This is a genomic window from Marinobacterium mangrovicola, assembly GCF_004339595.1.
Taxonomy (GTDB): Bacteria; Pseudomonadota; Gammaproteobacteria; order Pseudomonadales; family Balneatricaceae; genus Marinobacterium_D; species Marinobacterium_D mangrovicola.
Genome location: NZ_SMFU01000008.1, coordinates 574,940 through 690,282 on the forward strand (window position 1 = coordinate 574,940; position 115,343 = coordinate 690,282).

Annotated in this window: 97 protein-coding genes, 1 tRNA gene and 1 pseudogene (1 of these 99 cut by a window edge); 65 read left to right on the forward strand and 34 right to left on the reverse strand. The window is 56.5% G+C overall.

The window, feature by feature from the left end:
* The first annotated feature begins 187 nt into the window (after positions 1-187).
* The gene (grxD, locus tag CLV83_RS11110) at positions 188-523 is read left to right on the forward strand and encodes a Grx4 family monothiol glutaredoxin (RefSeq protein ID WP_132291884.1); all 336 of its coding nucleotides are present in this window, start codon (positions 188-190) and stop codon (positions 521-523) included.
* A gap of 85 nt (positions 524-608) precedes the next feature.
* Positions 609-1,211 carry a peroxiredoxin gene (locus CLV83_RS11115; RefSeq protein ID WP_132291887.1) on the forward strand — a complete coding sequence of 201 codons (603 nt, stop codon included), beginning with the start codon at positions 609-611 and terminating at the stop codon, positions 1,209-1,211.
* Positions 1,212-1,319: 108 nt separating this feature from the next.
* On the opposite strand, the gene rnt is transcribed toward CLV83_RS11115, so the two are convergent.
* A complete protein-coding gene (rnt, locus tag CLV83_RS11120; protein WP_132291890.1) occupies positions 1,320-1,943 on the reverse strand; it encodes a ribonuclease T in 624 nt (207 codons plus the stop codon).
* 373 nt (positions 1,944-2,316) lie between these two features.
* On the opposite strand from rnt, the gene CLV83_RS11125 reads away from it, so the two are divergent.
* The 3 genes from CLV83_RS11125 to CLV83_RS11135 all read left to right on the forward strand — a co-directional run bounded on the left by CLV83_RS11125 (position 2,317) and on the right by CLV83_RS11135 (position 6,195).
* Positions 2,317-3,129 (forward strand): flagellar protein MotY, encoded by an 813-nt coding sequence (locus CLV83_RS11125; RefSeq protein ID WP_243642371.1) that lies wholly within the window; start codon positions 2,317-2,319, stop codon positions 3,127-3,129.
* A gap of 112 nt (positions 3,130-3,241) precedes the next feature.
* Positions 3,242-4,468, forward strand: coding sequence for an argininosuccinate synthase (locus CLV83_RS11130; RefSeq protein ID WP_132291896.1), 1,227 nt, complete (start codon positions 3,242-3,244; stop codon positions 4,466-4,468).
* A 146-nt stretch (positions 4,469-4,614) separates the two neighbouring features.
* Positions 4,615-6,195, forward strand: a complete 1,581-nt coding sequence (locus CLV83_RS11135) for a response regulator (RefSeq protein ID WP_132291899.1) — start codon at positions 4,615-4,617, stop codon at positions 6,193-6,195.
* 4 nt (positions 6,196-6,199) lie between these two features.
* On the opposite strand, the gene CLV83_RS11140 is transcribed toward CLV83_RS11135, so the two are convergent.
* The gene (locus CLV83_RS11140; RefSeq protein ID WP_132291902.1) at positions 6,200-6,589 is read right to left on the reverse strand and encodes a hypothetical protein; all 390 of its coding nucleotides are present in this window, start codon (positions 6,587-6,589) and stop codon (positions 6,200-6,202) included.
* A 98-nt stretch (positions 6,590-6,687) separates the two neighbouring features.
* Between CLV83_RS11140 and CLV83_RS11145 the strand changes: the two genes are divergently transcribed.
* The 9 genes from CLV83_RS11145 (at position 6,688) to mvk (ending at position 17,521) form a co-directional block, all read left to right on the forward strand.
* On the forward strand, positions 6,688-8,808 hold the full coding sequence (locus tag CLV83_RS11145; protein WP_132291905.1) for a type I secretion system permease/ATPase: 2,121 nt from the start codon (positions 6,688-6,690) through the stop codon (positions 8,806-8,808).
* Positions 8,809-8,823: 15 nt separating this feature from the next.
* A complete protein-coding gene (locus CLV83_RS11150) occupies positions 8,824-10,155 on the forward strand; it encodes an HlyD family type I secretion periplasmic adaptor subunit (protein WP_132291908.1) in 1,332 nt (443 codons plus the stop codon).
* A gap of 1 nt (position 10,156) precedes the next feature.
* Positions 10,157-10,777 carry a response regulator transcription factor gene (locus CLV83_RS11155; protein WP_132291911.1) on the forward strand — a complete coding sequence of 207 codons (621 nt, stop codon included), beginning with the start codon at positions 10,157-10,159 and terminating at the stop codon, positions 10,775-10,777.
* A 28-nt stretch (positions 10,778-10,805) separates the two neighbouring features.
* The gene (locus CLV83_RS11160) at positions 10,806-12,203 is read left to right on the forward strand and encodes a TolC family outer membrane protein (RefSeq protein ID WP_132291914.1); all 1,398 of its coding nucleotides are present in this window, start codon (positions 10,806-10,808) and stop codon (positions 12,201-12,203) included.
* Positions 12,204-12,356: 153 nt separating this feature from the next.
* Positions 12,357-13,394 carry a hydroxymethylglutaryl-CoA reductase gene (locus CLV83_RS11165; RefSeq protein ID WP_132291917.1) on the forward strand — a complete coding sequence of 346 codons (1,038 nt, stop codon included), beginning with the start codon at positions 12,357-12,359 and terminating at the stop codon, positions 13,392-13,394.
* Complete coding sequence (gene fni / locus CLV83_RS11170) at positions 13,394-14,422, forward strand: type 2 isopentenyl-diphosphate Delta-isomerase (protein ID WP_132291920.1); 1,029 nt, start codon at positions 13,394-13,396, stop codon at positions 14,420-14,422. Before CLV83_RS11165 ends, fni begins: the two co-directional genes overlap by 1 nt.
* Positions 14,423-14,437: 15 nt before the next feature.
* A complete protein-coding gene (locus CLV83_RS11175; protein WP_132291923.1) occupies positions 14,438-15,604 on the forward strand; it encodes a hydroxymethylglutaryl-CoA synthase in 1,167 nt (388 codons plus the stop codon).
* Positions 15,604-16,614, forward strand: coding sequence for a mevalonate kinase family protein (locus tag CLV83_RS11180; protein WP_132291926.1), 1,011 nt, complete (start codon positions 15,604-15,606; stop codon positions 16,612-16,614). The genes CLV83_RS11175 and CLV83_RS11180 overlap by 1 nt, the downstream gene beginning before the upstream one ends.
* Positions 16,586-17,521 (forward strand): mevalonate kinase, encoded by a 936-nt coding sequence (gene mvk, locus CLV83_RS11185; protein WP_243642372.1) that lies wholly within the window; start codon positions 16,586-16,588, stop codon positions 17,519-17,521. Before CLV83_RS11180 ends, mvk begins: the two co-directional genes overlap by 29 nt.
* A gap of 27 nt (positions 17,522-17,548) precedes the next feature.
* On the opposite strand, the gene creC is transcribed toward mvk, so the two are convergent.
* On the reverse strand, positions 17,549-18,991 hold the full coding sequence (creC, locus tag CLV83_RS11190; protein WP_132291929.1) for a two-component system sensor histidine kinase CreC: 1,443 nt from the start codon (positions 18,989-18,991) through the stop codon (positions 17,549-17,551).
* A 45-nt stretch (positions 18,992-19,036) separates the two neighbouring features.
* Positions 19,037-19,735 carry a two-component system response regulator CreB gene (gene creB, locus CLV83_RS11195; protein ID WP_132291932.1) on the reverse strand — a complete coding sequence of 233 codons (699 nt, stop codon included), beginning with the start codon at positions 19,733-19,735 and terminating at the stop codon, positions 19,037-19,039.
* Between the two features lie 127 nt (positions 19,736-19,862).
* On the opposite strand from creB, the gene CLV83_RS11200 reads away from it, so the two are divergent.
* The 8 genes from CLV83_RS11200 to CLV83_RS11235 all read left to right on the forward strand — a co-directional run bounded on the left by CLV83_RS11200 (position 19,863) and on the right by CLV83_RS11235 (position 29,042).
* Entirely contained in the window at positions 19,863-21,914 is a 2,052-nt protein-coding gene (locus CLV83_RS11200; protein WP_132291935.1) for a marine proteobacterial sortase target protein, read from the forward strand.
* A complete protein-coding gene (locus tag CLV83_RS11205; RefSeq protein ID WP_207894836.1) occupies positions 21,911-22,489 on the forward strand; it encodes a class GN sortase in 579 nt (192 codons plus the stop codon). Before CLV83_RS11200 ends, CLV83_RS11205 begins: the two co-directional genes overlap by 4 nt.
* 87 nt (positions 22,490-22,576) lie before the next feature.
* Positions 22,577-23,572, forward strand: coding sequence for a diphosphomevalonate decarboxylase (gene mvaD / locus CLV83_RS11210; RefSeq protein WP_132291938.1), 996 nt, complete (start codon positions 22,577-22,579; stop codon positions 23,570-23,572).
* A gap of 21 nt (positions 23,573-23,593) precedes the next feature.
* The gene (locus CLV83_RS11215; protein ID WP_132291941.1) at positions 23,594-25,960 is read left to right on the forward strand and encodes a DNA polymerase II; all 2,367 of its coding nucleotides are present in this window, start codon (positions 23,594-23,596) and stop codon (positions 25,958-25,960) included.
* Between the two features lie 104 nt (positions 25,961-26,064).
* The gene (locus CLV83_RS11220) at positions 26,065-26,583 is read left to right on the forward strand and encodes a retropepsin-like aspartic protease family protein (RefSeq protein ID WP_104003315.1); all 519 of its coding nucleotides are present in this window, start codon (positions 26,065-26,067) and stop codon (positions 26,581-26,583) included.
* 154 nt (positions 26,584-26,737) lie between these two features.
* Entirely contained in the window at positions 26,738-27,181 is a 444-nt protein-coding gene (locus tag CLV83_RS11225) for a DUF2846 domain-containing protein (RefSeq protein ID WP_132291944.1), read from the forward strand.
* Between the two features lie 318 nt (positions 27,182-27,499).
* The gene (locus CLV83_RS11230) at positions 27,500-28,657 is read left to right on the forward strand and encodes a flavin monoamine oxidase family protein (RefSeq protein WP_132291947.1); all 1,158 of its coding nucleotides are present in this window, start codon (positions 27,500-27,502) and stop codon (positions 28,655-28,657) included.
* The gene (locus tag CLV83_RS11235; protein ID WP_132291950.1) at positions 28,620-29,042 is read left to right on the forward strand and encodes a hypothetical protein; all 423 of its coding nucleotides are present in this window, start codon (positions 28,620-28,622) and stop codon (positions 29,040-29,042) included. Before CLV83_RS11230 ends, CLV83_RS11235 begins: the two co-directional genes overlap by 38 nt.
* Before the next feature lie 30 nt (positions 29,043-29,072).
* On the opposite strand, the gene CLV83_RS11240 is transcribed toward CLV83_RS11235, so the two are convergent.
* A complete protein-coding gene (locus tag CLV83_RS11240; RefSeq protein WP_132291953.1) occupies positions 29,073-30,023 on the reverse strand; it encodes a LysR family transcriptional regulator in 951 nt (316 codons plus the stop codon).
* Between the two features lie 193 nt (positions 30,024-30,216).
* Between CLV83_RS11240 and CLV83_RS11245 the strand changes: the two genes are divergently transcribed.
* The 6 genes from CLV83_RS11245 to CLV83_RS11270 all read left to right on the forward strand — a co-directional run bounded on the left by CLV83_RS11245 (position 30,217) and on the right by CLV83_RS11270 (position 37,175).
* Positions 30,217-31,752 (forward strand): UxaA family hydrolase, encoded by a 1,536-nt coding sequence (locus tag CLV83_RS11245; RefSeq protein WP_132291956.1) that lies wholly within the window; start codon positions 30,217-30,219, stop codon positions 31,750-31,752.
* Between the two features lie 19 nt (positions 31,753-31,771).
* Positions 31,772-33,256 (forward strand): NAD-dependent succinate-semialdehyde dehydrogenase, encoded by a 1,485-nt coding sequence (locus tag CLV83_RS11250; protein ID WP_132291959.1) that lies wholly within the window; start codon positions 31,772-31,774, stop codon positions 33,254-33,256.
* Positions 33,257-33,274: 18 nt separating this feature from the next.
* Complete coding sequence (gene hpaI / locus CLV83_RS11255) at positions 33,275-34,066, forward strand: 4-hydroxy-2-oxoheptanedioate aldolase (RefSeq protein ID WP_132291962.1); 792 nt, start codon at positions 33,275-33,277, stop codon at positions 34,064-34,066.
* Between the two features lie 100 nt (positions 34,067-34,166).
* The gene (locus CLV83_RS11260) at positions 34,167-35,114 is read left to right on the forward strand and encodes a tripartite tricarboxylate transporter substrate binding protein (protein WP_132291965.1); all 948 of its coding nucleotides are present in this window, start codon (positions 34,167-34,169) and stop codon (positions 35,112-35,114) included.
* A 54-nt stretch (positions 35,115-35,168) separates the two neighbouring features.
* Positions 35,169-35,642, forward strand: a complete 474-nt coding sequence (locus CLV83_RS11265; protein WP_132291968.1) for a tripartite tricarboxylate transporter TctB family protein — start codon at positions 35,169-35,171, stop codon at positions 35,640-35,642.
* Positions 35,643-35,663: 21 nt separating this feature from the next.
* A complete protein-coding gene (locus CLV83_RS11270; protein ID WP_132291971.1) occupies positions 35,664-37,175 on the forward strand; it encodes a tripartite tricarboxylate transporter permease in 1,512 nt (503 codons plus the stop codon).
* 86 nt (positions 37,176-37,261) lie between these two features.
* On the opposite strand, the gene CLV83_RS22905 is transcribed toward CLV83_RS11270, so the two are convergent.
* Together CLV83_RS22905 and CLV83_RS22910 are read right to left on the reverse strand one after the other, a co-directional pair.
* Positions 37,262-37,711 (reverse strand): methyl-accepting chemotaxis protein, encoded by a 450-nt coding sequence (locus CLV83_RS22905; protein WP_424399126.1) that lies wholly within the window; start codon positions 37,709-37,711, stop codon positions 37,262-37,264.
* Between the two features lie 90 nt (positions 37,712-37,801).
* Positions 37,802-38,230 (reverse strand): annotated as a pseudogene (locus CLV83_RS22910) (PAS domain-containing protein); the annotation flags it as partial.
* 957 nt (positions 38,231-39,187) lie between these two features.
* Here CLV83_RS22910 and CLV83_RS11280 point away from each other — a divergent pair.
* The gene (locus CLV83_RS11280) at positions 39,188-40,894 is read left to right on the forward strand and encodes an arylsulfatase (RefSeq protein ID WP_132291976.1); all 1,707 of its coding nucleotides are present in this window, start codon (positions 39,188-39,190) and stop codon (positions 40,892-40,894) included.
* Positions 40,895-40,988: 94 nt separating this feature from the next.
* On the opposite strand, the gene CLV83_RS11285 is transcribed toward CLV83_RS11280, so the two are convergent.
* From CLV83_RS11285 to CLV83_RS11300, 4 genes are all read right to left on the reverse strand, one after another.
* A complete protein-coding gene (locus tag CLV83_RS11285; protein ID WP_132291979.1) occupies positions 40,989-41,858 on the reverse strand; it encodes an oxygenase MpaB family protein in 870 nt (289 codons plus the stop codon).
* Positions 41,859-41,983: 125 nt separating this feature from the next.
* On the reverse strand, positions 41,984-42,652 hold the full coding sequence (locus tag CLV83_RS11290) for a LutC/YkgG family protein (RefSeq protein WP_132291982.1): 669 nt from the start codon (positions 42,650-42,652) through the stop codon (positions 41,984-41,986).
* The gene (locus tag CLV83_RS11295) at positions 42,649-44,052 is read right to left on the reverse strand and encodes a LutB/LldF family L-lactate oxidation iron-sulfur protein (protein WP_132291985.1); all 1,404 of its coding nucleotides are present in this window, start codon (positions 44,050-44,052) and stop codon (positions 42,649-42,651) included. Before CLV83_RS11295 ends, CLV83_RS11290 begins: the two co-directional genes overlap by 4 nt.
* A 3-nt stretch (positions 44,053-44,055) precedes the next feature.
* Entirely contained in the window at positions 44,056-44,841 is a 786-nt protein-coding gene (locus CLV83_RS11300; protein ID WP_132291988.1) for a (Fe-S)-binding protein, read from the reverse strand.
* A 163-nt stretch (positions 44,842-45,004) separates the two neighbouring features.
* On the opposite strand from CLV83_RS11300, the gene CLV83_RS11305 reads away from it, so the two are divergent.
* The 3 genes from CLV83_RS11305 (at position 45,005) to CLV83_RS11315 (ending at position 49,016) form a co-directional block, all read left to right on the forward strand.
* Positions 45,005-45,715, forward strand: a complete 711-nt coding sequence (locus CLV83_RS11305) for a FadR/GntR family transcriptional regulator (RefSeq protein ID WP_132291991.1) — start codon at positions 45,005-45,007, stop codon at positions 45,713-45,715.
* A 94-nt stretch (positions 45,716-45,809) separates the two neighbouring features.
* Positions 45,810-47,294, forward strand: a complete 1,485-nt coding sequence (locus tag CLV83_RS11310) for an aldehyde dehydrogenase (RefSeq protein ID WP_132291994.1) — start codon at positions 45,810-45,812, stop codon at positions 47,292-47,294.
* A gap of 180 nt (positions 47,295-47,474) precedes the next feature.
* Positions 47,475-49,016 carry a diguanylate cyclase domain-containing protein gene (locus CLV83_RS11315; protein WP_132291997.1) on the forward strand — a complete coding sequence of 514 codons (1,542 nt, stop codon included), beginning with the start codon at positions 47,475-47,477 and terminating at the stop codon, positions 49,014-49,016.
* A 101-nt stretch (positions 49,017-49,117) separates the two neighbouring features.
* Here CLV83_RS11315 and CLV83_RS11320 read toward each other — a convergent pair whose 3' ends face one another.
* The 3 genes from CLV83_RS11320 to CLV83_RS11330 form a co-directional block, all read right to left on the reverse strand.
* A complete protein-coding gene (locus CLV83_RS11320) occupies positions 49,118-50,221 on the reverse strand; it encodes a polyamine ABC transporter substrate-binding protein (RefSeq protein ID WP_132292000.1) in 1,104 nt (367 codons plus the stop codon).
* 34 nt (positions 50,222-50,255) lie between these two features.
* On the reverse strand, positions 50,256-51,572 hold the full coding sequence (locus CLV83_RS11325; RefSeq protein WP_132292006.1) for an alginate export family protein: 1,317 nt from the start codon (positions 51,570-51,572) through the stop codon (positions 50,256-50,258).
* Between the two features lie 79 nt (positions 51,573-51,651).
* Positions 51,652-52,926: a serine hydrolase domain-containing protein gene (locus CLV83_RS11330; protein ID WP_207894837.1), complete on the reverse strand. Its 1,275-nt coding sequence runs from the start codon at positions 52,924-52,926 to the stop codon at positions 51,652-51,654.
* A 154-nt stretch (positions 52,927-53,080) separates the two neighbouring features.
* Here CLV83_RS11330 and CLV83_RS11335 point away from each other — a divergent pair, with 154 nt between their 5' ends.
* On the forward strand, positions 53,081-53,695 hold the full coding sequence (locus CLV83_RS11335) for a TetR/AcrR family transcriptional regulator (RefSeq protein WP_132292009.1): 615 nt from the start codon (positions 53,081-53,083) through the stop codon (positions 53,693-53,695).
* A gap of 19 nt (positions 53,696-53,714) precedes the next feature.
* Here CLV83_RS11335 and CLV83_RS11340 read toward each other — a convergent pair whose 3' ends face one another.
* The 4 genes from CLV83_RS11340 to CLV83_RS11355 all read right to left on the reverse strand — a co-directional run bounded on the left by CLV83_RS11340 (position 53,715) and on the right by CLV83_RS11355 (position 59,386).
* A complete protein-coding gene (locus CLV83_RS11340; RefSeq protein WP_132292012.1) occupies positions 53,715-54,518 on the reverse strand; it encodes a response regulator transcription factor in 804 nt (267 codons plus the stop codon).
* A gap of 317 nt (positions 54,519-54,835) precedes the next feature.
* Positions 54,836-56,239 carry an aspartate aminotransferase family protein gene (locus tag CLV83_RS11345; RefSeq protein WP_132292015.1) on the reverse strand — a complete coding sequence of 468 codons (1,404 nt, stop codon included), beginning with the start codon at positions 56,237-56,239 and terminating at the stop codon, positions 54,836-54,838.
* Positions 56,240-56,507: 268 nt separating this feature from the next.
* On the reverse strand, positions 56,508-57,605 hold the full coding sequence (locus CLV83_RS11350) for a polyamine ABC transporter substrate-binding protein (RefSeq protein WP_132292018.1): 1,098 nt from the start codon (positions 57,603-57,605) through the stop codon (positions 56,508-56,510).
* 611 nt (positions 57,606-58,216) lie between these two features.
* Positions 58,217-59,386 (reverse strand): serine hydrolase domain-containing protein, encoded by a 1,170-nt coding sequence (locus CLV83_RS11355; RefSeq protein WP_132292021.1) that lies wholly within the window; start codon positions 59,384-59,386, stop codon positions 58,217-58,219.
* 361 nt (positions 59,387-59,747) lie between these two features.
* On the opposite strand from CLV83_RS11355, the gene CLV83_RS11360 reads away from it, so the two are divergent.
* Positions 59,748-60,467, forward strand: a complete 720-nt coding sequence (locus CLV83_RS11360) for a glutamine amidotransferase-related protein (protein WP_132292024.1) — start codon at positions 59,748-59,750, stop codon at positions 60,465-60,467.
* A 104-nt stretch (positions 60,468-60,571) separates the two neighbouring features.
* Here CLV83_RS11360 and CLV83_RS11365 read toward each other — a convergent pair whose 3' ends face one another.
* From CLV83_RS11365 to CLV83_RS11390, 6 genes are all read right to left on the reverse strand, one after another.
* Positions 60,572-61,228, reverse strand: a complete 657-nt coding sequence (locus CLV83_RS11365; RefSeq protein WP_132292027.1) for a YrbL family protein — start codon at positions 61,226-61,228, stop codon at positions 60,572-60,574.
* A gap of 268 nt (positions 61,229-61,496) precedes the next feature.
* Positions 61,497-62,318, reverse strand: a complete 822-nt coding sequence (locus CLV83_RS11370) for an ABC transporter permease subunit (protein ID WP_132292030.1) — start codon at positions 62,316-62,318, stop codon at positions 61,497-61,499.
* Positions 62,315-63,217, reverse strand: a complete 903-nt coding sequence (locus CLV83_RS11375; protein ID WP_132292033.1) for an ABC transporter permease subunit — start codon at positions 63,215-63,217, stop codon at positions 62,315-62,317. Before CLV83_RS11375 ends, CLV83_RS11370 begins: the two co-directional genes overlap by 4 nt.
* The gene (potA, locus tag CLV83_RS11380; protein WP_132292036.1) at positions 63,214-64,347 is read right to left on the reverse strand and encodes a polyamine ABC transporter ATP-binding protein; all 1,134 of its coding nucleotides are present in this window, start codon (positions 64,345-64,347) and stop codon (positions 63,214-63,216) included. Before potA ends, CLV83_RS11375 begins: the two co-directional genes overlap by 4 nt.
* Before the next feature lie 73 nt (positions 64,348-64,420).
* The gene (locus CLV83_RS11385) at positions 64,421-65,524 is read right to left on the reverse strand and encodes a polyamine ABC transporter substrate-binding protein (protein ID WP_279387524.1); all 1,104 of its coding nucleotides are present in this window, start codon (positions 65,522-65,524) and stop codon (positions 64,421-64,423) included.
* A gap of 165 nt (positions 65,525-65,689) precedes the next feature.
* The gene (locus CLV83_RS11390) at positions 65,690-67,048 is read right to left on the reverse strand and encodes a glutamine synthetase family protein (protein ID WP_132292039.1); all 1,359 of its coding nucleotides are present in this window, start codon (positions 67,046-67,048) and stop codon (positions 65,690-65,692) included.
* Between the two features lie 319 nt (positions 67,049-67,367).
* On the opposite strand from CLV83_RS11390, the gene CLV83_RS11395 reads away from it, so the two are divergent.
* The 7 genes from CLV83_RS11395 (at position 67,368) to CLV83_RS11425 (ending at position 75,419) form a co-directional block, all read left to right on the forward strand.
* Positions 67,368-68,756, forward strand: coding sequence for a glutamine synthetase family protein (locus CLV83_RS11395; protein ID WP_132292042.1), 1,389 nt, complete (start codon positions 67,368-67,370; stop codon positions 68,754-68,756).
* 11 nt (positions 68,757-68,767) lie between these two features.
* A complete protein-coding gene (aguB, locus tag CLV83_RS11400; protein ID WP_132292045.1) occupies positions 68,768-69,655 on the forward strand; it encodes an N-carbamoylputrescine amidase in 888 nt (295 codons plus the stop codon).
* A gap of 17 nt (positions 69,656-69,672) precedes the next feature.
* On the forward strand, positions 69,673-70,761 hold the full coding sequence (gene aguA / locus CLV83_RS11405; protein ID WP_132292048.1) for an agmatine deiminase: 1,089 nt from the start codon (positions 69,673-69,675) through the stop codon (positions 70,759-70,761).
* Positions 70,762-70,812: 51 nt separating this feature from the next.
* Positions 70,813-72,114: an NAD(P)/FAD-dependent oxidoreductase gene (locus CLV83_RS11410; protein WP_132292051.1), complete on the forward strand. Its 1,302-nt coding sequence runs from the start codon at positions 70,813-70,815 to the stop codon at positions 72,112-72,114.
* Between the two features lie 336 nt (positions 72,115-72,450).
* Positions 72,451-73,434, forward strand: coding sequence for a Bug family tripartite tricarboxylate transporter substrate binding protein (locus tag CLV83_RS11415; RefSeq protein WP_132292054.1), 984 nt, complete (start codon positions 72,451-72,453; stop codon positions 73,432-73,434).
* A complete protein-coding gene (locus CLV83_RS11420; RefSeq protein WP_132292057.1) occupies positions 73,431-73,871 on the forward strand; it encodes a tripartite tricarboxylate transporter TctB family protein in 441 nt (146 codons plus the stop codon). Before CLV83_RS11415 ends, CLV83_RS11420 begins: the two co-directional genes overlap by 4 nt.
* Positions 73,872-73,883: 12 nt before the next feature.
* Positions 73,884-75,419: a tripartite tricarboxylate transporter permease gene (locus CLV83_RS11425; protein ID WP_132292060.1), complete on the forward strand. Its 1,536-nt coding sequence runs from the start codon at positions 73,884-73,886 to the stop codon at positions 75,417-75,419.
* Positions 75,420-75,546: 127 nt separating this feature from the next.
* Here CLV83_RS11425 and CLV83_RS11430 read toward each other — a convergent pair whose 3' ends face one another.
* Positions 75,547-76,269: a response regulator gene (locus CLV83_RS11430; protein ID WP_132292063.1), complete on the reverse strand. Its 723-nt coding sequence runs from the start codon at positions 76,267-76,269 to the stop codon at positions 75,547-75,549.
* On the reverse strand, positions 76,269-77,852 hold the full coding sequence (locus CLV83_RS11435) for an ATP-binding protein (protein ID WP_132292066.1): 1,584 nt from the start codon (positions 77,850-77,852) through the stop codon (positions 76,269-76,271). The genes CLV83_RS11430 and CLV83_RS11435 overlap by 1 nt, the downstream gene beginning before the upstream one ends.
* Before the next feature lie 189 nt (positions 77,853-78,041).
* Here CLV83_RS11435 and thrS point away from each other — a divergent pair, with 189 nt between their 5' ends.
* From thrS to CLV83_RS11490, 11 genes are all read left to right on the forward strand, one after another.
* Positions 78,042-79,958, forward strand: coding sequence for a threonine--tRNA ligase (gene thrS, locus CLV83_RS11440; protein ID WP_132292069.1), 1,917 nt, complete (start codon positions 78,042-78,044; stop codon positions 79,956-79,958).
* A gap of 66 nt (positions 79,959-80,024) precedes the next feature.
* Positions 80,025-80,522 carry a translation initiation factor IF-3 gene (gene infC / locus CLV83_RS11445; protein WP_481318836.1) on the forward strand — a complete coding sequence of 166 codons (498 nt, stop codon included), beginning with the start codon at positions 80,025-80,027 and terminating at the stop codon, positions 80,520-80,522.
* A 105-nt stretch (positions 80,523-80,627) separates the two neighbouring features.
* Complete coding sequence (rpmI, locus tag CLV83_RS11450) at positions 80,628-80,822, forward strand: 50S ribosomal protein L35 (RefSeq protein ID WP_027854938.1); 195 nt, start codon at positions 80,628-80,630, stop codon at positions 80,820-80,822.
* Between the two features lie 41 nt (positions 80,823-80,863).
* Entirely contained in the window at positions 80,864-81,220 is a 357-nt protein-coding gene (rplT, locus tag CLV83_RS11455; RefSeq protein ID WP_104003274.1) for a 50S ribosomal protein L20, read from the forward strand.
* Between the two features lie 87 nt (positions 81,221-81,307).
* Positions 81,308-82,291, forward strand: a complete 984-nt coding sequence (pheS, locus tag CLV83_RS11460) for a phenylalanine--tRNA ligase subunit alpha (protein ID WP_132292075.1) — start codon at positions 81,308-81,310, stop codon at positions 82,289-82,291.
* Between the two features lie 39 nt (positions 82,292-82,330).
* The gene (pheT, locus tag CLV83_RS11465; protein WP_132292078.1) at positions 82,331-84,709 is read left to right on the forward strand and encodes a phenylalanine--tRNA ligase subunit beta; all 2,379 of its coding nucleotides are present in this window, start codon (positions 82,331-82,333) and stop codon (positions 84,707-84,709) included.
* Positions 84,710-84,723: 14 nt separating this feature from the next.
* On the forward strand, positions 84,724-85,035 hold the full coding sequence (gene ihfA / locus CLV83_RS11470; protein WP_104003271.1) for an integration host factor subunit alpha: 312 nt from the start codon (positions 84,724-84,726) through the stop codon (positions 85,033-85,035).
* Positions 85,007-85,369, forward strand: coding sequence for a MerR family transcriptional regulator (locus CLV83_RS11475; RefSeq protein WP_132292081.1), 363 nt, complete (start codon positions 85,007-85,009; stop codon positions 85,367-85,369). The genes ihfA and CLV83_RS11475 overlap by 29 nt, the downstream gene beginning before the upstream one ends.
* 73 nt (positions 85,370-85,442) lie before the next feature.
* Positions 85,443-85,519 (forward strand) — tRNA-Pro (locus CLV83_RS11480).
* Between the two features lie 1,144 nt (positions 85,520-86,663).
* Positions 86,664-87,716: a helix-turn-helix domain-containing protein gene (locus CLV83_RS11485; RefSeq protein WP_165900287.1), complete on the forward strand. Its 1,053-nt coding sequence runs from the start codon at positions 86,664-86,666 to the stop codon at positions 87,714-87,716.
* A gap of 59 nt (positions 87,717-87,775) precedes the next feature.
* Complete coding sequence (locus CLV83_RS11490) at positions 87,776-88,651, forward strand: hypothetical protein (protein ID WP_132292087.1); 876 nt, start codon at positions 87,776-87,778, stop codon at positions 88,649-88,651.
* Positions 88,652-88,781: 130 nt separating this feature from the next.
* On the opposite strand, the gene CLV83_RS11495 is transcribed toward CLV83_RS11490, so the two are convergent.
* Both CLV83_RS11495 and CLV83_RS11500 read right to left on the reverse strand, forming a co-directional pair.
* Entirely contained in the window at positions 88,782-89,792 is a 1,011-nt protein-coding gene (locus CLV83_RS11495; RefSeq protein ID WP_132292090.1) for a restriction endonuclease, read from the reverse strand.
* Positions 89,793-89,983: 191 nt separating this feature from the next.
* Positions 89,984-93,937, reverse strand: coding sequence for a reverse transcriptase domain-containing protein (locus tag CLV83_RS11500; RefSeq protein WP_132292093.1), 3,954 nt, complete (start codon positions 93,935-93,937; stop codon positions 89,984-89,986).
* Between the two features lie 540 nt (positions 93,938-94,477).
* Between CLV83_RS11500 and CLV83_RS11505 the strand changes: the two genes are divergently transcribed.
* Together CLV83_RS11505 and cueR are read left to right on the forward strand one after the other, a co-directional pair.
* Positions 94,478-96,961: a heavy metal translocating P-type ATPase gene (locus CLV83_RS11505; protein ID WP_132292096.1), complete on the forward strand. Its 2,484-nt coding sequence runs from the start codon at positions 94,478-94,480 to the stop codon at positions 96,959-96,961.
* 47 nt (positions 96,962-97,008) lie between these two features.
* Complete coding sequence (cueR, locus tag CLV83_RS11510) at positions 97,009-97,545, forward strand: Cu(I)-responsive transcriptional regulator (protein WP_132292099.1); 537 nt, start codon at positions 97,009-97,011, stop codon at positions 97,543-97,545.
* Between the two features lie 147 nt (positions 97,546-97,692).
* Here cueR and CLV83_RS11515 read toward each other — a convergent pair whose 3' ends face one another.
* On the reverse strand, positions 97,693-97,899 hold the full coding sequence (locus CLV83_RS11515; protein WP_132292102.1) for a heavy-metal-associated domain-containing protein: 207 nt from the start codon (positions 97,897-97,899) through the stop codon (positions 97,693-97,695).
* A gap of 324 nt (positions 97,900-98,223) precedes the next feature.
* Complete coding sequence (locus CLV83_RS11520; RefSeq protein WP_132292105.1) at positions 98,224-99,003, reverse strand: IclR family transcriptional regulator; 780 nt, start codon at positions 99,001-99,003, stop codon at positions 98,224-98,226.
* A gap of 364 nt (positions 99,004-99,367) precedes the next feature.
* Here CLV83_RS11520 and bhcA point away from each other — a divergent pair, with 364 nt between their 5' ends.
* The 9 genes from bhcA (at position 99,368) to CLV83_RS11565 (ending at position 109,380) form a co-directional block, all read left to right on the forward strand.
* On the forward strand, positions 99,368-100,546 hold the full coding sequence (gene bhcA, locus CLV83_RS11525; RefSeq protein ID WP_132292108.1) for an L-aspartate--glyoxylate aminotransferase BhcA: 1,179 nt from the start codon (positions 99,368-99,370) through the stop codon (positions 100,544-100,546).
* Positions 100,547-100,558: 12 nt separating this feature from the next.
* Positions 100,559-101,533: a beta-hydroxyaspartate dehydratase BhcB gene (gene bhcB / locus CLV83_RS11530; RefSeq protein ID WP_165900288.1), complete on the forward strand. Its 975-nt coding sequence runs from the start codon at positions 100,559-100,561 to the stop codon at positions 101,531-101,533.
* Positions 101,534-101,564: 31 nt separating this feature from the next.
* Complete coding sequence (gene bhcC, locus CLV83_RS11535; RefSeq protein WP_132292111.1) at positions 101,565-102,728, forward strand: 3-hydroxy-D-aspartate aldolase BhcC; 1,164 nt, start codon at positions 101,565-101,567, stop codon at positions 102,726-102,728.
* A 61-nt stretch (positions 102,729-102,789) separates the two neighbouring features.
* Complete coding sequence (bhcD, locus tag CLV83_RS11540) at positions 102,790-103,788, forward strand: iminosuccinate reductase BhcD (protein ID WP_132292114.1); 999 nt, start codon at positions 102,790-102,792, stop codon at positions 103,786-103,788.
* 193 nt (positions 103,789-103,981) lie between these two features.
* Positions 103,982-104,824, forward strand: coding sequence for an isocitrate lyase/PEP mutase family protein (locus CLV83_RS11545; protein ID WP_165900289.1), 843 nt, complete (start codon positions 103,982-103,984; stop codon positions 104,822-104,824).
* 442 nt (positions 104,825-105,266) lie between these two features.
* Positions 105,267-105,698, forward strand: coding sequence for a GlcG/HbpS family heme-binding protein (locus CLV83_RS11550; RefSeq protein ID WP_132292120.1), 432 nt, complete (start codon positions 105,267-105,269; stop codon positions 105,696-105,698).
* A 207-nt stretch (positions 105,699-105,905) separates the two neighbouring features.
* The gene (locus CLV83_RS11555; protein ID WP_132292123.1) at positions 105,906-106,934 is read left to right on the forward strand and encodes an extracellular catalytic domain type 1 short-chain-length polyhydroxyalkanoate depolymerase; all 1,029 of its coding nucleotides are present in this window, start codon (positions 105,906-105,908) and stop codon (positions 106,932-106,934) included.
* A gap of 203 nt (positions 106,935-107,137) precedes the next feature.
* Entirely contained in the window at positions 107,138-108,328 is a 1,191-nt protein-coding gene (locus tag CLV83_RS11560; protein ID WP_132292126.1) for a leucine-rich repeat-containing protein kinase family protein, read from the forward strand.
* Between the two features lie 137 nt (positions 108,329-108,465).
* Entirely contained in the window at positions 108,466-109,380 is a 915-nt protein-coding gene (locus CLV83_RS11565) for a dienelactone hydrolase family protein (protein WP_132292129.1), read from the forward strand.
* Between the two features lie 231 nt (positions 109,381-109,611).
* Here the strand turns inward: CLV83_RS11565 and CLV83_RS11570 are convergent, their stop codons facing one another.
* The 4 genes from CLV83_RS11570 to CLV83_RS11585 all read right to left on the reverse strand — a co-directional run bounded on the left by CLV83_RS11570 (position 109,612) and on the right by CLV83_RS11585 (position 113,881).
* Positions 109,612-110,025 carry a hypothetical protein gene (locus CLV83_RS11570; protein ID WP_132292132.1) on the reverse strand — a complete coding sequence of 138 codons (414 nt, stop codon included), beginning with the start codon at positions 110,023-110,025 and terminating at the stop codon, positions 109,612-109,614.
* A 118-nt stretch (positions 110,026-110,143) separates the two neighbouring features.
* A complete protein-coding gene (locus CLV83_RS11575; protein WP_132292135.1) occupies positions 110,144-111,850 on the reverse strand; it encodes a hypothetical protein in 1,707 nt (568 codons plus the stop codon).
* A 60-nt stretch (positions 111,851-111,910) separates the two neighbouring features.
* Positions 111,911-112,990, reverse strand: a complete 1,080-nt coding sequence (locus CLV83_RS11580) for a DUF4297 domain-containing protein (protein WP_132292138.1) — start codon at positions 112,988-112,990, stop codon at positions 111,911-111,913.
* A gap of 279 nt (positions 112,991-113,269) precedes the next feature.
* The gene (locus CLV83_RS11585) at positions 113,270-113,881 is read right to left on the reverse strand and encodes a TetR/AcrR family transcriptional regulator (protein WP_132292141.1); all 612 of its coding nucleotides are present in this window, start codon (positions 113,879-113,881) and stop codon (positions 113,270-113,272) included.
* A 694-nt stretch (positions 113,882-114,575) separates the two neighbouring features.
* Here CLV83_RS11585 and CLV83_RS11590 point away from each other — a divergent pair.
* Together CLV83_RS11590 and CLV83_RS11595 are read left to right on the forward strand one after the other, a co-directional pair.
* Entirely contained in the window at positions 114,576-115,088 is a 513-nt protein-coding gene (locus tag CLV83_RS11590) for a sigma-70 family RNA polymerase sigma factor (RefSeq protein ID WP_132292144.1), read from the forward strand.
* A gap of 2 nt (positions 115,089-115,090) precedes the next feature.
* On the forward strand, positions 115,091-115,343 hold the beginning of the coding sequence (locus CLV83_RS11595; RefSeq protein WP_132292147.1) for a FecR domain-containing protein. It continues 701 nt past the right edge of the window; only the first 253 of its 954 coding nucleotides appear in the window; its start codon is at positions 115,091-115,093; its stop codon lies beyond the right edge, outside the window.

Genomic DNA, 115,343 nt, shown 5'->3' on the forward strand with positions numbered 1-115,343 from the left:
TTGAAGCGCACAGAATAGGCCACAATAAAGAGTACAAAGTGAACCGCGCGAAGTGATTTTTCTTTTTCGCGCCATCGGTCGTGCTTGGATATTCAAATAGTCCGAGCTCAGCGGTAGGATATACCGCCTGACCTATTTTGCGGGCATCAGACCCGTGTACACAGACATTTAACAGCAAGGTGTAACCATGAGCGTAATCGACACCATTAAAGAGCAGATCGAGAACAATACGATTCTGCTATATATGAAGGGCACTCCCCGTTTCCCCCAGTGTGGTTTTTCCTCCCGGGCTTCGGCGGCGCTGGTCGATTGTGGCGAGCGCTTTGCGTTTGTAAACATTCTGGAAGCGCCGGAGATCCGTGCCGAGCTGCCGAAATACGCAAACTGGCCGACCTTCCCGCAGCTGTGGGTTAACGGTGAGCTGGTGGGTGGTTGTGACATCATCTGCGAAATGGCGGAAAACGGCGAGCTCAAAGAGCTGGTCGCTGCAGCTGCCAAGCAGGAAGGTTCCGAAGAGGCTTAATGGCTTCTTCTTGTATGACGCGGTTTTATTGAGCGTTTGATTCAGTCCCCGAATATCTCAACCTAAGCAAGGAGTTTAGAGAGCAATGGGCGTACTCGTAGGTAAGAAAGCACCGGACTTTACAGCGGCAGCGGTTCTGGGCGATGGCAGCATCGTTGATGAATTCACGCTCAGCGAAGCGATCAAAGGCAAATACGGCCTGGTCTTCTTCTACCCGCTGGACTTCACTTTCGTTTGTCCTTCCGAGCTGATCGCACTGGATCACCGTATGGACGCGTTCAAAGAGCGTGGTGTTGAGGTGATCGGTGTTTCCATCGACTCTCAGTTCACTCACAACGCTTGGCGTAACACTTCCGTCAACGACGGTGGTATCGGTCCGGTTAAATACACTCTGGTCGCTGATACCAAGCACGCGATCTGCCAGGCTTACGACGTTGAAGCCGACGCCGGTGTTGCGTTCCGCGGCGCATTCCTGATCGACCAGGAAGGTAACGTGCGTTCACAGATCGTCAATGATCTGCCGCTGGGCCGTAACATGGACGAGCTGATCCGTCTGGTTGACGCGCTGCAGTTCCACGAAGAGCATGGCGAAGTTTGCCCGGCTGGCTGGAACAAGGGTGACAAGGGTATGGCTGCTTCTAGTGAAGGCGTTGCCAAGTACCTGTCTGAGGAATCTGACAAGCTGTAAGGCTTGCCAGGGTTCGAAAAAAAACCGCCCTCGGGCGGTTTTTTTTGTGACTTTTTGTACCTGACTGTATCTGGAAAGCCTGTGTCGGGAGCCCGGTCGTCAGGGTGTTTAGTCGTCCCGGGTTGCCAGCACCATCTCCCAGCCGCCCAGGTCTTTCCAGCGATTGACGATGGTGCAGAACAGTTCTGCGGTTTTCTCGGTGTCATACAGCGCCGAGTGGGCCTGCTTGCCGTCGAAGTCGATACCAGCCACATCACAGGCGCGAGCCAGTACGGTCTGGCCGAAGGCTAGGCCTGCCAGTGTAGCGGTATCAAAGGTGGAGAACGGGTGAAACGGATTGCGCTTAATGTCGGAGCGCTCCGCAGCGTTGCAGACAAAACCGTGATCGAACGAAGCGTTATGCCCAACCAGAATCGCACGCTTACAGTCGTGGGATTTCACTGATTTACGGATCGGTTTGAAGATCGTCTCCAGTGCCGTCAATTCGCTGACGGCGCCTCGCTCCGGGTCGTAAGGATCGATGCCCGTGAATGCCAGGGCTTCCGGTTCCAGATTGGCACCCTCGAACGGCTCAACCTGGGCGACGAAGCTTTTGTCCGGGATCAGGTAGCCCTCTTCGTCCATGGTGAGGGTGACCGCAGCGATCTCCAGCAGGGCATCGGTGCGGGAGTTGAATCCGGCAGTTTCCACATCCACGACGACGGGCAGAAAACCGCGAAAGCGATCAGACATTGGGTGTTTGGATGCAGAGCTCAAACAGCTTCCTTAGATCAATGTTGTGGGAAGGAGATTCCTGTCTGTATTCTAACAGCCGCTCGATGAGGGTCCAGCTTCAACCACCGTTAAGAACAAGTCCGAGGTGTCTCTGGTTGCTGGAAACGGTTGCTGGAAACTGTTGCCGTTGCGGAGGGTGCTGCTCCGGCCTCTGGTTGTTAAGGACTGAGTGTCTCGCCCTAAAGTTATCTTTCGTCAGGTCGTTAACCTGAATGAGCGGCCTATGAAGTCTGCGGTGCAAAGCGCCAACCCCTGATCTATGGAATGTCGATTGATGCGAGCCTGTCTGCTGTTTTTGCTATTTTGCCTGCCGATTTCGCAGGCTGCTGCAGTGACGTTTCGCGCAGCCATAGATGAAGCCAGTTGGCAGATGGAAACATCGCAGTTTGCTTGCCTGCTGAGCCAGGCGATCCCCTCCTACGGCACCGGCGCTTTCGAGCACGAGGCCGGCGAGTCTGTGCGCTTTATTCTGACGCCGACCCAGCAGCAGCAGATCACCGGCCCTGCGCGATTGGTGGCTGAGGCTTCCCAGTGGCAGCCGGGAACGGCGCCAAAGATGCTCGGTGTGGTGCGGGTCAAAGATTCCAGCGGTGTCATCGAAGTACCCGCGACACTGGCTGAGAATATGCTGGCGGCGCTGTATAAGGGAATGACACCCACCTTTAATACCGATCAGTGGTTCGGCTCTCCTGAACTGTTGAAAGTCGGCGTATCGGCGGCGAATTTTCAGTCGGCGTACACCGATTATCTCGATTGTGTCACCGGACTGCTGCCGGCTAACTTTCGCCAGGTGGCGCGTACCGCCATTCTGTTTCCCTCGGGGCAGGCGGGCCTGTCCGATGCGACCCGTCAGCGTCTGGATCTGATCGCCACCTACGTCAAGGCGGATAACAGTGTGCAGACTATCTATGTGGATGGTCACTCCGACAATCTGGGGCGGCGCCTGTTGAACCGCGACCTGTCCAAGAAACGCGCCGAAGAGGTGACCCGTTACCTGGTGCAGCTGGGTCTGCCGGAAGACAAGATCATCACCCGCTATCACGGCGAGCGTTATCCGGTGGTACCCAACAATAGTGTCGAAAACCGTGCCCGTAACCGCCGTGTTACCGTACGCCTGGAGCGGGAAGAGGGCACTGCCCTCTGATCCATCGCTGGTTCTGCGTACGTGTGCAATCTGTTATACTTACCGCCTTTTCGAATTTCTAACCGGTTCCCTCTATTCGGGGGCCGGGTTTCTGTGATCTGGAGTCGCATACATGTCCGAAATCAACAAGGTCGTGCTGGCATACTCCGGCGGTCTGGATACCTCCGTGATCGTCCGGTGGCTGCAGGATACCTATAACTGTGAAGTGGTGACCTTTACCGCTGACCTGGGTCAGGGTGAAGAGGTTGAGCCGGCCCGCGCCAAGGCTGAAGCTCTGGGCGTTAAAGAGATCTACATCGAAGATCTGCGCGAAGAGTTCGTGCGCGATTACGTGTTCCCGATGTTCCGCGCTAACACCATCTACGAAGGTGAGTACCTGCTGGGTACCTCCATCGCGCGCCCGCTGATCGCCAAACGACTGGTTGAGATCGCCAACGAGACCGGCGCTGACGCTATCTCTCACGGCGCCACCGGCAAGGGTAACGACCAGGTGCGTTTCGAAATGGGCGCCTACGCGCTCAAGCCGGGCGTGAAGGTAATCGCTCCCTGGCGTGAATGGGATCTGAACTCTCGCGAGAAGCTGATGGCTTACTGCGAAGAGCGCGATATCCCGGTCGACTTCGCCAAGGGCAAGAAAAAGTCTCCGTACTCCATGGACGCCAACCTGCTGCACATCTCCTACGAGGGCGGCATTCTGGAAGATCCCTGGGCCGAGGCTGAAGCTGACATGTGGCGCTGGAGCGTGTCTCCGGAAGAGGCCCCGGATCAGCCGACTTACCTGGAACTGACTTACGAGAAGGGTGACATCGTCGCCATCAACGGCGAAGCGATGAGCCCGGCTACCGTGCTGGCTTACCTGAACAAGGTAGGCGGCGAAAACGGTGTCGGTCGTCTGGATATCGTTGAGAACCGTTTCGTCGGCATGAAGTCCCGTGGTTGCTACGAGACTCCGGGAGGCACCATCATGCTGACCGCTCACCGTGGTATCGAGTCGATCACCCTGGACCGTGAAGCGGCTCACCTGAAAGATGAGCTGATGCCGCGTTACGCCAAGGTTATCTACAATGGCTTCTGGTGGTCTGAAGAGCGCAAGATGATGCAGCAGATGATCGACTACAGCCAGCGTAACGTGAATGGCGACGTTCGCGTAAAACTGTATAAGGGTGCTGTATCCGTTGTCGGCCGTCGCTCCAAAGACAGTCTGTTCGACGAGAGCATCGCAACGTTTGAAGACGACGCCGGTTCCTACGATCAGAAGGATGCGGAAGGCTTTATCAAGCTGAATGCACTGCGCATGCGCATCGCCGCCAGCAAAGGCCGTAGCCTGCTGGACGACTGATCCCTAGCCTTCGAGCTGCTTAAAAAAGACCCGCCAGCCCTGAGCTCGCGGGTCTTTTTTTTGCCTGTTGTGCGCAATTATCTCGGGTTTTGCTAATTTACTGATTCTCATGCTACTTTTGCGAAAAGTCGGTTACGGCTGAGGCTATGGCGAATCTGTTTAGCGGAAAATCCTCGTTGATACTCGACAAGAAGTTCGAGGATCTACAGACCCTGCGTTCAATCCTGGGGCAGATTGGCGTTTCCGAGATTCAGGTCGCTTCTTCGGTCAATATGGCACTGAGCCTGCTGCGCGAGCAGGCTGTTGATATCTTCTTCCTTAATTACGAGCTGGGCCGAGACGAAAAGAACGGCCTGCAGCTGATGTTTGATCTTCAGGCAGAGGGGCGACGCCTTTATGCCGCCTGCTATATTCTGGTCATCGAGCCGGAAAAGTCTGAACTCCTGCTGGGCTCGCCAGAAAACGCCCCCGATATTTACATCTCCAAACCCTATGACCGGGTTCGGTTAAGTCAGCGTATCGAAAAGCTGATGCGGCTGAAGGAAACCCTGTTCCCGATTGAATCACTGCTCGACAAGCGAGACTGGGAGGGAGCGCTTCAGGCCTGTGTCCGCCATGAAGAGCGCTACCCCGGTTTGCGAATCTATCTACAGCGGTTGCGCGGCATTATCTATCTGCAGCAGAACCAGGCAGAGGAGGCACGCAAGGTGTTCTCCAGTCTGCTATCCGGGCGAGACAAACCCTGGATACGGATCGGTCTGGCCATGGCGGCCTGCCGCAGTGGCTGGTTTGCCCAGGCGCGCGGGCAGCTTGACCATGTTATAGCGCAGCAGCAGATCTGTATCGAAGCTTTCGTCTGGCGCGCCCGGATCTACCGTCTTTATGGTGACTTGGGTGAAGCCAGCAATCTGTTACGCCGGGCGACTGTGCTTCAGCCTACAGTGGCTTTGCTGCGCGGCGATCTGGCCAATCTGGCGGCGATGACAAACGATACCAAACTTGCGGTTGAAGCCTTCCGTGCGGCGATAAAGTACAGCCGTTACTCGGCGTTCCAGCATCCCGATTTCTATTTTGGTCTGGTGCGTATGCTGATGAAGCATATGAGTGCTTCCGGCTCCGCTTCAGGGGATGCAGAGGAGGAGGCTGTGCGCTTGCTGGAGCAGGCGCGGCGTGACTTTCTTGATCAGCCGGTTATCCATTTCAAGAGTCGTTTGCTGGCCAGCGAAATCTACCGAAGTGTGGGTGATGAAGAGCAGGCTAATCTGTCGGCCAGCGAAGCGATGACGATTTATCGTGACCTGAGTGCCGATGAGCAGGCGATGTGGCTCGAACAACTGGTTGAGGGAGTCGAAGGTTCCTCCGTTGAAGGGGAGGCGCATGCCGTCAGGCAGTCGCTTAACCGCAATATGGCGAAGCTGCGGTGGGGAAGGGCGAATCTCAAGGGGATGATGCAGTTTCGTCATGGGGAGCTGGATGAGGCCTACGCATCTTTCAGCGAAGCGCTGCAGCAACAGCCTGGTACACCCAGTATCGCACTGAATCTGGTGCAGACCGTGCTGGAGTTGTGTCGACGCAGCGGCAGTGATCTCTCGAGGGAGTTGCTGGCCGCCTGCGATGAAGCACTGTATTCGCTACAGTTCGCAGCGCTGACACCCAAACAGCAGCAGCGCTATCTGGGGCTGGGGCGGCGCTTATCGGAGTATGTTCGGCAGCTGGAAGGGGAGTAGACGTTTAGAACAGCGAATCGTCATCGTCGGAAAGGATGCTGCCCCGGTTTTCCCTTTCCTGCCCGCGATCATCGATACCGGCTTCCTCTCGTGCCAATGAGCGGGCAAGTCGGCGTCCCAGCAGCTTTTTCTGAGCCGGCATTGGCAGGTCGGTAAAGCGGATCAGATGACGGCCGATCAGGGTATCGATCAGGTCTTCGAGGATACGGATGGTGGCTTTATCGGACTCCTCCAGGAAGGTGTCCGGGTCGAACTCCTCACCCTCGCCACCGTTGCCCATGGCAAGAAATTCCAGCACCTCAGGATCCCTCAAACTGACCGCGCGAGCGCCGGCCTGCGGGGATTCTGTCAGTCCTTTTACCTTACCCTGGTCGTCGAACTGAGCGTAGAGCATCGACCGAATTCCTTGATTGATTGGAGGCTGTATTAGAGGGCTAGAATAAATCTAAACAGCTGTTAGTATTAATCGTCCTAAGAATAAGGTCAACGAGTATGGATGCGTCGCACGACCCGCTGTTGGATTGTTTGGTCCTGCTTGCACAGCAGTTCAGAAGACCCACGTCAGCTGAAGTTCTTGCCGATGGATTACCATTGGTCGATAACCGTCTTACCCCTCAGCTTTTTGTTCGTGCCGCTTCCCGTGCCGGCCTTGCTGCCAAGGTCGCAGAGCGTCCGCTGAACCAATTGTCCAGCCTCCTGCTTCCCGTTGTTCTGCTGCTCAAGGAGCAGGGCGCCTGCATTCTGCAGGAGATCGACCACGAGCGCGAAGAGGCTGTTGTACAGCAGCCTGAAAGCGGCGGCAGCTTCTCCATCTCACTGGAAAAACTCAAGGAGCAGTATTCCGGCTACCTGATTTTCGTACGCCAGGAGTACAACGCCGACGGTAATAAAAACCGGATTCTGGATGGCCGTTCGGGTCATTGGTTCTGGGGAACGCTGAAACGCTCCAGCCGTATCTACCGTGATGTATTGGTGGCCAGCTTTCTGATCAACCTGTTTGTGTTGGCTAACCCGCTGTTTGTGATGAACGTCTATGACCGGGTTGTGCCCAACGGAGCGGTGGAAACGCTCTGGGTCCTGGCTGCCGGTGTGATGATTGTCTATCTGTTCGACTTCGGCCTGAAGATGCTGCGCGCTTACTTTATAGAGGTGGCGGCTAAAAAGTCCGATGTGCTGCTCTCTGCCCAGATCTTCGAAAAGGTGATGCGGGTCCGGTACGACCGTATGCCTGCTTCGGTGGGCGCCTTTGCCAGCAACCTGCGCGAATTCGACAGTATTCGCAATTTCCTCAGCTCCACCACCAACACGGTACTGATCGATATCCCGTTTATGCTGATCTACATACTGGTGATCAGCCTGATCGGCGGGCCGCTGGTGGTGATACCGGCTGTGGCCGTTCCCGTCATCATTATCTACGCCCTGATCGTGCGGCCCAAGCTACGAGATTCCGTGGAGAAAACCTTTGCCTCCTCGGCGCAGAAAAACGGCACCCTGGTGGAGTCGTTGACCGCTATGGAAACGGTTAAAACCCAGCGTGCAGCCAGTCCGCTGCAGGAGCGTTGGGAGCAGGCGGTCGGCTATATCTCGCGCTGGGGGTTACGTTCGCGGATGCTCTCTTCATCGGTCGTGACCTTTGCCGGTGCGGTGCAGCAGCTGGCATCGGTGCTGATTATTATCGGCGGCGTCTACCTCATTATGGAGCAGGAGCTGTCGCTGGGCGCGCTGATCGCCTGCAACATCCTCTCCGGTCGAGCCATTGCGCCGATGGCGCAGGTGGCCAGCCTGATTATCCAGTACGAGCAGTCCGCCAAGGCGCTGAAGACACTGAACGAGATCATGGAGCTGCCGGTAGAACGCGACGAAGACACCCACTTTGTGCATCGCGCGACGCTGGAAGGCAATGTGGAATTCAAGGGGGTGAGTTTCAATTACCCCGGCGTTGAATATGCCGCGCTACAGAAGGTGTCGTTCAAGGTGAAAGCCGGTGAGAAGGTGGCGATGATCGGTCGCATCGGCTCCGGTAAAACCACCATAGAAAAACTGTTGCTGGGGCTTTATCAGCCTACGGACGGCGCAATACTGCTTGATGGCGTGGATATCAACCAGATCGATCCCGTGGACCTGCGCCGCAACACCGGCTACGTGCCTCAGGATGTGATGCTCTTTGCCGGCTCGGTGCGCGACAACATCCTCATCGGCTCACCCCGTGCCTCCGACGCAGACATGCTGAAGGCTGCTCGCCTGGCGGGTGTGGAGCAGTTCGTCAACCTGCACCCCATGGGCTTTGATATGCCGGTGGGTGAGCGTGGCCAGGCGCTGTCCGGCGGACAAAAACAGTCGATCGCCATCGCTCGGGCGCTGCTGCATGAGCCGAACATGCTGATCCTCGATGAGCCGAGTAACTCCATGGATAACGCCACCGAGGAACAGTTCAAGCGTCAGCTGACCCAGGTGATCGCCGGGCGCACGCTGCTGATGGTGACCCACAAGATGTCCCTGCTCTCCCTGGTTGATCGCCTGATCGTCGTAGATCAGGGCCAGATCGTGGCGGATGGACCGAAAGACACCGTGCTGGAGGCCTTGAAACAGGGCCGCCTGCAGGTGCGGAAATAAGGGAGGTCTTGGTGCATGAAACATAAAGATGTAACGCCCAGGGCCGAAGATCTTGGTTATACCTCCAGTATCAGTGCCGCCATGCTGGAGCAGGCGCCCCGCGGAGCCAGCTTGCTGCTCTGGTCGATGGCGCTGTTTATTGCCGTGGCCGTGGCCTGGGCCAGCTGGGCGACACTGGATGAAATTACTCGCGGCGACGGCGAGATTATCCCTTCTCGCCAGCTGCAGGTGGTGCAGAACCTGGAAGGCGGTATCGTCTCCGAAATCCTGGTTCGCGAAGGCGACCTGGTGGAGCAGGGCCAGGTGTTGATGCGGATCGAGGATAAGCGCTTTGTCAGCTCGGTGGAGGAAAACCGGGTGCGCTACCTGGAGCTGCAGGCAAAAGCCGCCCGACTCAGCGCAGAAGCGAACCATGAAGAGCTGGTACTGCCGGAAAGTTTCCCCGAGCAGTACTCAAGCATGCTGAATCAGGAGGTCAGGCTTTACAACACCCGTAAAAGTGAGCTGGAAGCGAACCTGGCGGTACTGAATGAGCAGCGGCAGCAAAGGGAGCAGGAGCTGCGCGAGGCGGAAGCCCGGCAGGGACAGGTTCGACGCAGCTACAACCTGTTGCTGCAGGAGCTGCGAATCACCGAGCCGTTGCTCAGTGAAGGCGTTATCTCGGAGGTGGAATACCTGCGCCTGCGCCGCCAGGTTAACGATCTGCGCGGTGAGTTGTCAGGCATCGAGCTGAGTCTGCCGCGTATCAAATCGACGATCGAAGAGATCGACCAGAAGCGTCGTGAGATGGAGCTGCAGTTTCGTAACAAGGCGCGCGCGGAGTTGAACGAAGTGGCCGGTGAGCAGGCTCGACTGCAGGAGACGCTGACCGGTATGCAGGATCGTATCCGTCGTACCGAGGTGCGGGCACCGATCAAGGGGCGGGTGAAGCAGCTGTTAATCAATACCATCGGTGGTGTCGTTCGTCCCGGTGATCAGCTGCTCAATATCGTCCCCTGGGAAGACAAACTGCTGGTTGAGGCGAAGGTAAGGCCCTCGGATATCGGGCAGCTGCGTGTTGGCCAGCCAGCGGTGGTCAAGGTCAGTGCGTACGATTATGCGGTTTATGGCGGTCTTCCGGCTCAGCTTGTCTATATTTCCCCGAGTACCATCGTTGATGAGCAGGATGAGACCTACTATCTGGTCCGCTTGGAAACCGAACGTCCCTATCTCGGGGATGGCGAGAATATGCCTCTGATGGCGGGGATGACCGTTTCTGCGGATATCATGACCGGCAAGAAAACAGTGCTGCAATATCTGCTGAAACCGATTACCAGAGCGCGGGATCGCGCACTGACGGAGCGTTGATATGGACTATTTTTGCGTTGTTTCGCGCGATGATATTGCCGAGCGCTGGGGGCAGGCGCTGCAGAGAACGTTGAAAAGGATAGACCCGGACTCAGTGGCTGGCAGGTCCTCAATGGCGGGCATCTGCCTGGCCCATTGGGATTGCCTGCAGCAGGCTGGCCGGGAGCGTCTGCTGGCGCGGGCGCACGATAATAAATTACTGCTTCTTGTGCTGACCGATCACCCGAAAACCGATCAGGGACGTGATGTGATTCGGCGCGGGGCCAAGGGCTACGGAAATACCTTTGTTACCTCCAGTCTTCTGCTGGAGATGGTGAAGGTGGTCAAGGCGGGGGACATCTGGGCAGGTCCCGAAGTCTTGCAGTCGGTGTTGAGACAGTTGCTGGAGCAGGTTGATCCACCGACAGGAAGCCTCGTTGAGCGGTTCGGATTGAGCGACCGTGAAGCCGAGGTGCTGGCAGAAGTGATGGCTGGCGTGAGTAATAAGGTCGCCGCCAGGCGGCTGGATATAACCGAGCGCACAGTAAAAGCACACATGAGTGCTATCCTCAATAAAACAGGCGCTCGCGATCGTGTTGAACTGATCTTATTGGCTCAGCGTGCTGAGCAGAACGCTGTCTAGACAGGGACAGCTGAAAAGGGGAAGAAACATGGAGTTGAAACAGTCTATGCTCGCTGCGGCTATGGTAGTCGCCGTGTCAGGCGGTGCCCAGGCAGCGACAGTGCAGGAAGTTGTAGCGGATAACCTGGCTCAAAACCCAGAGGTTGCGCGCGCTATTCAAAACTATCGTGCAGTGACGAAAGAGGTTGACCAGGCAAAGGCGGGGTATCTACCGACCGTGGATGCAACGCTGGGTTATGGCTATGAGTGGACTGATAAGGAAGAGGGGATTCAGGATACGGAACTCAACCGTCGTGAAGCTCGCCTCAACGTAAACCAGATGCTCTTCGACGGCTTTGCGACTCCGAGTGAGGTGAAGCGTCAGGAAGCGCGCATGGACTCTGCCCGCAGCAGTGCGATTGATGTGGCCGAAAACTATGCGTTGCAGGCATCCCGCGCCTATTTGGAACTGCTGCGTCGCGATCAGCTGCTAAAGCTGGCGAAAGAGACGCTCTATAACCACGTTAATATTTATGACCAGATCAAGCGTCGTTCCGAATCAGGTCTGGGTACTCTGGCGTCGATTCAGCAGGCTGAAGGCCGACTGGCGCTGGCAGAGGTCAACACCCTGGCCGCCGAGAACAACCTGATGGATGCCAAGGCCAACTACGAGCGTGTAGTGGGCCATCCGGCACCGGATGATCTGGAACCGATGGACTCCATGTTCGAGCTGCCGGCGACGCTGGAAGAAGCTCAGGCGGTAGCTGACGAGAACCACCCGATCGTTGGTGTGGCTCAGTCCGATGTGGAAGCCAGTTACGCCCAGCGTGATGCGGCCAAGAGCCGGATGTATCCACGCCTCGACCTGGAGGTGGAACGCCGCTGGGATGAGAACATCGACGGCATCGAAGGCGATGATGAAGACCTGACCGCCATGCTGCGCCTGCGCTACAACCTGTTCAACGGTGGTGCCGACAAGGCGCGTATCCGTCAGACCGAGTATCAGATCGGTGAAGCCCAGCAGATCCAGCGTGACTCCATGCGTCAGATCAAGCAGAGTCTGGCCCTTTCCTGGAATGCCAACGAGATTCTTGGTCGTCAGATCCAGCACCTCGAACAGCACGTACTCTCCAGTGAAGAGACCCGTAACTCCTACAAGAAGCAGTTCGATATCGGTCAGCGCTCATTGCTTGACTTGCTGGATACCGAGAACGAGGTGTTTTCCGCCAAGAACCAGCTGGCGGAAGCTCAGCTGGATCAGCAGATCGCCCAGCTGCGTATTCTCAACGGTATGGGCCAGCTGCTGGGGGCCATGGACATCGTAGTCCCGATGGATGAAGAGGTTGTTGTCGCGGCTGAAACCATCGAAGGCGACCAGCCTGCCACGACTGAAGAACAGATGGCCCCGGCTGAAGGAGAGATGGAAACGGATAGCAGCGCCGGCTGAGGTTCGATTGCATCCATAGGGGTGGCTGGCTAAAATCGCCGCCATCCTTTACCTGAGAGGGTTGCAGGAGTTGCAACCCTCTTTTTATTTTTTATCCACAGGAAGTCGATTCACCGCGTTCGCAGGAAGCGTGCAGCGGGACAACGAGAGCCGATGAAATCACACAAGATACTTCAGGCCCCCATCCCGATGCGCTGGGTGGGCCCGGTCAAAATCAGCGGCAATGTGCTGAATGAAAGTCTGAGCGTTCCTCTGGCGACGTATGAAACGCCGCTATGGCCCTCCGTAGGGCGGGGCGCCCGGGTCTCGATGCTGTGCGAAGAGGGGATCAAAACCACCCTGGTCGATGAGCGCATGACGCGCTCGATCCTGCTTGAAGCGGATGACGCTCTCGCCGCGCACCAGGCGGTGGAATCGATCAAGGCGCGTCGTGATGATCTCAACAAGGTGGTGGCGACCAGCAGCCGCTTTGCCAACCTGATCGATATGCACAGCCAGATCGTGGGGAATCTGATCTATCTGCGCCTCGAGTTCACCACCGGCGATGCCTCTGGCCACAACATGGTGACCAATGCGGCGGATAAGCTGTTCCCGTGGATACTGGCCGAATACCCGCAGCTGCGTTACAGCTCCATATCGGCCAATTACTGCTCCGACAAAAAAGCCACCGCCGTCAACGGTATACTGGGTCGCGGCAAGTACGTGGTCAGCGAAATCCTGATCCCGCGTGAGATCTGCGAGCGTCGCCTCAAGACCACGCCGGAAAAAGTGGTCGACCTGAACATCAAGAAAAACCTGATCGGCACCCTGATGGCCGGCGGCCTGCGCAGCGCCAATGCGCACTATGCCAACATGCTGCTGGCGTTCTACCTGGCCACCGGTCAGGACGCGGCCAACATCATCGAGGGTTCCCAGGGCGTGGTGCATGCCGAGGTGCGTGATGGCGATCTTTACTTCTCCTGCACCCTGCCGAACCTGATCGTCGGCTCAGTGGGTAACGGCAAGGGGATCGACTTTGTCGAGGATAACCTCAAGCAGCTGGGTTGCCGCGAAGAGCGTGATCCGGGTGCCAATGCTCAGCGTCTGGCGGCTATCTGTGCGGCGACTGTGCTCTGCGGTGAGCTCTCCCTGATGGCGGCACAGACCAACCCGGGTGAGTTGATGGACGCTCATATCAAACTGGAGCGCTGATGTCCGATCAGATCAATGATCGCAAGATCGAACATATCCGCGCCATCGAGAAAGATCCCGCCACCGATCGGGACGGGCGCTACTTTGACCGCATCCATCTGACCCATCGTGCGCTGCCGGATCTGGATCTGGCGGCTGTGGATCCGGCGGTGGAGTTTCTCGGCAAGCGCCTGAGTTTTCCGCTGCTGATCTCATCGATGACCGGCGGCGACCATGAGCTGGTGCGCAAGATCAATCGCCATCTGGCGGAAGCGGCCGAGCATTGCGGTGTTGCGCTGGCGGTAGGTTCCCAGCGGGTGATGATCGATCAGCCGGCTGCCAAAGCCAGTTTTGAGCTGCGTCAGTTTGCGCCCTCCACGGTGCTCATTGGCAATGTGGGCGCTGTGCAGTTGAACTACGGTTTTGGCATCGAACAGTGTCAGGCCGCGGTGGATATCCTCGGTGCTGATGGCCTCTACCTGCACCTGAATCCGTTGCAGGAAGCGGTGCAGCCGGAAGGGGATACCAACTTTGCCGGTATCGCCACGCGGATTGGTGAAATCTGCCGTGAGCTGAGTGTGCCGGTGCTGCTGAAAGAGGTGGGCTGTGGCCTGTCTCCGGAAGATATTGCCGCGGGTTATGCCCAGGGGGTGCGCCATTTTGATCTCGCCGGCACTGGCGGTACCTCGTGGAGCCGTATCGAGCATCACCGTCGTAACGATGGCAGCGATATAGGTCTCAGGTTCCAGGATTGGGGCCTGCCGACGCCACTGGCGCTGCAACGCGCCGAACCCTGGCAGGACCGGGTCAAGCTGATCGCCAGCGGCGGGCTCAGAGATGGGCTCGATATGGCTAAATCTGTTATACTCGGCGCCTCGCTGTGTGGCCTGGCGGCGCCTTTCCTGCGCCCGGCAGCTGAGTCGACCGAGGCCGTGATTGCAGAAATCGAGCGGCTTAAACGTGAATTTGTAACAGCGATGTTCCTGCTTGGCGTCGCGGATGTTGCCTCCCTGCGTAACAACCGTTCGCTGATCTTGGACGAGCGTTGAGGATCCAAGCCTAAGATGTCCGTGGGTATAGACGAAATCAGTTTTTATACGTCCAGCTATTACTTCGATTTGAGGACGTTGGCGGAAATCCAGGAGACCGATCCGGATAAGTATTATGTCGGGATCGGGCAGGAAAAGATGGGCATGGCAGCCCCCGATGAAGATATCGTCACCATGGCAGCCAATGCGGCCCAGCCGTTGATCGAGAATGCCGGCAGTGATGCCGTGGGTACGCTGCTGTTCGCTACCGAAACCGGTATCGATCAGTCCAAGGCGGCGGGTGTATACGTGCACCGTTTGCTGGGGCTGGGTGCCAACTGCCGCGTGGTTGAACTCAAGCAGGCCTGCTATAGCGCCACTGCTGCATTGCAGATGGCTTGCGCACTGGTGGCGCGTCAGCCGCAGCGCAAGGTGCTGGTGATCGCCTCTGATGTGGCCCGCTATGATCTCAACACACCGGGGGAAGCGACCCAGGGCTGTGGCGCCGTCGCGATGATGATCAGCGCCAACCCGCGCCTGGTCAGTATCGATCCCGAAGTCGGCAACTACACCGAAGATGTGATGGACTTCTGGCGCCCGAACTATCGCACTACGGCGCTGGTGGACGGCAAATACTCCACCAAGATCTATCTCAAGTCGTTGAAAAAAGCCTGGGAAAACTTCAGTGAAGTCAGCCCGTTGAGCTTTGGTGACCTCGACCATTTCTGCTACCACCTGCCGTTCAGCCGCATGGCGCAGAAGGCGCACCAGCATCTGGTGAAGATGAACAAGGCAGTGATGACGCCGGAACAGGTCGAAGAGCAGATCGAGCCGACGCTGAGCTACAACCGCATCATCGGCAACAGCTACACCGCGTCGATGTATATCGGTCTATGCTCACTGCTGGAAACCTGCCAGGAGAACCTGGCGGATCAGCGCATCGGCTTTTTCAGCTACGGGTCCGGCAGTGTGGCGGAGTTCTACAGCGGCCGCGTTGTGCCGGGCTACGAGCAGCACCTGCATACTGCGAAACATCGCGAGATGCTGGAGAGCCGTGAGTCGCTGAGCTACGACGAGTACCTCAACCTGTACCATTATCCCAACCCCACTGATGGCGGGGAGCATGAGCTGCCGCACGTCACGCGCGGTCGTTTCCGTCTCGCGGCTATCACGCATCACAAGCGCGAATATGTGACCTGCTGATGCGGATCGCCTGTGCGCCTGGCAAGGTGATCCTCAGCGGTGAACATGCCGTGGTTTACGGTGCGCCGGCGCTGGCGCTGGCGGTTGACCGCCATATGCGCGTGTTCTACGAGCCGGATCGCCTGCCGCGCTTGAGCTGGCATGCTCAGGAGCGCACCCATGTGCTGGGTCTGGATAAGTTTGCCGCGCTGCGGCGGCGTCTGGACTCTCACTTCGAGCGCTATCTGCGCGGAGAACTCTCCATCACCGATATCCTGAAAAAGCCCGCTGAACTGGCGTTTTATGCCGTGGATATGGCGCGCATGGTATCCGGGCTGGATGCGATTCCCCGCGGCAGCGTCAAGATCGATTCCGATATTCCTATTGGTGCCGGTATGGGCTCTTCGGCTGCGCTTATTGCCGCACTGCTGAAGCTGTTCGGCCATATCGACAGCGATGATGAGCTGGTGCGCCAGGTGCATCACTGCGAGCGTTTACAACATGGTCGCGGCAGCCTTATCGATGCGGCTACAGTCTGCCTTGGCGGCTTGGTGCGCCTGCGCGACGGCGAGTACAGCCGCCAGAACCTGTCCGAGACAGGCCTGGGTGAGGGCTGGTTCTGGGTGTTTACCGGTACGCCGGCGGCCAGCACCGGCGCCTGTGTGGAACAGGTGCGACGTGGCTTTGAGCATTCGTCGATCTGGAGCGAGTTCAGTGAACTGACCACCCGCTTCGAAACCGCCCTCAGTGAAGGCCTGCCGCTGTGCGAACTGGTGCGTGCTAACCATCATCTACTGTCGCGCCTGGGCGTGGTGCCTGCTCCCTTGCAGCGTTTTGCCGAGCAGGTTGAGCAGCACGGCGGCGGCGCCAAGATCGCCGGTGCCGGTTCCGTCAGCGGCGATAGCGGTGGCCTGATGCTGGTCTGGTTGCCTGAGGGCACACCGGCGCAGTTGAACATGCCCTATGACTGGCACTGGGGCGAACTGAAAGAGGATTCTCAGGGTGTCCGGTTACTCGACGATCAGGGTTAGCGCTCCCGGCAGCATCATGCTGATGGGTGAACACGCGGTGCTGCGTGGCGCGCGCGCCATCGCCTGCGCTGTGAACAGCTATATCCATGTCGAGCTGATACCGCGACAAGATCGCCAGGTACTTATCCACAGCGCTTTGGGCGAGTACAGTGCCAGTCTCGATCAGCTGACACCATCCGATGATCTCTCCTTTGTCGTCACTGCCGTGCGCCAGTGGGTGGATCGTCTGCCTTGCGGTTTCGATCTTAATATCGAATCCGAGTTTTCCCATACGGTGGGTCTCGGCTCATCCGCAGCCGTAGTCGCCGCGCTGACCGTGGCGCTGGATCGCTTTGCCGGCAGTGAGCTGAGTCGCGAGCAGCAGTTCGATGCGGCACTCAGGGTGATCCATGAAGTGCAGAACGGCCGTGGCTCGGGTACGGATCTGGCGGCCAGCCTCTATGGCGGTCTGATCGCCTATCGCGTCAATCCTCGTGAACTGGTGCCGCTTAATGGCCTGCCGCCGATCAGCCTCTGGTACGTGGGCTACAAGATGAAAACGCCCGCCGTGCTTGAGCTGGTTGAACAGCGTAGTCAGCGTTTTCCCGGGCTCTACGCCGGGCTGGATAAACTGATGGCTGAGTGCTGTGAGCAGGCCGAAGCAGCGATCAACGCCAGCGACTGGGGTGCTCTGGGCGAGCTGATGAACTACTACCAGGGGCTAATGGATGCGCTGGGTGTGAATGATGCCCAGTTGTCCGAGCTGATCTATCGACTACGTGCCGAACCTGGCAACCGGGCCGCCAAAATCTCAGGCTCCGGCCTTGGTGACTGCGTGGTGGTACTGGGGCAGGGCGTGCCTGATGGTCTCGCCTATGAGCAGATTCCGGTAGCGGTTTCGGCGCGCGGCGCAGAACTGGACGCCTGATCGCCTCCCATAAAAAACGCTCAGCCGTTATCCATTAGCGCTGAATATCAGGCTTACCCGCGTGCCGCTCTCGTCGGATTCGATCTCTATATCCCCGTCATGCAGCGCCATGATCTCCTTGACGAAACTCAGACCCAGCCCCGTTCCCTTGTCGCCGTTCGGTTTCGGCAGGGAATAGAAGCGCTCCAGTACCCGCTCACGGGCGTAGTCGGGAATGCCGGGGCCTGCGTCGCTAACCCTCAGAGCACAGCGGTCCTCTTGTGCTTGCACACCGATCACCACTTCAGCGCCCGTCGGTGAATACTCGATCGCATTCTTGATCAGGTTGCTCAGTGCCTGTCGGACCAGGAAGGGATCGCCCTGAACAGAGCCTGAGTTGCCGGACTCCACTCGCAGGCTGACGCCGCGCGCCCTGGCCTGATCCTGTTCGGTGCTGAGCGCCTGCTCGATAATGGCTGTCAGCGAGACCTCTTCAGGTGCCTCAAGGGAGGGACGGTTCTCCAGCGCGGCCAAATCCAGCAGTCTCTCGATCAACTGCTGGATCCGCTCGGTCTGGCCAACGATATTGTTCAGGAAACGCGTACGCTGCGCCTCCGGCATAGGTTCCTGCAGCAGCTCTGCAGCGCCGCGGATGCCGGCCAGGGGGGATTTGATCTCGTGGGTCAGGCTCTGTACGTAGTCGGCTACGTAGGACTTGCCGTCCAGCGTCAAGCGCATCGATTCCAGTGCGCTACCCACATCACCGACCTCGTTATTGCCCAGCCTCGGCGGTTCTCGGCGCTCGCCGCGGCTGATAGCCGCCGCGTACTGCTGCAGCTTCTGCAATGGCCGGGTAAACCAGAGATTGAGCAGCACGCCCACCAGTGTCACGGCCAGCGCAATGACAAAGGCGCTGAGTATCAGGTTGTTGCGCAGGTCGATTACAAAGCGGCTGGCGTTGGTGGTGGGTTTGCCCAGCGAAAGTACACCGATCACATCGCCCTCATAGAGCACCGGGCGTGCGATATAGAGGGTGGAACCCTCCGGATAGAGCGGATCACCGCCGGTGGCACGGGCACCGTAGCGACCCTGCAGGGTCAGGTTCACATCCCGCCAGCGAGAGTAGTCTGCGCCGAGATCGCGGCTGTTGTCCGAATCAAAAATCACCCGGCCGTCTCTGTCGGTCAGGTAGATACGCAGATCCACGTTGTTCTTGTCCAGGTTGTAGATACGGGCGCTCAGTGTGCGTTGGCGCAGGTTGCCGAACAGTTCCGCCAAAGGTGTGGGGTCGATCCGGGCGGTTTCGTCTTCAACATGCACCGCCTGGCCGCTGACCAGTGCAGCCATCAGTTCGGCGCTATCGACCAGGGTTTCCTCCTGGGCTTTGAGAAACTGGGGGCGGATCTCATCGGCGATCCAGTACACTAAGCCGAAAACACCGAGAAATACGAACAGGGTAAAGGCTAGCAGCAGACGGGTACGGATCTTCATGTTCAGTCTTCCTGCTTTCCTTTCCGAATCTCTTCATAGCTGTAACTAGCCTTCATAGCTGTAGCCCAGGCCGCGATGGGTTTTGATCGGATCGAGCTCAGGCTGAACCTCGCGGATCTTCTGCCGCAGCGTCTTGATATGGGTATCCACGGTGCGATCGAAACTGCTGCCCGGGTCCTCCCAGACCAGCTCCATCAACTGATCGCGGGAGTAGATGCGACCGGGATGGCCCAAAAGCAGGCTCAGCAGGCGGTACTCGTAGCGGCTCAGATCCAGCAGCTGACCGTACAGGCTGATCCGCAGAGCGTCGCCATCATCATAAAAGCCGCTTTTATCGGTGGGACTCGGCTCTGGGCTGGGGAGAGTGCCGGAAGCGGGCTGAAGTCGTCTTAGCTTGCTGCGCACCCTGGCGCTTAACACTCTCGGGCTGAATGGCTTGGTGATGTAGTCGTCGGCGCCGAGCTCCAGGCCCAGCACCTGGTCTATTTCGCTGTGGCGGGAGGTCAGAAAAATAATCGGCAGCAGCGGGTGGGAGGCACTGATCTCACGGCAGAGATCAAAGCCGCTTCTGTCCGGCAGGCCGATATCGAGCAGCAGGAGCTGTACCGGCTGTTCGGCGATTTTTGCCAGGCAGGCGCTGCCGGTGGAAACCCATTCACAACTGATCCCTTCCGACTCCAGCGCATAGACCACCGTATCGGCGATGGCGGGTTCATCCTCGACAATCAGCACTTCCATAGACATCTCTGACGAACTCTTCCCTGGTGAACAATTTTCCGCTGAAAAAGCGGCGGACTTCACACTCACTTCAAACTCTCTTCGGCTTGACGGTAGATCCTGAGGCCATCAATCCAGTGAGGAGAAGTTAAGGATGCAAACGCTAACACACTTTGTCCGCTTCGGGCTGTTGCTGCTCGGCTGTCTCTGGACAGCCCTGGCGGCCAATGCCAATTCGATCAGCGGGGATGATATCACCCAGGGCTCGCTGATGATGCGTAATGATCGGGGTGAGGCCGAGACGCTGCCGCTGCTGAACACCGATGTCAGTATCGATGTGACAGGCCCGGTTGCCCGCACGCTGGTGACCCAGGAGTTCAAGAACCCGGGCGATACCTGGGTGGAGGCGCTTTACCTGTTTCCCTTGCCTGAGGACGCCGCAGTCGATCGGATGAAACTGTTGATTGGCGAGCGCGTGATCGAAGGTGAGATCAAGGAGAAGGAGGAGGCCAAGGCGGTTTATGAGCAGGCCAAGGCGGAGGGCAAGCGCACCGCGCTGGTGGAACAGGACCGACCGAACCTGTTTTCCACCTCGGTGGCGAATATTCCCCCGGGCGGCAGCGTCAGCGTAAGCATCGAGTACCAGCAGACGCTGGCCTGGAAAGAGGGTGAGTTCAGCATCCGCTTTCCGATGGCGATTACTCCCAGATACAAGGGTGCACTGCCTGAGCCGACCCATGTTGTTGAGCAGACCGGCTCACTGAACAGCGGCTGGAGTCTGTTACCGGGCGAAAGGCCCAACCAGGTCCTGCCTCTGGCAGACGAGCAGATCGACCGCCCGGTCAGTCTGCAGCTGCGCCTGAGGGCCGGCTTCGAGCTGGCTGAAGTGAAGAGTCACTATCACAAGATCCAGCAGACCCAAGGCGAGAACGGCGAGGTCGATATCGAGCTGGCCCAGGGCTCAGTCCAGGCCGACCGCGACTTTCTGCTCTCCTGGAAACCCGTGCCCTCCCAGCAACCCAGCGCCGCACTCTTTGCTGAAAACAGCGACAAGGGACGCTTTGGTCTGCTGATGTTCACTCCGCCGCAGCTGGATGGTTGGGAGAAACCGGCGCGGGAGGTTGTGTTCGTGATCGATACCTCCGGTTCCATGGGCGGTCAGTCGATCCGTGCTGCAAGGGAGGCGCTGTTGAATGGGCTGGCGGGGCTCGAAGCCGGGGACAGCTTCAATATCATCGAATTCAACACCGATACTTCGGCGCTGTTCACTTCGGCACGACCGGCGGATGCCCAGAACCTTAGGATCGCCGAGCGGTTCGTCTCCCGCCTTGAGGCTGAGGGCGGTACCAATATGTTCCCGGCGCTGGATCTGGCGCTGCAGCCGAGCGACAGCCAGCGTCTGCGCCAGGTAGTGTTTATCACCGATGGAGCGGTAGCCCAGGAGCAGGAACTGTTCAGCCATATCCAGCGCAAACTGGCCGGTAGCCGCCTGTTTACCGTGGGGATCGGCAGTGCGCCCAACACCTACTTCATGCAGGAGGCGGCGCTGGCGGGCCGGGGCTTCTTCACCTATATCGGTCGCCCCGATGAGGCTGCAGAGAAGATGAACGCCCTGTTTGAGCGTCTGGCAAAACCTGTGCTGGCCAATATCCAGGTTAAAGGAGAGGGCGTGTCAGGTTTTGCCCCGGCGGTGGTGCCTGACCTCTACGCCGGCGAGCCGCTGGTGGTGGCGATGAAGCTGAGCGATAACAACAACTCGGTGCAGATCCAGGGGCAGATGGGCGATACGCTCTGGAAACAGTCGCTGGATATCGACGCGGTGGATCAGCAGGCGGGTATCGGTATCGACTGGGCGCGCAGGAGTATTGCCAGTTGGCAGCGTGGCGCCGCGCGGGGCGTGGACGCCGACACTATCCGCAACGAAATCACCCGGCTGGCGCTGGATTTCCATCTTGTCAGCCCCTTCACCAGCCTGGTGGCCGTGGATAAAACCCCGGTCCGTCCTGATACCGAATCTGTAGATACGAAAGCACTGCCGGGCAAGATGCCCCAGGGGCTTGAAGTGAAACAAACCCTGCAGCTGGCCAGCGGAGCTACCGGTTATGAATTGAGCCTGCTGCTCGGTAGCCTGATGCTGTTTGCTGCTCTGGCGCTGCTGTTGTGGCAGCGCCGTGTGAACGGCAGCGACCGGGAATTATCCGCATGAGTCTGTCGAGGACCGCCGCACAGCGCCTGATGATACTGGCGCTGCTGTTGGGGGGCGCCGCGATGATCGTTCAGGCGCTGTGGATACCGTTCAAGGCCGAGATTGCGCAGGCACTGTTGCAGCGTGCCTGGACGCAGACCCAGGCGGATGGCGAACCCCATCCACCCTGGCCCTGGGCGGATCACTACCCGGTGGCGAGACTAAGCGCTGAGCGTTTCGATATCGATCAGATTGTGCTGGCCGGTGATGAGGGCAGTTCGCTGGCCTTTGCACCGGGTGAGAATATGCAGGCGAAAAACCTCAGTGGCGCCGCGCGGGTGATCAGCGGCCACCGCGATACCCATTTTCGTTTTCTGCAGGCTGTCCTGCCGGGCGATCGTTTCCAGCTCAGTGATAGTGACGGCCGTGTGGAGTACCGGGTCGATAGGGTGGAAGTGGTTGACTCGACCAGGGTCAGGCTGGATCCGACGGCACTGCCGAACGGTCTGCTACTGGTGACCTGTTATCCGTTTGATGCGCTGACCGCCGGTGGTCCGTTACGCTACGTGGTTTCTGCCAGTCGAGTTACGCCGTAAGGATTCAGTAGAGCGGCGGATCCGATGTTATCCTATAAAGAGCACAAAGCTTTAAAAGACAGGTTTGAAACGCAGTTAAGGGTAGCGATGAACAAGACCGACTTTATGACCGGCTGGTTGCCGAAGAGCGCCACACCCGGGGCCAGCGCCGAGCATTTCGCGCCGAGTAATATCGCTCTGTGCAAATACTGGGGTAAACGCGATACCGAGCTGAACCTGCCGGTCAACGGTTCCCTGTCGGTTTCTCTGGATCACCTGGGCAGTCGCACCCGTGTGGAGCCGATCGATGGCGAAACCGATTCGGTCTGGCTGAACGGTACCCAGCAGCGTGCCGAATCACGCTTCGCTAAACGTGTCTCCACATTTATCGACCTGTTTCGTATCTACCACCCGGAGCAGGCGTTCCGGGTCAGCACCGAGAACAATATTCCCACCGCCGCGGGCCTGGCCTCGTCAGCATCCGGTTTCGCGGCGCTGACCAAGGCGATGAACGATGCCTTTAAACTTGAGCTCAGCGATACTGAGCTCTCCGTGATGGCGCGCATGGGCAGCGGTAGCGCCTGCCGTTCCCTGTTCGACGGTTTTGTCGAATGGCAGATGGGCGTGCGTGAGGATGGCATGGACAGCTATGCCCTGCCGCTGGAGCAGCGCTGGCCCGGCCTCTGCGTGGGCCTGATCCACGTGGATGAGAACGAAAAGAGCGTCGACTCCCGCGCCGGAATGCAGCGCACCAAGGAAACCGCGCATCTGTACCAGAGCTGGCCGATGCAGGCGGCTGCGGATCTGAGCAAGCTGCAGCAAGCCATTGCCGAGCGCGATTTCGCGTTGCTGGGCAGCGTTGCCGAGCAGAACGCCCTGTCGATGCACGCCACCATGATCGCCTCCTGGCCGCCGCTGCTCTACTGGCAGCCGGACAGCGTCGCCGCGATGCAGAAGATCTGGAAACTGCGGGCCGAGGGGCTGGCGCTGTATTTCACCATGGATGCGGGCCCCAACCTGAAGTTGCTGTTCGAGGAGGCCTCCCGAGGAGCCGTAGAAGCTCAGTTCCCGGGCCTCGAAGTCGTCCAGCCTTTCGGTTTTTAATCTTTTCGGTTTTAAACTTAGTTGAACGCATCGGATACCGGGTTTGTTCTGACCCGTCAGCAGCGTGACGTCAAAGATCGCATCGAACTGAGCTACTGGTTATCCACCGCGGCGGGGGCCCGTCGGGTGGATATTCAGGGCGAGGAGGCGGTGTTCTTTATCCTCGCCAGCGATCAGGAGCGAGTCAGCGAGCTGCTGTCTGGTATGAACGGCTGGCGCCTGCGCGAACTGCCGCTGAAGGATCTGTCCCAGCAACCTATCTGTGCGCTTTATTGCCGTAGCCTGGCGCTTTGGCGGCAGGCGATCGAGCGCCTGCAGCAGGCGGGTATCGGGCTGATGGAAGAGGATATCCGCCCGGTGGACCGTTACCTGATGGAGCGCTTCGTCCAGGCGGGCGCCCAGGTGATCGAACGCCGCGACGGCGCAGCGCTGAAACCCGCCGCTTACGATCCCGCTTTTCGTGTACTTTCCATCGATATCGAAACCACCATGCGTGCCGACCGCGTGCTCTCGGTGGCGCTCCAGGGACCCGGGCTGGAGCGGGTGCTTATTAACGGCCAAGGCCCGAATGAGTCCTGGATCGAAAGCTGCCAGGGCGAGCGCCATCTGCTGGAGCGCTCCATCGCGGTTATCAACGAGTACGACCCGGATATCCTGATCGGCTGGAACGTGATTGGTTTTGATCTGCGTGTGCTTGAAGCCCGCGCCAAGGCGTGTGGACTGACGTTCAATATTGGTCGAGTCGATGCAGGTAAAGCCGGTGCAGGCAAAGAGCCTCAGCCGATCCTGGTGGATCGGGCTCAGAACGGACGTTGGTTTGCGCGTATTCCGGGCCGGGTGGTGCTGGATGGTATCGATACGCTGAAAGGCGCGACCTGGCGCTTTGAACGGTACGGCCTAGACTTTGTTGCCCATGAACTGCTCGGGCGCGGCAAGGCGATCGACAAGGTCGATGATCGCGGCGCCGAGATCCAGCGGCTTTATGCCGAAGACCGGATGGCGTTCGCGGTTTACAACCTGGAGGACTGCCGGCTGGTCAGCGAGATCTTTGAGCACGCCGGCCTGATCGAATATCTGATCGAACGGGCGCGCCTGACTGGCCTGCCGTTGGACAAGGTGGGTGGCTCTCAACAAGCGTTCGATAACCTCTACCTGCCGGCATTGCATCGCCAGGGACATGTGGCGCCCCAGTATGCCTCCGGGCGTTCGGATCTGACTATTCCCGGCGGCTTTGTCATGGATTCCCGGCCCGGGCTCTATCGCCATATCCTGGTACTCGACTTCAAAAGTCTGTACCCGAGCATCATCCGCACCTTCAAGATCGATCCGCTGGGATTAGCCCAGGGCTTGATCGATGACGCCAATCCCGACGACCTCGTGCCCGGCTATCACGGCGCTATCTTCTCCCGTTCACGCACGCTGCTGCCCGGCATTATCGAGCAGCTCTGGCAGGCCCGTGACCGCGCCAAGGCAGAGGGCAACGCGCCCCTGTCCCAGGCGATCAAGATCCAGATGAACGCCTGCTACGGGGTGCTGGGCTCCAAGATCTGCCGTTTCTTCGATCAGCGTCTCTCCGGTTCAATCACGTTACGCGGCCATCAGATCCTTAATCAGACTGCGGAGCGGATCGAGGCGCATCACGGTCATCGGGTAATCTACGGCGATACCGACTCGGTGTTTGTCTGGCTAGGCGATGACTGGCCGGATGAGAATACGGCCGAATATGGCCAGCAACTGGCGGCGGAGCTCAATAGCTGGTGGCAGCAGCGGCTGCAGCGGGAGTTCGATCTGGAGAGCGCCCTGGAGCTGCAGTTCGAGGCGCACTACGAGCGTTTCCTGATGCCGACCATGCGCCACAGCGAGAAGGGCACCAAGAAGCGTTACGCCGGTCTAAAACGCAAGGCGAAAGGGCCGAGCGAGCTGGTGTTTCGTGGCCTCGAATCGGTACGCACCGACTGGACCGCGCTGGCGCGGGATTTTCAGCGTGAACTCTATGAGCGGATCTTCCATGATCGCCCCTACCGGGAGATGCTGGAGGAGACGATCAACCGGCTGAAAGCGGGTAAAAGCGATGATGAGCTGATCTACCACCGCCGTCTGCGACAGCCGCTGGATGCCTACACCCATAACCAGCCGCCCCATGTGAAGGCGGCCCGGTTGCTGGAGGCCGAGCGCCGCAGTCGCGGCTTGCCGCCCGCTTATGGCATCGGCGACAGTGTGCGTTACCTGATCACCGTGAATGGGCCGGAGCCGCTGGAGCTGTTGCGCTCGCCGATCGACTACCAGCACTATATCGACAAGCAGTTGCTGCCGGTGGCTGATTCGATACTGCCGTTTATCGGTGAACATTTTGAATCTCTGGTTGCGCCGCAGATAGGGCTGTTCTGAGAGCGTGACGTTTGCTGAGCCTGGCTTGCGCTCCGAAGCTGCAGTCACTGCGTACAAGGATAGAAAGCGGCCAAAACTGCCCGAAGAATGAAAGCGAGAGGCTGATGTACGATCCTGATCGAAACCGCCGCCGTATGGGCCGGCTAATGACACATCTGACCTGGGTCGCCATCCTGGCGATGCTGACGCTGTTCTTCAATAACTACATCGACTCGCGTGAAAACCCCAACGCGGATCTCGCCTATATCAACGGCAGCGACTCCGAGGTGGTGCTGCAGCGCAACCGCGCCGGTCATTACCAGGCGCCGGGGCGTATCAATGGTGAGCGGGTCAATTTCCTGCTTGATACAGGCGCCACGATGGTCAGTGTGCCGGAGTCGTTGGCGGAAGATCTTGGCCTTAAGCGCGGCGCACCGATACAGTCGATGACCGCCAACGGTATCGTTACCGTTTATCGCACTGAGCTGGATAGCGTGACTCTCGGCGGTATTCGGATGAGCAACGTCAGCGCCACCATCAACCCTGGTATGCACGACCACCTGGTGCTGCTTGGTATGAGCTTTATGCAGCATCTGGAGCTGACCCAGCGCGACGGCACTCTGACGCTGCGGGTGCCGGATTAAGTTCCCGCCAAGACACTCCCTGCTCGCCGTTCTTGCGTTCACCGGTCGTTGGACAGAACGCTACAGATCAAAGAAACGTTTGATTTATGCGAGCAAACTCCCGGTTTGGGCTTTAATTCAGAAGGTCCTTAATTACCTGTCGGAGTTTCCAGCAATGAAAAAAATAATAATCTCGACACTGACCTGTCTGTTTCTGCTGCTGAGTGGCTGCGCCTCGGTATCCATGACCTCGCTCGAGGCGGATCGGCAGGCGAAAGAATTTATGGTGGCCAGTGATAAATCCAATATCTACCTGTACCGCAACGAGATGTTTGGTGGCGCCATAGCGATGCCGGTCAGCCTTGACGGCAAAATGGCGGGCCGGACCGGGCCCGAAACCTACTTTCTCTGGGAAGTGGAGCCCGGCGCGCATGAAGTGATCTCCCATACTGAGAATGAAGCGCGGCTCAGGCTCACCACCGAAGCGGGGAAAAACTATTTCATCTGGCAGGAGGTCAAGATGGGAATGTGGACCGCCCGCTCACAGCTCCATGAGGTCTCTGAAGAAGAGGGCAGAGCGGGCGTACTGGAATGCAAACGGGCCGATAGTGATATCTGAAGTTATCGACTTTCCAGCTAAACGAAACTTTTGCTCAGGCCTGGTCATCTGCCAGGCCTGAGTTGTTTTAAGGCTGTCTACTTCTGCGATCTCTTTTCCCTCCAGCGTCTAAGGCGCCTCACCTGCTTGTCAGCTTCATCACAGAATCCCCGGTGCATCGCCTAAGCTGCGAGGGGCATTTCTGCCTAACTGTTTGAAATGACTTTCTACTTTAGTTTCTGGACCAAAAAGTGAATGGGTCGGTGAATCCGGTCGACTTGTTGTGATCGATGTTCCGGTCGATGCTCCTGTCGATGGTTGGGGGAGGGAGGAAGGCGAATGCTCGATGTGGCGATTATCGGTGGCGGACTCTCCGGGCTCTATCTGGCGCAGAAGCTTTGGAGCAGCGGGCGCTCTTTTGAGCTATTTGAGGCTCGAAGCCGACTTGGCGGTCGTATTCTAAGCCGGCCCGTAAAGGGGGCGTTTAACTATGACCTGGGCCCCGGCTGGGTCTGGCCCGACTCCCAACCACGAATCGCGGGTTTGCTTAGCTCTCTGGGGCTGGATACCTATCCGCAATGGGTCTTGGGTGATTCCCTTTACCAGGTCGACCGCGAGATGGCAGCGCAGCGCTATAGCGATCCGGCCACCTATGCCGATGCGCGGCGTGTCGAAGGCGGCACCGTCGCGGTGATCGACAAGCTGGTTCAGCGTCTGCCAGCGGAGCGCCTGCACTGCGCTCATCGCCTTGATGCGCTGACCGATGCCGGAGAGTACATCCTGTTAAACCTGCAGCATCAAGGCATGCAGCGACAGCTGTTTGCTCATCAGGTGGTGCTTTGTCTGCCGCCGCGTCTGCTGGCCGAGCGGGTCGCTTTCAAGCCGGAGTTGGCGCCGTCACTGCAGCGGTTGATGCGGGAGACGCCCACCTGGATGGCCGCGCAGGCGAAAGCGCTGATCCGCTATAAGCACCCGTTCTGGCGGCAGCAGGGGCTTTCTGGTGCGATGCTGTCCGGCTACCCCGGTGCGGTGTTGGCAGAGGTGTTTGATGCCGGGGCCGAGCAGGGCGGTGATGCGGCCCTGTCGGGATTTTTCGCATTACCCGCGGAACTGCGTCGGCGCTGGCGAGACGATCTGGAGGCGCTGTTGCTGGATCAGCTAATACGCGCCTTTGGGCCTGAAGCGGCAACGCCGGAGTCGGTCGAGATTCAGGATTGGGCCGACGAGCCACTGACGGCGACGACGGCGGATGCTCAGCCGTTGAGTGCGCACCCCGATTATGGCCATCCCTGGTTTGAGCTGGATCACTGGAACGACAAGCTTCACTTTTGCGGTAGCGAAACCGCTACGCACTTTGGTGGCTATCTGGAAGGAGCGCTGGAGGCGGCAGAACGGGTTTCCCAAGCGCTCAATCTTAGCGAGCAGGCCTCATCTCTGGGGCCAGAGACAGGAGAGCAGCATGGCTCTGAATATGCCCCTGAATTCACTGCACGATGAACTGGTCGGCTGGCGCAGGCTGACGAAACGCGAATATGACCGGCAGGTAAACCGGGATCTGTCGCGACAGAACTCAGAAGGCCTGTTGAAACGTAACCTCGTCGATGTGCTGCAGCGGGGTTATAACGCTGCGCTGGAAAAGCTTGCTCAGCTGGAAGCAGAGCATGGCAAGGTCGACTCCACCGCCAGAACAGACTCGGTGTTGCAGCCGCTGGAGGGGGCGGCCGAGGAGCTGATCGAATACGCGGTGCAGAAACACCGCACTTCCTGCGCGCTATCCAACTTTCCCGCTGAACATCGCCCCAGTGCCGCCTATATCGCCGAAGCCCTGCAGGCCGTCGGCGTGCAGTGGGATGAGTTTAAACTCAAGCTCGGCGAACGCTAGTTCAGGGTCTGGAGCTGCAGCGCCCAGGGCTCAGTGATGGCTGTCGGGATAGAGCTCTTTCGCTCCCGAGCGCAGCGCAGCGAGCATCTGGGTCAGTGTCAGCGACTCCCGTCGTCCCTGAATCGTGATAATCCCCACCGGCGGCATCTCCAGCGGCAGTTCGATCGGCAGGCGATAAAGCAGGCCCTGGTCACAGAAGTGGCGCGCTACGCTGCCCGCCACATAGCCGATTGCGGGGCGCTGCTGAATGGCGTTGAAGATCGCCAGAAAGGAGGCGGTTTCGATCAGGTCGCTGGGCGGATTGATGCCGTGTTTATAGAACATCTGGTTCAGCTTCACCCGTGACGATGCCCAGGGCGGTGGCACCACCCAGCGATCATCCACCAGGTCTTTCCAGTCTGGTGACTCCAGCTGCGCGGCCGGATGTTCCGGTGAGCAGACCAGACACATTTCTTCATCGTAAAGCGGCTCGGTGGCCAGGTCTGGCGCTGCGTAGCCAGGCTCCAGGCGGCCGACGATCAGGTCCAGCTCTCCGGTACGCAGTTTTGGCAGCAGCCGCTTCAGGTCGCCCTCTTCAATCAGCGCGGTGGAGTGGGGCGAGTGACGCTTCAGCGTCTCTATAGCATGGGAGAGCAACATCGGCATCACCACCACCATGGCGCCAATATTGACGCGGCCGGCGGCGCCGCTGGCCACGGCGCCGAGCTCGTCACAGGTTTTGTCGTAATCCGCCTGCACGGCGCGGGCGAAACGGATAATTGCCTCGCCGTAGGCGGTGGGTTCGGTGCCCTTGGTGGAGCGGATAAACAGCTCCAGTCCAAACATCTTTTCGATCTCGGCGAGCATCTTCGAAACCGCCGGCTGGGTCAGCGACAGGCGCTCGGCCACACGGCCGATATGGCGGAATTCATCCAGCGCCACCAAAAGTTGCAGATGTCTAAGCTTCAGGTTCGACCTCAGAACCCGGTCCAGATCATTCACGCTAACCCCCTGTTTTTATAGCAATAGATGAACTCTGTTTTTGGTATCGGTGAGTTAATCTAACTCTATACATAACCTAATGGTTATGAATGCAGTCGATACTTTCATTTTAAAGTAATGACCCTGCCGCGCATACTCCGCTTTAACCACACTCCGCAAGTGAGTATCCGGAATTAAGGCCAGAGGAAGTTTCATGGCAGAACAGTCCAGCGTGTCTCCGTTGATGAGACTCCACCCCGCAGACAACGTACTGGTAGTACGTCGCGCTGTGTCGCTTGGCGATGAGGTGCCGGAGTTCGGCGTCAAGGTGCGCGCTCAGGTCCCTTCAGGGCACAAAATCGCGGCCCGTCTGATCAAGCAGGGCGAACAGATCTGCAAGTACAACACGGTGATCGGTGCGGCTACCCGCGATATCGAAGCCGGTGAGCATGTTCACACCCATAACATGGAGCTGGTGGACTACTACCGCGATCCCGAGTTCTGCGCCGATGTAAAACCGGTGGATTACCTGCCGGAATCGGAACGTGCCACTTTCCAGGGTTTTGTGCGCCCCGATGGCCGGGTCGCCACGCGTAACTTTGTCGGCATCATGTCGTCGGTGAACTGTTCCGCCACGGTGATCAACCAGATCGCAGCCTACTTTACCCCTGAAAAGCTTGCCGACTATCCGAACGTGGATGGCGTGGTCGCCTTCGCCCAGACCAGTGGCTGTGGCATGTCTTCCCCGAGCTATCACTTCGATGTGCTGCGCCGCACCTTGGCCGGTTACGCCCGTCATCCCAATATGGGTGGCGTGCTGATCGTGGGCCTGGGTTGCGAGCGCAACCAGGTGGCGGGCCTGATGGAATCCCAGGGGCTGGAAGCCGGTAACCTGGTGCGCTCCCTGGTGATGCAGGAAACTCGCGGTACCCGCGCTTCCATCGAAGCGGGTATCGAAGCGATCAAGGAGATGCTGCCGATCGCCAACCAGGTTAAGCGTGAACCGGTCAGTGCCAGCCATCTGAAGATCGGCCTTGAGTGCGGCGGTTCCGACGGTCTCTCCGGTATCTCTGCCAACCCGGGTCTTGGCGCGGCCATGGATATTCTGGTGCGTCACGGTGGCACCGCGATTTTGTCTGAAACTCCTGAGATCCACGGTGTCGAATTCATGCTGACCCGCCGGGCGGTTACGCCGGAAGTGGGTCAGAAACTGCTGGATCGCCTGGCCTGGTGGGAAGAGTACACCCGCGGTCATGCCGGTCAGTTCAATGGTGTTGTAGGGCCGGGCAACCAGGCCGGGGGACTTGCGAATATCTTCGAGAAGTCGCTGGGCTCTGCCATGAAGGGTGGTACCACGCCGCTGCAGGAGGTGTATGAATACGCCGAGCCGATCGACAAGGCCGGGTTCGTGTTCATGGACTCACCGGGGTATGATCCTGTTGCCGTTACGGGACAGATTGCCAGCGGCGCCAACATTATCTGCTTCACAACAGGTCGTGGATCCATGTTCGGGTCTAAACCTGCTCCTACTATCAAACTGACCTCCAACACTCCGGTGTTCGAGCAGCTCAGCGAAGATATGGATATCAACTGTGGTCAGGTCATCGACGGAAAACTGTCTATCGAAGAGATGGGACAGGAGATTTTTGACCATATTCTGCGTGTTGCCTCGGGTGAGCGCAGCTGCAGCGAGAAGCTTGGTCTAGGCGATCACGAGTTTATCCCCTGGCATATCGGTATTGTCAGCTAAATTTTTTGGAGGTGTCACCTTGGCATTCAGCTTCGATCGTCAGGATCTGATCAAATCACAGAACTTCATCGCCGGCCGTTGGCAGGATGCGGTATCCGGCCAGGTTTTCCCGGTGCTCGATCCGGCCGATATGACCGAGATCACCCGGGTTCCCGATAGCGGTGCCGCTGATGCGCAGAGCGCCGTCGAGGCAGCCCGCGCTGCGCTGCCGGCCTGGCGCGCAACACCAGCCAAGGCCCGCGCTGCGATCATCAAGCGCTGGAACGCCCTGATCCTTGAGAACAAAGAGGAGCTGGGAAAGCTGGTCTCCTATGAGCAGGGTAAGCCGCTGGCCGAGGGTATTGGCGAAATCGTCTATGCCGCGAGCTACGTGGAGTGGTTTGGTGACGAAGCTGCCCGCATCACCGGTGAGGTGATCGAGTCTCCGGTAGCCGGTCGCAAAATGTTCGCCGTGCGTGAGCCGGTGGGTGTCGTGGCCGTGATTACTCCGTGGAACTTCCCGGCGGCAATGATTGCCCGCAAGATCGCACCGGCACTGGCTGCAGGCTGCACCGTGGTCGGCAAGCCGGCGGAAGATACTCCGCTGACCTCCCTGGCGCTGGCTAAACTGGCTGCAGAAGCAGGAGTGCCGGAAGGCGTGCTGAACCTGGTTTGCGCCTCCCGCGAGCAAACCCCGGAAGTGGTTGATGTCTGGCTCGACAGCCCGCAGGTCCGCAAGGTCAGCTTTACCGGCTCCACCCCGGTAGGCAAACACCTGGCTCGCCGTTCCGCGGATACCCTGAAAAAACTTTCCCTGGAACTGGGTGGCAACGCGCCGTTCGTGGTGTTTGACGATGCCGATCTGGACGCCGCTGTTGATGGTCTGATGGCGGCTAAATTCCGCAACGGCGGTCAGACCTGTGTCTGCCCGAACCGTGTCTACGTTCAGTCCGGCGTGTTCGACGAGTTCGCCGCCAAGCTGACCGAGCGCGTAGCCGCGCTGAAGGTCGGTCCCGCCACCGAAGAGGGTGTGATGATCGGGCCGATGATCAACGAGCGCGCCGTAGACAAGATTCTCAACCACATCAACGACGCTGTAGTGCATGGCGCCAAGGTGCTGACCGGCGGTCGCCGGGTACGCGAAGAGCTGGGTCCGAACTACATCGCACCGACTGTGCTGGCCAACGTGTCCAACCAGGCCGTGCTCTGCTGCGAAGAGACCTTCGGTCCGGTTGCGCCGCTGTTCTCCTTTGAAACCGAAGCGCAAGTGATCGCCGCGGCCAACGATACGCCGTTTGGCCTGGCCGGTTACTTCTACTCCGAAAACGTCAGCCGCATCTGGCGTGTGGCCGATGCCCTGGAGACCGGCATCGTCGGTATCAACGAAGGCGCGGTGGCTTCTGAAGCAGCGCCGTTCGGCGGTGTTAAAGAGTCCGGTTACGGCCGCGAAGGCTCGATCCATGGCCTCGAAGACTTTATGCAGATCAAGTACCTGTGCCAGGGCAACCTTAAGCAGCAGCCCTGATCGGGAGGGGACAGTACAGTGAGCAATAGCTTTAAACAGGCGCTGGCCAAGGGCGAAGCCCAGATCGGTTTCTGGCTTTCCATGGGCACCGGTTACAGCGCGGAGATGTCGGCGACGGCTGGTTTCAACTGGCTACTGATCGACAACGAGCATGCGCCCAACGATCTGAACAGCACGCTTGCCCAGCTGCAGGCAGTTGCGCCCTATTCAAGCCATCCGGTGGTCCGCGTGGTTCAGGGCGATGCGCCGGGTATCAAGAAGATGCTGGATATCGGCGTGCAGACACTGCTGGTACCAATGGTCGATACCGCCGAGCAGGCGCAGCAGATGGTCTCCTTCACCCGTTACCCGCCAGAGGGGATTCGCGGTGTTGGCGCCGCCGTGGCGCGTGCGTCTCGCTGGAACGGCATCAAGAACTATGTGCACCAGGCCAATGACGAGGTCTGTCTGCTGGTTCAGGCCGAGACCGTAACCGCACTGGAAAATCTCGAAGCGATCTGCGCCGTGGACGGCGTCGATGGTGTCTTTATCGGTCCCGCCGATCTGGCGGCGTCCATGGGACACCTGGGCAACCCCGGTCATCCGGATGTGCAGGCCGCTATTGAAAAGGCGATCAAAACGATCGTCGCATCCGGCAAGGCTGCTGGAACACTGACAGGCGACGCGGCTCAGGCGCGTCGGTTCCTGGAGCTGGGAGCCACCTTCGTGGCCGTAGGGCTGGATGTCACCCTGATGATGCAGGCCACCCGGGCTCGGGCGGCTGAATTCGGACTGGGAGAGGCGCCTGAAGCAACCAAAGGGCCGTATTGATACGGTCCCTGATCGAGTGACGGGCCGCGACAGGGCGGTCCGTAAAGCGAAAAGCAGATAAGCGAATAACTAAACCCCGCAAGAATAAAAAGGAAGGACCATGAAAAAAGCGATTACAGCATCCGTTCTTCTGGCGAGTGCATTGACCTCCGGAATGGCACTGGCCGAATACCCCACCAAGCCGATCACCATGGTGATTCCTTATAACGCTGGCGGCGGTACCGACGTTCTGGCGCGTGCGCTGCAGCCGGCGCTGGAGAAATCCCTGGGACAGACCATCGTGGTGAATAACATCCCCGGTGGCGGCGGTATCCTGGGCTTCACCAAGGTAGCTACCGCCAAGGCGGACGGTTACACGGTGACCATCCCCAATAACGTGATCTTCGCTACCGAAGGCATGGGTAATGCCACCTACAAATCCACCGGTTTCGATTACCTCGGTAACGTGCTGACCGAAGACTACGTGGTCGCCGTGCGTGCCGATGGTCCCTGGCAGACCTGGGATGAGCTGGTTGAGGATATGAAAGCGAACCCGGGTAAGGTGAAGTTTGGCTTCTCCGGCTACGGCGGTTCCACCCATGTGGCCAGCGCCATCCTGGCGCGTAACGTCGGTTACGAAGTGAAGCAGATTCCGCACGATGGCTCCTCTAAAGCGGTCGTTGCCGCCATGGGTGGTCATATCGATGCGCTGATGCTGAACCTGGGTGACCTGGCTTCCGGTCTTGAGTCCGGTAAGCTGCGTCCGCTCCTGTCTCTGGGTGAGAAGCGCATGGAAGAGTATCCGGATGTACCGACCCTGAAAGAGGAGGGCGGTGAGCTACTGCTGACCAACTGGCGTGGCGTTGCAGCACCGGCGGGCGTCAGTGATGAAGTGAAGGAAGCCTGGGGCGAAGCGCTGAAAGCAGCTACCAGTGATCCTGCCTTCGTCAAGGCGATCGAAGCCCAGGGCGCGACCATCGATTACGTGGCACCGGGCGAAGAGCTGGACCAGCGTATGCAGGGCCTGGCCAAGGAGTTCATTGAAACTGCACAGGAACTCAAGCAGTAACAGAGAGGCCCGGCCAGATGGCCGGGCCCGGTTTTTAACGGGTTGGATGCAGATATGTTAAGACTCAAAGAGCAGCAGATTTTCTATCTGCTGTTGATCGTGGCGGCAGGCTATTTTCTCAGCATGGCTCAGGCTATCCCCACCGGGATGGGCGTAAAGGGGGATCCCGGCGCGGGATTTTTGCCGTTCTGGATCAGTCTCCTGATCATCCTGTTGACCGGCTATCTGCTGATTAAGGATCTCTTTTCGGGCGAGGAGGGTGAGAGCCAGCCGATCGGCCTGAAAGAGGCGTTTGCTCTGGTGATTACGCTGGCGGCCATCGCCGGGTATATCCTGCTGCTGACCCATGTGGGCTTCCTGATCAGTACGCTGGTGTTCCTGTTTGGGTTCCGTTTGCTGGTGGATAAGTTCATCAGCGGGGCAAACCCGGGTCTGCGTTCGATTCTGGCGTCTGCGCTTTTTTCCGCGGTGTCTTCAGGTTTTATCTACCTGGTGTTCGCGGTCATATTTGAGCTGTCATTGCCCTGAGCGGCATAGAGGAGTTGTTGTATGCTCGCTAACTTCGCCGATGCGGCAGGGTTGTTTTTCAACTATCAGATTTTCCTCGCCATCGCTTTCGGTACCCTGCTGGGTCTGGTCTTCGGCTCGCTGCCGGGCCTGACCGCCACCATGGGTATTGCGTTGCTGCTGCCGCTGACCTTCGGCATGGAGCCGGTTACCGGTATCGGTATGCTGCTGGGCGTGTATTGCGGTGCTATTTCAGGCGGCTCGATTCCCGCCGCGCTGCTGAATATCCCCGGTACACCCTCCTCGGTGGCGACCACCCTTGATGCCTTCCCCATGGCGCGCAACGGTGAGCCGGGCCGGGCTCTGGGGCTGTGTATCGTATCCTCCTTTATCGGTGGCCTGATCAGCGTTGCCGTATTTGCCTTCATGTCACCGATCGTGGCGGATGTAGCGTTGAAGTTCAGCGCCATCGAGTACTTCGCTCTGGGCCTGTTCGGTCTGACGATTATCGCGTCCGTATCCGGCGATTCCATTATCAAGGGGCTGGTCGCAGGCCTGATCGGTGTACTGATCTCGCTGATCGGTATCGACTCCCTCACCGGTATGGTGCGCCTGACCGCAGGTATCCCCGAGCTGATCGGCGGTGTGGATTTCATGCCGGCGCTGATCGGTCTGTTCGCGCTGTCGCAGATTATCCGTGATGTGACCTCGGACGACGCGACGCTGAATGCCGAGAAAAAGGTACGTATCTCCAACGCCTATCCGCGTGTGCGTGAAACCCTGAGCAAGTGGAAGGTGTGGCTCAGTAGCTCGTTGATCGGCTCCATCGTGGGTGCGATCCCGGGTGCTGGCGGTAGCATCGCCTCGTTCCTGGCCTATGACCAGGCCAAGCGGATGTCCAAGACTCCGGAGAAATTCGGCAAGGGCACACCGGAAGGTGTGGTGGCCTGTGAGTCCGCCAACAACGGTATGACCGGCGGTGCGCTGATTCCGATGATGACCCTGGGTATCCCCGGTGATGCTTCCGCGGCGATCCTGATGGGTGGCCTGCTGATTCAGGGCCTGCAGCCTGGTCCGATGCTGTTTCAGGAACAGAGCAATATCGCCTACGGCATTATCATCGCCTTCCTCATTGCCAACATCTTCATGTTCAGCTTCCAGTCGATCGGCATCAAGCTGTTCGTGCGGGTGCTGCAGATTCCGCGCTCCTACCTGATGCCGTTCATCATGGTTATGTGCATCCTGGGTTCCTACGGTATCAGCGGTACGCTCAGCTCCGCCTGGATTCTGCTGTTCTTCGGTGTGTTCGGTTATTTCCTCAACCGCTTTGGATTCAGCGCGGCGCCGGTGGTGCTGGGGATGATCCTGGGTTACATGGTGGAGTCGAACTTCCGTCGCGGCATGACCATGTTTGAAGGCGACTGGACGGTGTTCTTCAGCCGCCCGATCAGCCTGACCTTCCTGATTCTGTCAGCTCTGTCTATCGGCTTGCCCCTCTACCAGCGCTATCGCAAGGCGAAAAAACAGCGCGAGTTGAAGGCTAGCGAAGCTTAATACCTGGTCCCGAAGTAGAAACCAAAATCCCGGTCTGAGTGCCGGGATTTTTTGTCTGTGACAGGGGCTTTAGAGGGTTGCAGCGCTCAGACGCGTTCCATGCCGGTCTGGTCGGTCATGCCTGAGATATGCTCCGACAGACGTGTCACCGCGTGCTCTATCTCCTGCATACCGTCGCTGACCAGCGCAATCTTGGCGATCTCGTTTTCCAGGCTCTCTTTCACTGTGTCGATCTGACCGACAATGCTGCCCATCAGGCTGGCGTTGGTGGAAACGATCGTCTTGATCCGGTCGGTGGTCTGCTGGCTGCGCTGGGCAAGATTACGAACCTCATCGGCAACGACAGAAAAACCGCGCCCGGCGTCGCCTGCCCGAGCCGCTTCAATGGCCGCATTGAGTGCGAGCAGGTTGGTCTGTGCAGCGATCTCTTCGATCGCTATGGCCATCTGATGGATAGAGTCGGCATTGCTGCTTAGCTCCTCGATCACACCGGCGACGCTGCCGACCCGCTGGGTGACCTTGTCCGAGGTTGTCACTGCTTCCGATAGTGTCTGCTGGGCGATCTGGGTGATCTGCGAGGTCTCTTCGGAGATGGTAGCCGCAAAGGTGATATTTTCCTCCTCCTGACGTACTCGCTCGGAGATATCTGCCGCGACCTTAATGATCTTAACAACCTGCTGGTTTTCATCGAAGACCGGGTTGTAGGAGGCCTCCAGCCAGATCGATTTTCCCTCTGCGTTCAGGCGTTCGTACTTGCCGCTGCGGAATTCCCCCTGGGCCAGCTCGCGCCAGAAGTGGGGGTGATCACGGTAAAACTCGTCGCGGCAGAACATCCGGTGATGTTTGCCGGCAATCTGCTCCAGCGTATATCCCATCACGCCGAGAAAGTTTTCGTTGGCGTCGAGTATGGTGCCGTCCGGTGTGAACTCGATGATCGCCTGGGAGCGGTCTATAGCGCAGTAGATGGAATCGCGGTCATTGGCATGTATAGTCAGTTCGGTTACATCGTTGCCGAGCTTGATCACCTGGGTGACCTCGCCCTCGGCATTTTTCACCGGGATATAGGTCGCCTCGATATAGATGCGCTGGCCAAGCCGGTTCAGACGCTTGAAGGTTCCCCGCAGCGGTATGCCTGCGGCGCGGTCGCGCCAGAACTGCGCATACTCCTGGGTGCCTGAGTAGCCTGCATCGCAAAAATGCGATGGTGCTTGCCAAGAACATCAGCTCGATCGTATCGGGTGACGTCTAGAAAAAGCTCGTTGCAGTCGACTATCAGCCCGTCCGGGCTGAACGCTATGTAGGCTACCGACGCCTTGACCGCGTTAAGGATATTGGTGAGTTCTCCGCAGGAGAGTTCGAGCTGTGCAAGGTGCTGTTGCGACTGGCTGGTCTTGCGAGCGGTTGAAAAAAGCATAGGCCACCAACACGTTGATAATGAACGTTACGAACAAGTCTTGTACAGATGGTCATCAGTGCCTGATCGAATTGGCGTATTGAAATCAGGCGATGCCAGGCAGGTATTTAGAGGGGGTAGACCTAACTCTGGACCGGTTTTGATAATTATTATCATCTACTATAGAGCGATTCAACAAATACTGCGAGCCCTGCACTCTAGCCAGGAGAGGGGGCTTTCAGCATGTTTGGCTGGTGCTTTCGGCGCGACTCGTTAAGCCTCCTCACATCGTCAATGAATCTACAGCACCAGCAGAGATGGCGATGCACTCTTGTCTTAACGGCTAAAGTGTCTCTATGAGGTCTTTTTGCACGTTGTGCCACCAGGTGGTACGCCTGCCCGGAATCTGTTCTTCACAGCGTGAGTGCAGCGTTAGACTCAAACTGACCTGCCACGAATTAACCTCAAACCGCGAAATCGCATCGGTACGGGCGGGTGACTACATCACTGCAACAGGGCACAAGCCAACCGGCAATCACCCTGTGCACTGAGGGTATCTACGTAAATGGGCTCGATACCCAAACAAAATAATAAATACAGACAATAAAAAGGGTCAAAAATGGCTTTTCTAACTGGCAAGTACAGGGCTAAAGCCCGTTCCAGCACGGTTCTCGGCGCATTGATCGGAGGCTTGGCTTTTGCTCCATTGGCTTTGGCTGAACGCCCCAATATCGTTTTGATCGTTGCAGACGATATGGGATATACCGATCTCGGGGTGACCGGCGGTGAAATCGATACACCGAATCTGGATCAGATGGCCCAGCAGGGGCTGTTGATTTCGGACTTTCAGGTGACGCCGCAGTGTTCGCCGACACGCTCGATGATGCTCTCCGGCACCGATAGCCATCTGGCGGGCATGGGGCAGATGGCCGAGTGGAAAAAGGCACCGAATCAGCAGGGGCAGCCAGGCTATGTCGGCTACCTGCGAGACGATGTGATGCCGATCTCGGAAACCCTGAAAAACGTCGGCTACAACACTTACATGGTCGGCAAATGGCACCTGGGGCTGGATGAGCCGCACATGCCTCACAACCGAGGTTTTGAACAGTCGTTTGTTCTGCTTCAGGGGGGGGCGAGTCATTTCGGCACCCAGAAGGGCTACACCCCGGAGAAGCCTATCGCGCCCTACCGGGACAACGGCAAAGAAGTCGAGTCACTGCCGAAGGACTTTTTCTCTACCGACTTCTATACCGACAAGGTGATCGAGTATATCGACGCGGATAGAAACGGCGATAGCAAAGAGGACAAGCCGTTTTTCGCCTACGTAGCCTACACCGCCCCGCACTGGCCCTTGCAGGCACCGGACAGCTGGATCGACAAGTACAAGGGGCGCTACGACCAGGGTTTTGAGGCGCTGGCACAAGAGCGCAGCGAGCGGGCCAAAGCGCTTGGTCTCTTCCCCGAAGATGCCGCTCCTTATGCCTTTACACCACTGAAAATTCATAACGCCTGGGACTCTCTGTCCGACGAGCAGAAAGCCGTATCAAGCCGCAAAATGGAAATTTATGCGGCGATGGTGGCGAACATGGATTTCAATATCGGTCGCCTGCTGCAACATCTGAAAGAGATCGGCGAGTACGACAACACCCTGTTTGTGTTTATGTCCGATAACGGACCGGAGGGCGGCAATCCCATCAACATCTGGAAACGCTACGGTGAGCAGGTAGCCGCTGACTGGAAGGCGACCTACGACCTGAGCCTGGAGAACCTGGGCCGGCCGAACTCGTTCGCGGCTTACCAGGAGTGGGCGCAGGCCAGTGCGGGACCCTTCCGCGACTTCAAGGGCACCGTCACCGAAGGCGGTATCCGCTCGCCGCTGATCGTGAAATACCCCGGTGGCGTGATGGGCAAGGTGAACACCACGGCGCTGACCACGGTGATGGACCTGGCGCCGACATTCCTTGATGTGGCCGGTGCCGAGCATCCGGCGACCTACAACGGCATCAAGATCTATCCGCACAAGGGTAAGTCACTGATGCCGATGATCAGGGGCGAAGCCGAGGCGGTGCACTACAGCGACTATGCGGTGGGTGTTGAAATCGACGAGAAACAGGCGCTGCGCAAGGGTGACTGGAAGCTGGTGTGGGTTAAGAAGGGACCTGTCAAAACAGATGGCTGGCAGCTGTTCAATATTGCCAGTGATCCCGGTGAAACCACTAACCTGGCCGACGCGAACCCCGACAAACTTGCCGAGATGAAGCAGGAGTGGGAGCGCTACGTGGCTGAGAATGGCCTGGTCATCGCGGAGTGGCCGGAGCAAAACTGATCGCCCGCTAATGAATACCCCGGCGTCAGTCTGGCGCCGGGTCTCTTCCACAGCAAAGCCGTCTCGCAGAAGAGGGCTGACGGAGTAAGTCTGGCTAGGCCGAACCCATGCGCCGCTTCGCCCTTGCGGATACACCGTTGCGCAGTGCCCAGCGCAAGGAGGGTGCAAGCAGGTGCATGCCTGACTGGATCGCCTTGCGTCGCAGCGGACTGAGCTTGATACCCGCCATCTCCAGCCCCCAATCCGGCAGCAGATCCACCCCGGCTCGCGCCATCATGTAACCCACAGGTTTGGTGACTGCGTTCGGTGTCGGTGCCGTCAGCAGTAGCCGCAATACCTCGGCGGTGCGTTCATTGAAACAGAGCTCCGGCCGCATCCTTTCGATATAGGCTTCGATATCCTGCCGCGTGCGGGGGACATTTTGCGCCCCCAGCGCCTCGGCAATCAGCGCCACTTCGTCGAAATAACGATCCTGCTCGGCAAGGCTCAGCGTTGGGTCGCCATAGCGCAGGTAACCCGCCATAAAGCTCCGCACCTCGGCCACATGCACCCAGGTCAGCAGTTCCGGATCATTGGCGGAGTAGGGACGACCGTCCGGCGCGACACCGGTCACTTTGCCATGAATCTCACGCACAAGATCGATCAGCCATTCGGCGTCTTTCTGCGCGGCAAAGGTGGTGCCGGCGATAAACTGGCTGGTGCGGCGCAGGCGGCCGATCATATCTTCGCGAAAGGTGGAGTGATCCCAGACACCGGCCAGGGCCAGCGGGTGCAGCATCTGTAGCATCAGTGCGCCAATGCCGCCGCAGAGCATGGAGGGAAAGTCCGCATGGACGGTCCAGCAGACGCTGCCGGGGCCAAACAGGCCGGGGTCGCCTTTCGGATTTTCGTAGTCGATCTGGTTAAGGGCAAGCCCGGTGATGCTGAAAACCTGTTGCTCGATACGCTGCCTGATAAATTCCATGCCGTGCGAGGCCCAATAGAAAGGATTGGTTACTCTTAATGCCAGCAGGGCGCGGGGTCAATAGCCGCAAAGAGTAGCGCCCCAATGGGGGCGCTGAGAGGTTAGGAGATCAAGTGTCGGTGAAATTACTCGCCGTGTAGCAGAAAGATCACCAGGCGGCGTGGGCCGTGGGCGCCCATCTGCAGTTTCTGTTCGATATCGGCGCTGCGTGAGGGGCCGGTGATCAGGTTGACCGTGCGCGGCATGCTGCCGCCTGTGGCCTGTCGCAGCATCTGCCAGGCATCCTCGTAGGGGCCGACGATGGTGCTGGCGCGCAGCACGACCAGATGGGTATCGGGCAGGAAGTTCAGCGTGGTGGGGCTCTCTTCGCCGGAATAGAGCATCAGGGTACCGGTCTCGGCGATACCGCAGAAGGCGCTGGTGAGACTCGCCTCATCGCCTACCTGGGCTACTCGCTCTTCGCGCACCAGGGTACCGTTGCCGGACCATTCCAGGTTGTTGATCTGCTCATCGCTGGCGGTGACCAGGTGGGCGATGCCGTTCTCCTGTGCCCAGTTCTCGATGGCGCCCGCCAGCTCCGCTGCGCTATGCAGCTCGATCAACTCCGCCGCCGCTTCATCAGCCATATCGATAAACAGTCGCAGCAGTTCGTCAGCCGGTAGCTGCGCTCGCTGCGGAATCAGGTTGCGCTTGCGGGCATCGAGCCGTGCCTGAACCGCAGCACGCCGTGCCGAGTCATCGCTGGGTACATGCAGCCCGCCGCGGATACGGTTGAAAATATCGGCCTTGCTCATCGGTTCTGCTCCTTCCACTGCTGCATGAAGGTTTTGCCGCTCGGTGCCGGCATATCACGGTGATCGGTCCAGGCGCTGGCCAGCGGCAGCTTGCTGGTACGTCCTTTTTTGCCGGCCTTGAGGCGCAGGAAGCGGTTACCTACAGAGGCGAACAGGCGATAGAGCTTGGGCCTTGTGGCGAAGAAACTCCACACTGAAAGCCCGCTGCGCACACTGGTGGGGCTCAGGTGTTTCTCGTACTCCTTGTCGCGCCAGTGACGCATCAGCTTGGGCAGTGGAATACGCACCGGGCACACCTCTTCGCACTTGCCGCAGAAGGTGGATGCGTTGGGCAAGAGGCCTGCGTTTTCGATGCCCACCATCTGCGGCGTCAGTACCGATCCCATGGGGCCGGGGTAGACCCAGCCATAACTGTGGCCACCCACGGCGCCGTATACCGGGCAGTGGTTCATGCAGGCGGAGCAGCGGATGCAGCGCAGCATCTCCTGAAACTCCGAACCGACCATATCGCTGCGGCCGTTATCCACCAGCACCACATGGAAGTTTTCCGGGCCGTCCTGATCGCCGGGGCGACGCGGCCCGGATGACAGGGTGTTGTAGACGGTGAACTCCTGGCCGGTGGCGGAACGTGCCAGCAGGCGCAGGAACAGGGTCATATCCTCCAGGGTCGGCACCACCTTCTCGATGGAGGAGACGACGATATGGGTCTTCGGCAGCGTCTGGGTCAGATCGCCGTTACCCTCGTTGGTGCAGATGATGGTGGAACCGGTCTCCGCCACCAGAAAGTTGGCGCCGGTGATACCCACGTCGGCGGCGACGAAGTGCTTGCGCAGCATCTCCCGCGCTTCGCGCATCAGGTGGGCCGGGTCGTTGCTTTTCGGCCGCTTGTGATGCTCGTGGAAGGCATCCGCCACATCCTCGATATTGAGGTGGATCGCCGGCGCAATGATATGGCTGGGGTGATCCTCGCGCAGCTGCAGGATGTATTCGCCGAGATCGGTTTCCACCGGGGTGACGCCGTTCTTTTCCAGGTAGTCGTTCAGGTCGATCTCTTCGGTGACCATGGACTTACCCTTGGTGACCGTTTTCGCATCCTGATCCTGGCAGATCTCAAGGATGGTTTTGCGTGCATCCTCGGCGGTGCGGCACCAGTGAACGGTGCCGCCGTTGGCGACCACGTTTTTCTCGAACTCCTCCAGATAGAGGTCCAGATGCTCGAGAATATGATTTTTCAGGTCGCGGGCTTCATCGCGCAGCTGGTCGAACTCCGGCAGGCGGGCGACGGCAGCAGCGCGTTTCTGCGGGAAACCAGCCTTCAGGTTACCCAGTGCGCGCTGCAGGTTGACATCTTCCAGCGCGATGCGGGCGTTCTGTTTGAACTCGGGGCTTTTAATCTGCATGGCTCAGCTCCTCTTCTCTGCTTCGCCGATGGCCGCTTCCCCAATGGCTGGAGTGTTGGCCATATCAGCCAGTATCTCGACCACGTGGCGGGCCTGGACATTCACTCCTTCACGCTTGAGCTTGCCGGCCATATTCAGCAGGCAGCCCAGGTCGCCGGCGAGCAGGGTGTCGGCGCCGGTGGCACGGATGTTCTCGCTCTTGTTGCCGACCATGCGGTTGGAGATATCCGGGTATTTGACGCAGAAGGTGCCACCGAAGCCGCAGCAGGTTTCTGACTCTTCCATCTCGCAGATCTGCACGCCGGGGATCTTCGACAGCAGTTCGCGGGGCTGGCGTTTGATGCCGAGCTCGCGCAGGCCAGAGCAGGAATCGTGATAGGTCACTTTGCCGCTAAAAGAGCTGGATAGCTTGTCCGTATCGAGATGCTGCGCCAGGAAGCTGGTGATCTCGAAGGCGCGTGACTTGAGATCCAGGGCACGCTGGTGCCAGGGATCGCCCTCAGCGAACAGCTCCGGGTAGTGGTGCAGCATGCCGATGCAGGAACCGGAGGGGCCGACCACATATTCAAAGCCATCGAACGCCTCGATGGTCTGGCGCGCAATCGCCGCGCTGTCGTGGCGATCACCGGAGTTGAATGCCGGTTGGCCGCAGCAGGTTTGGCGTTCGGGAACCTCAACGTCGAAACCGGCCATCTCCAGCAGTTTGACGCTGGCGAAGGCGACTTCGGGGCGGAACATATCGGCCAGACAGGTTACGAAAAGGCCGACCCGGGAACGGGATGATGCCATGACAGGTTTTCTCTTATTAGCTGTTATTAGACGTGTTGTTTGGGGTACACGCGCTTTATTTGAAAGCTTGCAGAGAAAGATAGGTGAGGCGGCAGCGGTTGGAAATGTTATCCTGCAAACTGGTCTGACCAAGCGGCAATGCTCAGTTTAGCGCGAGGGTGTTTTGTCCACAGTTAAAAAAACCAAAAGAGCCACACGCAGCGACGAACTCTACGAGCAACTGCTCGGCATGATCGCCAGTACCCAGCTGGCGCCGGGCGAACGGCTGCCGTCAGAGCGAAGGCTGGCTGCAGGGCAGGGCCTGTCGCGGGAGATGGTGCGAAAGGCTACTACCCGCTTGCAGGCGGTCGGTTTCGTAGATGTTTCCCAGGGCCGGGCCAACCGCGTCGCCAACCTGGTGGAGCCGCACCTGAGTCTGCCGCTGGAAGGACTGGGTGATGATCTGGCGTTTCAGTTACAGGTATTGGAGGTGCGGGCGTTTCTGGAGGGCGAGTGCGCCTGGTATTGCTCCACTCGGGCCAGCGATGAGGAACTGGCACTGCTGGCCGAAGAGTATGCCCGGCTTTATGAGCGTGGACAGCGAGAAACCACCCTGGCCAGAGCCAAGGCGGACCTGCAGTTTCACACTCAGATTGCCCGCTACAGCCACCATCTGCTGCTGGTCTCCTTCAGCCAGATCTTTTACGAGCGCTACTTCAACGCGATCTATGGTGTGCTTTCACGCACGCTGAAAAAATTCGGCCGCTATCCCGAGGGAATCCGCGGCCAGCATGCCGATATTCACCGCGCGATTCAGGCGCGGGATGCGGAGACCGCCCGCCGTGTGGCCCGGGATCATATTCTCTATACCCGGGGATTGCTCGAGGCCGATTAATCTACCCCCTGGGGTGTATTGGCTTCGCCCTTCAGGAGGCCTACTCTCTACCTATCGTTAGTACAGTTACTAGTACCGTTTAAAAGGAGACACCATGCATACGCTGGCTGAGTGGACAGCCCTGTCCGAGAAAATCGAGTTTCGTCACCAGGCATGGATTAACGGCGAGTTTCGCCCGGCAGCGAGCGGTGAAACCTTCCCGGCGATCAACCCGACCACCGAAGAGCTGCTGACCGATCTGGCCAGCTGCGATACGGCCGATATCGATGCCGCGGTGAAAGCCGCCCGCAATGCCTTCAAGGCGGGCGACTGGTCCCGTGCGGCACCGGCGGAGCGCAAGCGCATCCTGCTGAAACTGGCGGATCTGATGCAGGAGCATTTCGATGAGTTCGCGCTGCTCGATACCCTGGATATGGGCAAGGGCATCACCGAGATGATCGGCATAGATGTGCCTGACTCCATCGACTGCCTGCGCTGGAGCGCAGAGTGCATCGACAAGATCTACGGTGAAATCGCGCCGACCAAACCTACTACGCTCGGCCTGATCACCCGCCATCCTATCGGTGTTATCGGGGCGATCACACCGTGGAACTACCCGCTGATGATGGCGATGTGGAAGCTGGCACCGGCACTGGCCGCCGGTAACTCCGTGGTACTCAAACCGTCGGAAAAGGCCTCCCTGAGCTGCCTGCGTTTTGCCGAGCTTGCAAAAGAGGCGGGCCTGCCGGATGGCGTACTGAACGTGGTGCCGGGCTTTGGCCACACCGCCGGTAAGGCGCTGGCGCTGCATATGGATGTGGACTCTCTGGCCTTTACTGGCTCCACCCGTGTGGCGGGCATGCTGATGCAGTACGCCGGTCAGTCCAATCTCAAGCGGGTCTGGATCGAAGCGGGCGGCAAGTCGCCGCTAATCGTGTTCGATGACTGCGGCGATATTGAAGCGGCTGCTCAGGGCGCAGCCATCGCTATCTTCACCAACCAGGGCGAGGTCTGCATCGCCGGCTCGCGCCTGTATGTGCAGAACGGTATCCGCGAGCAGTTCATGGCGGCACTGAAGCGCTATGCCGCGGAATACAAGCCGGGCAACCCGCTGGACCCTGAAGTGAAAATGGGCCCGATGGTGGACAAGGCGCAGCTGGAAACCGTTAACCGTTACATTGCTGGCGCTCTCGAAGAGGGCGGTAAGGTAGAGCTGGGTGGCATCACCGAGAGTGCTGAGAAAGGCTTCTTCTCCCAGCCAACGATCATCACCGATACCCATGCCGATATGACCTGCGTGCGCGAAGAGATCTTCGGCCCGGTGCTTGCGGTGGCCGGTTTCGATACCGAAGAGGAAGTGATCGCCATGGCCAACGACTGCGTCTATGGCCTGGGTGCGTCCATCTGGACCGATAACCTGTCCCGCGCTCACCGCGTCAGCCGCGAGATCGAAAGCGGTATGGTTTGGGTTAACACCTGGGGCGAAGGCGATACCACCATGCCGTTCGGCGGTGTCAAAGGCTCGGGCAACGGCCGCGACAAGTCGCTGCACTCGCTGGAGAAATACACCGAACTCAAGTCGGTCTGGATCAGCATCTAAGCTTTTCGCTTCTGACGAAAGCGCCCGCCCGGGTAACCGGGTGGGCGTTTTTTATGTCCGACGCAGAGACTCTGGCTAGCCGGCGCTTTGCATCTGCTAAGATTTAAGTCTGTAATGTCGCTATCTGTTATCACTGATTGCTAACAGGGCTCCTGCCGCGGCAGAGGGACGGATATCCAGGTGCGCTATCGTTACTCCATCTATCATCTAGCGTTACTGCTATTTATCGCGGCGGCGGGAGGCATTGGTGCCTGGCAAGCGCACAGCGTTTCACGACTGCTGGAGCAGAACCGGGCGGATGAAACCCTGAATGAGCTGGCCCAGGTGCAGGCTTTCCGCGCTCAGGATCTGCTCAGCGATGCGGAACATGTGCTGGAAGCCTTTGCCGCGCACTTTGCCGCGTCCGACTATGTGTCCGCTGCGGAATTCAGAAAGTTTGCCAGCATTCTTTTGCCCGAACGGCGCGATGTTTACGCGGTGCATTGGGCGCCACTGATTACCGCGGATGCGCGAGAGTCCTACGAGAGGTCGTTGGCTGCCAGGGGCCTGGCACCGCTGGGCATATTTGAGCTTGACCTGCCTGCACTCTCGCCGGTGGTCGCCGCCGGTCGGCCTTTCTATTTTCCGGTCACCTACAGCGAACCGATGGAGCGCAATCGTGCCGCCTTTGGGCTGGATATAGTGCCCCGTTTCAACGGCAAGCACGGCCCGGTCGAAATGGCCCGGCAGGGCAAGTCTTACACCTCGTATGCCTTTCCTATCGTGCAGGATGAAAATGGCCCCCTGGGTGTCGCCTTGTTTCAGCCGGTGGAGACGCAGACTCGCGGTGATGGTGAGCGAGAGTTACGCGGCTTCCTGATGTTGCTGCTTCGGCCCGAGATTTCCCTGACCGAGCGGTTGGAGCCGAATCGCTCCCAGCCCTATCACATGCGTTTGCTGGATCTAAGCGGTGAGTCACCCTTCCAGATCTATCCGCGTAGCGAGCAGTCCTGGCCGTCCGGGCCGGAATACAGCTATCCGTTGGTGCTGGGGGAGCGACAGTGGCAGATCGATATCGCCTTTGATAATGAGCCCTCGTCCAGTGCGGTGCCGGCACTGGTGTCATCGCTGGTGCTGTTGCTGACGCTGGTGATCATCGTTGCGCTGGGGCGTAGCTTCCGCCAGTCCTCTGAGCTGCTGGCGGCGAACAGCAAACTGTCACAACTGGCCAACAGCGATCCACTCACCGGGCTTGCGAACCGGCGGCGCATTGAAGAGAGGGCTGCCGAAGTGTTTGCCCTGGAAGCGCGCAGCGATAGCTTCAGCGCGGTCTGTGTTATCGATCTGGATAACTTCAAGGAGGTCAATGACAGCTTCGGTCATCAGCGGGGCGACAGGCTGCTGATCGAACTGGCAGAGCTGTTTCGGCGCTACATACGTGGTGGCGATGTGGCGGCCCGCACAGGGGGCGATGAGTTCGTGCTGTTGATGCCCCAGCTCCGCTCCCTGAATGATGTCACCGGTATGCTCGACCGCCTTATAGAGTCGATGAATATGACCGTGGAGGGGCTGGATAAGACTCAGTGGGTTTCCGCCAGCATTGGTGTGGCGCTCTCCGAGGCGGGCTGCCGTGATTTTGAAACCCTGCAGCAGCGGGCGGACAGGGCGATGTATGCGGCCAAAAGAGCGGGCAAGAACCGTTATCTGATCTGGTCGTCTGAGCTCTCCCAGCAAACAGGGTAGAGGCCTTCGCCTGAAAACAAAAAGGCCGCCGGACCAAAACCCGACGGCTTCCAGAAGAGGGGGAGCTCTGGAAAAACGGCTAACTCAGCTAACGCAGTGGGTTAGTCACCTGAGAGTACTGAACTCCAGGCTCGAGTCCGTATACGGCCGGTTTTGATCGACACATCCTCCAGCGGGAACAGCAGATCCTGTTGCTCTTTCGGGATGTACATATGGGGATCGTTGCGGATCGCCTCCATCACCAGGTCAGTCGCATCTTTATTGGCGTTAGGGTATCCGGTCGCGTTGCTGGCGCGGGCGATCACGTCGGGACGCAGCATGTAGTTGATAAACTGGTGTGCTTCATCCAGATGGGGCGCATTGCTGGGAATAACCATCACATCTGACCAGAAAGGCACACCCTCCCTGGGCAGTGACATCTGTACATCGATACCGTTGTTGGATGCACGAGCAATCTTGTTGGCCAGCGCCATGCCACCGGACCAGCCGACCGCCAGACATAGATTTCCGTTGGCCAGGTCCATACCGTAGCGTGCCGAGTTGAAGTACTTCACATAGGGGCGGATGCTGAGCAGCAGATCCCTGGCCTGGGCGTAATCACCTTTCTCTGTGGAGTGGGATGGCAGCCCCAGGTAATTCAGCGCGATCGGCATGATTTCATCCGGGGCATCCAGCAGGCCAACGCCGCACTCTTTGAGTTTGCTGATGTTTTCCTCTTTGAAAATAATATCCCAGGTGTCCATATCCACATCCGGACCCAGCGCTTTTGCAATGGCGTCTCGGTTGTAGCCGATCAGTGTGGTGCCCCACATGTACGGAATTGCGTAGTCGTTACCTGGGTCGTTGTTCTCCAGAGACTGCATGACATCGGCGTCCAGGTGGTTGCTGTTGTCCAGAAGTGACTTATCCAGCGACTGTATTGCCTTCGCATTGATATAGCGCTGCAGTGAGGTGCTGCTGGGAAACGCCACGTCATAGCCAGAGTTTCCGGAGAGCAGTTTGGATTCCAGCATCTGCGGGCTATCGAAAACATCATAGATAGGATGGATGCCGGTCTCTTTCTCGAAGTCATCCAGAATCTGTTGTGGCAGATACTCTATCCAGTTATAGATGCGCACGACGGACTGGCTTTCTTCGGCCTGAACTGCACCGGTCAACATGGAGGCGGTTAATAGCAGCGTCGCTTTGGTGAGTTGGGTTTTCATTGTAATTCTCCGGTATAAACAGGCAGACGCCGGCTCAGAAGTTGTAAGCAAAGTAGAGTTCGAACACGGAAAAGTCGTCATCGCCGAAGAACTCCTTGGCGGCATCGCCCGGGCTCACCCGGCTGTAGGCGACGGAGGTGGCGATATTTTCACTGGGGTACCAATCCATGAACAGCATATTTTCCTTGCCGAAGTCGTCGCTGCTGACAGGTGCTCCGTAGATGTTTTTCTCATCCAGCTTGAAGTCATGATGGATGGCACCGATCGTCAGGTTCGGCTTGAGATCCACTTTCACCCAGACCTCATTGATCACCTGGTTGCTGTTGTTGAACAGGTAGTTGCCAGTCACTTCACCGATCACCCAGGTATCCCAGTCGATATAGCCTTTTGCCAGCGAGTTCCAGGTTTTCTGGGTGTTGTCACCCAGATCGTTGTCACCGGAAAAGTAGGAGTGGCGGTAACCGATACGCGGGTTGGTATCAAAGCCGGAAAAGGTGTATTCGGCCTGGGCGTACCAGGCGGATGCATCGTAATCCATGCCATCGCCGCTGCCGGTCTGGATGGCATACTCACCGGAGACAACCAGTTCGGGTAGCGAGGGCAGGGCCAGACCGATACCGCGCAGACTGTAAACCTCCATGCCATCGACGGTGATATCGTCATTGTTTGACTCGATACCCAGCCCCATGGCGCCGATCATGCTGTACTCGCCCAGGTAATAATCCAGGTTGGCGCCGTTCATCCTGTAACCGCCAAGGTCACCGTCGGTCTTGAGAGAAAAGCCCTGTACGCCGTAACTATCTGCCGTGTAGCTCAGTACTGCCGAGTCTTTGAACGCGTGGCGTGGAGCCAGCCAGAAGGCGGCATCTTCGAACTGATCCAGGTTGCCGTCCATAACGATAAAGCCGTTACCGATCATGAAGTCCTGATCACCGGCGGTAAACCGCCAGCCGTTCGATTCAAAGCCCAGGTAGAGCTGTTCCGTAGCCACATCACTATCAGAGCTGTAGGTGAAGCCGGCGGGGTCCCCATCACCGGTTGTGGTTGCGGCAACGACTGATGCGCCGGCAAGCAGGTCCAGTTCAGGCCCGAGTGAATAGCTGCCGGTCAGGCTCGGGGCGAGGAAGAACTCCTGCCAGTTGGCGTTTTCTCTATCCTCCAGCTCGCCAGTACGCTGGTTAATCACGCCACCGCCGAAGTTTAGATTGCGACTAAACAGGGCGGCACTGCCAAATGACAGGTTCAGCTCCGCCGATAGGTTGCCTTTGTCGATGTTGTACCCAGCCTGTGCAGCGCTTGCCGCCAGCAACAGCATAGAGCCCGATACCAGGTGTCCGATAGGAAGTTTCATCTCTGGTTCTCCTTGGTTTTCATAAAGAAAATTGAGGGGCATGCCAGGCGGGGCCGTGCACGCGGCCCCGTCGTTATGGTTATTTTTTCAAGTGCGCGGTGATGGCCTTGAGTAAGCGAACGCTATCGGGGTCGAGCAGTCCCACCGCTTCGGGGAGCGTGGACTGTTTGACGATGACCACCTGGGAGGGGCGATCGATGAAGAGGTATTGGCCGTGGATACCGCCGGCCATCATTGACTGGCTGTCATCGTTGGTGACATACCACTGGCTTTTGTACGATGCGCCGGGGACCCAGGCATGGAAGTCCTCATCCTGGGCGTAGATGGCGGGGTCGCTGCCCTGGGCGATGCGCTCAATGGTATCGACATCGATAAGCTGCTCGCCGCGGCAGCAGCCGTTTTCGGCCAGCAGCAGGCCGAAGCGTGCCATATCCCGGGCGGTGGCGTTGAAGCCGGCACCACAGACGCTGCGGCCCCAGGGGTCCGCCATAAAGTAACCGCTGGACTCGGCTCCCATCCGTGACCAGATACGAGTGAGAAGATCGGCGCAGGTGGTGGAGGAGGCTCTCTCCATGACCCAGGCAAGCACTTCAGTGCAGGCGGTGACGTAATGAAAATGGCCGCCGTGTTCACCTTTCTTCCTCAATGTGGGGAGGTATTCGTAGAGCGAGGCGTAGTGCGCAAACTCGGCTGGTGCAGGCTGAAAGCCGCAGGCGTAGCCGTACTGTGAGCTTTCTGACCTGGGGTCGTCGTACTCTTCGCTGAACTCGATGCCCACTGCCATATCCATCAGCTGGCGCACGCTGGCATCGCCAAAGGCACTGCTGGCGAGCTCCGGCAGGTAGTGATCGGTGCGTAGCGCACAATCCAGTACACCCTCGCTAATCAGCTGTTCTGCCAGGATTCCGATCAGCGATTTGGTTACCGAAAACATAATGTGGCGGTCTGTGGCTCTCTGTCCCGCCAGGTAGCGCTCGTAGACCACTTTGCCGCGGTGCAAAACCAGAAGAGAGTCGGCCTGAGTTGCCTGTAGCGCTTCGACAACGCTGATCTGCTGACCGCAGAGACTCTCGAAACAGAGGTTGTCCAGGTCTTGCGGGGCTTCAGGAAGCTCCCTGACCGGGCCACGGCCTGCCGGTACTTCAATGCTGGGACGCAGCTGATTCAGATGGCGAAACCCCCAGCGGCTGAAAGGGGGACGCATCCAGTTATCCCAGGTCACACGTTGGCAGGGCTTCGGTGGAAAGCCGCTCATCATCGGCGTCGGCTGTTTCGAGTCGGCTATTTCAGCACGAGCCTGTTCGTATCGGGCGGCGATCGCCTGCTGTTCTTCTGAGCATGTCTGATGGTCCATTCTCGCGTCCTGAATTCCTGAGTAAGCAAAAGAATGATTTATTTTTATTAGGGTAAAAGTTTTTAGTCAATAAAAATTTTATCAAGGTAAAACTTTTTATTCTGATAAAGCTGAGTGGTAAGATGCGAGAATATCCAGTAGATGAGGTCAGATAGTGAGCGGGTTGAGGGAACAGCAGAAGGAGATGCGGCGCCAGGCTATTCGCCGGGCAGCGGTGGAATTGTTTGAAAGTCAGGGGTACACGGATACGACCATCGAGCAGATAGCGCGGCAGGCCGGCGTGACTGCGCCCACCGTGTTTAACTATTTCGGCTCAAAGCAGGCGATATTGCTGGAGATCTTCAGAGATATCGATGATGCGGCTATTGCTGAGGCCTGTGGTTGTATCGATGACTATGCCGACCCGCTGGATGCGCTATGCCGGCTTGAGCAGGCGATCTCCGACTTGACCATAAGAGCCTTTCCCGCATCGGTCTGGCGAGAGCTGCTACCCGTGTTGTTATCCGAAAGTACCGGCGGGGTGTCGGATAGCTACCGCAAATCCAATGAGCGCCTGCAGCACGCCGTAGCTGATGTGCTGGCAAAGATGAAAGTCAAAGGGATGCTGCGGGAAGACCTGGATGTGCACCTGGCTGCGCGCCTGCTCAATGAATACTCTCATATCCAGTTGATGCGGCTGACCAGCCGTGACGACTACGACCTGGACGCGCATCGCAAGGATGTGCGCGAAGTGACCGGGTTAATCCTCTACGGCATGATCAAAAGCTAATACCAGCCGGTGACCGATCTCAGGTCACCGATTTCAGGTGATCCAGGAACAGGTTGAACAGCTCTGACTGGTTCGAGGTGTGCATCTTGGCGTGGATATTCTTGCGATGCACCTTCACCGTACCGACGCTGATGTTGAGCTGATCGGCGATCGCCTGGGAGGAGTTACCCTTCACCACCAGCTCGGTGATCTGACGCTCACGCTGGGTCAGCACGCCGCTGCCGAAGCTCTTCAGCGCCTGCTTGGTGGCGTCGTCCGACTGTTCGTACTGCACATACTGGCCGGACTGGGTGCTCCAGAACTGGCGGTAAAGTGCGCTCACCACCGGGTAGATCTCCTGCAGTGCACGCAGTTCGCCGCGGGTGATGGTGCCCAGGTCCGGCTGGCGGCCCAGGGAAATGGTGCAGGTGACCTCATCGCTCAGATCGATAATCAGCACGATCTCGTCGACGATATTGAAATACTGGTAGCAGTTCTCGAAAAACTCGCTCTGCTGGAAAGAGTCGGGAGCGATCTCGGCCACGCGGACTACGCCGCTAATGCCGTTTTGCACCGCGTTGAACAGCGGGTCCAGCAGGTAGTAGCCGTTGTTGATGTAGGAGATCAGCGTCTGGCTCTGCTCCGCGGGATCCAGCGGCTGCAGAATGATCGGCTTAAACGACTTCTTGTAGGTGACCGTCAGTGCCGTGTCGAAATGACAGAGGGTGGCAAGGTACTCGATCAGCAGGTCGGGGAAAGTGTTCGATTTTACATGGTCGATCAGAACCGCCAGGTTCTTCTGCCAGCTGTTCTTGACGTTTATCGCCGGGAAATATTCAGCCATGAATGATCCGTTGCTATCCAGGGTTGCGCGATTGTATCAGCTTACCGTGGAAAGTGGGCTCTGGCGATGTTTGCAGCCAGAGCCCGGTAACGGGAGTAGTCTTGGACAGGGTGCTGAAAAGCGTTTTCGAGGCAGCTGAGGCAAGCGGTACGCCGCCCGGGTAAAAACAGGCGAAAAAGCGGAGTTTAGTAAACTAAATGAGCATATTACTCGCTCCGCTCGCCCCTGTGGGGCCGCACTGAAGTGCGTTCATGCAATGCCTGTGAGCCTGTTTTTAACGCCGCATTCAGCAACGCAGATAGCTTTTCAACATCCTGTTACATCCAGCCCAGTTCCTTAAGGCTGGCTTCGGTCTTGTCGAGGCAAACCAGGATCAGGTCGATCATCTCATCGATCTGCTCGCGGCTGATGATCAGCGGCGGTGACAGCACCATGCGGTTGCCGCAGGCACGCATCACCAGCCCGTTGCTGAAGCAGTGGTCGCGGCAGACGGTGCCGGCATCCTGATCCTTGCCGAAGAACGCCTTGGGCTCCTTGCTCTTGACCAGCGCCATGCCGGCGACCAGACCGGTGCCTTCGATATGGCCGACCAGCGGATGTTGACCCACGCGTTCGCGCAGCTGCTGCTGGAAGTAGGGGCCGGTATCGGCACCCACTGTCTCGACGATGCCCTCATCGCGCAGAATGCGGATGTTTTCCAGCGCCACTGCAGCGGCCACCGGGTGACCGGAGTAGGTAAAGCCGTGGTTGAACTCGCCGCCATCCTCGATCAGCGCGTTGGCTACACGGTCGCCCACAGCGACGGCGGAGATCGGCTGGTAGCCGGAGGAGAGACCCTTGGCCATGGACATCAGGTCTGGTTCGATGCCGAGGGTCTGGCTGCCGAACCACTGGCCGGTGCGGCCAAAGCCACAGATCACCTCATCGGCAACCAGCAGGATGTCGTATTTCTTGCAGATGCGCTGAATCTCTTTCCAGTAACCCGGCGGCGGCACGATCACGCCACCGGCGCCCTGGATAGGTTCGCCGACGAAGGCGGCCACGTTGTCCGGGCCCACTTCCAGAATACGGTCTTCCAGCGCCTTGGCGCACTCCAGAGCGAACTCCTCTTCGCTCTGACCCTCTGCGGCTTCGCCGTACCAGTAGGGCTGACGGATATGCTCGATACCCGGCAGCATCGGTGTGCCCTGGGCGTGCATGCCGCCCATGCCGCCGAGGCTGACACCACCGAGGGTGCTGCCGTGGTAGGCATTTTCACGGGAGATCAGAATCTTGCGCCAGGGCTTGCCGGCCACTTCCCAGTAACGACGTACCATGCGGATCACGGTATCGATCGCTTCGGAACCGGAGTTGGCGAAGAACACGTGGTTCAGGTCGCCAGGTGTCAGTGCAGCGATCTGCTCAGCCAGCTTGGCGGCCGGGTGGGTCGTGGTCTGGAAGAAGGTGTTGTAGTAGGGCAGCTGGTTCATCTGCTCGGCAGCGACTTCCGCCAGCTCCGGGCGACCATAGCCCAGGTTGACGCACCAGAGACCGGCCATGCCGTCGATCATGCGGTTGCCTTCGCTGTCCCAGATGTAGATCCCTTCCGCGCGTTCAATGACCCGGGCGTTTTTCGCGTTCAGCGCCTTGGTGTCGGTAAAGGGGTGCAGGTGATGCTGCGCGTCCCTTGCCTGGGTTTCGGTGCACTCGGGGCTGAGGATCGCTCGGGTGGTTGAATTCATTCAATCTCTCCAGTATCAAATGTTCGCTATATCGGTTAGGGAAGGCCATTGGCCTGTTCATCGCTTCCCTGACATCTACCCACGATACTGAGAGCGCAGGCGTGGGGCATATACCTACCGGGGGATATTTTGGCGTTGAACCTCGCCATTTGGGGAGGGCTGCAAGAATAGCTGCAGTGTCTGGCTGGCAGTCAGCCATAAAAAATACGAAAAAAGGCCCCATTGTGACCAATGGAGCCCTTTTGAAAGACGGCTGGTTAGCGCCGGATTATTGGCCGGCCGTGATGCGGGTCCAGCTACGGTTCATGGCGCGCAGCACCTTGTGATTCAGGTCCACATAGGTGTACAGATTTTCCTTGGTCTCCTCGGTGGGATAGATGCCGGGGTTGTTGCGAAGCTCTTCCTCTACCATCGGTGTGGCGGCATCGTTAGGGTTTGCATAGGCGACGTAGTTGGTGATGTTGGCAATCACATCGCCCCGCAGGATGTAGTTCATGAACTCGTACGCTTCTTCCTTGTTTTTAGCGTCTTTCGGCATACCCATCATGTCGAAGAAGGTGAGGGCTCCCTCTTCGGGAATGGCGTACTCGATATTGATGCCGGCTCCGGCCTCGTTGGCACGGGATTGCGCCTGGATAATATCGCCAGACCAGCCCACCGCGACGCAGGTGTTACCGTTGGCCAGGTCAGAGATATATTTGGATGAGTGAAAGTACTGCACGTAGGGACGCACGGCACTGAGGGCCGCTTCGGCTTTGTCGATGCCCGCGGTATCTGTCGGGTAGGGATTCTCGCCGAGATAGTTAAGCACGGCGGGATAGATTTCGACCACTGAGTCGAGCATCGATACGCCACACTCCTGAAGCTTCTCCATATTTTCCGGTTCAAATACGGCGGACCAGGAGGTTATTTCGTCTACTCCAAGTACTTCTTTGATTTTATCGACGTTGTAGCCGATCCCGGTGGTACCCCAGAGGTAAGGGAAAGCGTGCTTATTACCCGGGTCCACGCCGTCCAGGGATTTGAGCAGCGTAGGGTTCAGGTTTTTCCAGTTCGGCAGTTTGTCCTTGTCGAGTTCTTCGAATATGCCGGCTTTAATCTCTTTAGTGATAAATATGTTGGAGGGGACGACGATGTCATAGCCGGAGTTACCCGAGAGCAGCTTGGCCTCCAGCAGTTTGTTGCTGTCGAAGACATCGTAAACCACGTTGATACCGGTCTCTTTCTCGAACTCCTCGATCGTATCTTGGGCGATATAGTCGGACCAGTTGTAGATGTGGAGCGTACGCTCTTCGGCCATGGCCGTTGATGAAACGGTAAGTGCGACACTTGTCGCGAGCAGGGTGCGCTTGAAAGCGGATATCATCGTATCTCTCCTAGGTGACTGCATAAAGCCGGGTACAAACCCTGGCCATCCATTTTGGGTGGGGAGGGGGGGCGCTCCGATTGAGCAGGTCAAAGCCCGCAACTGGGCTCCATCTGGACCGCTGAGGTTTCTTATGAGACTGGCGTCAGAAGTGGCGACCCTAGCTAAAAGGTCAGAGTTGGCTCTGCGAGCGGGCTGTCGAAACGCCGGCAGGGAATGGACGTTCCAGATGAAGATGAGCCCAGCCTGGTAACTGGCGGCGGGTGCTACCTGTCTGTCTTCTTCAGGCTTGTTGCTGATGGAATTAAAATCGGGTAGATCGCGTTCCATGCCACTTCATCCTTGAAATCATCCCTGTTATTGCCGGCAGCGGGTCTGTGCCGCTAAGCCTGGGTTGCCCCTGAGTACCTTTTGATCATCGGCCGGGGGGGAGTGAGCGGCAATACCTCCCAGGGGGTAGGCTCAACAAAGGTCCTCTGATCCGGGGCGACAGGTGTTCTAAGAACTAAGAGCAGGGAGCGAGGTTGCTTGAAGTCAGGGCTGTGCGCGGCAGAACCCGAAAGGCCTTATCGGTTCTGCCGGGGATCTGCTGGTAGAAAGATCAGCCACTGTCAGCGTCTTGATGCCAGGGCAGCGGCGAGTTTGTCGCAGAGTTCCAGGTTTTGAGCGTTCAGCTGGTCATCTTCCGGCAGGGGTTGAGAGGAGAGCTTGGCGATGGTGACCTGCCGCTTGCTATCGACGAATAGCCACTGACCATGAATACCTATCGCAATCATGGCGCCGGGTATTTGATCAGGCATATACCACTGAGAACGGTAGTGGCCGCTACCGAACAGACTGTAGAGATCGCTTTGCTGCCAGGTCTCGCGGTTGCCTGACTGGAGGATATCTTCGATCCAGAGAGCAGGCACAACCTCTTTGCCCTGAGCTGCTCCTTTGTGTCTGACCATCTCGCCGAAACGTGCCAGGTCGAGAGCGGTCGCGCACAGGCCACCGGCCGTGCGTGAACAGCCCTCAGCGTCTATCGTGATCCAGGCATCCTGCTGGGCGCCGAGTTTTCCCCACAGGCGGGTGGATAACAGCTCTGGAATTTTTTCCCCGCTGGCACGCTCAAGCACCCAGCCAAGAACATCGGCGGTGGGCGATGCATAATGCAGAACAGAGCCAGGGGCGGCAGGGCCGGCTTTTAGCAGCGGCAGGAAGCTGTAGAGGCCACCTTTGAACGGGAAGCAGGTGGGAGGATTCCACTCCATGGCGACCCGGTACTGCGCCAGAAGGCCATCGGGGGTGAGATAATCTTCATCAAAATCTACAGACACCGCCATATCGAGTACCTGGCGTACGCTGGCCTCGCCCCAGGCCGAGTGCAAAAGCTCCGGCACATAGCTGGCCACGTTACGGGACGGATCGAGTAATCCTTCGTCCACCAGTATGCCGGCCAGTAAACCGGTGACTGACTTGGTGACAGAGAACAGCAGATGTCGCGTATCCCGATGGTTGTAGCCAAAATAAAGCTCATTACAAAGCTGGCCATCATCCAATATGACCAGGGCGTCGGTATGGCTATCGGCGATCGCTTCGGCAGCACTTTTGCCCGAATCGAGCCTGATCGCTTCCAGATCCAGAGGAGTGGTTGGGTCAAAACTGGTCACAGGGCCTGCACGATGAATCGTTCCCCCGGGAACCAGTGCCTCGACATTAACGAAGCTCCAGGTGTTGAACGGGTGTGTTCGCCAGTTGGATAACTGAGTGTGTTCGGCAAGTCCTTCTGTGCTGTCCATGACTGTCCTTCGATGAAATCTGTGTTGGGCTAAAGCTTCGATCTAACGGATCGGTGAGAAGATGCGGCTCTGGATTCAGTGCTGAAGTTAATCGACTAGCGCGCATTCGCGGTTGGTACCGGATTCAGCGACAGGCTTTTCTCAGCATCAGGTTACTGATAACGCTGGCCAGAGACATATACCTACCGGGGGATATTTTGAACCTGGGCAGGGTCTCCTACACTGAAAGCCGCATTCAAAGATTGAGAACAGAACGCTTTGGCACAGACTGTTTGCATAGATACTGTGTATAGAGAGTTAATAGAGAGCGAATACGGGCAGTTTGCCCAGGCAGTACCCATAGTTTGATACAGGAAAAGAGATGAAGACTGGAATTCTGGCCACCGGCATCACGCCGCCGGAACTACTGGGGCAACATGGTTCCTACGCGGATATGTTTGAAGCCCTGCTCGGTAAAGAAGACCCGGAGATGAGCTTTGAGGTCTTCGATGTGCGGGATGATCACTTCCCCGAGTCCATCGAAGGCTTTGACGCCTGGGTGATTACCGGCTCCCGCTGTGGTGTTTATGATGACCTGCCCTGGATGCAGCGTCTCAAGGGGTTGATCAAAGAGATCTACGCTGCGGGACAGCCGATGGTAGGGATTTGCTTCGGTCACCAGATCGTGGCCAGCGCCTTTGGCGCCAAGGTGCAAAAATATGACGGCGGCTGGGGTGTGGGTCTCAATACCTACCGTGTCGAAGGTGAGCACGGATTCGTCGACAGCGGTGAGCCGGACAGCTTTACCATCAACGCCATGCACCAGGATCAGGTACTGGAACTGCCAGAGAATGCGAGCCTGTTCGCCAGCTCCGACTTCTGCCAGTACGCGGGGTTGGTCTATGACGACCGTATCCTGACACTGCAGGCGCACCCGGAATTCAATAACCCGTTCGAGCGTGAACTGGTCGCTTCCCGTCGCGGACCGACCGTGCCGGAAGCGGTGGCCGATAAAGCCCTGGCCGGGCTGGAAACGGGGCAGCAGCCGGAATCCGAGCGTGTTGCCCGCTGGATGGTGCGCTTTCTGAAAGGGCGGAAATAACAGCGAGGCTGGGCGGCTGCTCAGCCTTCTGCACAAAAATGGGGTAGTTGAGCTCAGGCTCACTGCCCCATTTTTCGTTTGGGATGGACAGGCCGCGCGACGTATCAGGAGGGCTGAGCCAGTTCCTCATCACTCGTGTCGTGGCGAGTGTCCGGGGCGATGAAAAAGTCGAAGCGCTCGCCAAGGATCCGTTCAAACTTGGCCAGGTGGCGCTGGATCTTCGTTTTCGCCAGGTAACGGCTCAGGTATGCACCAGGGATTAAATTGGCCATGCCCAGGCTATCCACAATAACCAGTTCGTACTGACCCTGGCCCTTTATCTGGAACAGGATGTTGTAGGGCTTTAGCGCCATGGTAATCAGGTTGCCCAGGGAGGCCTTTAGCTTGAACTGCTGGTAAGCGCTGCGTATCCGGTCACCGTATTTCTCTACGGCAGCTTCATTGCGCAGGTAATAGGACAGCGGTTTGGAGACCTTGCCGTCAGCATCCAACACCAGGCCGAACATATGGCCTGTACCTTCACTGGTTTCAACGCTGCCGTGGTAGCGCGGCAAGATCGTATCCAGATTCGCGGTGTCTGTTCGTCCTTCCAGAAACCGGTAGAAACGTAGTTCGCGATTGATCTCTTTCAGACTGCGTGCGCTGTTATCCAGGCTTACCTTGATGCAGAGCGCCGGATTTTCGGGGTGCTGATAGCAGAAACGATGAAGTCCCTTACCGATGAGAAGCGACTCATCGAGTTGAATAGTGTCACTGGCCATGGTTCTTCCTTGAGATGGCAGTAGTAATAGAGGAAGCGCGAAATTTTAATAACGGCGTCACGAGTACGCAACAAAAGTGTGGGTATGCGAGGCTGGAGTCTGGAAAGCAGCTAGAAATAAGCTGGAGAGAAACTGGAGAGAAACGAGGTAGCGTTGGGAAAGAGTAACTGACCTGGCGTTTCAGCAGGTGCGGCGCAGGGACGTCATAATAAAAAGAGGCGGGCTCAGGGCCCGCCTCGTGTCGCCGTCGGAGATGACTGTCTGTTATCTATTCCTCGTTTATTCTTGCCATGGAGCGCTTCTGCGAGCGATGCGCCACATACCAGGCGATCAGTGCCACCAGTGAGACGGCCAATATGATCAGGGTCGCCAGGGCGTTGATCTTCGGTGAGACACCGAGACGCACCGAGGAGAACACCACCATCGGCAGAGTGGTAGAGCCAGGGCCCGAGGTGAAGCTGGCGATCACCAGGTCATCCAGTGACAGGCTGAACGCCAGCAACCAGCCGGAGATCAAAGCTGGAGTGATCATCGGTACCGTCACCAGGAAGAAGGACTGCAGCGGGGTAGCACCCAGATCCAATGCCGCTTCTTCTACTGAACGGTCCACTTCACGCAGTCGTGATGACACTACCACCGCCACGTAAGCGGCACAGAAGGTGGAGTGCGCAATCCAGACGGTGGTCATACCGCGCTCGGTAGGCCAGCCGATCAGGTCCGCCATGTGCACGAACAGCAGCAGCAGTGACAGACCGGTGATCACTTCCGGCATAACCAGCGGTGCAGTGATCATGTTGGACAGGGTCATCTTCGCCCAGGAGTGGCGGAACCGGGTCATGACGAAGGCCGCCATGGTTCCCAGGATCACCGCCATGCATGAGCTGTAGAAGGCGATCGCCAAACTGGTAAACACCGCATCGATGATCTGCTCATCCTTCAGCAGTTCCGCATACCACTTGCCGGACCAGCCGCCCCAGACTGTTACCAGTTTTGAGGCGTTGAAGGAGTAGATCACCAGGATCAGCATCGGCAGGTAGAGGAACAGCAGGCCGACCCAGAGCATGATGGTGGAGAATCCAAGCTTTCTCATGAGTTGGCCTCCATGGTGCGGGACTGGTAGCGGTGGAACAGTGCGATCGGAATGATCAGCAGTAACAGCATCACTATCGCCAGCGCCGAGGCTACGGGCCAGTCGCGGTTATTAAAGAACTCCTGCCAGAGCACCTTACCGATCATCAGCGAGTTGGGGCCGCCGAGCAGTTCCGGAATAACGAATTCACCCACCGCCGGAATAAACACCAGCATGGAGCCGGCGATGATGCCGCCCTTGGACAGGGGCAGGGTGATGGTCCAGAAGCTGTGCAGAGTGCGTGAGCCCAGGTCAGATGCCGCTTCCAGCAGGCTGCGGTCGAGCTTCACCAGGTTGGCGTACAGTGGCAGCACCATGAACGGCAGATAGGCATAGACAATACCGATGTACACCGCGGTGTTGGTGTTCATGATCCGCAGCGGGTCATCGATGATGCCGAGTGACATCAGCGTAGTGTTGATCAGGCCGGTATCGCTGATCAGGCCCATCCAGGCGTAGACACGGATCAGGAAGGAGGTCCATGACGGCAGCATCACCAGCAGCAGCAGAATCGTCTGCTTGCGTGCCGGCGCCTTGGCGATGGCATAGGCCATCGGGTAGCCGAGGATCAGGCACCAGAGGGTGGAGATAAACGCCACCTTCACTGAGTTGAGATAGGCCGACACGTAAAGCGAGTCGTCCATCAGAAGAATGTAGTTGCCGATGTTCAGGGCAAACTCAATCACCTCGTCGCGATAATGGAAAATCGCCTCATAGGGCGGGATCGCGATCGCCATGCTGGAAAAACTGATCTTCAGAACGATCAGAAACGGCAGGGCGAAGAACAGCAGCAGCCAGAGGTAGGGCACCCCGATGGTAAAGATGCGCCCATTGGGACGCTTCAATGCGCTTAACTTCATGATCTTAGTACCACGCCGCTATCGGCTTCCCAGCTGATATAGACTTTGTCTTCCCACTGCGGATTGTCGCCGCGACGCTCGCGGTTGGTCATGCAGCATTGGACAATCTGGCCATTTTCCAGACGGATATAGAACACCGAGATGCCGCCCAGGTAGGCGATATCGTCGACGATGCCTTCCGCCCAGTTGTACTGACCTTCAGGTTTTTCGCGGGATAGCAGGGTTTTCTCCGGGCGAACGGCCAGCCAGACATGGCGGCTTTCGGCACTGGTGGAGACACCGTAGCCCACGTAAAGCGACTGGCTCAGCCCCGGCGATTCGATGATAGCGTGATCCGGCTCGTCGGCCACGATATCGCCCTCGAATAGGTTCACCGAGCCGATAAATTCGGCGATCATGCGGCTGTTGGGGCTCTCGTAGATATCCACCGGGGTGCCGGTCTGGGCGATCCAGCCTTCATCCATGATGGAGATACGGGCCGCCATGGTCATCGCTTCCTCCTGGTCGTGGGTCACCATGACGCAAGTAACGCCGACCCGTTCCAGAATCTCGACGACCTCAAGCTGCATCTGGGTGCGCAGCTTTTTGTCCAGTGCGCCCATGGGCTCATCCAGCAGCAGCAGCTTGGGACGCTTCGCCAGAGAGCGGGCCAGCGCCACACGCTGCCGCTGACCACCGGAAAGCTGGTGCGGCTTGCGGCGGGCAAATTTTTCCATGTGTACCAGGGCGAGCAGTTCCTTCACCCGGGTTTCGATCTCGGCCTTGGGCAGCTTGTCGCGCTTGAGGCCGAAGGCGATGTTGTCCGCCACGCTCATATGCGGGAACAGCGCGTAGGACTGGAACATCATGTTGATCGGGCGTTCGTAGGGGGGCAGGTCGGTGATGTCCTGGCCATCCAGATAGATACGACCGCTGGAGGGCTTTTCAAAACCCGCGAGCATTCTAAGGAGTGTGGACTTGCCGGAGCCCGAGCCGCCAAGCAGCGCGAAGATTTCGCCGCGCTTGATACTCAGAGACACGTCATCGACGGCGCGGACGTCATCGAACAGTTTGCTGACACCCTCAATACGCAGGATCTCCTCGCCGGGGTCGACGGAGGGGGTCGGTTGAGTGTTATGGGCTAATGCCATCAATCTACTCCAGGCAGAATTGGCTCCGGCGTGAGCGCCGGAGCTCTTTGTTTTAGTTGAAACCTGTGTCGGATCAGTGACCGGCGGTTACGCGGGTCCAGCTGCGGGTCATCGCACGAATCACCTTCGGATCCAGATCAGCAAAGGTGTACAGCTTTTCGCTGATTTCGTCACTCGGGTAAATGCCCGGGTTGTTACGGATCTCTTCGTCGATCAGCGGTGTAGCCGCGGCGTTACCGTTGGCGTAAGCGACATAGTCGGAGATCTTCGCGATCACGTCCGGACGCAGGATGTAGTTCATGAACTCGTAGGCTTCATCCTTGTTCTTCGCATCCGCCGGCATCGCCATCATATCGAAGAAGGTACCCGCGCCTTCCTGGGGAATGACGTACTGCACATCGACACCGTTATCCGCTTCGATAGCTCGGGCCTGGGCCTGGAGAATATCGCCGGACCAGCCGATCGCCAGGCAGATGTCGCCGTTGGCCAGATCGGTGATGTACTTGGAAGAGTGGAAGTAACGTACATAGGGGCGTACCGCGCTGACCACTTCTTCAGCCTTGTCCACGGCTTCGGTGGTGGTCGGGTTCGGATCTTCGCCCAGGTAGTTCAGTGCCGCCGGATAGATCTCATCCACGGCGTCGAGCATGGAAACGCCGCAATCCTGCAGCTTGGAGAGGTTTTCCGGTTTGAAGACCACATCCCAGGAGGTGATTTCATCGATACCCAGCGCCTCTTTTACCTTGTCAGCGTTATAGCCGATGCCGGTGGTACCCCAGAGGTACGGGAAAGCGTGCATGTTGCCCGGGTCAGCGCTGTCCAGCGACTTGAGCAGAGTAGTGTTCAGGTTTTCCCAGTTGGGCAGTTTTTCCTTGTCCAGCTCGGCGAAGATGCCGGCGCGGATCTGCTTCGCGAGGAAGCTGTTGGACGGGACGACGATGTCGTAACCGGAGTGCCCGGACAGTAGCTTGGCTTCGAGCACCTGGTTACTGTCGAAAACGTCGTAGACCACGTTGATGCCGGTCTCTTTCTCGAACTCTTCCAGGGTCTCTTCGGCGATGTAGTCGGACCAGTTGTAAACGTGCAGGGTACGCTCTTCGGCGGCCTGGGCTGCGGTGGAAAGCGCCAACGCTGTTGATGCCGCGAGCAGGGTACGTTTGAAACCTGATGTCATCATTTCTCTCCTCAGCTGTTACAGGAAGCCCGGTAATGACCGTGGCTGTCAGTTGTTGTTCTTGATCTCAGATCGGTTTTTTATGGCTTCTACAACAAGGGGCAGAGGGCTTCCGGCTGCGCCCTGGTTATGCGCAGGGCGCGCCGGAAATTCTTATATGTTTTCGGTTCAGACGGCCAGCAACAGGAACTCCCGTTCCCAGGAACTGATGACGCGTTTGAAGTTTTCCATTTCCGCTTTGCGGGTGGCGATATAGCCATCGACGAACAGGTCGCCGAGGTACTCGCGCACCTGCTGGGATTCATCCATCTGCTGTACGGCTTCCTCGAGCGTGACCGGCAAACGCAGGTTGTCACGATCGTAGGCGCGGCCTTCGATGGGTGGGGTGGGGCGCAGGTTTTCGGTCATGCCCATGTAGCCGGCCAGCAGGCTGGCGGCCACGGCCAGATAAACGTTGGCATCGGCGCCGGCAAGGCGGTTCTCGATACGGCGGTTCTCCGGGCTTGAGGCGGGCTCGCGCAGGCCACAGGTACGATTTTCCGCACCCCATTCCACGTTGACCGGCGCGGAGGTATCCGGCAGGAAGCGGCGGAAGGAGTTAACGTTGGGCGCCAGTAGCGGAATCAGTGCGGGCAGATAGGTCTGCAGACCGGCCACGTGGGCCAGGAACAGTTCGCTGCGCTGACCGTCTTCGGCGCTGAATACGTTGCGGCCGGTTTCCACATCCATAATGCTTTGATGGATATGCATGGCGCTGCCCGGTTCGTTGGTCACCGGCTTGGCCATAAAGGTGGCGATAACGTTGTGCTTGAGCGCTGCTTCACGCATGGTGCGCTTGAAGACGAACACCTGATCGGCGATATGCAGGGGGTCACCGTGCAGGAAATTGATCTCCATCTGCGCGGTGCCTTCTTCATGAATAAGAGTGTCGATATCCAGGCCTTGGGCCTCGCACCAGTCGTACATATCCTCAAACAGCGGATCGTATTCGTTGGCCGCATCGATGGAGAAGGACTGGCGACCGCTTTCACGGCGGCCTGAACGGCCGATCGGCGACTGTAGTGGCTGGTCCGGATCGGCGGTACGTGCGGTCAGGTAGAACTCCATCTCCGGTGCTACTACCGGCTTCCAACCCTTGTCCTTATAAAGGTCGAGTACCTTTTTAAGCACGTTACGGGGGGAAAGTTCGATGGGGCGTCCCTGGCGGTCGAAGGTATCGTGAATAACCAGTGCGGTTTTCTCTTCGGTCCAGGGGATCAGGAAGGCAGCGCTAGGATCGGGTTTACAGATGAAATCAATATCGGCGGGGTGAAGCAGGGAATAGTAGAGTTCATCTTCTACATAGTCGCCGGTGACGGTCTGCAAAAGAACGCTTTCCGGGAGCCTCATGCCCCCTTCGGCGATGAATTTATCCACCGGGGAAATTTTCCCTCGTGCAATACCGGTGAGGTCACTGACTACACACTCCACCTCGGTAATCGCTTCGTTTTTTAGCCAGTCTTTGATGCCTGGTTTATCGCTATCCATTTTATTTAACCATCTGCTGCGAAGCTTTCGGAAAATGTTTTATACGAAGATCAATCTATACCTTAAAACCGACTTTTCCGGAAACCTCGTCCTATCATTTCAGTGTTGTTTGATCATCGTTTTGGAGCGGCTTAGCAACAATACCCCCCAGGAGGTATTTTCTGTAAACCGCTTTTAAATCAGAATTATATAGCACATATATAGTGCGGTCAGCCTTATCTGTGCATCTTTTTGGTGCGTTTCTTCCCCGGCTTCTCGCCTGGCTGCGCCGCCCCCGGTCCGGACTCATCGGGCTGTTTTTAATAATTGGATAGATAAAATGTCGAATGTATGTACCAAGGATGCTGAAAATCCTGAATTAAAAGAAGCAGAAGCATTTCTTGAAAAACACCCCGAAGTGCAGTTCGTCGATTTATTGATCGCTGATATGAACGGCATAGTACGGGGAAAAAGAGTCGATAAATCAGTCCTTTCCAAAGTATTTAAATCCGGCGTAGCCTTGCCGGCCTCGATTTATGGCTTGAATATCCAGGGCACAACGGTCGAAGAGACCGGTCTGGGGCTGGAGATCGGCGATTCCGACCGTATCTGTCTGCCGGTGCCGGGCACCCTCTCCATGGAGCCCTGGCAAAAACGTCCCATCGCCCAGTGCCTGATGTCGATGTACGAAGAGCCGGGCGAGCCGTTTTTCGCGGACCCGCGCATGATTCTGCGCAGCGTGGTGCGTCGTTTCGAAGAGCTGGGGTTGAAGGCGGTGACCGCTTTCGAACTGGAGTTTTATCTGATCGATCAGGAGATGGTGAACGGTCGCCCGCAGCCTGCCTGTTCGCCGATCTCCGGCAAGCGCCCTGAAAGTGTGCAGGTCTACTCCATTGATGAACTCGACGAATACACCGATCTGCTGGTGGATATCATCTCCAGCGCCCGTGAGCAGGGGCTGCCGGCGGATACCATCGTCGCCGAATCGGCGCCGGGGCAGTTCGAGATCAACCTGAACCATGTGGATGATCCGGTACGTTCCTGCGATAACACCACGCTGCTGCGTCGGGTGGTGAAGAACGTGGCCTATGACCACGGCATGGACACGACCTTTATGGCCAAGCCGTACGAAGATCAGGCCGGTAACGGTATGCACATGCATATCAGCCTGGTAGACAAGGATGGCAACAATGTCTTTGCCATCGATAATGACAAGCCCAACGACATTATGCGCTGGGCGCTCGGTGGCCTGCTGGAGACCCTGGATCAGTATTTCGCCATTCTCTGCCCGAACATCAACTCCTACCGCCGTTTCAGCAGCCAGTTCTTCGTGCCGCTGGCGCCGACCTGGGGCATAGAGAACCGCACCACCGCGCTGCGTATTCCGGGCGGCGCGCCGGAAGCCACCCGTATCGAACACCGCGTGGCCGGCACCGATGCCAACCCCTATCTGATGATGGCTGCCATGCTGTCGGCGATCCATTACGGCATCACCAACAAGGTGGAGCCCAATGAAATGGTCGAGGGCAACGCCTACGAGAAGGTGGATCCGAGCCTGCCGTGCAACCTGCGTGATTCCCTGCGTGCACTTGAGTCTTCCAGCGTAATGCGCGAATACCTGGGATCCGAGTTCCTGGATGTTTTCGTTGCCTGCAAAGAGCACGAACTGGCGGAGTTTGAACAGACGATTTCCGACCTGGAATACGCCTGGTACCTGCATACAGTTTGAGGAGAATAACAATGACAAGATCGGTAGTTGTCGCGGCCACTCAAATGGCCTGCAGCGACAGTGTGGAAGAGAATATCGCTAACGGCGAAAAGCTGGTACGCCAGGCGGCGGCTCAGGGCGCCCAGGTTATCCTGCTGCAGGAACTGTTCGAGACGCCGTACTTCTGCAAGCGTCATGATGCCGAGTACCTTGCGCTGGCTACCAGCGTCGAGGAGAACCCGGCGATCCAGCATTTTCGTGGCGTTGCCGAAGAGCTGGGCGTGGTGCTGCCGATCAGTTTTTATGAGCGTGCCGGTCAGGCGCGCTTTAACTCGCTGGTGGTGATTGATGCGAACGGTCAGGTGCTGCCGGAAGTTTATCGCAAAAGCCATATTCCGGACGGCCCGGGTTATAGCGAGAAGTTCTACTTCTCGCCCGGCGATACCGGTTTCCGCGTCTGGGATACGGCTTATGGCCGCATCGGTGTCGCGATCTGCTGGGATCAGTGGTTCCCGGAAACGGCGCGCTCCATGGCCCTGGCCGGCGCCGAGCTGCTGTTTTTTCCGACGGCCATCGGCAGTGAGCCCCAGGACGCTACGCTGGATTCACGCCTGCACTGGCAGAACACCCAGCGCGGCCATGCCGCCGCCAATCTGACACCGGTGATCGCTTCCAACCGCATCGGTCGCGAACGTGATGGCGAAGTGGAGCTGCGCTTCTACGGTTCCTCGTTTATCGCAGGTCCCGATGGCGAGTTCTGCGCCGAAGCGGATCAGGAATCTGAAACGGTGCTGGTGCAGTCATTCGATCTGGATCAGCTGGCGGCGCAACGTGCGTCCTGGGGGCTGTTCCGCGACCGTCGGCCGGATCTGTACAGCGCTGTGGCCACGCTGGATGGCTCTCATAAATCGGTAGGCTAATAGAACGGAGATAAACGATGCTAGTGAACGCCAAGCCACTACAGGATGGTTTCAGTATGCCCGCCGAGTGGGCGCCGCAGCAACGCGTCTGGATGATCTGGCCGGAACGTACCGACAACTGGCGTGACGGCGCCGTGCCTGCGCAACAGGCGTTCACCGCGGTTGCCAAAGCGATTGCCGAGTTCGAGCCGGTGACCGTCGGCGCCAGTGCCGCGCAGTATGACCGTGCGCAGCTAGCCCTGGATTATCCCGGGATCTCCGTGGTGGAAATCTCCAGCGATGATGCCTGGGCGCGGGATACCGGGCCGACTTTCGTCAGCAACGGAAAAACCGTGCGTGCCGTGGACTGGCGCTTTAATGCCTGGGGCGGCGAGAACGGCGGGCTCTATGCGTCATGGAATAAGGATGAGCGGGTTGCAGCTAAAATGGCTGCTGTTGCTGATTGTGATCGCTATGCCGCGGACTTCGTGCTTGAGGGCGGTTCCATCCATGTGGATGGCGAGGGCACGCTGATCACCACCGAAGAGTGCCTGCTCAACCCCAACCGTAATCCGCACCTCGGCCGCGCCGACCTGGAACAGCTGTTGGGTGACTACCTGGGCGTCAGCAAGGTGATCTGGCTGCCGGAAGGGCTCTACAACGATGAGACCGACGGCCATGTGGATAACTGCTGCTGCTTCGTGGCGCCCGGTGAGCTGGTGCTGGCCTGGACCGATGATCCCGCTAACCCCAACTACGAGCGTTGCCGCACGGCACTGGCGGTGATCGAGCAGAGCCGCGATGCCAAGGGGCGTGAGCTTAAAGTCCACAAGATGCCGCTGCCGTCAGCGATCTACGCCACCGAGGCCGAATGTGAGGGCGTGGAGCAGGTGGAGGGCAGCCAGCCAAGAACCCCTGACGAATGGTTGGCGGGCTCCTACGTGAACTTCCTTCTGGTTAACGGCGGTGTCATTATGCCGCGCTTTGATGACCCGGCGGATGAGCCAGCACAGGCGCTGATGCAGCAGATGTTCCCCGATCGGAAGATTGTCGCCGTGCCGGGACGTGAGATCCTGCTAGGTGGCGGCAATATTCATTGTATAACCCAGCAGCAACCTATGCCGTAAGACCTTAAGAGTGTTTATCACCTATTAACCCGATGGACCCGGGAGGCTCAGATGAAAGACCCCGTACACAGCAATGACTACCCCAACTCCTTTTACACGGCGACGGCGCGCTATCAGAAAGAACGACCGTCGCTGTCTGGATCCCTGGAGGTAGATGTTTGCGTTGTCGGGGGCGGTTTCAGCGGCGTGAATACCGCGCTGGAACTGGCTGAGCGGGGTTTTTCCGTGGCGCTGCTGGAAGCCAAACGCGTCGGATGGGGAGCGTCCGGGCGTAACGGCGGCGAGCTGATTCGCGGTATCGGTCATGGTGTGGATCAGTTCCGCGACCAGATCGGCGACAGCGGTGTTGAGGCACTCGGGCGCATGGGAATCGAGGCGGTCGACATCGTCCGCAAGCGGGTTGAGCGCTACAGCATCGACTGCGATCTGCAGATGGGCTACTGCGACCTGGCGCTGAAACCGCGTCATATGGATGAGATGGCCGCTGAGCGAGAAGAGCTTGAGGCACTGGGCTACGGTTACGATCTGAAGATCCTCGACCGTGATGAGGTGGGGCAGGTGATCGGATCTAACCGCTACCTGGGGGCGATGGTCGATATGGGTAGCGGTCACCTGCATCCGCTGAACCTGGTGCTGGGTGAGGCGGTCGCGGCGGAAGAGGCCGGTGTACAGATCTTTGAGTATTCGCCGGCGGAAAAGATCATCAAGGGTGACAGGCCCCGTGTGGTGACTCCGAATGGCGAGGTGAGCTGCAACTACCTTGTGCTCTGCGGCAACGCCTACATTGGACACAAGCTGGAGTCGCATATCGGCGGTAAGGTTCTGCCTGCAGGCAGCTATGTCATCGCCACCGAACCGCTCAGCGAAGCGCAGTCGGCGGAGATTATTCCGCAGAATATGGCCTTTGCCGACCTCAGTGTGGCGCTGGATTATTTCCATCTGTCGGCGGATCGCCGGCTGTTGTTTGGTGGTCTGTGTAATTACTCGGGTAAGGATCCGCGCGATATTACCGGCGCCCTGAGGCCAAACCTTGAGCGCGTCTTCCCGCAGCTCAAAGGCGTGAAAATCGATTTCGAGTGGGGCGGCATGATCGGCATAGGTGCTAACCGCCTGCCGCAGGTTGGACGTCTGCCGGATGCGCCCAATATTCTCTTTGCCCAGGCTTATGCTGGACACGGTGTGAACGCTACCCACATGGCCGCGAAGGTGATCGCGGAGATGCTCAGTGGCCAGGCGGAACGTTTCGACGTGTTCGATAAGGTCAAGCATATGACCTTCCCGGGTGGACCGGCGCTGCGTTCGCCGCTGCTGGCGATGGGGATGCTCTACTACCGGATGAAAGACCTGTTGTAACGGTCGTTAAACGGCGCCACGGCGCGTCTCCTGCCGGGTGCTTCTCGAGCGGGGCTACGCCCCGTCGCGATCATCCAAGGTGGTTTGAATTATCTCCGTGCGAACTCCAATCGGTGTGATGCTCCTCCCGCATCTTGTAGTCCTTTCTGTGAACTTTATGAACAAAAGGTCCGTTAAGGCCTAAACGCTTAATATTCACCTAAACTTTCAAGCCTGTGACTCTGCGACTATGTTTTGGTTGTGATCAGGCCGCGCACAGCGAGCCTGCGTTAGGCCGGTCTTCCCCAAAGCGGCCGGTTCTCACGACAAAAACAATAATCTCGGAGAGATCGCATTATGCAACGTCCTATCCGCAAGCTGGTGCTTGCTACCTCCCTCGTATTTGCTGCGTCCCAGTCCTACGCCTTTGAGCCAGAGCGCACCGCTGAGTGTATCGCGCCGGCGAACCCGGGCGGTGGTTGGGACTTTACCTGCCGTAGCGTTGGCAAGGTCTTGACCGATCTGGATTACATCGAAGGCAACGTGCAGACCGTGAATATGCCGGGTGCCGGCGGTGGTGTTGCATTTGCGCATACCGTATCCAAGCGTGAAGGCGATGAGGCGCTGATCGTTGCGGCAAGTACCGCAACCACTACCCGTCTGGCCCAGGGCCAGTTCGCGGGCATGAACTCAGACCAGGTCCGCTGGGTGGGTGCGCTGGGCGCAGACTACGGCGTGATTGCGGTCGCTGCCGACTCTCCCTACAAAAACCTGAACGAACTGTTCGCCGCCATTAAGGAAGAGCCAACCTCTGTGAAATTCGGTGGTGGTAGTGCCGCGGGTGGCTGGGATCACCTGAAAGTACTGATCGCGGCCAAGGCCGATGGCGTAGAAAACCTGCCGAAAATTAAATACCTCGCTTACAACGGTGGTGCTGAGGCGATCACCCAGGTTGTCGGTGGCCATATCCAGGCGTTCACCGGTGACGTGTCCGAGGTGCTTGGCTTTGTTGAATCCGGTGACCTGCGCGTACTGGCGGTGATGGCTGAAGAGCGTCTGCCGGGCGAATATGCTGGTATGCCGACTGCGGTAGAACAGGGCATCCAGGCGATCGCTCCGAACTGGCGTGGTTTCTACCTGCCGGCTGGCGTTTCTGACGATGCCTACAACTGGTGGGCTGAAACTGTCGACGGCATCTATGCCAGCGATGAGTGGAAAACCGTCATGCAGCAGAATGGTCTGATGCCGTTCCACAAATCCGGTGACGACTTTACCGCTTTCGTTAATCAACAGGTTCAGGATATCCGTGACCTGTCTATCGAGATTGGACTGATCAAATGATTGGGGATCGCATCCTTGGGATCCTGCTGCTCCTCCTGGCCGTCGTGTACGGCTGGGAGGCCAGCCAGTTCCCCGTGCCGTTTGGTGGGGCTGAAGAAGTCGGTCCTGAAACCTTCCCGTTGATGCTGTCTGTGGTGCTTGGTCTTAGCAGTATCTACATGATTGTAAAACCGGATCCCGATCAGGAGTGGCCGGGTGTTAAAACCCTGCTGGACCTGGGATTCGTGCTCCTGGTGCTGATGATCTTCTCAGCGATGCTGGCCCCGGTGGGCTTCGTGATCTCCACGACGCTGATGGTTGGTGTGCTCTGCTGGCGCATGGGTGCCCGTCCGATGGCGGCTGGTCTGACCGGTATCGGCAGTGCCGTGGTCGTCTATGTGCTGTTCAACTTCGTGCTTGAGCTGCATCTGCCAGCTGGCATCCTCGAGCTGAGTTAAGGAGCTGAACTGATGGAAACTATCTCTTTCCTGCTGCAGGGTTTCGCCGTCGCGCTGACGCCGGAACACCTTATGTTTGCAGCGCTCGGTGCGATGCTCGGCACTCTGATCGGCGCACTCCCGGGTCTGGGGCCTGCTAACGGCGTCGCGATCCTGATCCCGCTGGCGTTCAGTCTGGGGCTTTCTCCGGCTGCATCGTTGATCATGCTGACCTCGGTCTATGCGGGCGCCATGTATGGCGGTCGTATCTCGAGCATCCTGCTCAATATCCCGGGCGATGAGCCGGCGATGATGACCTGTCTCGATGGTTACCCGATGGCGATGAAGGGCAAGGCCGCCGAAGCCCTGGCGGTTTCAGCTATTGCCTCCTTCATCGGCAGCCTGTTGGCCACCGTTGGTCTGATTATCCTGGCACCGATTCTGGCGCGCTTCGCCCTGCACTTTGGTCCGGCGGAATACTTCGCGCTGTTTGCCCTGGCGTTTGCGACGCTTGGCGGTATTACCGGTAAAAACCCGGTCAAGACCATCGTGGCGGCGGCCCTGGGTCTGATGATCGCCACCGTGGGTGTGGATATCTCCACCGGCAACCAGCGTTATACGTATAACATCCTCGAGCTGTACGAGGGGATCGACTTCATCATTGCCATCGTCGGCCTGTTTGCGGTCAGTGAGCTGCTGTTCTTTATCGAGAAGCATGTCGGTGAGGGACTCACTGCAGCGAAGCTGAACAAGCTGAACCTGAAGATGAAGGATATTGTCGAGATTCTGCCGACCAGTTTGCGCGGCTCGGTACTGGGTTTTATCTCCGGTGTACTGCCGGGTGCCGGTGCCTCCCTGGGTAGCTTTATCAGCTACACCCTGGAAAAGCGGATGGTGGGTTCAAAAGGTAACTTCGGTGAGGGCGATCCTCGTGGTGTCGCTGCACCGGAAGCGGGTAACAATGCCGCTGCCAATGGTGCGCTGGTGCCGATGCTGACCCTGGGTGTACCGGGTAGCGGTACCACAGCGGTGCTGCTGGCGATGCTGATTTCACTGAATATTCAGCCGGGCCCGATGCTGTTCACGCAGAACGCTGAGCTGGTCTGGGGTGTGATTGCAGCGCTGCTGGTGGGTAACCTGATGCTGCTTCTGCTGAACATCCCGATGATCGGCGTGTTCGTCAAACTGCTCAGCATTCCGCCGAAGTACCTGATGCCGGTGGTGACGCTGGTGGCTGCGGTGGGTATCTACTCCATCAGCAACAGCGCGCTGGATCTCTACTTCATGGTCGGCTTCGGCTTGATGGGCTACCTGCTGCGCAAGCTGGACGTGCCGCTGGTGCCGGTGATCCTCGGTATGCTGCTGGGGCCTGAGATGGAGCTCAACCTGCGCCATGCACTGACCATCTCCGATGGTGACTGGACAGCTCTGTTCTCCAGCGGTCTTAGCATCGGTATCTGGATCGTGGCATTGGCCGGGCTGTTGCTGCCATACGTTTTTGGCCCGATTCTGCGTCGCCGTATGGAACGCGCCCGTGATCGTCTCGAAGTTCCGGAAGAGGGCGATTAAGCCCTCCGCCTGACATGTTTTAAGCCTCTGCAAACGTCGTTGTTGTTTGCACCTGTCGGATAGCTCAGGTTCCTGCTATCCGGCAACTTTATGGCCACCCGTCGGCTCTGCTGGCGAGGTGGCTTTTTTATTCGGCTGACTTGATCGTGGGTGCTGCGCGATAGCGCCGCTCCGGCCGTCCGATGCTGCCGTAGTTCACATCGGCTTCCAGTTCCTGCTCCGATACCAGGTATTCCAGATAGCGCCTTGCCGTTGTCCGGCTGGAGCCGATCCGTTCACCCACCTGCTCAGCACTCAGGCTTTCGTCGCTGTTGACCAGCGTGGTACGTACCTTATCCAGTGTCAGCGTATCGATGCCCTTGGGCAGGCGCTTGCGCGTAGGTTGTGAAGATGGCTGCGGGGTCGCGGAACCATGACGGGGCAGCAGTCCGTCCACCGATTGCTGGCTGAGGCTTTGCAGCGCCTTGAGCTTATCCAGATGGGCATTGAAGTTCTGCAGTGCCTGCTCAAGACGCTCGAAGACTAGGGGCTTGAGGATGTAGTCAAACACACCGCAGCGCAGCGCTTCGGTGAGGCTGTCCACCTCTTTGGCGGCGGTGACCAGAATGACGTCGGTGGGGCTGGCGGAAGCGCGGATTTCGCGCAGCAGATCCAGGCCGCTGCCATCGGGAAACTGTATATCCAGCAGCACCAGGTTGGGCTGGAGCACCTCGATAAGCTCCCGGGCATCGCGCGTGGTATGGGCAATACCGCGAACCTCGAAGCCGGGTACGCGCTCAACAAAGCGGCGCTGGATCTCGGCGATCTGCGGATCATCCTCTGCGATAACGATACCGACCGGTGTAGTCATCAATGTGTCTCCTTGGGAAGGTAGAGCGTAAAGCGTGCGCCCTGAGCGGCCAGGTTTTCCACCACGACTTCGCCGCCCAGGTCGCTGACAATCTCTTTCACCAGGTGCAGGCCGATGCCGCGGCCTTCCGCCTTGCGGCTGAAACCGCGCTCGAACACGCGGGCGAAGTCGTCATCTTCTATGCCCGGTCCCTGGTCTTCAACCTCAATAATGATGTCCTGGCCGATATCGGTCATGGATAGGGCGATACGTCGGTTTCCGGCGGACAGGGTGGCATCGAAGGCGTTATCCAGTAGGTTGCCGATCAGGGTCACCATGCGTTCGGTGGAGATATCCACCGGCAGGGGGCCGAGGTGGCTGTCCGGGTCGATCTCCAGGTGCAGGCCGAGCTCATGCGCGCGGTTGAACTTGCCCAGCAGACAGCCGGATACCACCGGGTCATCCACCGAATCCACCAGCCAGCGCAGCATCGCCTGATGGTCGCGGGTCTCCTGGCCGATCAGTTCCAGCGCCTCGTCGCTTTTGTCGAGCTGGATAAGCCCGGCGATGGTGTGCAGCTTGTTGGCGTATTCGTGGGCCTGGCTGCGCAGTGACTCGGCGTACTGGCGGATGCGGGTGAGGCGGCGGCTCACCATGGTGAGTTCGTCGCGCACACGGAAGCTGGCGACCACGCCGGTAATGCGGCCTTTTACCCGGATGGGGATGCGGTTGATCACCAGGTAGCGGCCATCGACGAGCATCTCCTTGTCGAACTCGGGCTCGCCGCTTTCCAGCAGCGCGGGCATACGGCTGTCGGGGAGTACCTCGCGGATATGGCGCCCGGTGAGCTGCTCTGTGCCCAGGTCCAGGGTATCCACGGCGGCACGGTTGAACGTGGTGATCAAGCCCTTGTTGTTGATGGCGATAATGCCTTCACGGACCGACTCCAGGGTGGCGTTACGCTCTTCGAACAGGGCGGCTATTTCGTGGGGTTCCAGGTCAAAGATCGCGGCCCGGAAGCGACGTCCTATCCAGCTGGCGATCATCACGGAGAGTGCCAGCAGCGCCAGGGTGACGATGATCACCAGGCGCTGATAGGTGAGTACCGTGTTATCGATCTGGTTGGTCAGGTAGCCTACGGACACCACGCCGACCACCTCGCCTATATCGTTGAACACCGGTGCCTTGCCGCGGATGGATGGCCCCATGCTGCCGGTGGCCGAGGATATAATGGTGCGTCCCTCCTGCAGCACTGCATAGTTATCGCCGCCCACCATCGGTTTACCGATGCGGTCCGGCAGCGGGTGCGCCAGGCGGATGCCCTCGATATTGCCGATCGATATAAAGCTGGCATCGGTGGCGTCGCGTAACTCGGAGACGATGCGACTGGTAGCGTCGGCGTCATTGGCGGCGACGGCGCTGCGAATCGATGGCGTCTGCGCGACCATGGAGGCGAGCTGAACCGCTCGCTGAGCGATCTGCTCCTCGAGGGAATCGCCGAGATGGCGTAGGGCGAAACCACCCAGAACGACGGACTGCACCAGTACCAACAGGCACAGGACAATCATCAAACGGGTGCTGATACGTAAACGGATGCGTGGCATGGAATTATTATTGGTCAGGCCGACTTTGAACCTAAATTGTACGCCTAAGCTACTGATTTGTCCGTATGGGTGGTGGCACCGGAGTGGGGACGTTATACTCTCGCGTCTTGCTCAGGGCCGTCCGTCGATTGTCGGCCAACATTCTTATGTGGCCTGTCGTAGGGGCCACCACTAAGCATAGGATTTACCATGCCTGTTATTACCCTTCCCGACGCGAGTATTCGCGAATTCGATCACCCCGTCAGCGTATTCGATGTGGCCGCCGATATCGGTACCGGCCTGGCCAAGGCAGCTCTTGCCGGCAAAGTCGATGGCACGCTGGTGGATACCAGTTACGTCATTGAAAACGATGCCGAGCTGGCGATCGTCACGGCACGCGACGAGGAAGGCCTCGAAGTTATTCGTCACTCCTGCGCCCACCTGATGGCCATGGCCGTCCAGGAACTGTTCCCCGGTGCCCAGGTTACTATCGGCCCCGTGATCGACAACGGTTTCTATTACGACTTTGCTTACGAACGCGCCTTTACCCAGGAAGATCTAGAAAAGATCGAGAAGCGGATGACCGAGCTGTCGAAGCAGAACCTGGAAGTCTCCCGCTCCATCATGAGCCGCGACGAAGCGGTGGCGATGTTCGAGCAGATGGGTGAGCAGTACAAGGTCGAGATCATCCAGGATATCCCGGGTGACCAGCCGCTCTCTTTCTACCGCCAGGGCGACTTCATCGATCTGTGCCGTGGCCCGCACGTGCCTGCTACTGGCCACATCAAGGCCTTCAAACTGATGAAGGTTGCCGGTGCCTACTGGCGCGGTGATGCCAAGAACGAGATGCTGCAGCGCATCTACGGTACCGCCTGGGGCGACAAGAAAGCGCTCAAGGCCTACCTGCACCGTCTGGAAGAAGCGGAGAAGCGTGACCACCGTAAACTGGCCAAGCAGCTGAACCTGTTCCACCTGCAGGAAGAAGCGCCGGGCATGGTGTTCTGGCATCCGCATGGCTGGACTCTGTATCAGCAGATCGAGCAGTACATGCGTGCCAAGCAGCGCAAGCACGGCTACCAGGAGATCAAGACTCCGCAGGTGGTGGAACGTACCCTGTGGGAGAAATCCGGTCACTGGGACAAGTTCTCCGAGCAGATGTTTACCACGCACTCCGAGAGCCGCGACTTCGCCATCAAGCCGATGAACTGCCCCTGCCACATTCAGGTGTTCAACCAGGGCCTGCGTTCATACCGCGAAATGCCGCTGCGTCTGGCTGAGTTTGGCTCCTGCCACCGTAACGAGCCGTCCGGTGCGCTGCACGGCATCATGCGTGTGCGTGGCTTCGTGCAGGACGACGCGCATATCTTCTGTGCCGAAGACTCTATCCAGGCGGAAGTGGCATCGTTCATCGACTTCCTGCATGAGGTGTATGCGGACTTCGGTTTCTCCGACATTCTTTACAAGCTCTCCACCCGTCCGGAGCAGCGTGTAGGTTCCGACGAAATCTGGGATAAAGCGGAGAAAGCGCTGGCTGACGCACTGAACGCGGCGGAACTGGATTGGGAAGAGCTGCCGGGTGAAGGTGCGTTCTACGGTCCGAAGATCGAATTCTCCCTGCGTGACTGCCTCGGCCGTGTCTGGCAGTGCGGTACCATCCAGGTGGACTTCTCCATGCCGGGTCGTCTGGATGCCCAGTTCGTCAACGAGCAGGGCAATCGTGAAACACCGGTCATGCTGCACCGCGCAATCCTCGGATCGTTCGAGCGCTTCATCGGTATTCTGATCGAACATTACGCGGGCGCACTGCCGACCTGGTTGGCTCCGGTGCAGGTTGCGGTGATGAATATCACCGACAAACAGGCCGCTTTTGTGAATGAAGTGACCGAAAGACTGGAAAATCAGGGTTATCGTGCGGTTGCGGACTTGAGAAACGAGAAGATCGGCTTTAAAATCCGCGAGCGTACTTTACAGAAGGTGCCTTACCTGCTCGTCATCGGCGACAAAGAGGTAGAGAACGGAACCGTTGCAGTGCGTACGCGCTCCGGTGAAGATCTCGGTACAATGTCCGTAGACGCCCTCGTTGAGACCTTAGGTCTCGAAGTATCCCGAAAGGGGCGCCAGGAATAAAACTCGTCAGGAGATAAAGCTATCAGGCGTGATAACAAGCGCGGCGGTCGTCAGAACCTGCCGCCAATCAACGATAACATTCGTGCTCGTGAAGTCCGTCTTATTGCGGCGGACGGTAACCAGGTTGGTGTCGTTTCGATTAATGAGGCTCTTGAGCACGCTCAGGAAGCCGAGCTTGACCTCGTACAGATCTCTGATTCTGATCCCATCGTCTGTAAGATCATGGACTATGGTAAGCATCAGTATGAGCTGAAGAAGAAAGCAAATGAGGCTAAGAAGAAGCAGTCTCAGATGCAGGTCAAGGAAGTGAAATTCCGTCCCGGTACGGAAGAAGGGGATTATCAGGTAAAACTGCGCAACCTGATACGTTTCCTTGAAGCCGGGGACAAGGCCAAGGTGACATTGCGTTTCCGTGGTCGTGAGATGGCCCATCAGGAGCTGGGTATGCAGCTGCTCCGTCGTGTCGAGGCAGACCTCGTCAAGTTGGAGCTCGGTGCTGTAGAACAGCAGCCGAAGATGGAAGGTCGCCAGATGGTGATGGTCGTCGCCCCGAAGAAGAAATAGTCAGCGTTTCTTCGAAGCCCGCGTCGCGTCTTCTTAACGGAGAGGCTGCGTGGGTTTTGTTGATTCAGACTGACGCATTACAAACGAATGCGTGGAGATTGAGTAATGCCTAAGATTAAAACTGTCCGCGGTGCGGCAAAACGTTTCAAGAAAACTGCTAATGGCGTAAAGCACAAGCAGGCCTTCAAAAGCCACATTCTGACCAAGAAAAGCACCAAGCGTAAGCGTCAGCTGCGCCCGATGCTGCAGGTTCATGATGCTGACCAGGCTCTGGTCAAGCGCATGCTGCCGTATCTGTAAGCTTTTTGTCTGAATCAACTTTTATTTAAGAAGGAAATACCATGGCTCGTGTAAAACGTGGTGTTGTGGCTCGTGCTCGTCATAAGAAAGTCCTGAAACAGGCAAAAGGTTACTACGGCGCTCGCAGCCGTGTATTCCGCGTTGCCAAGCAGGCGGTCATCAAAGCTGGTCAGTATGCTTACCGTGACCGTCGTCAGCGTAAGCGTCAGTTCCGCGCTCTGTGGATCGCACGTATCAACGCTGCTGCCCGTATCAACGGTCTGTCCTACAGCCGCTTCATCGCTGGTCTGAAAAAGGCCAACATCGAGATCGACCGTAAGGTTCTGGCTGACCTGGCTGTTCATCAGCAGGCTGCCTTCGCTGCGGTTGTCGAGAAAGCGAAAGCTGCCCTGGCCTAAGGCGTCACCCGCCTGATGGTAGGTAATTGATCGAATCGAATAGGGGAAGGGTGCAAGCTCTTCCCCTATTTTTGTTTGGAGCCGGACATGGAAAATCTTCAAGCCCTCCTGGCGGATGGCAAACAGGCGGTCGCACAGGCCGACGACGTAAAGACGCTGGACGATGTGCGCGTTCAGTACCTGGGTAAGAAAGGTCATCTTACCCAGTTGCTGAAGGGGCTGGGTAAACTCTCAGCCGAGGAACGCCCCGCCGCAGGTGCGAAAATCAATGAAGCCAAGGAAGAGCTGGCTGCCGAACTGAGCGCCCGCAAGGAGCAGCTCGAGCGTGCAGCGCTGGAACAGAAACTGGCAGCGGAAACCATCGACGTGACCCTGCCGGGCCGCGGTCAGCAGCTGGGTGGCCTGCACCCGGTCACCAAGACCATGGAGCGTATCGAGTCTTTCTTCGGCAGCATCGGTTACACCGTCGAAGAAGGTCCGGAGATCGAAGATGACTACCACAACTTCGAAGCGCTCAATATCCCGTCGCATCACCCGGCGCGTGCGATGCACGATACCTTCTATTTCGATCCGACTACTCTGCTGCGTACCCATACCTCACCGGTGCAGGTGCGTACCATGGAATCGGGGCAGCCGCCGATCCGCATCATCTGCCCGGGCCGCGTTTATCGTAACGACTACGATCAAACCCACTCCCCGATGTTCCACCAGGTGGAAGGTCTGCTGATCGACAAGAACATCAGCTTTGCTGACCTCAAGGGTACGCTGGAGCAGTTCCTGCGCGCGTTCTTCGAAGAGGACGTCAAGGTGCGTTTCCGTCCCTCCTACTTCCCGTTTACCGAGCCCTCCATCGAGGTAGATATCGACCGTGGCGATGGCAAGTGGCTTGAAGTCCTGGGTTGCGGCATGGTGCATCCGAAAGTGCTGGAGATGTCCGGTATCGATCCCGATGAATACAGCGGCTTTGCCTTCGGTATGGGCGTTGAGCGCTTTGCCATGCTCCGTTACGGCGTCGATGACCTGCGCCTGTTCTTCGAAAACGATCTGCGCTTCCTCAGCCAGTTCCGTTGATCGACCCAACCCAGAATTCAGAGATTTCAGGACAGCAGCATGAAATTCAGTGAACACTGGTTGCGCGAACTGGTGCAGCCCGAAATTGATACCCAGACACTGGTCGATCAGCTCAGCCTGTCGGGACTGGAAGTCGACGAAGTCGAGCCGGTCGCCGGACAGTTCAGCGGCGTTGTCGTTGGCGAGATCATCAGTGCTGAACAGCACCCCAACGCCGACAAACTGCGTGTTTGTCAGGTGTCTGACGGTAGCGAAGAGTTCCAGATCGTCTGTGGCGCGCCCAATGCCCGTGCCGGCATCCGTGTGCCTTTCGCCAAGGTAGGCGCCGTCCTGCCGGGCGACTTCAAGATCAAGAAAGCCAAACTGCGTCAGGTTGAGTCCTTCGGCATGCTGTGCGCCGAAGACGAACTGGGCCTGTCCGACGACCACGCAGGTCTGATGGAGCTGGCGGCCGATGCGCCGGTTGGCACCGATATCCGTGAATACCTGAAGCTCGATGACCAGATCATCGATGTGGATCTGACCCCGAACCGCGGTGACTGCCTGAGCCTGGTAGGCATGGCGCGTGAAGTGGGCGTGCTCAACAAGGTACCGGTTGCGGAAGTGGACTGCGCTGCCGTAGCGCCGCAGATCGACGACCAGGTGGAAGCCAAGCTGCTGGCCGCAAACGGCTGCCCGCGTTATCTGGCTCGCGTGATCCGCAATATCAACCCGGGTGTTGAAACCCCGCTGTGGATGCAGGAAAAGCTGCGCCGCTCCGGTGTACGTACCATCGATCCGGTGGTTGATGTCACCAACTACGTACTGCTCGAGCTGGGCCAGCCGATGCACGCGTTCGACCTGAACAAGCTCGAAGGCGGTATCCAGGTGCGCATGGCGGAGCAGGACGAAGAGCTGACTTTGCTCGACGGCCAGGAGATCAAACTCAACGCCGATACCCTGGTCATCGCCGACCAGTCGAAAGCGGTGGCGATGGCGGGCATCATGGGTGGCGAACCCACCTCCGTGACCGGCGAAACCACCGATATCCTGCTGGAAAGCGCCTTCTTCGCGCCGCTGGCGATCGCCGGCCGTGCCCGCAGCTACGGTCTGCACACCGACTCCTCACACCGCTTTGAGCGCGGTGTGGACTGGCAGCAGCAGCGTCGCGCCATCGAGCGTGCTACCGCGCTGCTGCTCGATATCGTTGGCGGTGAAGCCGGTCCTGTGACCGAAGCAGTCTCCGAAACCGATCTGCCGGAAGCGGCTCAGGTGACCCTGCGTCACGATCGTGTCACCTCCATGCTGGCGCTGGAAATTCCGGCGGAAGAGATCGTCGAGATCCTGACCCGTCTGGGTCTGTCGCTGGAAGTCAGCGGTGATCGTCAGTGGCAGGTCAGCGTACCGAGCTACCGTTTCGACATCAGCCTCGAAGTGGACCTGATCGAAGAGATCGCCCGTGTCTACGGTTACAACAATCTGCCGTCACGCACGCCGCTGGCAGAGCTGCCGATTGCGCCGAAGTCTGAAGCGCTGGTATTGCAGGGCCGCGTTCGCAGCCACCTGATCAGCCTGGGCTACCAGGAAGCGATCACCTACAGCTTTATCGAAAAAGGCCTGTCTGCTCAGTTTGATGATCAGCACGAGCCGATGGCGCTGGCCAACCCGATCTCTGCCGAAATGGCGGTGATGCGCACCAGCCTCTGGCCGGGTCTGGCCAAGGCGCTGCAGTACAACCAGCATCGTCAGCAGCCGCGTGTGCGTCTGTTTGAGATCGGTCAGCGTTTTGTGCCGGGTGACGAAGGTCTGCAGCAGCAGAACGTGGTCGCCGGTATCATCTGTGGCTCGCGTCAGCCGGAAGGCTGGAACGGCGGCAGCGACAAGGTGGACTTCTTCGACCTGAAGGGCGATGTGGAGTCTCTGCTGGGTCTGGGCAGCTGTGCCGATCAGTTCAGCTTCGCTGCAGAACCCCATGTGGCGCTGCATCCGGGCCAGAGTGCCGCTATCCTGCGTGGCGGAAAAACCGTTGGTCGTATCGGTGCGCTGCACCCGAGCCTGCAGAAGTCTCTGGACCTGACCGGCCCCGTCTTCCTGTTCGAAATCGAGCTGGATGCGGTGATCGAAGGGCAGGTGTCACGCTTCAGTGAACTGTCCAAGTTCCCTGAATCCCGTCGCGATCTGGCGGTGCTGATGAACGTGGAAACTCACTTTGCGCAACTGCGTGAAGTGGTTGTCGCCGAGGCCGGAGAGTACCTCAAACAAGTGACTCTGTTTGACGTCTATCAGGGCCAAGGTATTGAACCGGGACGAAAAAGTCTGGCACTGGGCTTGACCTGGCAACATCCATCACGCACTCTTACTGATGAAGAAATAAACAGCGCAGTGAGTGCTGTGGTTTCCGCTCTGGGCACAAAGCTGGGAGCGGTCCTAAGAGATTAAGACAGGATGGTGTCATGAGCTCTTTGACAAAAGCGGATATGGCGGAGCGTCTGTTCGAAGAACTGGGCCTCAATAAACGTGAAGCTAAAGACATGGTTGAATCTTTCTTTGAAGAGATTCGGGCGAGTCTGGCGTCAAATGAGCATGTGAAGCTTTCGGGTTTCGGCAACTTCGACCTGCGCGACAAGCGTCAGCGTCCGGGCCGAAATCCGAAGACTGGAGAGGAGGTCCCGATCTCGGCACGCCGGGTCGTGACCTTCCGTCCAGGACAAAAACTCAAGGAACGTGTAGAAGCCTATGCCGGACAACAGTCCGACTCAGAATGAGCTGGAGCCCATCCCCGGCAAACGCTATTTCACCATCGGCGAAGCGGCTAAACTCTGTGATCTCAAGCCCCATGTACTGCGTTACTGGGAGCAGGAGTTCGATCAGATTCAGCCGGTCAAGCGCAGTAACCGACGCTACTACCAGCGTCAGGATCTGCTGCTGATCCGCCAGATTCGCAGCCTTCTCTACGATCAGGGTTTTACCATTGGCGGCGCCCGCCAGTGGCTCAAGGGCGATAACGCCAGCGACGATACCAAGCAGTACCGTCAGCTGCTCAAACAGACCATTTCCGAGCTTGAAGATATTCGCGATCTGTTAAAAACAGTGCGATAAAAAAGCTTCACATTATCAAACCCTTAATGTAATATGCGCATCTCAAATCGGGACCTAAGGGTCTCCGCCTAGTCGGGGCGTAGCGCAGTCTGGTAGCGCACTTGCATGGGGTGCAAGGGGTCGAGTGTTCAAATCACTCCGTCCCGACCATTTTAATCAAAGACTTATTCAAGTCTTGCTTCACAATTACCTTCTTTTATTTCATCTTGTCCGGTATCTGTCCGGAAACCGCCGCGAAGGGTGTATACCTGTCTGGAAAGGTTCATTGCTTCGGTGTTATGACCGAGTGGTCACTAGCCTGCTAAAACAGGTTTCGTGGTTCTAGCTCCTGCTGATGCTCCGCCTCGAGAGCTTCCAAACCTTCTTCTGGTTCGAGCATTAGAGGGTTGCGTTCCGCCTGCTGCCGTGTGGCAGTACACCGGGTACCCGGCCGCTTTTAGGTCGTCCCTCTTTTGCCACAACCGTTCCTGAAGAACGTATGCCAACGGTTCGGTGAGTTCTAGGGTTTGTAGCCGTGACCACATTGTCGGGCTGCCGTTCTCCCATGTATCTAGTATCTGCTGGTGAAGGACTTGGTTGTGCATTACCTCCTCGTCCTCCAATAGTTGCTGGTGTTCCTTCTTTATCTGAGAGTCCCAGGCTAGAGTTTGTTCATCCATCGTTGCCGCCGCGATTGTTTGCGTATTCGGGTACTGTAGCATTGCTTCTAGATCTTGCTCAGTGAGGTAGCTCCAGATAGTCCCGGCAGTTTGTTAGGAAACGGTGACCACTACACATGGTTCTGCGGTCTTGTTTGCGTGTTTTTTTGGGGAGTCAAGAAACTGTCCTAGTCTCGCCCTTATATGGGCCCTATCGCACTGTTAGTCTGTCGCTATCATGCCGTAATTTGCTGTTCAGAATGGCCCTTATCTGGCCCTAATTCACCTTTTTATAGGCCCAAGAAACGGCTCCTTGTCGGTTGCTTCCCTCGCGTATTGATGTCCGAAAAACCTTGCCTAATCCTTGCTTCTGGTCGCTGTTCCAGCTCTAACAATGGCGGGTTCAGCAGGGCTGGATGTTTACAAATGTTGACATTGGGCCGGTGTCTGTACGGTTAATCTACGCGAGCTAATCCCTACGTTCCTATTTCTAATTCGCCGAGGTGGCCGGAAGCGTCGCAGCGCGGTTAGTAGTGAGTCCTGTCAGGTTCTCGTAGGGAGATACTATGTCAGTTCGTATTAGTTCGCCTTTTCTTTGTTGAGGCGAACTAATGGCGTGTGGTCTTATGATTTCAAGCAACCGAGGAGACCATCACATGCCTGCTACTTATGTACTTAAGCCTGAAATTATCAAGCACCTGCGAAAACAGCGGAAGCTCAAGCAATTGGTTGTAGCGAATTCTATAGGGATAACAGAGCGCGGTTACCAGAAGGTCGAGAAGACCGGCCGCACTACACCCGGGAACGCAGAAAAATTGGCCCAAGTGTTCGACACCTCTTTAGCTTTTTTGAAAGGGGATCAAGAACTACCGCTCTATAGTTCCTACTGGTTTTATACATCCAAAGATGAGCGCCAAAACAAAGCGGGTCGAATTCTTTATGGTGACAGAGAGGTGTGCGGTGAGGTCGATAGCTTGTCATCACAAATCGCCCCTTATTTCCCATCAGAAAAAAATGAGATCAGTGTTTCTCTTAGCAAGGATGATCAAGGTTACTTTTTATCAGTGACAGGGGGCCGTTCAGGCGAGTTCTGGATGCGTTGGCGACGTGTGGAGCTGGATTTAGATCGTGGCTTAGTGTGGACCTATGAGAGCGAGTGGGAAGCTGGCTTCATGCAGAGAGCAATTGATGATCTGCTTTTTAATGTTAGTACTCGCTATATACGCTACGGGGACTCAATGCCACCAGCCGGAATGAAGGAGGTCTTTTGTGTCGATGTGATAACCAAGGAGTTCCTTGGTAAGGGGCAAGGAATTTTGGAGAAACATATTGGATGGAAGAGCTTTGATGAGGAATCATCAGTAACCAACTTCATCATAAAATTCGTAAACGAATTCAATCCGAGTGGTTACGAAATCAAAGATGATTTTCTTAGGACTGAAAGAGGCTGCGTACTAATCTCACTAACACCTTTCTTGAGTCTGCGAGATCCGTCTATTCCATTTATACCTGGAACCATCCTCCAAATCAGGCGAAGTTGGGTTAACGAAGAGGGGGGTATCAAAGGTTGTGCCCCTTGGCACCGAAGGTCGATCGAATGCTTAAAGCAGCAGATAAGGGAGGGGTGCGAGCAAGATAGGGGGCAGGGAGCGCGCTCTCGCATGCCCGAACTGCCGTTAGAACCAGGTCTCGGGGAGATCCTGCAATAGCAAGATTGACCCCGGTAATTTGTAAGGACATCGATATCTGCTCATAGAGAATAGAGCCCATGACTGATCATCTAACGGTAACCAAACAAACAACTCTCGAAGAGGCCACCCGGAAGTCCAGCGAGGGGATACGGAATGCGCTCAAAACGAAGAACTATGAGTCTGTATGCCTGCAAGTCGGCAAGTACATTGAGAATCTAATTGGCCGTCTTAGCTGTTCATCTATAGGGAGGGGATCTGTAGCGGCTAGACTCGATGTGGCGCTTTCGAACAAGGAGATGAAGCCTCTGCTAGCGTATAACCTAAAGGCAGCGTGGGAGTTGCGGCACCTGGCAGCGCACAATAGCTCTTGGATTTTTAGGCGAGAAAATGCTCTCACTTCTATAGTCGCGTTCAACGGTGCGATACGCTGGTTTTTCGGTCCCTATCAAGCTCGACAGCAAACCAAAGGACTTTTCGATATACCGAATCAAAAAATGGAAGACTCAAGGTATAACGGTATGGTTGTTTTCAATAAGAAGCCATTGGAGCTTCAGGACGTTGTAGACAGCTCTACGGCTCAACAGTATTTCAACGAATCTTTCGGTAGTCGAAGGTTTCTGGTGGACTTGGCTGGATGCTTTTCCTATCTGCTGGAGTCAAAAGGATTTTTGAATGAAAGCGATACAACCGTTGGAGACTTCAAGGTAGCGGCAAGAAATTTTTTGAAAGCAAAAGGCCTAAAACCTGAAGAAAATATTTCGTTCAGATCGATCTGTATTTACTACAAATATCGTGGCAGGAAGACCTCTATCAACTCTCCTGTTAGTCCAAATACCCTTAAAGATATACTTTGGTTTTTGAATCTTGAAACCAAAGCGCTGGTAGAGGATTTCCAATCTCTACTCGACCCGCCAGACAAGGAGTTTATCCATCGAGTCTGTATAAATGTCTAGTTCGGGGGTAGGACCCGCGTTTGAAGTGTCGTTCTTATTACCGGGGCGAGGTGTCACCATCAGCCCCTTTAACTGTTTGAAATTATCGGTTCAATAGCTCATAGAGTCACATAGCCACTAGAGATGAAGGTTATTCCGCCGGCCAGTAGACTTTAACCAGGGGTAGCAACCGTTGTCCCTCAATATCGAACTTCTCATAGTTTGCTACCACCAGATCAGCCAATAGGTCGATGTCGATCAGGGTCACAGGAATGGTGGCCCGCTCGGCTTCATAGCGGGCTTCTCGGGTGAAGCCGCCGGTGCTGATAAACAATCCCCGGTCACCTTCGCGCAGGGCCCCGATAAAACTGCGGATCGGATTAGAGCCCATACTGCCGTTGCGGTGTTTCACTTCGGCCTTGATACGGGGCTCGGTAAGGCCAAGGCCATCTGGTGAAGCCAAGACGTCTACACCGCGATCCGGGCCTCTTGCGGAAACCCGTGTTTGGTAACCCATGGCACGGAGGAGGGCAGCGGTGAGTTCTTCCATTTCTTCCGGATCTAGGGCCTGGATTTTGTCCTTGATAAGTTCATGGCCACGGGAGACAACTTCCTCGCGAAGTAGCTCGAACTCTGCCTCTACTGTCGGTATGTCGTCTGTAAGCGAAGGTGTCTGAGCGGGCTTTCCTGCTAATCTGTCCTGTACCTCATCGATCACAGTCCCCGAGAGTGAAAAGACCGTCAGAACCGAGCCCATGCTGTTACGGGTGGATTGGGTGAAAAGGTCTCTGGATACTCGGCCGAGCCACTTCACTTTACGAATGTGTTGGAACTCGCCTACCTGCTCTGTTTCTGGTCGGAACTCATACTGCCCCAAGTCTTCGCCTACAAGATATTCCCTGTGTTCCTGGCTATAGGTGATGAGCAGGTCGCCCTGTTGGATGTCATCGCGGAACTTACGAATCATGGCAATCGCATTTGCGGTGCGTCCCGGTTTAGCATTACCGAAGTATTCCACGTAGGCATCCCGCAGCGCTTCATTGCTGGTGTACTGGCGAAGATCGCCCAGATTATTCCAGCCTATAGCAACGCAGTTTGCTTCCTTGAAGTCGTTGAAATAGCGTCCGCCGTTGCCGGCACGAATCATCCAACCGTGTTTCATATACACTCCATTTCGCTCAGTCCTTGTGCTTGATTGCAGATGGTTCGAGCCTCATTGCGTGTTAGCAGTATGCCCCGGGGTTTAAACATTTCCAGTCGCTGAGGGAAGGGCTTATATGGCCTGCTATAAACCATTAGCTCAGGACTCCTCATGCTATGAATTCAGTCGACGGGCACGGTACAGTGATGTATTCAAACACCTGCGGGGGCAGATTTCTGTTTGATGCCTGATTGCATACTTGCCCCAACACCATCGCGTCGGAAATCAAACATATTCATTCTGAACGTGTTGATTGTTACTTGGTCGTTTCCGCTTGAGTGGGAGATTAGACGCTCGTGCCGCTTGTCATAGGGAGCCATGGCATAGGAGCCGCCGTATTCGCCTGTATTCACCAGCACCACGTGCTGGTACATGTGGTAGTGAAGTGCCTCTACCATTGAGTCAAAAGTGTTAACGTCGCGGTTTAGGGCAGGTATTAAGAGCGCATTGGACTTGTCACGAAGGTCCGCGCTCAGTGCTATGTCTGTAGAATCGAAACAAATAGCTGCGCTTAGACAGAATCCTTTTTCATTTGGAAAGGCTGGGTGGGCAAGTTCCAATATTAACTGATACGGACGCCAAGGCTGGATTCCCAACTTAACCTCCGGGGCTGTCATATGGTGCTTACCCTGAAAACGTTGGATCTCGTTGTTGTTGCCGTTGTGTTTTCTAGGAACAATCCAAACAGCACAGTTTTTAGGTTGTTTAGAGCCTGGCTGCTTTATGAATCCAAGCCCTGCCACAATGATGGCATGGGTCTTTCTGGATAAGTGAATCAGGATATCCATATCATCTTGGTGAACCGCTAATTCTGGTAGTACGATGAGGTCAATGTTTTGCTCCCGCTCGCCGTTGGTCGGCTTATCGAGGTGCTGAGCTTCGATATGTTTGGTTACCAGTTTTGCGACACGTGCTATGTGGCGTCGGTGTTTGGTCCGGTATTCAGGATCATCAAGGAATTGACCATGTTCAGCAAAGTCCTGTTGCCTAGGCATCTTGGCTTGGACCATGGCGACCACTAGATCTTTTTTGGACTTGTCCCAACTGGGTGAAACCAATTCAGGCAGACCAGGCATACTGGATTGTATGCAATAAGCGTCTTTAAGCTCGTTCAGCCGTTTATCAACCAGCTTACTAACACTTTCTACAGAAAGCTCGATCGGCCAAGAGTAACCTTGATCATTGACACGGATACCTGGCCATTTGAGAAGCTTGGAGAGGAGCGTAGTAAGCCAGCCTGAGAACTGAGCAGCCTCACCTGCTAATGCTTCAGGTGTTGTCAGTAAGCCGATCTGTCTTTTGAACTGAGTTGTCTTTAGGCCGCGGTAGCCAGTCTTGGGAGCGACGCTTGTCCCAAAACCTGTCGGGTCACCTAAGCCTGATAGCACTGCTCGCACACACAGCGCGATACGTTGAAGAATGAAGGTGTCGTCTTGCTGGGAGTGGAGGTGACCAGCAGCCTCTGACAGAGCTTTGTTGAACTCAAGGTTTATTGAAACTTCAGCATCGAACACATTGAAAGAGGGGGAGGCTGATAATTTATCAAACTTTACTTTTGTCTTTGCCAAATCGATGACTTCGTCTTTTTTACTCGTATCAAAAGAGGCACTTTTTCGTAGCAGAGACCTCATTAGCTTCAATGCCATTATTTCATTGCCGAACGGATTGTCTGGCCTTGCTACAAGCTTATAAAGGGAAATGTAAGAAGTAATATCTTCCAGTTTTTTGGCTGAAGGTCTTGTATTTATGTAGAGCTTTTCAATTAACGCTTGGACTTTTTCTGAGTCAAGCCAGGAATACTTTAATGCCCGAGCATGGAGTACGAGTGAACGAAGAAGAGTCGCATCCTGAATAGCTATAAGCTCAAGTATCTTTGGGGGATTTTTATGATCATCAAGAAGGCTTGATGCTGCGCGTAGAAGCGGCTTGATATCCTCAATAATCTGACTGGAAATCACTATAGCTGTCGCTATATCCCGGTCGGTAGCATCCTTGTCTAGGCTTATCTTCCTGAATCCATTTGCGAGTTTGAAAATAAGGTCATGGAACCAGCATCCTGAGCTGCCTTCCAACGTTGTGTCCATTCTCACAAGTAACAGGAAGCGTGCTTGCGCCGCAAGAAAGTTGAAGCCTTCTGGTTTAGCATTTTCTGGCGACGATGAAGCTGTTTCTTCGATAGAGCTAATACGTTCCTCAAAGGCTGTTTCGTCGATAGCATTAGACTGCAGAAGTTCGAAGAATTGATCTATATCGGCATGAGCCGGAACAGCCTGGCGGTCTTTACGGTGAATAACGGTTGCGGCATGCCGATAGATTTCAGCGAGGCAGTAGGTACCAATTGCAGCTTGAGTTTGTGACTGCTTTGACACGATGTGGCGCCACGGACTAAATGGTATCTCTCTGAGATACTGAAGTTGCTCTAGTATTGGCTCGAGCAACTTGGTACTTGGGAATAACTCGATCCCTTTTTTTAGGAGTAGCACCAGGGCAGGGTCTCGACTCCAGCATGCTATGAGTCTTCGGGCTAGCCTCTCTTGAAGATAATCCCAATCTCCTGGAATGGGTTTACCATTCTCATCGGTTTTTCGGGATGTAAAGTGTCGCATGCTATTTAAAAGCTTTGATATTTTATTCGCAGCAAAGCGTTTCAATGTATCCTCGCGGACATCGAACATATCCTTCTCTATTGCCGCAAGCCGGTTGTAGTATCCATGACCATCGGACTGATTTTGTTCCTTGCTTTTAGATAGAGCAAGCAACGATTCCAATTGGTCAAGATGAACTTCGGTGTCATCATAAGATATTGGGCCAGAAACGCTGTTTTGAATATCTTCAAGGGTTTGGGAAATTCCAACAGACTTTCCTCTGAAAACTTCAACCTTGGTCTTGTTAGGGTTAGATTCCAGATTTAGTTCATCGAGTAGAGGGATTGTGATATCGAGTAATGCATTCTTTATTATCTCCAAGTATGTCTTTGAACTCTTTGACTTCCCAAGTTTTTCTTCTATCTTGTTTCGATTAGGACCTACGAGAACAAAACGCATATCATCGACATAGCGACAGTAATCAACTAGTCTAATGTCATGGTGTTCACAAATAATATGACCTATTTTTTCCTTCATCCGGTCATCAAAATCTGACATGTAAATGTTAGCTAGAAAACCAGATGCGACTAATCCTTGAGGTAGTCCAAAAGGTGCTTTTGGGCACTTCTCTGAAGAACAAATCTGTTTGAATTTTTCATTGGAATCAACGGACCATTCCCAGTCTTTAAATGCTGTGAATATGTTTTTTCTGACTTCGGTTTTTTGAATTAAGTTGCCTTCTTGCTTTTGAGAAAATTGCGCAATTTTTTTCACAAGAAGTGGCCGCTTTATACAGTCAAAAAATTGAGAAATATCGAGTTCTACTAGATATACCTCTTCCTCATCAGATTTATCTTGTATCTCATTTTTGGCAAAGTAATATGGCCTTTCCAAGAATTTTCGGTAGTCCGTGAAAAATTTACTATAGGTGGTTGTTGCGCCATAGCTGTGTTCAGCTTCGTCGTCTTTATATCTGCAATAGAGCCTATTTCCGTAGCTAACGATTCCTTTTTTATGTACTTCATCGTAGCTAGTTGACGGGTCACCCTGTTTGCTTTCGACCTCGTTGGCAAGGCACATCATTACGAGTGTCATGATTGTCTGCTCGCGTATGCTTATATGGGCGAGGGGCCGTAATTTGAGAGGGCTATCTTCTACTGAGTGATCGTCATCAGGATCTAGGTTTTGAAAATTTAGGTTTTCGGGCTGCCAGGTTAGCCTGTATTCAGATAACTGCAGGGGATCATTATCCTGCTTCACAAACTCCCAAGGATGAGACTTAGGCGCCGGTACGAGTTCGAGTGGTGTAAAAGTGAGCTCATCTTTAACTTCTTTAGCCCACTCATCACAGCGATTAGCCAAATCAATGGATGACGTATCGAGTTCGAAGTGATCAGCATACCAGTTGGTTGTGCGGATATACTCGTGTGCCTTCTTCCAGGCGAGTGCAAAGAGTAGAGGATCGGTCAAGTAATCATCATTTAATGCGAGCTTTTCGTACTTTTTGTCTAATACAGGCATTGCGTTGTCCTTAACTAATCGCTTTTTCCACTATTACTTCAGCCAAATGGCATCGGGTCTCGCATAGGGGTATCTCACCAGCGCTCAGGGTATCCCAATGGAGTCAGTTTCTGAAGCTTAGCTAATTAGCCTGTTATGGTTAGCGGGAGGGTAGTTTACTGGTGGCTGTTTGAAGTCTCCGGGTCGGGACTAATGCTTCAGCCAGACGTTTGGTCAGTCGTCACTATTTTCCGAGTGTAGTGAACCTCAGTTACCCGCCCGGCTTCTTCGTTGTAGGTGTCCAGATGTTTAGCGCTCCTGTCCCGCTTCGCGCATGATTTGATCACTTCTCTTGTCGCCGAAACCAGCGACCAGCATTTATTCCCATACTCTGAAGTTCGTGCACGATAGATAGCAGCTATCTTCTCAGGTACTGTTGCATACACCATTTAATAGCCATTCAATCCGTGCTGTTATTTTCATGCCCATTCCTTGACCTTCCAATCGTGGGAAGGTTTATAGTTGCCAGTATCAATATGGAATGTTTCTAGGAGGCAGCTGATGAACACCCAGTTAAAACCGAATCAGTCGCCCGCGTCATCGATAAGTCTGCCCGTCGAGGGCATGAGTTGTGCCTCATGCGTGGGGCGCGTGGAAGCGGCACTGAAAAAGGTCGATAACGTTGAAGAGGTCGCGGTAAACCTGGCGACCGAGCGTGCCGATATACGCTCCAGCAAGCCGCTGGATCGCCAGTCACTGGTTGAGGCGGTGGAGAAAGCGGGCTACTCGGTACCGGCAACGACCACCGAGCTTGCTATCGAGGGGATGAGCTGTGCGTCCTGCGTCGGCCGGGTCGAGCGCGCGCTGCAGGCGGTGCCAGGCGTTGTGGAAGCCAACGTGAACCTGGCGACGGAAAAGGCCAGCATACGCGGTAATTCCAGTGTCGATACGCTGATCGCTGCGGTGGCTGATGCCGGTTATGAGGCCAGCGAGATCGATCAGGGCGGTGCCGTTGCCGATGACAGCAGCGAGAAAAAAGATGCCGAGCTGGCGGGGCTGAAACGAGATCTGACCATTGCGGCGCTGCTCTCCCTGCCGGTGTTCCTGATAGAGATGGGCTCACACCTGATTCCCGGCGTGCATAGCCTGGTGGCTAACACCATCGGCATGCAGATGAGCTGGTACATCCAGTTTGTGCTGGCCACGCTGACGCTGTTCGGGCCGGGCCTGCGCTTCTTCAAAAAAGGCGTGCCTGCGCTTCTGCGTGCGGCGCCGGATATGAACTCCCTGGTGGTGCTCGGTACCTCGGCGGCCTGGGGATATTCCGTTATCGCGACCTTCTTCTCCGGCGTGCTGCCTGAAGGCACGGCTAACGTTTATTACGAGGCCGCTGCGGTCATCGTAACCCTGATCCTGCTCGGCCGTTTCTTTGAAGCCCGGGCGAAAGGGCGTACCTCCCAGGCGATCAAACGCCTGGTGGGTCTGCAGGCAAAGACCGCCCGCGTGCACCGTGATGGCAAGACTGTTGAGATCGGTATTGGTGAGGTTCAGCCGGGGGATACCGTTGAGGTACGTCCCGGTGAGCGTATACCGGTGGACGGCGAGGTGATCGAAGGCGACAGCTATGTCGACGAGTCGATGATCACCGGTGAGCCGGTGCCGGTATCCAAAAGCAGCGGCAGCCCGGTGGTGGGCGGTACCGTCAACCAGAAGGGTGCGCTGACGTTCAAAGCCACGGCTGTGGGCGGCACCACTGTTCTGGCGCAGATCATCCGTATGGTGGAGGAAGCGCAGGGTTCCAAGCTGCCGATCCAGGGTATGGTGGACAAGGTGACCATGTGGTTTGTGCCCGCGGTAATGACAGCGGCGCTGCTAACCTTCCTGGTCTGGTTCTTCGCGGGGCCAGAGCCAGCACTGAGCCTGGCGTTGGTCAACGCGGTGGCGGTACTGATCATCGCCTGCCCCTGCGCCATGGGGCTGGCAACACCCACATCGATCATGGTTGGCACCGGACGTGGCGCCGAGATGGGCGTGCTGTTCCGTAAGGGTGAGGCGCTCCAGCTGTTGCGGGACGCGAAAGTCGTCGCGGTCGACAAGACCGGTACGCTGACCGAAGGCAAGCCGGCACTGACCGATCTGCAGGTCGCCGAAGGGTTTGAGCGCAGCGATATCCTGGCGAAAATTGCCGCGGTGGAATCCCGCTCTGAGCACCCCATCGGGCGTGCCATCGCTGAGGCGGCAGAAGCGGAAGGTCTCAGTATTCCTGCTACCGAGAGCTTTGAGTCTGTCACCGGTTTTGGTGTCAGGGCTCAGGCGGAAGGCGTGTCCGTGGATATCGGTGCCGACCGCTATATGAGCAAACTCGGTCTGGATGTGGACCTCTTTGCTGAAGAGGCGGCACGTCTGGGGGATGAGGGTAAATCTCCGCTTTATGCCGCGATTAATGGAAAACTGGCGGCGATCATCGCCGTATCGGACCCGATCAAGGAATCCACTCCCGATGCGATTGCAGCACTGCATTCACTGGGGCTCAAGGTCGCGATGATTACCGGTGATAACCGCCGCACCGCCGAGGCGATCGCCCGGCAGCTGGGTATCGATGATGTGGTTGCCGAGGTGTTGCCGGAAGGTAAGGTTGAGGCGGTGAAAAAACTCAAGTCCGAGCACGGCAAACTGGCCTTTGTGGGTGATGGCATCAACGATGCGCCGGCCCTGGCGGAAGCCGATGTGGGTATGGCGATCGGCACAGGCACCGATATCGCCATCGAAGCGGCGGATGTGGTGCTGATGTCCGGTAGCCTGGGCGGTATTCCCAGTGCGATCGCGCTGTCACAGGAGACCATCCGCAATATCAAGCAGAACCTGTTCTGGGCATTCGCCTACAACACGGCGCTGATTCCGCTGGCGGCAGGGGTGCTCTATCCGGCCTTTGGTCTGCTGCTGTCACCGATCTTTGCGGCGGGCGCCATGGCGCTCTCTTCGGTCTTTGTGCTGACCAATGCGCTCAGGTTGCGCCGCTTCAAGGCGCCGGTGCAGGCAGCCTGAGCGCAAAACGGCTTTAACCGAACGCATTGGAAAAGAGAGCGGTGACTATGAATATTGGTAAAGCGGCAGAGGCCTCGGGCGTTTCGGCGAAGATGATTCGCTACTACGAGTCGATCGGGCTGATCCCTGAGGTGTCCCGCACCGAAGCCGGCTACCGGGACTACTCCGATAAAGATGTGCACCGGCTGCGCTTCATCCGTCGCGCCCGCGATCTCGGCTTTTCGGTGGATCAGATGGCGGAGCTGCTGGCGCTTTGGCAGGACAGAGGCCGGGCCAGTGCCGATGTGAAACGGATTGCGCTGGAGCATGTGGCTGAGCTGGAACGCAAGGCGCGCGAGCTGATGGAGATGAGCCAGACTCTCGCGCACCTGGCCGGCAACTGCCACGGCGATGATCGACCGGATTGCCCGATCATCAATGTGCTGTCTGAGCAGGATGGTTGTGAGGACGGTTGTAAGGACAGGGAGCCCGATGCGGCCGGGCATTGCGGAGGGAAGGCTGATCAGAGCCATGAACATGCGCAACCGCGTTTTGGTAAAACCGGTATTGAACCGGATCGAAAACGGCGGCACGGGTCGGACTGATCTCTGCTCGCAGTAGAGCGCCAGGAACAAGAAAGGCCGCCCGGGATTTAATCGCGGGCGGCCTTTTTAATGCTGGGCTCCGGCAGTGCAACTCTTCAGCTCTCCAACGCTTCATCTCAACGGAAGCCGAAAGCCGGGAGTTAGGCGTCAGGCGTTGATCGCCTGGTTCTCGTAACCTGCTTCCAGGATGGCTGCGCTGATCGCTGCAAACTCAGTATCGCTGCTGACGGTCACTTCACCTTTATCAAGATCGGTGGAGACCTCGGCCTGAGGGTCCAGGCCCTTGACCGCTTTCTCAATCGCAGAAACGCAGTGACCGCAGGACATGCCGGTAACTTTCAGTTGGTGCTGCATTTCAAACTCCTTCATTGGTTCGACAATGAAACGATAAACCTTCCAACTCTGGTAAGGTCAAGATCTGCTAAAGCCTGTAGCTCAGATCCTGTAGTTGACCCCAGTAGTTGAGACCCAGTAGCCGGTCGGAATTAAATGAACAGCAGTTACGATAGGGTGGATCGAATTTCGCTGCATTGACCGCGATTAAATCGCTGCAGAAAACGGAGTGATTTGCTTGCTGGCGAGTGTGCTCGTCTCACATTTCTGGGCCCAGGCCCCGATTTCTAATATCGGCTCCTGGCTGAACTGTCTTCCCTGGCTTAATCTCTCGCGTAAATCGATCTATTCCTCAACGCTCTGCAATGGCCGATATCCCAGCTGCTCAGAAATCGCTTCCCCGGCCAGTTTGAGATCCTCTACCCACTCGCCCCGGCGTCGTTCGATGGGGGCAGACAGGGAAAGCCCCGCCACCGGCTGGTTGGTGTGATCGTAGATCAGCACGCCGATACAACCCACACCGATCTCCGCTTCCTCGTTATCCAGGGCATAGCCCCGCTCCACGGAGGCAAGACACTCATTGGTCAGCGTCGGCAGCGAGGTAAAGGTGTTGCGGGTGTAGGCGGGCAGGTTGGTGCGCTGGGCGTAGCTCTCGATCTCCTTTTCGCCGCCCTTGCCCAGCATCAGTTTGCCGACGCCGGTCACGTGCAGCGGGGCGCGGCTGCCGATGATCTGGTTCACATGCATCATGCGGTTCGGTGTGGCCTTGTCGTAGTAAACCACCGCATCGCCTTCGCGGATCGTCAGGTTGATCGTCTCGCCCAGCTGGTCGCGCAGCTTGGTCATGTAGGGCATGGCCACCGCTCTGAGCTCGATATCGGAGTGGATGCGGTTACTGAGCTGAAGCAGGCGCTGACCCAGGCGGTAGGTGCCGTCGCCGCTGCGTTCCACAAAACGATTATCGATCAGCGAGTGCAGGATTCTGTAGGCGGTGGAGGGGTGCAGGCCGGCATCGGCACTCAATACCTTGAGCTTGACCGGTGTCGAGTAGCGGGAGATTACATCGAGCAGTGTCGCCGCCCGGTCAATGACCTGGATGCGCGCTTCCGGTTTTTCATCAGACATTGGCTGCCTCGCTTTCACGGTTTCGTTGTTATCGTTTTGATCCTCCTCAAGTTACCACAATGCAGTAATAACAAGCAGCTTTTCACATTGTGAAAATCAGTGATTTTACCCATTCTAAAGATATAACCCCTTTATAAACATTAGCTTAAGTCGAATAAGCTGATTTTTTGGTCAGTTTTCATAATATGAAAATCGTTGCGTATTGCGGAATGAGAGTGGGCTCCCTAAGGTGAATCACAACTTCAGCGCTGACTCAGGATCGATTTGAAAGTCGAGTCGGGTCGCGCAGCAGAGCCAAGCAATAAGCCCAGGCAAGACACCCGGGCGGTTAGATAGCCAAACAAACAAGAAAGGGCGAATCACCATGTCAGACCAGAACCCCGTTTTTATTCCCGGCCCGACCAATATTCCTGATCGGTTGCGCAACGCCATGCATATCCAGACCCGCGATCACCGCGCGCCGGATTTTGTGGAAACCTTCGCGCCGGTGCTTGAGGACTGCAAGCGTGTATTCGGGACAGAAACCGGGCAGGTGATAACGTTCCCCGCAAGCGGTACCGGCGGTTGGGAAGCCTCCATCTGCAACACCCTGTCTGCCGGCGACACCGTTCTGGTTGCCCGTTACGGCATGTTCTCCCACCGCTGGATCGACCTGTGCCAGCGTCACAACCTGGAAGTTCAGGTGATCGATTGCGAGTGGGGCTCCGGTGCACCGGCTGACCTGTTCGAGCAGGCGCTGAAAGCCGATACCGACAAGACCATCAAGGCGGTTCTGGTCACCCACAACGAGACGGCCACCGGCGTTAAAAGCGATATCGCCGCCGTGCGTCGCGCCATGGATGCTGCCAGCCACCCGGCGATGCTGTTTGTTGACTGCGTAAGCTCCCTGGCTTCCATGCCGTTCCATATGGATGACTGGGGCGTTGATATCGCAGTGTCCGGTTCGCAGAAAGGTTTCATGCTGGCCACCGGTATGGCGATTCTCGGTGTCAGCCAGAAGGCGCTGGCGGCGATGGAAACCGCAACCCTGCCGCGCACCTTCTTTGACTTCCGCGACATGATGGCGGCCAACGCCAGCGGCGGCTTCCCTTACACGCCGCCGCTGCAGCTGATCTACGGCATGCGCGAGAGCCTGAAGATGTTGCTCGAAGAGGGGCTGGATAACGTCTACGCCCGTCACTTCCGTCTGGCGGAAGGCGTTCGTAAAGCGGTAGAGGCCTGGGGCATGAAGCTCTGCGCCCAGTCACCGGAACTCTACTCCGACACCGTCAGCGCGATCTATGTACCTGAAGGCTTCGACAGTAACGAGCTCACCGAGCACGCCTTCAACGCCTACGGCGTCTCTTTCGGCATTGGCCTGGGCGAGATGAACGGCAAGGCGTTCCGTATCGGGCACCTGGGTTCGCTGACCGATGTCATGGTGCTGTCGGGCCTGGCCACCATCGAAATGGCGATGGCGGATCTGAACTACCCGTTCGAGCTGGGCTCCGGCGTGCGTGCCGCGCAGGAATACTACCGCGCCACCGCAGCCGCCAACCAGTAAAGGAGGAGTGTCATGAGCGAAACCGAGATGACGATCCCGACCTATGACGATGTACTCATCGCCCATGAGCGGATCAAGCCCTACATCCACGAAACGCCGGTGCTGACCTCGCGTTTCCTGAATGAGCTGACCGGCGCGAAGCTGTTCTTCAAGTGCGAGAACTTCCAGAAGGCCGGCGCTTTCAAGGTGCGCGGTGCCAGCAACGCGGTGTTCGGCCTGACCGAGGAGAAAGCCAGGCTTGGAGTGGCCACTCACTCTTCCGGCAACCACGCGCTGTCGCTCTCCTACGCGGCAGGCCAGCGCGGCATTCCGGTCACCGTGGTGATGCCACGCACGGCACCCCAGGCGAAGAAAGATGCGGTGATCGGCTACGGCGGCAAGATCGTCGAGTGCGAGCCATCTACCAGCTCGCGCGAAGCAACCTTCGCCGAAGTCGTGGCTGAGACCGGGGCCGAGTTTGTGCACCCGTACAACGATCCGCGCGTGATTGCGGGTCAGGCGACCTGCTCCAAGGAGCTGCACGAACAGGTGAAAGACCTGGACGCAGTGATCGCCCCGATAGGCGGTGGCGGCATGATCTCCGGTACCTGCCTGACCCTGTCGAACATTGCGCCGGAAGTGAAGATCTACGCCGCCGAGCCACTCAACGCCGATGATGCCGCACGCTCGTTCCGTGCCGGCCATATCATCGCCGACGATGCACCCGATACCGTGGCCGACGGCCTCAAGGTGCCGCTGAAAGATCTGACCTGGCACTTCGTCAGCAACCATGTCACCGACATCCTCACCGCCACGGAGGAGGAGATCGTCGATGCCATGAAGCTGATCTGGAAGCGGATGAAGATCGTCATGGAGCCCAGCAGCGCGGTACCCCTGGCGACCATTCTGAAGAACCCGGAGATTTTCCGCGGCAAGCGGGTAGGCGTGATCATCACCGGCGGCAATGTGGATCTGGACAAACTGCCCTGGCTTAACACTCAGGGTTGAACGGCTGATAACGAATCAAAGGAGATAATTAATGAATGCAAAAACCGATTTCTCAAAGCTTGAAGTTGGCTACGACGTTCCGGCCGTTCCGGGCATGGACGAAGCCGATATCCAGACCCCTTGCCTGATCCTCGATCTGGATGCCCTGGAGCGCAACATCAAAAAGATGGGCGACTACGCCAAGGCTCACGGCATGCGTCACCGTGTGCACGGCAAGATGCACAAGTCCGTGGATGTGGCCAAGCTGCAGGAAGAGCTGGGCGGCGCCATCGGCGTCTGCTGCCAGAAGGTTTCCGAAGCCGAGGTGTTCGCCCGCGGCGGCATCAAGGATGTACTGGTATCCAACCAGGTGCGTGATCCGCAGAAACTGGACCGCCTGGCACAGCTGCCGAAACTGGGGGCGCGCACCATCGTCTGTGTCGATGACATCGACAACGTGGCCGAGCTGTCTGCCGCTGCCCAGAAGCACGGCACCGAGATCGAGTGCTTCGTCGAGATCGACTGTGGCGCGGGCCGTTGCGGTGTGACCACCACCGAAGCGGTGGTCCAGATCGCTCAGGCCATTGATACGGCTGCCAACCTCAAGTTCACCGGTATCCAGGCCTACCAGGGCGCCATGCAGCACCTCGACACCTACGAGGCGCGCAAGGAGAAGCTGGATATCGCCATCGCCCAGGTTCAGGACGCTGTGGATGGCCTGAAGGCAGTGGGTCTGGAGCCGGAACTGGTCTCCGGTGGTGGCACCGGCTCTTACTACTTTGAGAGCAACTCCGGCGTCTACAACGAGCTGCAGTGCGGATCCTACGCCTTCATGGATGCCGACTACGGCCGCATCCTCGATAAGGACGGCAACCGCATCGACAAGGGGGAGTGGGACAACGCCCTGTTTATCCTCACCAGCGTGATGAGCCACGCCAAGACCGACAAGGCGATCTGCGATGCGGGCCTGAAGGCTCAGTCCGTGGACAGCGGCCTGCCGTTTATCTTCGGTCGCGATGACGTGGAGTACATCAAGTGCTCCGACGAGCACGGCGTGATCTCCGATCCGAACGGCGCGCTGAAGGTCAACGACAAGCTGCGTCTGGTGCCGGGGCACTGCGATCCGACCTGCAACGTGCACGACTACTACGTTGGCGTTCGCAACGGCAAGGTCGAAACCCTGTGGCCGGTATCTGCCCGCGGCAAGGCGTACTGATAGCCTATCAGCCGCTCTGCAGGGCAGGGCGGCAGCGCTCAAATATGAGAGGAGAGAATCTATGACCACTCCCGCAAGTGGAGCAGGCAACCCGGTTTCGATCGTATCGGAAGCGGTGTGCCAGCAGATCGTCGGCCGCCCGGAAGCGTTCAAGGCGGTAGAGAATGTATTCGCGGCCATGGCCCGTGGCGATGCTTACAACTTCCCGGTGGTGCGCGAGGCGATCGGCCATGCCGATGCCCTGTACGGCTTCAAGTCCGGCTTCGACCGCGCCGGCATGGCGTTGGGCGTGAAGTCCGGCGGTTACTGGCCCGGTAACGTGCAGAAAGACCTGACCAACCACCAGTCCACGGTGATCCTGTTCGATCCCGATACCGGGCAGCTTAAATCGTTAGTGGGTGGTAACTATCTCACCGCGGTGCGTACCGCCGCGGCCTCGGCTGTATCGATTGCGCACCTGGCGCGCAGGGATGCCAAGGTGCTGGGCATGGTCGGGGCAGGGCACCAGTCCACCTTCCAGCTGCGCGCCGCACTGGAACAGCGTGACTTCGAGAAAGTGGTCGCCTGGAACCCGCACCCGGAACACCTGCCGCGTCTGGCCGCGGTCTGCGAAGAACTGCGTGTGCCTTTCGAGGCCGTGACCCAGCAGGAACTGGGCGCCCAGGCGGACGTGATCATCACCATCACCTCGGCGTTCGAGCCGCTGCTGCTGAAAGAGTGGATCAAGCCCGGCACCCATATCGCCTGCATGGGCACCGATACCAAGGGCAAGCAGGAGGTCGATCCGGCCCTGCTGGCTGCCGCTAGCGTGTTTACCGATGAAGTTGCCCAGTCTATCTCCATCGGCGAAGCGCAGCATGCCGTGGCCTCCGGCCTGATCGCTGAAGCCGATATCACCCCCATCGGCAAGGTGATCAACGGCACTCATGTGGGCCGCCGCGACGATCAGGAGATCACCCTGTTTGATGGCACTGGTGTGGGCCTGCAGGATCTGGCGGTGGCCTCCGCCGCTGCAGAGCTGGCCGAGCAGCAAGGCTTGTCCCAGAAGATTATCCTCTAAAGCCTGACGCGTCGTCGTTATGCAGGTGGCGGGATAGCCCTTTTCTCCGCCGCTGCTTAAGCCCGTTGCCACCCACCCCTGATCGGCAACGGCACCCAACATCCTCGCCCAACGGGTGAGGGTGTTACCCCAGCCCCTTCAAAAACGATTCATCAACAGATACAGGTACTGACCCATGAGTTCTGCCGCACGAATGAGACTCCGCGAGCTGCTGGAAACTCAGCAGTGTGTCCGCTGCGCCTCGGTTTTTGATCCCCTGTCTTCCCGCATGGCCGACGATATCGGCTTCTCGGTGGGAATACTCGGTGGCTCCGTAACCTCGCTGATGGCTCTGGGCGTACCGGATATCTACCTGCTGACCCTGAGCGAACTGGCCGAACAGGCCCGGCGCGTGTGCCAGGCCTCGGACCTGCCGGTGATCGTCGATGGCGACAACGGCTACGGCAACTCCCTCAACGTGATGCGCACCGTCTCCGAGCTCGAACATGCCGGCGCCTCGGTTATTACCCTTGAAGACACCATCATTCCCCGGCCGTACAAACAGCCGGAGCTCAACCTAAGCAGCATCGAAGAGGGCTGCAGCAAACTGAATGCAGCCCTGAGAGCCCGCCGCGACCCCAGCCTCGCCATCATCGCCCGCACCCACGCCCAGCAACCGTTGGAAAGTATCCTGGAACGGATAGGCGCCTACAGCCACACCGGCGTCGACGGCATCTGCATTTTTGGTAAGACCAGCAAGGCCTTGCTGGAACAGCTGCGCTCTGCCACCGATCTGCCGCTGATGCTGATCGACTACAACCCGCCCGAGATGAGCCTCGAAGAGATGACCCAGCTCGGCGTGCGCATCCACTTCAACGGCCACAAAGCCTACGAAGACGCCGTGAAAGCCGCCTACACCTCACTGCTTGAGTTACATACTGGCGCAGAGAGCGGCTCTGATATCGGTAGCGAACAAAACGCCAAACAATTAATCAGCCGCTTCGCCGGCCAGAAAGAATTCAAAGCCCTAAGCGAGGATTACCTGGGCCCGGTCTGAACTAGAAACGGCGCACCTCAAGTCAATAGAAGTGCATTTGATCCTCTCTGATCAGGGCGCAGCTCTAATCGTTTTCCGCAGGCTAGCTGAGTGTCCCATCCCCTTCGACGCAGCCGAGCATCACAGCCTGAAAGAGAAACAAGGGACCGACTGTCTGAGCCGCAAAGCGGCGAGTTTGGAGGTTCCTCTCTTTCAGGCGAGAAGCGCAGGGCAGTCGGCGCAGCCGACCAAGTCGTCGGGGCGGTTTGGGATTGCTAAGGGACTTGTCCGCACAAGTCCCTTGGCTCGCCAGCAGGCGAAACCTGCAGCAGAAAAAAGATGACCGATTATAGATATCACGCGCTGCTCAGAGCCACGTACATGGATCGTGGTTGGTTCCTTCCAGCCACGATTACCCAACACATTTTTAGATCAAAAAAAATAAAACCTACAGGAGATAAAAATGGAAAAGCTCAACCTCGAAAGCTCCATAAAAATAACCCAAGCCGCCTTCGAAAAAAGCAAACAACTCAACACCGCTCCACTGACCGTAGCCATCCTTGATAGCGGCGGCGCCGTGATCTCCCTGCAACGCCAGGACGGTGCCAGCCTGATGCGCCCGGATATCGCCATCGGCAAAGCCTGGGGCGCCGTAGCCCTGGGTAAACCCTCCCGCCTGCTGGGGCAGGATGCCCAGGAGCGGCCAGCCTTTATCTCCGCTATAAACACGCTGGCGCAGGGCAATATCGTCCCAGTAGCCGGCGGGGTGTTGGTGCGTAACGCTAATAACGAGATAGTCGGCGCGGTGGGAATCACCGGAGACCTGTCCGATGTGGATGAGCAGTGCGCTATTGCTGGTATTCAGGGGGCCGGGTTGGTTGCTGATGCGGGCTAGTTATAACCCTCGTTAAGATATGAAACACTGTCGAAGTAAGCCTCCGTAATGGAGGCTTACTTTTTTAAACTAGGGGCAAAGTTTTATTTCCTGACTATCGTTAAATGCAGCCCCAGCCCGGCACCTATCAACAGCCTGAATAACAGAAAGAGGCAGACGGAAATGCTCAATCGACCAGGTACTTGTTTGAACACGGAAGCGATCCAGATGCCGGGCTTAAAAGTATTAGCGCTAGCGCTACTGACGGCCCTATTGCTGATCGGCTTGAGCCCTGCGCGTGCGGCCACGCTAACAGAGGTGACCGGCTTCGGCTCAAACCCCGGCGATCTGCGCATGTATGAATATATCCCGGATAACCTGCCAGAAGGCCGCCCGCTGGTGGTCGCCCTCCACGGCTGCACCCAGAGCGCATCCGCCTATGACGATGAGAGCGGTTGGGTTGAACTCGCCGATCGCTGGCAATTTGCCCTGTTGCTACCGGAACAGCAGAAGGGCAACAACAGCTCCCTTTGCTTTAACTGGTTTAACGGCAGCCATTATCTGGACTGGATCTTCTGGTGGAGCGATTGGGGTAACGATATCGATCACGGAGAGGGTGAAGCGCTCTCCATCAAGCAGATGGTCGATCATCTGGCGGATACACAGCAGTCGGATAACAGCCGTGTTTTTGTGACCGGCCTTTCAGCCGGTGGTGCTATGAGCGTTGTAATGCTGGCCACCTACCCGGAGACTTTCGCTGGAGGCGGCATCATCGCCGGTATTCCCTATAAATGCGCACGTTACTCCATCACTGCGCTTACCGACTGCGGTGTTGATGCGGACAGCGCCGGGTCCGTACCTATCAAGGATCTATCACCCCAGGAGTGGGGCGATCGGGTGCGCGATGCCAGTAACCACACCGGCCCCTGGCCCAGGCTATCGATCTGGCAGGGCGACGCGGACAAGCGAGTCAGCCCGGACAATGCGAGGGAGCTGCTGGAGCAGTGGACCAATGTTCACGGCATCAATACCACGCCCGACGTTGAAGATAGCGTGAAGGGTTATCCACATAGGGTTTATGAGGACGATGAAGGTAATGCCTTGATCGAGACCTACCTCATCACCGGTATGGGTCATGGTGCGCCTGTCGATCCGGGGCCCGGCGATGAGCAGTGTGGAATACCAGGCGGACATATTCTGGATACGGATATCTGTGCGAGCTACTTTATAGGCAGGTTCTGGGGGCTGGATCAATGAGCGATTTGATAAGGCGGGTGTGGTTGAAAACTCTGCTGGGCTAGATCTGCACCGAGAGTGATTGGTATCCATGCGACAAGGTATCGCTAGAGTGGAGATCTTGGGGGGGAATTGTACTGGTGGCACTATCCCGAAAAAATTGGGGCTAATTTCCGCAAGCCAATCAAGCATAATAGAGCGCTTTTACGAAGCGGAGAGCATGGGTGCACACCTTAGAGCAATTGCGTAGCGGCGCATTACAAGGCAGTAAACGGCTACAGATAAGCGAAGAGCTGACCTCGTTTCCTGATGAGATCTATGACTTGGCCGACTCGCTGGAAGTGCTGGACCTATCCAATAATCGCTTGCGTGATCTGCCTTCTGACCTGACGCGGTTGACCCAGTTAAAGATCTTTTTTGCCTCCAACAACCTGTTTGAACACCTGCCGGATGTGCTTGGCCAGATGCCAAGGTTGGAGATGATCGGTTTTAAGCACAACCGTATTGAACGTGTGTCTGAGCACTGTTTGCCTGAGCAAACGCGTTGGCTGATCCTGACCGACAACCGCATTACCGCTTTACCCGAGAATATTGGAAAACTGACTCGGCTGGAAAAGTTAGCATTGGCAGGTAACCAGATTAGCGTTTTACCTGATTCCTTTGCGCAGCTTAAAAACCTGGGTCTATTACGCCTGTCAGCCAATGCCTTGGCTGAGTTTCCCGATCTATTGCTGGCGCTTCCAAAACTGGCCTGGTTGGCATTTTCCGGCAATCCGTTTTGCCCGGCCCACGATGAGCACGCGGATTTTATGCAGGTTCACTCACAGGATATGACGCTGCATGAAGTGCTTGGAATGGGCGCATCAGGTCTTATTTCTCGCGGAACATGGCGTAACAATGAACATGGCTTTGCCGATGAAGTAGCGGTGAAAGTGTTCAAGGGCGAGGTGACCAGTGATGGCTTCCCAAAAGACGAGCTGGATGCGTGTTTAACGCTGGGCCATCACGATAACTTAGTGAAGCCGCTGGCTCATATTCATGAGCCTGATTGTGCCGCGTTAGTTATGGGACTGATTCCTGGTGATTATTACAACCTGGGGCAGCCACCGAGTTTGGAAACCTGTACACGAGACACGTTTACCCAAGGTCAGTCATTCACTGCGCGGCAAGCAGAGCACATTATTGCGCAGATGCGTGAACTGATAGCCTATTTTGAAAGTAAAGCGGTCAGTCACGGCGACTTATACGCCCATAATGTGTTGATCAATGCTGCCGGACATATTTTGTTTGGCGACTTTGGTGCCGCCTCGAAATACCACAACTTAACGCCTGCCCAACAAGCGGGAGTGCAGACGATTGAGCGCCGCGCCTTAGCCTATTTTGAAGAGGATGTGCGTGGGCTGGTTAATGCCTGATTGTGCAGCCGCAACAGTATTGTAAAAGCGGCTGATGATGAAGAAGATAGGGCCCTGACCGCTCTTTTCCACCTGTCTGCCGGATTCCCATAAAGTGACTACACTCAGTTGAATGCACTTTTTCAGGAGAGAATACGATGAAAGGCATGCGCGGCGTTGGAAAGAGCGGACAACCGGAAATCCCGCAGGAGGCGTTTGATTGGTACGACGAATATGCGCATGGTGACATCGATCGGCGTACCTTTTTGCAGCGACTCGGAACGTTGGGGATTGCAGGCCTGAGCGCGGCCAGCTTGGCCAACAGTTTGCTGCCCAACTACGCATTGGCCGAACAGGTGTCGTTCAATGATCCCGATATTAAGGCGACCTACGTCGAGTTCGATTCCCCCGATGGCTATGGCCGGGCCAGGGGATATCTGGTCGTACCCGCCGGTGTCAGCGCTGATCAACCGGCACCAGCTGTACTGGTAGCCCATGAGAACCGGGGCCTTAACCCGTACATAGAGGATGTGGCGCGCCGGCTGGCTAAAGCAGGCTACATCGCCCTGGCACCGGATGCTCTGTTCTCGCTGGGGGGCTATCCCGGTAACGATGATCAGGGACGGGCGATGCAGAAGCAGTTGGATCGCGGCAAGATCGAAGCAGACTTCAAAGCAGGGGCTCGGCTGCTGAAAAGCCATGAATTGAGCACAGGCAAGGTGGGGATGGTGGGATTCTGCTTCGGCGGTTATCTCACTAACGAACTGGCTGCAACGCTGCCCGATGTGATCGACGCAGGGGCACCTTTTTATGGCACACCGCCGAGTTCGGAGGTTGCGGCCATTAAAGCGCCGCTGCAACTTCATTTTGCCGGTCTGGATACGCGGGTGAACGGTTACTGGCCTGAGTATGAAGCGGCGTTAAAGCAGGCGGACGTGGACTACACGGCGTTTGTTTATCCTGACGTGAACCATGGCTTCCATAACGATTCGACGTCCCGCTATAACGAGGAAAGCGCCGAACTGGCCTGGAGCCGCACGCTGCAGTTTTTTGATGAGAAACTGAAAGGGTAATAAAGGGCAGAGTGCTTTATAAAGAAGGCCTGGTGCTAATGCGCCAGGCCTTCTTTATTATCCGTTGGCTCGTTGGGTTGAGCTGTAGAGTGAGCCTGCGCATAGGTAAAGCCCGACGGAGTTAACAGCAAGGATAGTGTATTTAAAGCGAAAAATTGGGCTCAGAGTAGAATTATGAAACTTTACTCTGACCCCAATTGTTTTTAGGTCAATTTCATGCTTTTTTGCGCATTATACATCATTCCAGAAATGGCCATAGAAGAACCGTTTCCCCTTAACCAATCTAAAAGACCAAGCCAATATAGCCACCCCTGTTACCTGAGTATACGGAATATTAAGACCTAAAAACTGATCTGGAAATAGCCCTGCGAATCCAAGAGGCATAATAGCAACACCAATATATGGGCCAATAAATGTTCCGTTAAATATCCTAATACCGATTTCAGATATTAGGAATAGAATGAATGGGGCTAAAGCAGCACCAACAAGCAATGCTATTAAGTAAGTAATAACTAAATTTAAACCAATTTTATTATGTAGAAATGGTCCCAACTCCACAAATACAGAGCAAATTAGAGCGGGAATAAAAATATTCCCTGATAGATCGTCTACAGCCTTAGCAAAAGTTGTTGTCAGTGGTTCCATCTCTTCTCTCTAACATCCTTATTACCATAAAGTTTGGGCAAAGCCGCCGGATTATAGCGGTAGTGGAAAAACGGTAGGCGGGAGCCTGGTGATAATTGTTACTCTGACCCAGATATTATTAAATAAAAATTTCTCGATAAGCTTTATTTAAAATTTCATAGTCATTGGGCTCTAACAGTGAATGTTCTTTATCTAAGAAGTGAACTTTACCAGACGCCTTCATTTTAGAAAGTTTTTCTGAATCCATACCACATAGAAATATCTGCGAATTCTTCGGTGTATTATTCATTATTAGTGAAACTATACTTTCGTAGTGATCTGCGGCTTGTTCGTGTTGATTTGGGGTATCAATGACTAGAGGGCTTAAAACCTCTTCACTATACATACCTATGATGTTATATAAACTCACATAGTAAGCGAGCATAGCTCTCGTGCTTTCTGCTGCACCTCCGCTTTTTGCAACTTTTGCATAACTTTCTGGGGATTTTATGTTCGATGTGTTAACACCGAAAGCTTTGAGTTTTGTAATATAGCTTGGAAAAAGTTCTAAAAACTTTTCTTTGACAAGCTTTTTACTTTCTTTTGTCGCGCTGTTTCTCTCCTGGCCTAAATTACGCTCATCAGTTTCTAAAGAGTATAGCTGTTCAATTTTAATGTTTTTACTTCTGTTTACTTTGTGTGTCACCGAATGAGCTGCAACAGAATCAAGTATATTCTTAAAGGTAATTGGGTTCGCTTTGTCCTCATTTTTGTAATATTTTTCATTTAGGATTTCTATCTGACTCCTTATCTGCTTTAACTCAATTTCTTTATTAATAACATTTTGTTCTGAATTTTTTAGTGATCTTTCAAGCCTTTTTGTAACTTGCTCTGCTTGTTCCTTGTCTTTTAGCAGTGAAAATCTGTTAACTAATGTATTGTCATGAATGACGCCACAAGTTGGACATTCAATTTCATCATCATTTTCTTCTGAAAATTCATAATCTCTTTCTAGCTCAATTAGAGCTTCATTTGCAATTACAAGTTGGCTTTGAATGTGTGCTTTATCAGCCCGGAGTTCTGCAAACTCCTCAAAAATAAGCTCTTGCTTATTGTGTAATTCAAGTATTTTGTATTTTAGTTCCTCTTCTATTTCGTCAAATTCATCTAAGTTAACAGTGGTTTCAATGCTTGGAATAAAATCATTGACTATTGATATTGCTGTTTCGTATTTATCAATCTTATTTTTAACTGTTGTTTTTTCTCTCTTTTTCTCATAAATATCCTCAGTTAGATCAAAATAGTTTTTATTGATCATTCCAGAGTGATATTGGATTATAGGTTTTTTCCAATCAGCAAACTGCCCAAGCTTGTCAAACGATACCCACGCATTCGACCAACTTTGTTTTTGGTCTATATAAAAAGGTAGAAAGTAAAATGCAGGAGGAGGAACTATGACTTCTTCCTTGTTTCTTACGGGAAGTAGAGCATTAAAATTTACAATATCTGCTATCCTTCTTGAGAATTCGCCTGATACTCCTACATAACTTTCATAATTAGTACCATCTTCAGAAATAAAAAAACGATTGTCATCTCTAGCAATCCAATATGGTTTACTATTAACTTCAAATTCTACAATAGTTTTGCAGCATAGCCCATTCCACTTGTCATCAAACCTTGGATCACATCCGAAGCACCAAAAAATATTTTTAACTACAGATGATTTTCCAACGCTATTTTCATCCTCGGCTAGAATTAGATTGTATCTGTCTGAGAACTCTAATTGTTTGGCTTTCTTTTGTAAGTTGCTTATTATGGTTAGTTTTTTGAACTTCAAGGTTCTCATGTGACTTATTCCTTAAATTTCTAATAAGCTTTTTGTATGTATAAGTTTCACTATTCTTATTCATGAAATTAGCTCATATAAAAATGCACCAGAGAAATCTTCCCTGTTGGTGAAATAATTAATTAACCGTTCGCTTCTATGGTTAAATATATGCTCTTCTAAATCGATAGCAGTATCGAAATTTTCAATATTACTATCAATTATTTCTTTTAACTCGGTCGATACTTTGTGCAATTCGGTATCACGGCTGCTAAGTTGTGCTGCGTAATATCTATTAAACGCATTGGCTATTTTTCTTCGTTTCAAGGAGCTTAAGCCATATTCGTTTTTTAGTATATCTAATAATTCGGTAGTTAAGTTTTCATCTGGCTTTATTTTTACGTGCAGATTTATAATTTCATCTAGCTGTCGACTTGTAACTGCTTTTCTCTTTAGGGAACTATTCCAATCAATATAATCAAAGCTATTTTCCCCCTTTCTTTGTAAATCTCTTATTATGCAGTTATATATTGAGCTGGAGTTATATGTGCAGCCTGGGTTTATTTTGTTTATTAGTTGACTTATTTTCCCCTCAATAGCTAGATCAAAGCCTTTTTCAGGAAGTTCTGGAATTATGAAGGCTAATTTGCTTTCTAGAATATTATCCTTGTCGATATCAGAAATACAGCCAATGATTTTGGCTTGCTCTTCCTCGGTTAGTAGGCCTACCTTTATAACTTCAAAGGATAAGCCTTTTTTATGCAAGTCAAAGCTAAAACCTCCTGTAGAGACGAAGTTCACACTAGATATTTTATCGGAAAATGCTTTGTTACATACACTTTCTGCAAGCTTCTTTAATGGGGATGCTGAATCTTTTTTATCTTTTGATAGCGTTGTGATGGTTGATTTATTAGCTATTTCCTTGATTTGATTAAACTCAAATAATGCCGATTTTCCATCAAGACTATTCGCTAGTGTTACATCTTCATGTTCTTCAACAAATATTGCGTATTCATTGCCTTCACTGTGCTCATCAAGCATTCGGCAGAAAGCCCAGTGATATTGGTAATTATATTTCCGAAAAGTTTCACTGCCCGATTTTTCTCTTTTAGAATCCAACCCCAAAGGATTAATTTTATTATTAGGTTCCTCGTTATTCATGTGTTTTCCTTTGAAAAATAGAGACTAAAATTAAAATACTATCAATATAAACAGCATTGGTTTTAGGTGTGGATGGTTCTATCAGGAAGGTTTGATGTTTTCGTCAATGGCAATGTTGATCTGCAAATATCCATCAGTAAGTCCCTTCGGATCTTCTGCGAGCATGAACATGCGCCTACTGCCTGTCGGACGCAGGAGACATTTTGCGACCCTCTGTGCGAAGGCGCAAGTTTCTCAGGGGGATTAAGGTAGGGAAGTGGTGAGTAAGTGGCTGTCGGCCTATGACGCTTTCACCCCACAGCCTTTCAGTATCACTTGCGTCAGCTGCTCCGCCGCCAGGTCGTAATCGGCCTGTGCCATTTTCTCTTTCCCGGTCACCTTGGAGATCTGCCAGTCGAAGTCGGCGTAGGTCTGGGTGGAGGCCCAGAGCGTAAACAGCAGGTGGTGGGGATCAACGGGGTCCATCAGCCCCTGGTCGATCCAGTCCTGAATTTTGGTACTGCTCTGGAGCGTCTGCTCCATCATCTTTTCGGCGATATCGTCGGGCAAGTGAGGGGCGCCGTGCATGATTTCGCTGGCGAATACTTTTGAGGCGTGGGGGTACTGCTGGGAGACTTTGATCTTGGCGCGGATATATTGCGCTAGTACGGTGGCCGGGTCGCCGTTTTCATAGAAGGGCTGGGCGGCCAGCAGCAGTGGGTCGATGACGCTTTCGACAACGCTGCGGTAGAGGTTTTCCTTACTCTTGAAGTAGTAGTAGATGTTGGGTTTGGGGAGGCCTGCGCGGTGGGCGATATCGATGATTTTGGTGGCGGCGTAGCCCTGGTCGGCGAAGATTTCGCTGGCTGCCTGGATGATCAGTTGTCGGTTGTGTTCACTGATTCTCGACATCGAATGGTCTATTCCCGGTTTTTGACTTTTGGGTTTGTTTTTTTGTGCATCGTAGCACTTGGCGGAAATGCGCCTCAAGTTGGTTGATTGCTTCGCATGATCAGTACGTCTTTGGCGGCGCCATGAAGATTTCGATACTTTTCTAGGCCAGTTTCGCCTGCTGGCGAGTTAAGGGATTTTGCGAAAAATCCCTTAACAATCCCTAGTCGCCCCTACGACTTGATCGGCTGCGCCGATTTCCCTGTGCTTCTCCTCTGAAAGAGCGGGAAAGGAAACTCGCTTCGCTCAGACAGCCTTTCCCTTGTTTCTCTTTCAGAGTGCGATGCTCGGCTGCGTCGAAGGGGATTCCTGCTGCGCTCAGTAAGTGCATATTCAAACGAGCCTTGCCAATACTCGCTCCCAAAAAGCTGTAAGAGCTATGCACGATATAGGTCCTCGCGAAGCTGTTTTTTGCAGAGCAAAAAAAGCCCCGCATATACGGAGGGCTGGGAAGGGAAGGGGATTTGATTAGTCGATAGCTACACTGCTGATCTCGCCCGGTACGCCAACCCGTCTATTCAGCAGACCAGAGACCATCGATTAAAGAATTTACGGCAGCAGAATGTTTGCGTTTATCGGTCGCCATTAACATAATGAGACGTATTATCATTCGTAATCAAGGGCCATCCCTATCTAACGCTTCGGAGCATCTCCATTGTCTGGTACTGATTCGGCCCATTCATCCGATATACACAACCTGTACACCCACCACAGTGGTTGGTTGCACAGCTGGTTACGCAAGCGTCTTGGCTGCTCAGAGACCGCGGCTGACCTGGCCCAGGACACCTATCTTCGCGTACTGCAGAGGGATCGATGCGGCATCAGGGTGCGGGAGCCTCGCGCTTATCTGGCCAAGATTGCCAAAGGGCTGATGATCAACCACTGGCGTCGCCTGGATATCGAGAGAGCCTATCTCGACGCGCTCTCTGTTCAACCGGACGCGGTCTCTCCATCTGCGGAGGAGCACCACTTGGTTATCGAGGCGCTGCTGGAGATCGACGCCCTGTTGCGGCGTTTGCCCGAAAAGCCCCGGCGCGCCTTTCTTATGTCTCGGCTAGATGGTCACACCTATGCACAGATTGGTGAGGCGCTGGGCGTGTCTGAACGGATGGTAAAAAAGTATATGGCGCAGGCGATGTACCACCTGTTAGTGATTGCGGAAGTCTGACCATGGGGGCGAATACCGGTTCGGAGTTGAACCCCAGCACTTTAAGAGAAGCGGCACAGTGGTTCGCGCGGATAAACGACGAAGCGGTCGATAGCGCCACAACCGCCGAATGGCAGCGGTGGCTGGAATCCAGCGCGGAGAACCGACGCGCCTGGTCTAAGGTGGAAGCGATCGACAATCAGATCCGAGCAGTAAACACACCTCCCGCAAGGTCTGCTCTGAATGCGCCCGCAATAAGCCGTAGGCGGATGCTGA

Coding starts and splice junctions, on each gene's coding strand:
- CLV83_RS11130 (WP_132291896.1), top strand. CDS start 3,242: ATGTCCGAAATCAACAAGGTCGTGCTGGCATACTCCGGCGGTCTGGAT.
- potA (WP_132292036.1), bottom strand. CDS start 64,347: ATGGCATTAGCCCATAACACTCAACCGACCCCCTCCGTCGACCCCGGC.
- CLV83_RS11570 (WP_132292132.1), bottom strand. CDS start 110,025: ATGGAACCACTGACAACAACTTTTGCTAAGGCTGTAGACGATCTATCA.
- ihfA (WP_104003271.1), top strand. CDS start 84,724: ATGAGCTCTTTGACAAAAGCGGATATGGCGGAGCGTCTGTTCGAAGAA.
- CLV83_RS11355 (WP_132292021.1), bottom strand. CDS start 59,386: ATGGACAGCACAGAAGGACTTGCCGAACACACTCAGTTATCCAACTGG.
- CLV83_RS11370 (WP_132292030.1), bottom strand. CDS start 62,318: ATGAGAAAGCTTGGATTCTCCACCATCATGCTCTGGGTCGGCCTGCTG.
- CLV83_RS11160 (WP_132291914.1), top strand. CDS start 10,806: ATGGAGTTGAAACAGTCTATGCTCGCTGCGGCTATGGTAGTCGCCGTG.
- CLV83_RS11565 (WP_132292129.1), top strand. CDS start 108,466: ATGAAAGGCATGCGCGGCGTTGGAAAGAGCGGACAACCGGAAATCCCG.
- CLV83_RS11230 (WP_132291947.1), top strand. CDS start 27,500: ATGCTCGATGTGGCGATTATCGGTGGCGGACTCTCCGGGCTCTATCTG.
- aguB (WP_132292045.1), top strand. CDS start 68,768: ATGACAAGATCGGTAGTTGTCGCGGCCACTCAAATGGCCTGCAGCGAC.
- creB (WP_132291932.1), bottom strand. CDS start 19,735: ATGTCTATGGAAGTGCTGATTGTCGAGGATGAACCCGCCATCGCCGAT.
- aguA (WP_132292048.1), top strand. CDS start 69,673: ATGCTAGTGAACGCCAAGCCACTACAGGATGGTTTCAGTATGCCCGCC.
- rplT (WP_104003274.1), top strand. CDS start 80,864: ATGGCTCGTGTAAAACGTGGTGTTGTGGCTCGTGCTCGTCATAAGAAA.
- CLV83_RS11410 (WP_132292051.1), top strand. CDS start 70,813: ATGAAAGACCCCGTACACAGCAATGACTACCCCAACTCCTTTTACACG.
- CLV83_RS11390 (WP_132292039.1), bottom strand. CDS start 67,048: ATGGATAGCGATAAACCAGGCATCAAAGACTGGCTAAAAAACGAAGCG.
- CLV83_RS11520 (WP_132292105.1), bottom strand. CDS start 99,003: ATGTCTGATGAAAAACCGGAAGCGCGCATCCAGGTCATTGACCGGGCG.
- CLV83_RS11375 (WP_132292033.1), bottom strand. CDS start 63,217: ATGAAGTTAAGCGCATTGAAGCGTCCCAATGGGCGCATCTTTACCATC.
- CLV83_RS11425 (WP_132292060.1), top strand. CDS start 73,884: ATGGAAACTATCTCTTTCCTGCTGCAGGGTTTCGCCGTCGCGCTGACG.
- bhcA (WP_132292108.1), top strand. CDS start 99,368: ATGTCAGACCAGAACCCCGTTTTTATTCCCGGCCCGACCAATATTCCT.
- CLV83_RS11200 (WP_132291935.1), top strand. CDS start 19,863: ATGCAAACGCTAACACACTTTGTCCGCTTCGGGCTGTTGCTGCTCGGC.
- CLV83_RS11500 (WP_132292093.1), bottom strand. CDS start 93,937: ATGCCTGTATTAGACAAAAAGTACGAAAAGCTCGCATTAAATGATGAT.
- CLV83_RS11150 (WP_132291908.1), top strand. CDS start 8,824: ATGAAACATAAAGATGTAACGCCCAGGGCCGAAGATCTTGGTTATACC.
- CLV83_RS11505 (WP_132292096.1), top strand. CDS start 94,478: ATGAACACCCAGTTAAAACCGAATCAGTCGCCCGCGTCATCGATAAGT.
- grxD (WP_132291884.1), top strand. CDS start 188: ATGAGCGTAATCGACACCATTAAAGAGCAGATCGAGAACAATACGATT.
- CLV83_RS11435 (WP_132292066.1), bottom strand. CDS start 77,852: ATGCCACGCATCCGTTTACGTATCAGCACCCGTTTGATGATTGTCCTG.
- CLV83_RS11545 (WP_165900289.1), top strand. CDS start 103,982: ATGAGACTCCGCGAGCTGCTGGAAACTCAGCAGTGTGTCCGCTGCGCC.
- CLV83_RS11345 (WP_132292015.1), bottom strand. CDS start 56,239: ATGAATTCAACCACCCGAGCGATCCTCAGCCCCGAGTGCACCGAAACC.
- CLV83_RS11245 (WP_132291956.1), top strand. CDS start 30,217: ATGGCAGAACAGTCCAGCGTGTCTCCGTTGATGAGACTCCACCCCGCA.
- CLV83_RS11265 (WP_132291968.1), top strand. CDS start 35,169: ATGTTAAGACTCAAAGAGCAGCAGATTTTCTATCTGCTGTTGATCGTG.
- CLV83_RS11340 (WP_132292012.1), bottom strand. CDS start 54,518: ATGGCTGAATATTTCCCGGCGATAAACGTCAAGAACAGCTGGCAGAAG.
- CLV83_RS11285 (WP_132291979.1), bottom strand. CDS start 41,858: ATGGAATTTATCAGGCAGCGTATCGAGCAACAGGTTTTCAGCATCACC.
- CLV83_RS11165 (WP_132291917.1), top strand. CDS start 12,357: ATGAAATCACACAAGATACTTCAGGCCCCCATCCCGATGCGCTGGGTG.
- CLV83_RS11115 (WP_132291887.1), top strand. CDS start 609: ATGGGCGTACTCGTAGGTAAGAAAGCACCGGACTTTACAGCGGCAGCG.
- fni (WP_132291920.1), top strand. CDS start 13,394: ATGTCCGATCAGATCAATGATCGCAAGATCGAACATATCCGCGCCATC.
- CLV83_RS11135 (WP_132291899.1), top strand. CDS start 4,615: ATGGCGAATCTGTTTAGCGGAAAATCCTCGTTGATACTCGACAAGAAG.
- CLV83_RS11420 (WP_132292057.1), top strand. CDS start 73,431: ATGATTGGGGATCGCATCCTTGGGATCCTGCTGCTCCTCCTGGCCGTC.
- CLV83_RS11155 (WP_132291911.1), top strand. CDS start 10,157: ATGGACTATTTTTGCGTTGTTTCGCGCGATGATATTGCCGAGCGCTGG.
- CLV83_RS11175 (WP_132291923.1), top strand. CDS start 14,438: ATGTCCGTGGGTATAGACGAAATCAGTTTTTATACGTCCAGCTATTAC.
- CLV83_RS11270 (WP_132291971.1), top strand. CDS start 35,664: ATGCTCGCTAACTTCGCCGATGCGGCAGGGTTGTTTTTCAACTATCAG.
- CLV83_RS11365 (WP_132292027.1), bottom strand. CDS start 61,228: ATGGCCAGTGACACTATTCAACTCGATGAGTCGCTTCTCATCGGTAAG.
- CLV83_RS11290 (WP_132291982.1), bottom strand. CDS start 42,652: ATGAGCAAGGCCGATATTTTCAACCGTATCCGCGGCGGGCTGCATGTA.
- CLV83_RS11555 (WP_132292123.1), top strand. CDS start 105,906: ATGCCGGGCTTAAAAGTATTAGCGCTAGCGCTACTGACGGCCCTATTG.
- CLV83_RS11515 (WP_132292102.1), bottom strand. CDS start 97,899: ATGCAGCACCAACTGAAAGTTACCGGCATGTCCTGCGGTCACTGCGTT.
- bhcB (WP_165900288.1), top strand. CDS start 100,559: ATGAGCGAAACCGAGATGACGATCCCGACCTATGACGATGTACTCATC.
- bhcC (WP_132292111.1), top strand. CDS start 101,565: ATGAATGCAAAAACCGATTTCTCAAAGCTTGAAGTTGGCTACGACGTT.
- CLV83_RS11415 (WP_132292054.1), top strand. CDS start 72,451: ATGCAACGTCCTATCCGCAAGCTGGTGCTTGCTACCTCCCTCGTATTT.
- creC (WP_132291929.1), bottom strand. CDS start 18,991: ATGAAGATCCGTACCCGTCTGCTGCTAGCCTTTACCCTGTTCGTATTT.
- CLV83_RS11475 (WP_132292081.1), top strand. CDS start 85,007: ATGCCGGACAACAGTCCGACTCAGAATGAGCTGGAGCCCATCCCCGGC.
- CLV83_RS11310 (WP_132291994.1), top strand. CDS start 45,810: ATGCATACGCTGGCTGAGTGGACAGCCCTGTCCGAGAAAATCGAGTTT.
- CLV83_RS11300 (WP_132291988.1), bottom strand. CDS start 44,841: ATGGCATCATCCCGTTCCCGGGTCGGCCTTTTCGTAACCTGTCTGGCC.
- CLV83_RS11205 (WP_207894836.1), top strand. CDS start 21,911: ATGAGTCTGTCGAGGACCGCCGCACAGCGCCTGATGATACTGGCGCTG.
- rpmI (WP_027854938.1), top strand. CDS start 80,628: ATGCCTAAGATTAAAACTGTCCGCGGTGCGGCAAAACGTTTCAAGAAA.
- CLV83_RS11140 (WP_132291902.1), bottom strand. CDS start 6,589: ATGCTCTACGCTCAGTTCGACGACCAGGGTAAGGTAAAAGGACTGACA.
- bhcD (WP_132292114.1), top strand. CDS start 102,790: ATGACCACTCCCGCAAGTGGAGCAGGCAACCCGGTTTCGATCGTATCG.
- CLV83_RS11260 (WP_132291965.1), top strand. CDS start 34,167: ATGAAAAAAGCGATTACAGCATCCGTTCTTCTGGCGAGTGCATTGACC.
- CLV83_RS11235 (WP_132291950.1), top strand. CDS start 28,620: ATGGCTCTGAATATGCCCCTGAATTCACTGCACGATGAACTGGTCGGC.
- CLV83_RS11585 (WP_132292141.1), bottom strand. CDS start 113,881: ATGTCGAGAATCAGTGAACACAACCGACAACTGATCATCCAGGCAGCC.
- pheT (WP_132292078.1), top strand. CDS start 82,331: ATGAAATTCAGTGAACACTGGTTGCGCGAACTGGTGCAGCCCGAAATT.
- CLV83_RS11490 (WP_132292087.1), top strand. CDS start 87,776: ATGACTGATCATCTAACGGTAACCAAACAAACAACTCTCGAAGAGGCC.
- CLV83_RS11145 (WP_132291905.1), top strand. CDS start 6,688: ATGGATGCGTCGCACGACCCGCTGTTGGATTGTTTGGTCCTGCTTGCA.
- CLV83_RS11280 (WP_132291976.1), top strand. CDS start 39,188: ATGGCTTTTCTAACTGGCAAGTACAGGGCTAAAGCCCGTTCCAGCACG.
- thrS (WP_132292069.1), top strand. CDS start 78,042: ATGCCTGTTATTACCCTTCCCGACGCGAGTATTCGCGAATTCGATCAC.
- CLV83_RS11225 (WP_132291944.1), top strand. CDS start 26,738: ATGAAAAAAATAATAATCTCGACACTGACCTGTCTGTTTCTGCTGCTG.
- CLV83_RS11325 (WP_132292006.1), bottom strand. CDS start 51,572: ATGAAACTTCCTATCGGACACCTGGTATCGGGCTCTATGCTGTTGCTG.
- CLV83_RS11395 (WP_132292042.1), top strand. CDS start 67,368: ATGTCGAATGTATGTACCAAGGATGCTGAAAATCCTGAATTAAAAGAA.
- CLV83_RS11550 (WP_132292120.1), top strand. CDS start 105,267: ATGGAAAAGCTCAACCTCGAAAGCTCCATAAAAATAACCCAAGCCGCC.
- rnt (WP_132291890.1), bottom strand. CDS start 1,943: ATGTCTGATCGCTTTCGCGGTTTTCTGCCCGTCGTCGTGGATGTGGAA.
- CLV83_RS11485 (WP_165900287.1), top strand. CDS start 86,664: ATGCCTGCTACTTATGTACTTAAGCCTGAAATTATCAAGCACCTGCGA.
- cueR (WP_132292099.1), top strand. CDS start 97,009: ATGAATATTGGTAAAGCGGCAGAGGCCTCGGGCGTTTCGGCGAAGATG.
- CLV83_RS11360 (WP_132292024.1), top strand. CDS start 59,748: ATGAAGACTGGAATTCTGGCCACCGGCATCACGCCGCCGGAACTACTG.
- CLV83_RS11180 (WP_132291926.1), top strand. CDS start 15,604: ATGCGGATCGCCTGTGCGCCTGGCAAGGTGATCCTCAGCGGTGAACAT.
- CLV83_RS11385 (WP_279387524.1), bottom strand. CDS start 65,524: ATGATGACATCAGGTTTCAAACGTACCCTGCTCGCGGCATCAACAGCG.
- CLV83_RS11350 (WP_132292018.1), bottom strand. CDS start 57,605: ATGATATCCGCTTTCAAGCGCACCCTGCTCGCGACAAGTGTCGCACTT.
- CLV83_RS11580 (WP_132292138.1), bottom strand. CDS start 112,990: ATGAATAACGAGGAACCTAATAATAAAATTAATCCTTTGGGGTTGGAT.
- pheS (WP_132292075.1), top strand. CDS start 81,308: ATGGAAAATCTTCAAGCCCTCCTGGCGGATGGCAAACAGGCGGTCGCA.
- CLV83_RS11330 (WP_207894837.1), bottom strand. CDS start 52,926: ATGGACCATCAGACATGCTCAGAAGAACAGCAGGCGATCGCCGCCCGA.
- CLV83_RS11320 (WP_132292000.1), bottom strand. CDS start 50,221: ATGAAAACCCAACTCACCAAAGCGACGCTGCTATTAACCGCCTCCATG.
- CLV83_RS11430 (WP_132292063.1), bottom strand. CDS start 76,269: ATGACTACACCGGTCGGTATCGTTATCGCAGAGGATGATCCGCAGATC.
- CLV83_RS11295 (WP_132291985.1), bottom strand. CDS start 44,052: ATGCAGATTAAAAGCCCCGAGTTCAAACAGAACGCCCGCATCGCGCTG.
- CLV83_RS11495 (WP_132292090.1), bottom strand. CDS start 89,792: ATGAAACACGGTTGGATGATTCGTGCCGGCAACGGCGGACGCTATTTC.
- CLV83_RS11220 (WP_104003315.1), top strand. CDS start 26,065: ATGTACGATCCTGATCGAAACCGCCGCCGTATGGGCCGGCTAATGACA.
- mvaD (WP_132291938.1), top strand. CDS start 22,577: ATGAACAAGACCGACTTTATGACCGGCTGGTTGCCGAAGAGCGCCACA.
- CLV83_RS11575 (WP_132292135.1), bottom strand. CDS start 111,850: ATGAGAACCTTGAAGTTCAAAAAACTAACCATAATAAGCAACTTACAA.